Genomic DNA, 114,233 nt, shown 5'->3' with positions numbered 1-114,233 from the left:
GCAACGTGCTCGTCCCCGGCACCGCCGGCGTCCTCGCCTTCGCCTTCGCCGCCTTCACCGGCTTCGAGTCCACCGTGATCTACCGCCGCGAGGCCAAGGACCCCGACCGCACCGTCCCCCGCGCCACCTACCTCGCCGTCTGCTTCCTCGGCCTCTTCTACGCCTTCGTCGTCTGGACCGCGATCCAGGCCTTCGGCGACGCCAAGGTCGTCGAGGCCGCCGGCGACGACCCGGCCGGCCTGTTCTTCACCGCCATCACCCTCTACGTGGGCGCCTGGGCGGCCGACCTGATGCACGTCCTCATCGTCACCAGCGTCATCGCCTCCCTGCTCGCCTTCCACAACGCCATCAACCGCTACGGCCTCGCGCTCGCGGAGGAGGGCGTGCTGCCCCGCGCCTTCGGCAGGGTCCACCCCCGGCACGGCTCCCCGTACGTCGCGGGCCTCGCCCAGACCGGGCTCGGCGCGGCCGTGGTCCTCGCCTTCGCGCTGGCCGGCGCCGACCCGTACCAGCAGCTGCTGCTGTGGGTGAACACCCCCGGCATGATCGGCCTGCTCGCGCTCCAGCTGCTCGCCGCGCTCGCCGTGCCGTTCTTCTTCCGCCGGATCACCCACGAGGAAGGCGTGCTGCGCACCACGGTCGCGCCCGCCGTCGCGGTCGTGCTGCTCTCCGGGGCCATGGGGCTGGTGATCACCCACATGGACCTGTTCACCGCCGCGTCCCCGCTGGTCAACACCGTGCTCGTGGCCCTCGTCCCCGCCGTGTTCGTGCTCGGCCTGGGCCTCGCCCGGCGCCTGCGCCGCACCCGCCCCGAGGTGTACGCGCGCTTCGCCGCCGAGCCCGCCCCGCAGCAGCCGGAAACCGCAACCGAAGGAGAAGCGCCGTCGTGCCCGCACCCGACCTCGTCCTCGTCAACGCCCGCGTCCGCACCCCGGAACTGACCGGGCACACCGCCCTCGCCGTCCACGACGGACGGATCACCGCCCTCGGCGACGACACCGACGCCCGCGCCTGGGCAGGCCCCGGCACCGAGACCGTCGACCTGGGCGGCGCCACCCTCACCCCCGGCCTCACCGACGCGCACAGCCACCCCGTGTGGGGCCTGGAGATGTTCTCCGGCACCGACCTGTCCGCCGTCCGCGACCTCGACGGACTGCGGGCCGCGCTGGCCGGCGCCGAACGCCGTGCGGGCTGGGTCGTCGGCTACGCCCTCGACCACAACGTCTTCGGCGGCCGCCCCGTCCACCGCGCCCTGATCGAGGACGTCCTCGACGGCGTCCCCGCCTGCCTGCGGCTCTACGACGGCCACTCGATCCTCGCCACCGGGCCCGCCCTGGAGGCGGCCGGCATCGACGGACCGCGGAGCTTCGCCCAGCGCTCCGAGATCGTCTGCGACGCCGACGGCGTCCCGACCGGCCACCTGATCGAGCACGCCGCCATGGACCTGCTCACCGCCGTCGTGCCTGTTCCGCCGGCCGCCGAACGGCGCACCCGGCTGGTCGCGCTGCTCGCCGAGATGGCCGCCACGGGACTGGCCTCCGCGCACGTCATGGACCTGGGCGGGCACGACGTGCCCGGGCTGCTCGCCGCCGTCGAGGACGAGGGCCACCTGCCCGTACGGCTCCGGCTCGCGCCCTGGTGCATGCCCGGCGCCGACGAGACGGACCTCGACGAACTGATCGCGCTGCAGAACAGGTCCGGCCGGCTCTGGCGGGTGGCCGGGGTGAAGTTCTTCATGGACGGCACCGTCGAGGGCGGCACCGCCTGGCTGGAGCACGCCGACTGCCACGGCCAGGGCACCGACGCCTTCTGGCCCGACCCCGCCGCGTACTCCGCCGCCGTACGACGGCTGCACGCGGCCGGCGTCGGCACCGCCACGCACGCCATCGGCGACGCCGCCGTCCGGCACGTCCTCGACACCGTCGAGGCGCTCGGACCCGGCGGGCCCCGGCACCGCGTCGAGCACATCGAGACCGTCCCCGACGACCAGCTCGGCCGGTTCGCCGCGCTCGGCGTCGCCGCCTCGATGCAGCCCCCGCACACCGCGTACACCCGCGCCGACCGCGGGGACGAGTGGTCCCGGCGGCTCGGCGACGAGCGGGCCGGCCGGGCCTGGCGGCTGCGCGACCTGCGCGACGCGGGCGCGACGCTGGCCCTCGGCTCGGACTGGCCGATCGCCCACCACGACGCCCGTCAGGTCCTCGCCACGGCACGTCGGCCGTGCGGCGCGGCGTCCGCCCGCCCCGGCCTGACCGGCCTGGAGGCGCTGGAGGGCTGCACGACGCACGCCGCGTTCGCGGCGGGGGAGGAGGCCGTGGCGGGCAGGATCGCGCCCGGGTTCCGCGCCGATCTGACGGCCTTCGCCGTCGACCCGGTCGAGGCGCCCGCCGACGAGACCGCCGAGGCGCCGGTCCGGCTCACCGTGGCCGGCGGCCGCGTGACGCACCGGGGCTGAGCCCCCGCGGCGCCTGGGGGATCGCCGCGGCGCTATCTGCCAGAGCCGACGGTCTCCGGCTCGGCGTCGTCCGCCCGCACGCCCGGGCCCGTCTCCGCCTCCGCCGGCGGAGGCGGGCCGGAGCCCGGCACCGACAGCGGCTCCACCCGCGCGGGCAGCCGCTGCGGCAGCGCCCCGTACCAGAGGAACGAGACCGTGAAGCCGAAGCCCAGGCAGACCACGCCGCCGACCGCGTCCAGCCAGAAGTGGTTGGCGGTCGCCACGATGACCACGAGCGTCGCCGCCGGGTAGAGCAGCCCGAGGATCCGCGCCCACGGTGCGGAGGCCAGCAGCCAGATCATCAGCCCGCACCACAGCGACCAGCCGATGTGCATCGACGGCATCGCCGCGTACTGGTTCGACATGTGCTTGAGGTTGCCCGAGGCCATCGAGCCCCAGGTCTGGTGCACCAGCACGGTGTCGACGAAGTTCTGGCCGGTCATCAGCCGCGGGGGAGCGAGCGGGTACAGGTAGTAACCGACCAGCGCCACACCGGTGGTGGCGAACAGGACCGTGCGGGACGCCGCGTAACGGCCGGGCTGCCGACGGTAGAGCCAGACGAGCACGCCGATGGTGACGACGAAGTGCAGGGTGGCGTAGTAGTAGTTCATCGTCACGATGAGCCAGGTGACCGAGTTCGCGGCCTGGTTGACCGCTTCCTCGAAGGCGAGACCCAGCGACTCCTCCGTCCGCCAGATCCAGTCGGCGTTCTTCAGCGCCTGCGCCTTCTGCTCCGGAACGGCGTTGCGGATGAGCGAGTACGTCCAGTAACTGGCCAGGATCAGAAGGATCTCGAACCAGATCCGGGGCCGCCGCGGGGTGCGCAGCCAGGCCCGCACTCCGGCACCGGTCGGGAGGATGGGTGACGGGGGTGACAGGGGGGCCGACTCGCGGCCTGCCGTACGCTTCACGGTCGTTTCACCCATGGGAGGAGAGTCTGCCAGATTCACGCCCTACGACCGATCATCCCTCCGACGGGTGCCCGGCGCACGCGGTCCGCCCCGGAGTGGAGACGGAACCACGGTTCTATCAGGGGTTTCCCCGTTCCGGGGAGGGGGCGGAGGCAGTTGATCCACGAACCACGAGCTCGGGCATGAAGACGAACTCGCTGTGCGGGGCCGGAGTGCCGCCGACCTCCTCCAGGAGGGCCCGGACGGCGGCCTGGCCCATCGCCTGGACCGGCTGCCGGATGGTGGTCAGCGGCGGGTCCGTGAAGGCTATGAGCGGGGAGTCGTCGAAGCCGACGACCGAGACGTCCTTCGGCACCCGCAGACCCCGCTGGCGGGCCGCGCGGATCGCGCCGAGCGCCATCATGTCGCTGGCGCAGACGACGGCCGTGCAGCCCCGGTCGATCAGCGCGCTCGCCGCGGCCTGACCGCCCTCCAGGGTGTAGAGCGAGTGCTGGATCAGCTCCTCGGACTCCTCCGCGGCGAGCCCCAGCCGCTCCAGCATGCCGCGCTGGAAGCCCTCGATCTTGCGCAGCACGGGCACGAACCGCTTCGGCCCGACGGCGAGCCCGATCCGGGTGTGGCCGAGCGCGGCGAGATGCGTGACCGCCAGCTGCATCGCGGCCCGGTCGTCCGGCGAGACGAAGGGGGCCTGCACCTTGGGGGAGAAGCCGTTGATGAGCACGTACGGGACGCCCTTGCCGCGCAGCTGGTCGTAGCGCGAGGTGTCCGCGGTGGTGTCGGCGTGCAGTCCGGAGACGAAGATGATCCCGGAGACGCCCCGCTCCACCAGCATGTCGGTGAGCTCGTCCTCGGTGGACCCGCCGGGGGTCTGGGTGGCGAGGACGGGGGTGTAGCCCTGCCGGGTCAGGGCCTGCCCGATGACCTGCGCGAGCGCGGGGAAGATCGGGTTGTCCAGTTCGGGGGTTATCAGCCCGACGAGGCCCGCGCTGCGGCGGCGCAGCCGGACCGGCCGCTCGTAGCCGAGGACGTCGAGCGCGGCCAGCACGGATTCGCGGGTGGCCGCGGCCACACCGGGCTTGCCGTTGAGCACGCGGCTGACTGTGGCTTCACTGACCCCCGCCTGGGCTGCGATGTCGGCAAGCCGCGCGGTCATGGGATTGGACTGTACCGGTCGCACGTCAGATTGCCCACCACACGCAGGAATCGGCGGCAACCCGGACGAGCCGCGCGGAGGCCGGCGCACGGTCCGGCGCGTCCGTGGCGGAGGCCGGCGCCTGGCCCGGCGCGTCCGTGGCGGAGGCCCGCCGCGAGCCGCGGGCGTCCGCCGCGGGCACCGGGCCGCTGCTCAGCAGCACCCGCCGCCGCTGCGGCAGCGCCACCTCGGCCTCCCCGTCGCCCGCGTTCAGGACGACCACCACGTCGTCCCCGTCCCCGGCCGCCCGGCGGCGGAACGCCAGCACGCCCTCCGGCGCCGGCAGCCACTCCAGCTCCCCGCCGCCGGAGCCGGAACCGCCTGCCCCGCCCGCGCCGAGCGCCGGCAGCGCGCGGCGCAGCTCCAGGGCGCGGCGGTACAGCTCCAGCGTCGACGCCGGGTCGCCGCTCTGCGCCTCGACGCTCAGCTCCGCCCACCCGGCCGGCTGCGGCAGCCAGGCGCCGCCGGGCCCGAAGCCGTACGAGGGGCCCCCGCTCGTCCACGGCAGCGGCACCCGGCAGCCGTCGCGCAGCCCGTCCTGCCCGTCGCCGCGCCAGAACGCCGGGTCCTGGCGGACCTCGTCCGGCAGGTCGGCGACCTCCGGCAGGCCCAGCTCCTCGCCCTGGTACACGTACGCGGAGCCGGGCAGCGCCAGCATCAGCAGCGCCGCCGCCCGGGCCCGGGCCAGACCGCCGTACCGGGTGCGGTGGCGGACCACGTCGTGGTTGGAGAGCACCCAGGTCGTGGTCGCGCCGACCGCGCCGGTGGCCCGCAGCGAGTCGTCGATCACCCTGCGCAGCGCCGCCGCGTCCCAGGGGCAGTTCAGGAACTGGAAGTTGAACGCCTGGTGCAGCTCGTCGGGCCGTACGTACAGGGCGAGCCGCTCCGGCGTCGGCGCCCACGCCTCGGCGACCCCGATCCGGTCGGGCCCGTACGACTCCAGGAGCCGGCGCCAGCCGCGGTGGATCTCGTGGACGCCGTCCTGGTCGAAGAACGGCAGCCGCTGGGCGCCGATGAGGCGCGCCTGCCGGCCGTGCCCGATGTCGGGCAGGCCCTCGGCCTTGACCATGCCGTGGGCCACGTCGATGCGGAAGCCGTCCACCCCCAGATCCAGCCAGAAACGCAGCACCGCCTCGAAGTCGGCCCGGACCTCGGGGTGCTCCCAGTTCAGGTCCGGCTGCTCCGGCGCGAACAGGTGCAGGTACCAGGCCCCGTCGGCGACCCGGGTCCAGGCCGGGCCGCCGAAGACCGACTCCCAGTCGTTGGGCGGCTCGGCGCCGTCCGGGCCGCGGCCGGGCCGGAAGACGTAGCGGTCCCGCTCCGGGCCCGGTCCCCGCCGGGCCGCCTCGAACCAGGGGTGCCGCTCGGAGGTGTGGTTGGGCACGACGTCGACGATCACCCGCAGCCCCAGCTCGTGGGCGGCCCGGACCAGGTCGGCGGCGTCCTGGAGGTCGCCGAAGAGCGGGTCGACCGCGCGGTGGTCGGCCACGTCGTAGCCGCCGTCGGCCTGCGGGGAGGCGTAGAAGGGGGTGAGCCACACCGCGTCGACGCCGAGCCGGGCCAGGTGCGGCAGCCGCTCGCGGGCCCCGCGCAGATCGCCCACGCCGTCGCCGTCGCCGTCGGCGAAGGAGCGGACGTACACCTGGTAGATCACGGCGTCCCGCCACCACTGCGGGGGCGGGCCGGACGGCACGTCGCAAGGGCTTGCAAGCGGTGCCGGGGACGGGGAGGTGAGCTCCTGGGCCATGTGCGGTGTCCCTCTCGCGTGGTCGGATGACGAGCGCCATGACGTCCAACGAGGTCAGGGCGGTCGTGAAACGGTCCTGCAAGCTGTTGTGAAAAGCCTTTCAGAGCCCCCGAGGGGCCTGCAAGGGCGCATCGGCGCAGTCGGGGCAGGCTGTCAAGCGACCCGTCGGCAACTGTAAGGACACGCGGATGTAACGATCCGCCGCCCTTGCAGAAAGTTCTCGCAAGGTCTTTCGGCTCGTTTTCATCCCTGTTACGTTCCTGGCAACCCGGCGCGCCGCGAGGGAGCGGTCGCATGAGGCAGGTCTTGTCCCCTCTTCCCCCCGGGATCTGTTGAAGGAGTTCACATGCGGCGTGGCATAGCGGCCACCGCGCTGGTCGCGGCCCTCGGCCTGACCGTTGCGGCGTGCGGAAACGACGGCGGCCAGGACGGCGCCAAGAAGAGCTCGGGCGAGCTCTCCGGCACCGTCACCTTCTGGGACACCTCGAACGAGGCGGAGAAGGGCACGTACCAGGCACTGGCCGAGGGCTTCACCAAGCTCCACCCCAAGGTGAAGGTCAAGTACGTCAACGTGCCGTTCGGCGAGGCCAACGCCAAGTTCAAGAACGCCGCGGGCGGCAACTCCGGCGCCCCCGACGTGATGCGCACCGAGGTCGCCTGGGTCGCCGACTTCGCGAGCCTGGGCTACCTCGCCCCGCTCGACAAGACCCCGGCCATCGAGAACTCGAACGACTGGCTGCCGCAGGCCGCGGCCTCCACCAAGTTCGACGGCAAGACCTACGCGGTCCCGCAGGTCATCGACACCATGGCGCTCTTCTACAACAAGAAGATGCTCAAGGACGCCGGTGTCGCCGAGGCCCCGAAGAGCATCGAGGAGCTGAAGGCCGCCTCGGCGAAGATCAGCGCGAAGTTCCCGGGCAAGACCGGTCTGTACCTGCGCGGCGACGACCCGTACTGGTTCCTGTCCTTCCTGTACGGCGAGGGCGGCGACATGGTCGACGCCAAGAACAAGAAGGTCGTGATCAACGAGCCTTCCGGCGTCAAGGCGTACAAGACCATCAAGGACCTGGTCGACTCGAAGGCGGCGATCACCGACGCCTCCGACGGCTGGAACAACATGCAGAACGCGTTCAAGTCCGGCAAGGTCGCGATGATGCTGAACGGCCCGTGGGCCATCCAGGACTCCCGCGCCGGCTCCGAGTTCAAGGACCCGAAGAACCTCGGCATCGCCCCGGTCCCGGCCGGCAGCGTCAAGCAGGGCTCCCCGCAGGGCGGCTGGAACCTCTCCGTCTACGCCGGTTCCAAGAACCTGGACGCCTCCTACGAGTTCGCCAAGTACATGAGCTCGGCCAAGGTCCAGCAGGAGACCACCGAGAAGCTCAGCCTGCTGCCCACCCGCATCTCGGTCTACGCCCAGCCGACCGTGTCGGGCAACGAGATGGTCCAGTTCTTCAAGCCGGCCGTCGACAAGGCCGTCGAGCGCCCCTGGATCCCGCAGGGCAACTCGCTCTTCGAGCCGATCAAGCTGCAGATGGCGAACGTCCTGGGCGGCAAGACCACCCCGGAGAAGGCGGCCGCCGACACCGGTGAGGCCTACCGCAAGCTCCTCAAGGACTACAAGTAAAGAGTGAGAAGGGCTGACCGACCCATGGCTGTCGACACCAGCCAGTCGGCGGCGAAGGCCGCGGGCGCGCATCGCGCCCGCGGCCGCGGCCGCCGCACTGACAAGCACCCGGGCAGGCTGCGCCGTGCGCTGTCCACCCACTGGTACGCGTGGAGCATGATCGCCCCGGTGGTGGCCGTGATCGGCGTGATCATCGGCTATCCGCTGGTGCGCGGCGTCTACCTGTCGCTGACGAACGCCACCGAGGCGAACGTCGAGCGCACGATCGGCGTCAACCACATCCCGGCCACCTACGAGTTCGTCGGCCTCGACAACTACAAGGCCGTGCTCACCGACCAGGTCTTCTGGGACCGGCTCGGGTGGACGCTGGTGTGGACCGTGGTCTGCGTCGCCCTCTCCTTCGGCCTCGGACTCGTCCTGGCCAACATGCTCAACCGGAAGATCAAGGGCCGCGGCCTCTACCGCATGGCCCTGATCCTCCCCTGGGCCGTGCCCGCCTTCGTCTCCGTCTTCACCTGGCGGCTGCTCTTCAACGAGCGCAACGGCCTGTTCAACAAGCTCCTCGAGGGCGGCGGCATCGAGGCCATCGCCTGGCTGAACGACCCCACCTGGGCCAAGGTCTCCGTGATCGCGGTGAACGTCTGGCTCGGCGTGCCGTTCATGCTCGTCGCCGTCCTCGGCGGCCTGCAGTCCATCCCCGGCGAGCTGTACGAGGCCGCCGAGATGGACGGCGCGAGCGCCTGGCAGCGCTTCCGGCACATCACGATGCCCGGACTGCGCCCCGTCGCCTCCACGGTGATCCTGCTCAGCGCCATCTGGACCTTCAACATGTTCCCGGTGATCTTCCTGCTGACGCGGGGCGGACCGGGCGACTCCACCGAGATCCTGGTGACGTACGCGTACCGGCTCTCGTTCGTCAACAGCCCGCGCGACTTCGCGGCCTCCGCCGCCTGGGGCGTGGTGATCCTGCTGCTCCTGTCGCTGTTCGCGGTCGTCTACCGCCGCGCGCTCAAGAAGCAGGGAGACCAGTGGTGAGCAACGAGACCATGACCCCTCCGCGCAAGGTCCGGCCGCGCGGCGAGCGCTCGCCGCTGGCCTCCGTGGGCCTGCACCTGACCCTGCTGGTCGCCGCCGTCGTCGCGGTCTTCCCGCCGCTGTGGCTGGTGGTCACCTCCTTCAAGCCGAAGACGGACGCCTTCGACACCTCCCTGGTGAAGAACTTCACGCTCGGCAACTACACCCACGTCATCGGCGACACCCAGTTCCTCGCCTGGCTCGGCAACTCGCTGCTCGTCGTCGGACTGACCACCGTGATCGGCGTGTTCATCTCCGCCACCACCGGCTACGCGGTCAGCCGCTTCCGCTTCCCGGGCCTGCGCCCCCTGATGTGGATGCTGCTGATCACCCAGATGTTCCCCGTCGCGGTGCTCATCGTCCCGCTGTACAACCTGCTCGCGAGCCTCGGCCTGCTCAACCAGCCGGTCGGCCTGGTCGTCACCTACCTCACCGTCGCGGTGCCCTTCTGCGCCTGGATGATGAAGGGCTACTTCGACGGCATCCCGGCCGAGATCGACGAGGCCGGCCGGGTCGACGGGCTCAGCCCCTTCGGCACCTTCTGGCGGCTGATCATGCCCCTCGCCAAGCCGGGCCTCGCGGTCACCGCGTTCTACACGTTCATCACCGGCTGGGCCGAGGTCGCCTACGCCTCCGCGTTCATGACGGGCGAGGAGAACCTCACGCTCGCCGGCGGCCTGCAGACCTTCGTCAACCAGTACACCGCCGACTGGGGCTCGCTCACCGCCGCCGCCGTCCTGATCGCCGCCCCGGCCGCGGTCGTCTTCGGCCTCGTCCAGCGCCACCTGGTCTCCGGCCTCACCGCCGGCGCGACCAAGTCGTAGGCACCGGCGCCGCCCCCGTCCTCCTCCGTACGCATCCCGGTCCGCGCACGCCGGCCCGGCCCCTGACCCCGGGCCGGCGCAGCGCCACCCCTCACCACCCAGGGAAGACATGACCCAGCACCTCACCGCCCCCGCCGCCGCACCGACCACCGGCACGCACACGGGCTGGTGGAGAGACGCGGTGATCTACCAGGTCTATCCGCGCAGCTTCGCCGACGGGAACGGCGACGGGATGGGCGACCTGGAGGGCATCCGCAGCCGGCTGCCGTATCTCAGGGAGCTCGGTGTCGACGCCGTCTGGCTCAGCCCCTTCTACGCCTCCCCGCAGGCCGACGCCGGGTACGACGTCGCCGACTACCGTGCCATCGACCCGATGTTCGGCACGCTGCTCGACGCCGACGCGCTGATCCGCGAGGCGCACGAGCTGGGCCTGCGGATCATCGTCGACCTGGTGCCCAACCACTCGTCCGACCGGCACGAGTGGTTCCAGCGCGCCCTGCGCGAGGGCCCCGGCTCCCCGCTGCGCGAGCGCTACCACTTCCGGCCCGGCAAGGGCGAGAACGGCGAACTGCCGCCCAACGACTGGGAGTCCATCTTCGGCGGCCCGGCCTGGACCCGCGTCGAGGAGCCGGACGGCACCCCCGGCGAGTGGTACCTGCACCTGTTCGCCCCGGAGCAGCCGGACTTCAACTGGGAGCACCCCGCCGTCCGCGACGAGTTCCGCTCCATCCTGCGCTTCTGGCTCGACATGGGCGTCGACGGCTTCCGCGTCGACGTCGCCCACGGCCTGGTCAAGGCCGAGGGCCTGCCCGACATCGGCAGCCACGACCAGCTCAAGCTGCTCGGCAACGACGTGATGCCGTTCTTCGACCAGGACGGCGTGCACGAGATCTACCGCTCCTGGCGGCAGATCCTCGCCGAGTACGACGGCGACCGGATCCTCGTCGCCGAGGCGTGGACCCCGACCGTCGAGCGCACCGCCAACTACGTGCGCCCCGACGAGATGCACCAGGCGTTCAACTTCCAGTACCTGGGCACCCATTGGGACGCCGAGGAGCTGCGGACCGTCATCGACGCCTCGCTGGCCGCGATGCGGCCGGTCGGCGCGCCCACCACCTGGGTGCTGTCCAACCACGACGTCACCCGGCACGCCACCCGGTTCGCCAACCCGGCCGGGCTCGGCACCCAGCTGCGCACCGCCGGCGACCGCGCGCTCGGTCTGCGCCGGGCGCGGGCCGCGACGCTGCTGATGCTGGCGCTGCCCGGCTCCGCGTACGTGTACCAGGGCGAGGAGCTCGGCCTGCCGGACGTCACGGACCTGCCCGACGAGGTCCGCCAGGACCCGTCGTTCTTCCGGGCCACCGGCCAGGACGGCTTCCGCGACGGCTGCCGGGTGCCGATCCCGTGGACCGCCGAGGGCTCCTCGTACGGCTTCGGCGATGGCGGCTCCTGGCTGCCGCAGCCGGACACCTGGGGCGGCCTGAGCGTCGAGGCGCAGACCGGCGACCCCGGCTCCACGCTGGAGCTGTACCGCAGCGCGCTCGCCGTGCGGCGCGCGCAGCCCGGACTCGGTGCGGGCGACTCCGTCGAGTGGCTGGACGCCCCGGAGGGCGTGCTGGCCTTCCGCCGCGACGGTTTCGTCTGCACCGCCAACACCACCGGTCGGGCGATCACCGTCCCGCTGCCCGGCCGGTTCCTTCTCTCCAACGAGGAGATCCGGATCGTCGACGGCTCGGCGGAAGTGCCGGCCGACACCACCGTCTGGTGGGCGGTGTGACGATCCCCCTGCCGCGGGGCGCCGGAGGGGGCGCCCCGCGGCTCGCGGACCTCGCGGCACAGTCGGGCGTCAGCGAGGCCACGGTCAGCCGCGTCCTCAACGGCAAGGCGGGCGTCGCCGACGCGACCCGGCACAAGGTGCTGGCGGCGCTCGACGTGCTGGGCTACGAGCGTCCGGTACGGCTGCGCCGGCGCAGCGCCGGGCTGATCGGCCTGGTGGTCCCCGAGCTGACCAACCCGATCTTCCCGGCGTTCGCGCAGGTCGTGGAGCAGGTGCTCGCCGGGCACGGCTACACGCCGGTGCTGTGCACGCAGATGCCCGGCGGCGCGACGGAGGACGAGCTGGTCGAGCAGCTCGTGGAGCGCGGGGTGGCGGGCATCGTCTTCCTGTCCGGGCTGCACGCGGACGCCACCGCGGACCCGGCCCGGTACGCCGAACTGGCCGGCCGGGGCGTGCCGTTCGTCCTCATCAACGGCTTCAACGAGCGCATCGACGCCAACTTTGTCTCGCCGGACGACCGTTCGGCGGCCCGGATGGCCGTGCAGCACCTGGCGGACCTGGGCCACGAGCGGATCGGGCTGGCCATCGGGCCGACCCGGTACACGCCGTCGCGGCGCAAGGCGGAGGGCTTCACGGCCGCGCTGCACGCGCTGCTCGGCATGGAGCGGGAGGCGGCCGAGGCGTACGTCCGGCCCACGCTGTTCGGCGTGGAGGGCGGGCACGCCGCCGCCGATCTGCTGCTGGACCAGGGCTGCACGGGCATCGTCTGCGGTTCGGACCTGATGGCGCTGGGCGCGATCCGCGCGGTGCGGGCCCGCGGGCTCGACGTGCCGGGGGACGTGTCGGTGGTCGGCTTCGACGACTCGCCGCTGATCGCCTTCACCGACCCGCCGCTGACGACCGTGCGCCAGCCGGTGCAGGCGATGGCGACGGCGGCGGTGGGCACCCTGATCGAGGAGATCGAGGGCAACCCGGTGCAGCGCACCGAGTTCGTCTTCCAGCCGGAGCTGGTCGTGCGGGGCTCCACAGCCGGTGCGTGACTGCAGCAAGGGCCCGTCCTTTCGGACGGGCCCTTGCTGCAAGAAGTTACATCGAGGGGTCCAGAGGGTTGACCGCCCGTCACGGCCGTCCTACGGTCACGGCTGAAAACAGTTGCTGAGGCTTTCGGCAACTTCTTGCGACACCGATGTCGTCGGGAGGATCCCCATGGCCAGAAGGACCGTGGCCGCTGCACTCGCCCTCGTGGCGGGAGCCGCTGTGGCCGTCACGGCGCCCCCCACCCCCGCGCAGGCCAGCCCGCCCGGGGAGAAGGACGTCACCGCGGTGATGTTCGAGTGGAAGTTCGCCTCCGTGGCGAAGGCGTGCACCGAGCAGCTCGGCCCCGCGGGTTACGGATACGTCCAGGTCTCCCCGCCCCAGGAGCGCATCCAGGGCACCACCTGGTGGACCGCGTACCAGCCCGTCAGCTACAAGATCGCCGGCCCGCTGGGCGACCGGGCGGCGTTCAAGAGCATGATCGACACCTGTCACGCGGCCGGCGTGAAGGTCGTCGCCGACTCCGTCATCAACCACATGGCCAACGCCTCGGGCACGGGAACGGGCGGGACCTCGTTCTCCAAGTACGCCTACCCGGGCCTGTACTCCGGCGCCGACATGGACGACTGCCGCGCCACGATCGGCGGCTACACCAACCGCGCCGAGGTCCAGAACTGCGAACTGGTCGGCCTGCCGGACCTGGACACCGGCGAGGACTGGGTCCGCGGCCGGATCGCCGCCTACCTCAACGACCTGCTGTCGCTGGGCGTCGACGGCTTCCGCATCGACGCCGCCAAGCACATGCCGGCGGCCGACCTCGCGAACATCAAGTCCCGTCTGACGAATCCTTCCGTCTACTGGAAGCAGGAGGCGATACACGGCGCCGGCGAGGCGGTCTCCCCGAGCGAGTACCTCGGCAACGGCGACGTGCAGGAGTTCCGCTACGCGCGGGACCTCAAGCGGGTCTTCGAGTCCGAGAACCTCGCCTACCTGAAGAACTTCGGCGAGGCCTGGGGCTACATGGCCTCGGGCCAGTCCGGCGTCTTCGTCGACAACCACGACACCGAGCGGGTCGGCGACACCCTGAACTACAAGTCGGGCGCCAACTACACGCTCGCCTCGGTCTTCATGCTGGCCTGGCCCTACGGCGCGCCCGACGTCCACTCGGGCTACGAGTGGACCGACAAGGACGCCGGAGCACCCAACGGCGGCCAGGTGAACGCCTGTTACGCCGACGGCTGGAAGTGCCAGCACGCCTGGCGCGAGATCGCCTCCATGGTCGCCTTCCGCAACACGGCGCGCGGCCAAGGCGTGACGAACTGGTGGGACAACGGCAACGACGCCATCGCGTTCGGCCGGGGCGCGAAGGCGTACGTGGCGATCAACCACGAGCCCTCGTCGCTGACCCGCACCTTCCAGACCTCCCTGCCGGCCGGCACGTACTGCGACGTCCAGTCGAACCGCGCGGTCACGGTGAACGGCTCCGGCCAGTTCACGGCGACCCTGCCGGCCAACACGGCCGTGGCCCTGCACGTCAACGCCACCAGCTGCGGCGGCGGCACCACCCAGCCGCCCGCGAGCACCGGCGCGTCCTTCAACGTCACGGCCACGACGGTGACCGGCCAGAACATCTACGTCACCGGCAACCGCCCCGAACTCGGCTCCTGGGCGCCCGGTTCCGCCCTCAAGCTCGACCCGGCCGCCTACCCGGTCTGGAAGCTCGCCGTGAACCTGCCCGCCGGCACCGCCTTCGAGTACAAGTACCTCCGCAAGGACGCGGCCGGCAACGTGACCTGGGAGTCCGGCGCCAACCGCGCCGCGACCGTCCCCGCCTCGGGCCAGGTCGTCCTGAACGACACCTTCCGCACCTGACGCCACCCCCTGCCAGGGCCGCCCCCGCACGGGGGCGGCCCTGCGACCCGTACCCCCGTCCTCCTGCCAGGGAGCAGCCTCCGTGACACCCAAGAGAACGGCGGCGGCCGTCGCCGTCGCCCTGTGCGCGGCCCTCGTACCGGCCCTGCCCGTCGCCGCCGCGACGACGCCCCCGCCCCCGCCCTCCGACCGGGCGCTGGCCGCCGCGCCCGCGCGCCACGACCTCACCCGCGAGCAGTTCTACTTCGTGCTGCCCGACCGGTTCGCCGACGGGGACGCCTCCAACGACCGCGGCGGGCTCGGCGGCGACCGGCTCGCCCACGGCTACGACCCCACCGACAAGGGCTTCTACCAGGGCGGCGACCTCAAGGGCCTCACCGAGAAGCTGGACTACATCAAGGGCCTCGGCACCACCGCCATCTGGATGGCGCCGATCTTCAAGAACCGGCCCGTCCAGGGCACCGGCAAGGACGCCTCGGCGGGCTACCACGGCTACTGGATCACCGACTTCACCCAGGTCGACCCGCACTTCGGCACCAACGACGACCTGAAGAAGCTGATCGCCGCCGCCCACGCCAAGGGCATGAAGGTCTTCTTCGACGTCATCACCAACCACACCGCCGACACCGTCGACTACGCCGAGAAGAAGTACGGCTACCGCCCCAAGGGCGCCCACCCGTACCTCGACACCACCGGCCGGCCGTTCGACGACCGCCAGGGCATGAAGCGCGTCGACCGGGACTCGTTCCCGTACACGCCCACCACCACCGGCGGCAAGGTCCCCGCCTGGCTCAACGACCCGACGATGTACCACAACCGCGGCGACTCCACCTGGGCCGGCGAGTCCGCCGAGTACGGCGACTTCGTCGGGCTCGACGACCTGTGGACCGAGCGCCCCGAGGTCGTCGAGGGCATGAAGCGGATCTACCAGACCTGGGTCCGCGACTTCGACATCGACGGCTTCCGCATCGACACCGTCAAGCACGTCGACCTCGACTTCTGGACCCAGTGGGCCACCGCCCTCGACGCCTACGCCAAGAAGCAGGGCCGCGAGGACTTCTTCATGTTCGGCGAGGTGTACTCCGCCGACCCCGCCGTCACCGCCCCCTACGTGACCCGCGGCCGGCTCGACGCCACCCTCGACTTCCCCTTCCAGGACGCCGCCCGCGCCTTCGCCTCCCAGGGCGCCGGCGCCGACAAGCTCGCCAAGGTGTTCGCCGAGGACCACCGGTACACCACCGACAAGGCCAACGCCTACGAGCAGGTCACCTTCCTCGGCAACCACGACATGGGCCGCTTCGGCGCGTTCCTGAAGCAGGACAACCCCGGCGCCTCCGACGCCGAACTCCTCGACCGCGCCCGGCTCGCCAACGAGCTGATGTTCCTCTCCCGCGGCAACCCGGTCGTCTACTACGGCGACGAGCAGGGCTTCACCGGCCCCGGCGGCGACAAGGACGCCCGCCAGACGCTCTTCGCCTCGAAGACCGCCGACTACCTCGACGACGACCTCATCGGCACCGAGCGCACCCACGCCGCCGACTCCTACGACACCGCCCACCCGATCTACCGGTCGGTCGCCGCGCTGTCCCGTCTCACCAAGGCGCACCCCGCCCTGCGCGACGGCGTCCAGCAGCAGCGGTACGCCGAGGGCTCCGTGTACGCCTTCTCCCGCACGGACCTGAAGGCCCGCACCGAGTACGCCGTCGCCACCAACAGCGCGACCACGGCCAGGACCGTCACCTTCCCCGTCGACTCGGCCGGCTTCCAGTACCTGTACGGGAGCCGGGGCGCCGTCCGCGCCGAGGACGGCAAGGTCACCGTCACCGTCCCCGCCCTGTCCTCCGTCGTCCTCAAGGCCGACCGGCCGCTGCCGGCCCCGGCGACGGCGCCCTCGATCGAGCTGAGCGCCGGCCCCGGCGGAGTCGTCACCGCGGACGTCAGCGGCGGCGGCCTGAACCGGGTCGTGTTCGCCGCCCAGCAGGGCGACGCGCCCTGGCAGGTGCTCGGCAGCGCCGACCACGCGCCGTACAAGGTCACCCACCACATCACCGCCCCCGCCGGAACCCCCGTGCGGTACAAGGCCGTCGTCGTCGACTCCGCCGGCCGCACCGCGAGCGCCCGCGCCGCGACGACCGCCCCCGCGCTCCCGCCCGCCGAGAAGCCCGTGGCCGTGCAGCGGCCCTACGCCGTCGTCCACTACCAGCGGCCCGCCGGCGACTACGACGGCTGGAAGCTCAAGGCCGACGGCCACGAGGCGGCGTTCACCGGACGCGACGCGTACGGCGCGTTCGCCTGGGTGCCCGTCGCCGAGGGCGCGTCGAGCGTTGCGTACACCGTCGAGAAGGACGGCGCCGCCGACGGACCCCGGCGAAGCATCAGCCTCGGCCGCACCGGCCAGGTCTGGATCACGCAGGGCTCCGACGGCCAGGCCGACACCGCGCCCGACGGCGCCTACCCGCCGCAGGACAAGGGCAAGGCCGTCCTCCACTACCACCGCCCCGACGGCGACTACGACGGGTGGGGCCTGCACCTGTGGACCGGCGCGGCCCAGCCGACCGACTGGTCCAAGCCGCTCATGCCGGTCCGCACCGACGCCTACGGCGCGGTCTTCGAGGTCCCGCTCGCCGAGGGCGCGCGCTCGCTGTCGTACATCGTGCACAAGGGCGACCAGAAGGACCTGCCCACCGACCAGTCCCTCGACCTGGCCACCTACGGCAACGAGGTCTGGATGCTCGCCGGCAAGCCGGCCTACCTCCTCCCGCAGACCGGCGGCGCCCCCACCCTCGACCTCGGCAAGGCCGAGGCGCAGTGGATCGACCGGAACACCGTCGTGTGGAAGGTCAAGGCGACCGAGTCCACCAGCCAGCAGCTCGTGTACGCCGCCGACGGCGGCATCACCGTCACCGACGGCGCGCTCAGCGACGAGGGCCGCTGGCTCCGGCTGAACCCCGGCTCCCTCACCGACGCCCAGAAGGCGAGGTTCCCGCACCTCAAGGAGTACCCCGCCTTCACCGTCGACCCGCGCGACGCCGACCGGGTCCGCGCCTCCCTGCGCGGCCAGCTGATCGCCACCCAGCGCGCCGCCAACGGCGCCCTGCTCGCCGCGACCGGCGTGCAGACCGCCGGCGTCCTCGACGACCTGTACGCGGCGAAGGCCACGAAGGCCGCCCTCGGACCGGTCTTCCGCGCCGGCCGCCCGACCCTGTCCCTGTGGGCGCCGACCGCGCGGTCCGTGGCCCTGGAGCTCGACGGCCGCACCGTGCCCATGCGGCGCGACGAGGCGAGCGGCGTCTGGTCGGTGACCGGACCGGCGAGCTGGCGGGGCAAGCCGTACCGGTACGCCGTGAAGGTCTGGGCGCCCAGTGTGCAGAAGCTCGTCACCAACAAGGTCACCGACCCGTACTCCACGGCCCTGACCACCGACTCCGCCCGCAGCCTGGTCGTCGACCTCGCCGACCCGAAGCTGGCCCCGGCCGGCTGGCGGACGCTGCGCAAGCCGGCCGCCGTGCCGCTGCGCGACGCGCAGATCCAGGAACTGCACGTCCGCGACTTCTCGATCGCGGACCCGACCGCCCGCCCCGAACATCGCGGCACCTACCTGGCGTTCACCGACTCCGGCAGCAAGGGCTCGCGGCACCTGAAGGCCCTCGCCGCCTCCGGCACCTCCTACGTGCACCTGCTGCCCGCCTTCGACATCGGGACCATCCCCGAGAAGAAGTCCGAGCAGGCCACGCCCGCCTGTGACCTGACGGCGTACGCCCCCGACTCCGACGAGCAGCAGGCGTGCGTGGCCGCCGCCGCGGCCGAGGACGCGTACAACTGGGGCTACGACCCGCTGCACTACACCGTGCCGGAGGGCTCGTACGCCACCGACCCCGAGGGCACGAAGCGCACCGTCGAGTTCCGGAAGATGGTCCAGTCCCTCAACGGCAACGGCCTGCGCACCGTCATGGACGTGGTCTACAACCACACCGTCGCCGCCGGGCAGTCCGACAAGTCCGTGCTCGACAGGATCGTGCCCGGCTACTACCAGCGGCTCCAGGCCGACGGCTCCGTCGCCACCTCCACCTGCTGCGCCAACACCGCGCCCGAGAACGCCATGATGGGCAAGCTCGTCGTCGACTCCGTCGTCACCTGGGCGAAGCAGTACAAGGTCGACGGCTTCCGCTTCGACCTCATGGGCCACCACCCGAAGGAGAACATCCTCGCCGTCCGCAAGGCCCTCGACGCCCTGACCGTCGAGAAGGACGGCGTCGACGGCAAGGCGATCGTCCTGTACGGCGAGGGCTGGAACTTCGGCGAGATCGCCGACGACGCCCGCTTCGTCCAGGCCACGCAGAAGAACATGGCCGGGACCGGCGTCGCCACCTTCTCCGACCGGGCCCGCGACGCCGTGCGCGGCGGCGGCCCCTTCGACGAGGACCCGGGCGTCCAGGGCTTCGCCTCCGGCCTGTTCACCGACCCGAACACGTCCGAGGCCAACGGCACCCCCGAGCAGCAGAAGGCCCGTCTCCTGCACTACCAGGACCTGATCAAGGTCGGCCTGTCCGGCAACCTCGCCTCGTACACCTTCACCGACACCTCCGGGCGCACGGTCAAGGGCTCCGAGGTCGACTACAACGGCGCCCCGGCCGGCTACGCCGCCGCGCCCGGCGACGCCCTCGCGTACGCCGACGCGCACGACAACGAGACCCTGTACGACGCGCTCGCCTTCAAGCTCCCGGCCGGCACCTCACCGGCCGACCGGGCGCGGATGCAGGTCCTCGCCATGGCGACGGCGACCCTCTCGCAGGGCCCGGCGCTGTCCCAGGCGGGCTCGGACCTGCTGCGCTCCAAGTCCCTGGACCGCAACTCCTACGACAGCGGCGACTGGTTCAACGCGATCCACTGGGACTGCCGGGCCGGCAACGGCTTCGGCCGCGGACTGCCGCCGGCCGCCGACAACAAGGCCAAGTGGGGCTTCGGCAAGCCGCTGCTGGCGAACCCGAACCTGACGGTCGGCTGCGCCGAGATCGACGGCGCCTCCGCCGCCTACCGGGACCTGCAGAAGATCCGCAGCACCGAGCCGGTGTTCTCGCTGCCGACCGCCGAGAAGGTGCAGGACGCGCTGTCCTTCCCGCTCTCCGGCAAGGAGGAGACCCCCGGCGTGATCACCATGCGCCTGGGCGACCTGGTCGTGGTCCTCAACGCCACGCCCGACCGGCAGACCCAGCGCGTCGCGGCCCTGGCCGGCAAGGGCTACGCCCTGCACCCGGTGCAGGCGTCCGGCGCGGACGCGACGGTGAAGTCCGCCTCGTACGAGGCCGGTTCGGGCACCTTCACGGTCCCGGCCCGGACGGTCGCGGTCTTCACCGCCCGCTGACCCGTCCCGCACACCCCGAGGCCGGCCGGCTCCCCCCGGCCGGCCTTCGGCGTCCCCGGCGGCTCAGTGCGCGCGCTGCACGGGCACCCGCGGGGCGAGCGCCATCAGGCGGCCGACGAGGTCGCCGAACGGGCCGTCGGCGGGCTCGTCCGCGAGGATGCGGACCAGCGTCCCGGCCATCTCCTCGTCGTACGCGGCGCTGACCGCCGTCAGCGCGGCGAAGTCGTGCACCAGCTGCAGCTCCAGCTCGGCGCGCGGCACCCGCCGCCCGTCCAGCCACAGCAGCGCCGTGGACTCGGCGAGCGACACCCAGGAGCGGACCACCAACTCCATCCGCGCGGACGGCTTCCCGATCCCCAGATGGGCCAGGATCTGCTCGTACGCGGCCTGCCGCACCTCGTCGATCATCGCGTTCGTGGTGGAGGAGCCGACCGCCGGGCCGCCGCGCATCAGCGCCGCGAAACCCGGCCCGTGCTCGTCGACGAAGTCGAAGAAGCGGCCCATCACCCGCAGCAGCCGCGCCCCCAACGGGCCCTGCGGCGGCTCCAGGAAGCGGCCGGCCAGCTCGTCGGCGGCCCGCCGCAGGGCCGCCTCGTACAGGCTCTGCTTGCCGGGGAAGTAGTGGTAGACCAGCGGGCGCGAGATGCCCGCCGCGGCGGCGATCTCGTCGATGGAGACCTCGTCGGGGGAGCGGTGGCTGAACAGTTCCAGCGCCACCCCGATGAGTTGCTGTCTGCGCTCCTCGACGCCCATCCTGCGGCGCACCCCGGTCGTCATGCGAACAGCCTAACGGGCGTCCATTACGCTCCCCTCTCATGAGCGCTTCCGACCAGGACACCAGCGACCAGGACACCGGCGACCAGGTCGTCACCGAGCCCGAGGAGACCCCCGCCGAGGCCGTCGCCGACGACGAGGCCGCGGCCGGCGAGCCGCGGTCCGGGCTGACCCCCAAGCAGGCGCGGCGGCTGCGGGTCGCCGCCGCCTCGGTGCTGCTGGTGGCCATGGCCGTGGTCCTGGTGGTCCGGCTGGCCAGCCGGACGTCGGTGCTGGTCGTCGGCGTGTACGGACTGGCGATGATCCTGTGCGGCGTCGTCATCGAGCTCTCCCGCAACGGCCGTACCCGCCTGGGCACCTGGCTGCTGGCCGGCGGCCTGCTCGCCGCCCTGGCCGCCGACTGGCTGATCCTGCCCTGACGCCTACAGGTCGAGCACCAGCCGCTCGCCCGCGCAGCGCGAGACGCAGAGCAGCATCGAGTCGTCCCGCTCCGCGTCGGTGAGCAGCTCGTCCCGGTGCTCCACCTCGCCCGCCAGCACCCGCTGCCGGCAGGTGCCGCAGAAGCCCTGCTCGCAGGAGTACGGGAGGTCGGGGACCTCCGCGCGGACCGCGGCCAGCACCGACTGGTCCGCGGCCACCTTCACCGTCCGCCCGGAGGACCGCAGTTCGACCTCGAACGCGGTGCCGCCGGCCGCGGCCGCCGCAGAGAAGCGCTCCAGACGCGGCGTCCGTCCCTCGGGCAGCGCCGCGGCCACCGCGTCCATCAGCCCGTCGGGGCCGCAGCAGTACACCTCGGTCTCCGCCGGCAGCCCGCCGAGGAAGCCGAGGTCCGGCAGCCCGGACTCGTCCTCGGCGACGACCGTCGTCCTGCCGCCGTCCGCGCCCAGCCGCTCGGCCTCGTCCAGGTACGGCATCGTCGCCCGGCTGCGCCCGCAGTACAGCAGCCGCCAGTCGGCGCCCGCCGCCGCGGCGGCGCGGACCATCGGCAGCACCGGCGTGATGCCGATCCCGCCGGCCACGAACACGTACGACGGGGCCTCGACCAGCGGGAAGCGGTTGCGCGGCCCGCGGATCTCCAGCTCCACGCCCTCGTGGAGCCGCTCGTGCACCTCCGCCGAGCCGCCCCGGCCGCCCTGCTCCGCCCCGATGAGCCGGGTGGCGACGGTGTACGCGCCGGACTCGGCCGGGTCGCCGCACAGCGAGTACTGCCGGACCAGGCCGGACGGCAGCACGAGGTCGAGGTGCGCCCCCGGCTGCCAGGCGGGCAGCCCCGCGCCCTCCAGACGGAGCTGGACCACGCCCTCGGCGGGCTCGGTCCGCGCGGCGACGCGCACCCGGCGCGGGACGGTGGTGTTCCGGCCGCGGCCCGACACCGGCTCGTCGAGCGCGGGCATCGGCCACAGCGGGGACCGCTGGATGCGCCGGCGCGCGGCCTGCTTCGCGAGCAGCGCCGCCCCGGCGACCAGGACGACGGTACGCAGTCGGGGCATGGTCAGCGACCTCCGTTGGCGCCGGGGGACTGGGCGAGGTACGCGACCGCCTGCGCGGTGTCGCCCTCCTGCGAGGGGTGGTAGTCCCGGCTCAGATAACGCGGGATGGAGCGCAGCATGTCCGGGGTGGACGGCAGCACGCCCTCGCGGCCCTTGCGCACGAACTGGCCCACGGACGCCCTGCCGTCGACCAGCGTCGGGTCGTTCTCCATGAAGAACCGGGCCCCGCGCTGCCAGAAGAAGACCAGGGCGCCGAAGGCCAGCGCCCAGGTCCGCACCCGGCGCCGGTAGCCGCCGTCGAGGTGCATGAACAGCTCGAAGGCGACGGAGCGGTGCTCGACCTCCTCCGCGCCGTGCCAGCGCAGCAGGTCCAGCATGGCCGGGTCGCAGCCGCGCCGGTCCAGTTCGTCGGCGTTGAGCACCCAGTTGCCCAGGAACGCGGTGTAGTGCTCGATCGCGGCGATGATCGCCACCCGCTCCATCAGCCACCAGCGGCGCGGCCGGCCCGGCGGCAGGGTCCGGTCGCCGAGCAGCTTCTCGAAGAACCAGTCGACCTGCGCCGTGTAGGGCGTGGGGTCCAGGCCCAGTTCCTTCAGCCGCGGCAGCACGTCGTCGTGGGCCTGGGAGTGCACGGCCTCCTGGCCGATGAAGCCGATGACGTCCTCGCGCAGCCGGTCGTCGGTGATGTACGGCAGCACCTGCTTGTAGACGTGGATGAACCAGCGCTCGCCCGCGGGCAGGAGCAGGTGCAGCACGTTGATGGTGTGGGTGGTGAACGGGTCGCCGGGTACCCAGTGGAGCGGGGTCTCGCGCCAGTCGAAGGAGACCTTGCGGGCCTTGAGCTCGATGTGCTCCGACGCCACCGGTGCAGGCTGCGTATTAGACATGCTGTCAATGTACTGAGAAGTAAGGTCCGGTCAACAGGGGTGTGCACGGGGATTTCAGGAGGCGTGCGCACGGGGATTCCGCAGGGCGTGCGCACCGGGATTCCCGCAGGGCGTGCGTACCGGGGCGTCAGCGCAGCGACGCCACCCGCAGACCGTTCGCCAGCCGCCCGATGAGCTGCGGGCGCGCGCCCGGATCGGCCGGCACGGCCAGGAAGCGGCCGTCCCGCTCGGCGTCGGCGCCGCCGCCCCGCGCCGTCAGCGACACGAACTCCCGTGTGCCCGCGGCGAGCAGGTGCCACCGGCCGCCCCGCGCCTGCCACAGCACCCCCGCGAGCACCCGGGGCTCGCGCGCGCCGCAGGCCGGGGACACCTCCGACCGCGCCGCGACGGCACCGGTCCCCGCACCCGGGGGCTGGAACTGCGCAAGCACCCGCGCCCCCGTGCCCCGCCACGTCTCCGCCCGGGTGCACACCCAGGCCGCCCGCCCGCCCCCGGCCGGCAGCCGCTGCTCGGCGAACTGCCAGGAGTTCACGGTCCGCACGCCGTGCGAGCGCACCGCCGGCAGCAGACAGGCGGTCCGCGCCCACGCCTCGCGCGCCGCCCGCCCCGTCACGTCCCCCGGCGCGCCGGGCGCGCCCCAGGTCAGCCGGGCCGGGGCCAGTTCGCCCAGGTCCGCGTACAGCCGCTCGCCCCGCTCGTCGCGCAGCTGCAGCACCGGCCACGCCCGGCAGTCCTTCGCCCGCGCCGGGCTGAGCACCGGGGCCGTGACCCCGTACGCGTCCCGGGCCAGCGGCACGGCCGGCTTCGCCGGGCGCAGCAGGTCCCGCTGGGCGGCCGCCCGCACCCACGGGGCCGTCAGATAGCGGACGTCGGCGTACGTACGGGTGAGCACCAGGGCCGCCGAGCCGGCCGTGTCCGCGCCGTCCGTGCGCGCGAAGTCCAGTGCCGGGCCACGGGCGCCGTCGACCGGCTCCGCGTACCGCACCGCCCGCAGCCCGTCGTGGAACAGAACCACCCGCGAACCGTCCACCTCGCCCGCGAACAGCAGCTGAGGCGGCCCCATCGGCGGGCCCGGCGGCGTCCCCGGCGTCGCCGAGGCGTGCACCGTGCGGCCCGGGCGGGCCCACACCGCGAGCGCCCGGCGCAGCAGCGCGTCGTCCCCGGTCAGGCCGCCGCGCTGGGGCCAGACGGAGAAGTCGGTGCGGGCCGAGGTGCGCCAGACCGCCGGATCGATCCTGCGCAGCCGCGCCGGATCGAGCGCCGCCTCGGACGCCGGATTGCGCGCGTACGACGGGGCCGCCGCGCCGGCCGGCCCCCAGCCGTCGCCCGGCAGCCCCAGCAGCGCGCCGCAGACCAGGGCCGCGGCGGCCGCGGCCAGCGCGGCCCGGGCGTGCTGCCGCCGCCGCATCAGGTCCGTCGGCCGGGCCTGCAGCGAGCACGGGTCGAACTCCGGCGACTCCAGGAGCGCGTGCATGCCCTCCACCGCGTCCGCCTCGCCCAGCGCCGCCTGCGGGTCCGCCACCCCGGCCGCCGCCAGCACCCGCCGCGCCTCGGCGTCGCCCTGCCGCTCCAGGCCGCGCAGCACGAACGCCGCCCGGCCCGCCGCGGTGAGCTCCGACAGCCGCTGGTCCAGGGCCAGTTCGTCGGCGCCCCCGGCCCGCGGGAAGACCCGCAGCCCCCAGACGCGCGGCAGCAGCGCGGGCATCCGGGGGCGGTGCCGCAGCGCGCGCCGCAGCACCTCGCCGCGCGCGTACGCGTATCCGGGGTCCACCGCGTCCTCCGCCCGCCGCGGCTCCGGCACGGCCGACCCGGAGGTCCGCCGGCGCGGCAGCGCGCGCTGCACCAGACCGTGCGCGGCCAGCACCCTCCGGTTGCGCCCGAGGGCGGCCGGCAGCACGAGATAGGCGATGCGCACCAGCCGCGGATAGTGCTCGACGAGGGCGGCCTCCGCCTGCTCGACGTCAAGGGGGCCGTGCGCCGCGGTGCCGCCGGGGGACGAGGTTTCGGCTTCCTGGGTGCTCACGTTCAGCAGAACGAGCGATAGATCCGATGGTCACCCCGCGACGCGGGGCGTACGCGTCAGGACGACAGGTGCGCGCGGATACGTTCCGTCTCCTCCTCGGAGATCCCGAGACCCTCCCGGACGTACTTCTCCATCGAGCCGTGCCGGACCGCCACCTCGTCGTAGGCCGCCGCCAGGTACTCCGGCGCCACCCCGATGATCGCCAGCGCCAGCTCCGGGTCGCCGCCCTGCGCCGTGAACCCCTCCACCAACGGGGCGAACGCCTCCCGGACCGCCGGGTTCACCGAGAGGAACTCCGCCCGCACCGTCTCCTCGTCCGCGCCGAGCAGCGACAGCAGGACCGTCGCGGCCCAGCCGGTGCGGTCCTTGCCCGCCGTGCAGTGGAACAGCAGCGGCGTCGCCGCCGGGTCCGTCAGCTCCGTCAGGAACGCGCGGTACGAGGCCCGCGCCGAGTCCGACGCCACGAACGCCCGGTACGTCTTCTCGAACGCCCGCCGCACCCGGCCCCCGCCGAGATGCTGCTCCGCCAGCGCCGGGTCGGCGAGCAGCTGCTTCAGCCGGGCCGCCGGCGGCAGCCCGCTGACCGCCAGGTAGTCCGCGAGGACGTCGGCGACCACCACGCGGCTGTCCGGCAGGGGGTGGTCCGGCCGGTCCGCCCGCTCCCGCGCGGTGCGGAGGTCCACCACCGTACGGATGCCCAGCGCGGTCACCACCCCGTCCGCCGGGTCCAGCCGGTCCAGCTGCCCGGACCGGAACACCCGCCCCGGCCGGACCGTGCGGCCGCCGGAGAGCGGCAGCGTCCCCAGATCGCGGAGATTGGTCACCGAGGTGGCGGGGATGGCGGGCATCGGCGTCTCTTCTCGTACGTAACGTCCTTTTACGTACGAAACCGTAATCGATCGGGTCGTACCAGTCCTGGCGTTCGGCCTCCGAACGCCTCCTCGACCCGGCACGATGACCCCATGCAGACGCAGCGAACCGCGGTGACGGCGGCCCTCCTGGCCGTGATGCTGATGGGGTGCGGGACCGGGGAGCCGGAGGCGCCCGAGGAGGCGAGCGGCACCCTGGAGCAGCTCGCCGAGCGGGCCCGGTGCGCGGCGCCGGACGTCCGCGCCGGCACGGCCGAGCTCCGCCAGGCGTCCTGCCGCACACAGGACGGGAGTTACGTGCTGCTGACCTTCGCCACCGACCGGGGCCAGCGCGAATGGATCAACCAGGCCAAGGACTACGGCGGCGCGTACCTCGTCGGCCGGCGCTGGGTGGTCGCCGGCGACGAGCGCACCGTGACAGCCGTACGCGGCCGGCTCGGCGGGACGGTCGAGACCGCCGCACCGCACCGGCCGCAGGAGTCCCACGGCTCGCATCACTGAACCGGGGCTACGTACAACGACGGCCCTGGTTGAGGCAGTCGACCATGCGCCGCATCAGCCGCTCGTCGAAGACGTTGATGAAGTCGCCGTGGTCGGTGACCGGCTTGTGCAGCTGCTCGGGGAACGAGTCCACCGCGAAGCCGGGCCCCGGAGGCACGTCGTACACGATCCGCTGCACCAGCTGCGGGATGGCCCGGAAGCCGTTCTGGCAGCGCCCGCTCCCGTCGGCGAAGGCCACATGGGTGCGGTGGTTCGCGCTGTCGGTGTTCTCGCCGTCCCAGCAGCTCTGGAACGTGAACGTCCGGACGACCTTGCTGCCCTCGGGGCAGATCGGGTACTTGTCCTTCAGCTGCCGGTCCTCGAACCCGGTGCACGACCAGGACGCGTTGGCGTTGCCGTTGCCGTTGGTGAACGCCTTGGCGTCCCCGGTGATGATGCGCAGGAACCGCGGCATCGCCGTCACCTTCGACACGGGGCTGCCCGCGAACGTCAGGGTGACCTCGGACGGCGTCTGGATCTTGCCGACGTTCTGGTCGTTCCCGCCGCCGTCCGCCTGCGCGTCCGCCTCGTTCTGGCCGTTCTGCAGCCGCAGCACCGGCCAGTAGTACGTGGAGCGGTCGCCCTGGTTGCGGCAGGTGGTCGCGCCGTCGGCCAGGTCCTCGTCGCTCGCGAAGGCGTCGTTGGCCTGGTTGCCGACGTAGTCGTGCATGTGGTGCGCGCCGTTGCGCACGCCCGGCGCGACGATCACGTTGTCCGGGTTGAACTTGCCGTTCTCGTTGCGCCCGCAGTCCGTGGTGAACGAGCCGCGGGAGGCGCCGCTGCGCAGCCGGGGCCGGTCCACGTTCGGCCGGACGGTGGTGATGTCGACGAAGTCGGAGGCCTCGGGCCCGTTCCCCGCCTGGCCCGCGCCCTGTCCCTGTCCCTCGCCGTCGTCGCCCCCGCCGTCGCCGTCCTCGTTCCCGTTGCCGTCCCCGTTTCCGTCGCCGCCCTGATCGCCGCCGCCCTGGTCGTCGTCGGCCTGCAGCGTGCACGGGGCCAGCCGCTCCAGCCCCCGCGGCGCCTCGGCCTCCCGGTCGATCAGCGCCACGATCCGCTGCAGGATCACCAGCCGCTCGTTCTCCAGCGGCTGCAGGATCTGCTGCTCCGCGAACTCCGGGTCCTCGGCGATCCGCTCCCGGTTCTCCGCGAACCGCTGGTACGCGACGGTGATCTGGCCGTCCAGCGTGGCGAGCTCGCGGTCGACCGCGTCCCGCACCCCCTCGGGCACCTCGGTCAGCTCGTTGCCCACGTCCGGGCAGTCGATGGTGGACATTTCGGGCGCGGACGAGGACGGCTTGCTGTTCCAGCCCTGTCCGGCCGACGCGTAGGCGTTGAGGGCCACCAGGCCGCCACCGCCCAGAACCAGTGCGGCCGATGCGGCGATCGCCCGGCGCGCGAGTGTCGAACGTTTTCGAGTCCTTCCCATGGGCCTCCATACGGACGGGACGCCGGTGGCGTTCAACGCCCCGCGGGATTCGAGTGACGCGGCCGCGGCCCGCGGGCGGTCTCCCGCGCCCGGCGGCGGGGTGACACGATAGGGGCCGACATGACGCATTCCCGCTCCCCGATACGCGCCCTGCGCGCCGCGCTCTTCGCGGCCGTCTGCGTGTCCTTGGCGGCCGTGGGGCATGCGTCCATGTCCGCGCACGAGATACCGGTGCGCTCCCTGGTCCTCGCCCTCGCGGTGACCGGCCTGCTCGCCTGGGCCGGCTGCGGCCGACGGCGCGGGACGCTCGCCGTCGGGGCCGGGCTCCTGGCCGTGCAGACGGCGCTGCACCTGATCTTCTCGGCCGGCGAAGGACACGCGGCGGCCGGCGTCGCCCACGCGGGCCACACGGGCCACGCGGCCGCGGGCGCGGACCTGAGCGCCGCCGCCGGCCACGGACTGCTCGGCATGACCTCCGCGCACCTGCTCGCCGCCCTGATCTGCGGCCTCTGGCTGGCCCGCGGCGAGGCCGCGCTGTTCTCGCTCGCCCGCACCGCCGGCGCGGCGGCCTTCGCGCCGCTGCGCCTCCTGCTCGCCGTCGTCCGGCTGCGGGTGCCCGAGCCGCTGCGGCCCGTGCGCCCGCGCCCGTACGCCCGCGGCGCGCGCGGCGTCGTCCTCGCCCACGCCCTGTCCCGGCGCGGTCCGCCCCGGCTGTCCGCAGCCCGCGCCACGGCCCTCGGAGCACACGTCTGACCCGGGGGCCGCTTCCCCCTGTCGACCTCCACTCCTGAGGACAGCCATGACCCTTGACGGTTCCGTGCGCCCGGAAACGGCCGCCGATCCGACCCCCGCCGGCCCGGACGACACCCCGGACGCGCCCGCCGGCAGAACCACCTGGAGCGCGCTGCGCCCCCTCGTCCTGCGGCTGCACTTCTACGCGGGGTTGCTCGTCGCCCCGCTGCTCCTGATCGCCGCGACCAGCGGCCTGCTCTACGCCCTCTCCTTCCCGGCGGAGAAGTTCGTCTACGCGCACGAGCTGACCGTCCCCGTCGGCGAGCGCACTGTCCCGCTGTCGCGGCAGGTCCACGCGGCGAAGAAGGTCAACCCCGGCGGCACGGTCACCGCCGTCTGGCCGTCCGCCGAGCCCGGCGCGACCACCCGCGTCCTGATGGACGGACCCGGCCTGGCGGAGGGCACGTCCCTCGCCGTGTTCGTCGACCCGTACACCGGGGAGGTCCGCGGACAGCTGCCCAGCTACGGCAGCTCGGGCGCGCTCCCGCTGCGCACCTGGCTCGACGGGCTCCACCGTGATCTGCACCTCGGCGAACCCGGCCGCGCCTACAGCGAACTGGCCGCCAGCTGGCTGTGGGTCGTGGCGCTGGGCGGGCTCGCCCTGTGGCTCGGCCGCCGCCGCAGGACGAAGCGCGAGCTGTTCCTGCCGGAGCGCGGCCCGAAGTCCCGCCGCCGCACCCTGTCCTGGCACGGCGCGGTCGGCCTGTGGGCCGTCACCGGTCTCGTCCTGCTCTCCGCCACCGGCCTGACCTGGTCCCGCTGGGCCGGCGAGAACATCGACGCCGTCCGCTCCCAGCTCGGCGGCGCCACCCCGGCCGTCTCCGCGGTCATCGGCCCGGACACCACCGGCCACGAGAGCCACGAGGGCCACGCCGGGCACGGCGGCGGCGCGCCCGCGCGGCCCGCGACCGCCCCCGACGTCGGCATCGACAAGGTGCTGGCCGCCGCCCGCGAGGCCGGCGTCGACGGGAAGCTGTCGGTGACCCTGCCCGCCGAGGGCAAGGGCTACGTGGTCAAGGAGACCGACACCCAGTTCCCCGTGCACCTCGACTCGGTGGCGGTGGACCCGGCCGACGGCACCGTCGTGGACGAGCTGCGCTTCGCCGACTACCCGCTGCTCGCCAAGCTGACCCGGTTCGGCATCGACGCCCACACCGGTGTCTTCCTGGGCCTGGCCAACCAGCTGGCCCTCGCCGCCCTCGCGTTCGCCCTGATCCTGTTGATCGTCTGGGGCTACCGCATGTGGTGGCTGCGCCGGCCCGGCCGTCCCGTCGCGCGCGGCGCGTGGCGGAAGGTTCCGCCGACGATGCTGCTGCCGCTGCTCGCCGGGACGGCTTTGGTGGGCTGGTTCGTGCCGATGCTGGGCATCAGCCTGCTGGTGTTCCTGGTGCTCGACGGCCTGCTCGGCCTGGTGGCACGGGCGCGGTCCCGTCAAGGCGCGTAGGCACCCGTCACGGCACGTACTTGTAGCCGACCCGCCGCACGGTCTGGATCGTGCGGCGGCGGTCGCCCAGCTTGCGGCGCAGCCGGGCCACGTGGACGTCCACGGTCCGGCCGTCGCCGACATGGCCGTACCCCCAGACCGTGGTGACCAGGTGGTCGCGGGTGTGCACCCGGTGCGGATGGGCGACGAGATGGGCGAGCAGCTCGAACTCCAGGTACGTCAGCTCCAGTTGCCGCCCGTCGACGCGGGCGGTCCGCTCGACGGCGTCGACGGTCACCGGACCCTGCTCCGCCGCGGGCGGGGCCGGCGGCTGCTGTCCCTCGGCGGGGACGAGGACGAGGTAGCCGACCATCGGCGGCCGGCCCGGGAGCGTGGGCAGGGCGTGCGGCGGGGCGGGCAGCAGCGTCGCGCCGGGCGGCAGGTACTCGGCGACGTCCGCGAGGCCGGCGACCTCGTCGGGGGAGACGGCACGGAGACGGGGACGGACGGGGGAGGGCAGGGGGGCAGCCTGGGTGTGGGCCATGGAAGCTCAGCCTCTTTCGCGCGAGTCGCGGACGGACGGTGGTGCGTCGTACGTCATGCGCGTCGGCCGAAGGCCGTGGGACCGGACATGGATCCGGCCGGGCTTTAGAGGGCCGACGCGTTCCTCACGCGCCGACAGCACCGGTCGAAGTCGTGGTGCTGCCGGGAAGGCCAGAACGGCTCGAGGTCGAAGCGCCTCGTCGCGGTGTCGTTCTGGATGCGGGCCATATCCCTATTAAACCAGCAGGGAAACGCCGCGCGCAGCCCCCGTACCCGCCCGGCTTCTCCGACGGGCCGTCAACCCGTCAGCCGCTTGCGCCAGTCGAGCCCCGTCACCTGGATCGACGACTCGGGCGAACCGTCCCATTCCACCGCCAGACCCTGCCCCCGCAGCGCCTCCGTCACCTCCCGGCCCACCGCCGCCGCCGACTCCGCCGAGCCGTCGAAACCGCCGTACAGCAAGTACAGCGGGCCGCCGTTCGCCGCGCCCTCGGTGCACTGGGAGTGGAAGTACACGAACCCCCGGGCGTCCTCGTCGCCCTCGCCGCCTATCTCCGCCGTGCCGCAGGTCCGGCAGCAGGTGAAGTTCTCCCGGGCGGTGATCCCCGCGCCCTCCAGCGCCGCGAACGCCGCCGTGATCCGCTCCGGATCGGTCACACCCTCCCAGCCCGCCGACTCCTGGACCCGCTCCAGCCACAGCCGGTCCACCAGCGCCGCCGCCTGCGCCCGGCTCACCGGCCGGACGTCCCCGTCGACCAGGTAGTCCTCCGCCGCCTCGGCCAGCTGCTCCCGGTCGGCGTACCCGCAGCGCAGCAGCTCCCGCACCCGCTCCTCCAGCACGCCCCGCACCTCGGCGGGAAGCTCCGGCACCGGCTCCGGCAGCGGCAGCCCGGCCGGCTTCCAGCCGAGCCCGCGGTCCCAGGCGACCTCCCGGCGCGCCCAGCGGACCATCACCGCGGCCACCTTGCCGGCGTCGCCGCCCTCCGTCACGTAGTGCCGCTCCGGGACGCCCGCCCGGTGCTCCAGCTGGTAGCCGCCGCCGTCCTCGTGCCACACCTGGATGAACTCGTCCGGTATGTCGGGGATCCGCTGGACGACGAGGAACCGGTCCCCGTCCGCGCCGATGCGCAGCACCAGATCGCGCAGCGCGTCCTCCGACACGCGCACGTGCTTCTGCCAGTTCTCGGTCCTGACCGTGATGTCGAGCATGCCCTCACTGTGACAGAGGCCACCGACAACGCCATCGCCCCCTGCCGTTCCCGGCAGGGGGCGATGGCGTGCTTCGCGTGCGGATCAGACCTGACCGGCCTTCTCCAGGGCCTCGCAGCAGGTGTCCACCAGCAGGCGGGTCACCGTGTACGGGTCCACGTTCGCGTTCGGGCGGCGGTCCTCGATGTAGCCCTTGCGGTCCTGCTCGACCTGCCACGGGATGCGGACCGAGGCGCCGCGGTCCGAGACGCCGTAGGAGTACTTGTCCCACGGGGCGGTCTCGTGCAGACCGGTCAGGCGGTCGTCGATGCCGGCGCCGTAGTTCTTGACGTGGTCGAGCGGCTTCGAGCCCTCGCCCAGCGCCTCGCAGGCGGTGATGATCGCGTCGTAGCCCTCGCGCATCGCCTTGGTGGAGAAGTTGGTGTGCGCGCCCGCACCGTTCCAGTCGCCCTTGACCGGCTTCGGGTCGAGGGTCGCGGACACCTTGAAGTCCTCGGCGGTGCGGTACAGCAGCCAGCGGGCCACCCACAGCTGGTCGGCGACCTCAAGCGGCGCCAGCGGGCCGACCTGGAACTCCCACTGACCCGGCATGACCTCGGCGTTGATGCCGGAGATGCCCAGACCCGCCTTCAGGCAGTTCTCCAGGTGCGCCTCGACGATGTCACGGCCGAAGATCTCGTCCGCGCCGACACCGCAGTAGTAGCCGCCCTGCGGGGCCGGGAAGCCGCCGACCGGGAAGCCGAGCGGGCGCTCGCCGTCGAAGAAGGTGTACTCCTGCTCGATGCCGAAGATCGGCTCCTGCGCGGCGTACTTCTCGTAGGTCTCCACGAGCGCGGCGCGGGTGTTGGAGGAGTGCGGGGTCATGTCCGTGTTCAGGACCTCGCACAGCACCAGGATGTCGTCGCCGCCGCGGATCGGGTCCGGACAGACGAAGACCGGCTTGAGGACGCGGTCCGAGGCGTGACCTTCGGCCTGGTTCGTGCTGGATCCGTCGAAGCCCCAGATGGGCAGCTCGTCCAGGGTCGCGCCGCCGCTCGTCAGTATCTTCGTCTTGGAACGGAGCTTCGCGGTCGGCTCGGTGCCGTCGATCCAGATGTACTCAGCCTTGAAGGTCACGGGGCCTCATCCTTTGGCGGGTGCTGCGGGTCTGCTGCGGCTCGCGACGCTGCGAGACCTGCGGGGGTATGCGCGCAGCTTCCCAACCGGGGATTTCCCGTCGGTTGCCCGTTTGTGAACCCCGTGTTACTCAGCCTTCCCCGGACGCCCGCACCCGCCGTGCGACCTCGTGCGCGTTCAGCAGCGACCCGAACCCGGCGCGCCGGATCCGCGCGACCAGCTCCTGGTACGAGGTCCCGAGGGCCTCCGCGGTCCGGCCGAGATGCCAGTCGCAGTCCGCGAGGCGCTGCAGCAGGTACCCGCGCCGGATCTGGTTCTCGGACAGCCGGAAGGTCTTCAGATACGCCGCGCGCCCCTTGTGGTCGGTGATCAGCTCGCCGATGTGCTGCTCCACCCCGCCCCGCCGGAACGGCGGCACGAAACGGAGCAGCTCGAAGCCGTCCATCCGGTACACCCGCTCGAAGCGGTACGAGGTCTCCAGGAGGTCCCGTGCCATGATCCCGTCGTGCGCGCCGGCCCAGGCGCGCTCCTGGGCGACCGCCGCCGCCCGCAGATCCGCCAGGCTGCGCACGCCCCCGGCCGCGTCCCGGATCCGGGCCGTGAACCCGGGCACGGGCGCGCCGTAGTACGCGTACTGGTGGACCAGCTCCCCGTACAGGTCCTCGACCAGCGTCGGGTGCAGCAGGCGGTAGTCGTCGGGGTGCGGGACGACGAAGGCGGCGGCCAGCGCGTCCGCGACGTACAGCATCAGACCGCACTGCCCCGGATGGATCTCGAACACCCGCAGCGCCTCGCCGAGCCCCGGCACCGACCAGCCCGCGTACGCCGCCTCCGCGCGCGGCGACAGACCCTCGCGCACCGCCTGCCGGGACCACTCGTCCCACACCACGGACGGGCCGCCGAAGTGCAGCGCCAGATAGCCCTCCAGGGCCAGGTGCAGCGGCAGGAACCGCAGCCGCGACTCGGGCCGCCCGGTGGACTTCCCGCGCTTCCGCTTCGCCAGCCGGTGGTGGACGCCGCGGACCAGCGGCACCGCCTCGGGCTCGCCGCCGCCGAGGCGGGAGCCGTACGCCGCCGCCTCGCGCGCCGCGTCCCCGCCCTCCCCGGACCAGTCCGCGACGAGGCCGTGCGGGATGTACGCGGTGTACGCCGTGCCGTCGCCGACGTCCACGACGTGCCCGTGGCCCGCGTACACCTCGCGGTGCAGCCGCAGCCCGGGCACCGGTTCGGCGCGCACCAGCGGGACCAGCCGGACCCCGCCCCACACCTGCGCGGGGCGCGTCCGAAGACCGGTGAGGTCGATCCCGGTCATGCGCCGGCCTCCTTCAGGAACAGCTCCACCCGGCGGTCCAGGTGCGCCCGCAGCTCCGCCAGACCGGTCCGGCCCTCCGCGAACTGCGCGATCTCCACCAGCGCCGGCAGGTCCTCCGCGTCCCGCACCCCGGCGGTCGGCACGCTCGGCGCCAGCCGGCGCACGTCGAAGCCGCCCGCGTCGTATACGGGGTTGAGGTGCACCGCCGCGGTACGGCGCTCCGGGTCGAGCCGGCTGCGCCAGACCCGCAGCACCTCGCCCGCGAGCCCCGGCGGGGCGTTGTCCCAGCCGTCCGAGACGATCACCAGCCGGTCCGGGGCCGGACCGGGGGCCTGCAGCGCGTCGAGGACGCGCAGGCCCAGCGGGGTCGGCCCGTGCGGGCGGACCAGCAGCGGATCCGTCGCGCCGGAGGTCCAGTGCGCGGAGTACGAGGCCGCCAGCGCCTCCAGGAGGAAGTGCGCGCCGAGCGCCACCGCCAGCGGGCGGCGCCGCTTCACACCGGAACCGGACGACGAGTAGCTGTCGTCGAGGACCGCGGCGACCCGGCCCCAGGTGCCCGCCTGCGGCCCCGCCGCCCGGCGCGCGGCGGCCCGCAGCGCCCCGGTCAGCTCCGCGCGCCGGGCCGCGCGCTGCTCGAAGGGCAGCGCGAGCACGTACAGGGCGAGTCGGGTCAGCGGCATCGTGGACAGGTCGGCCGCCACGCCGCCGCGCTGGGTGCGCAGCCGCTCCAGGCGGGTCATCCGGGGCGCGATGCGCTCCAGGAACACCGCGCGCGGGACGCCGTGCCGGGCGGCGAAGCCCTCCGCGACGGTGAACGGCAGCTCGTACACCGCCCGCTGGTCGTGGTGGGCGCGGCGGTACGCGTCGAGCAGGGCGTGGTCGTAGCGGGCGCGGCGGCGCGGCGCGAACAGGAAGTCGCCGGTCTCGGCGTCGGGCGTGCGCAGGTGCAGGTGGCGCACGGCGGTCTTCAGTCCCGTGCGGTACTTCACCGCGTCCAGGCCGAGGTCGGGGCGGGCGGCCAGCCAGTCGCGCATGATCGCCCGGGTGCGGCGGTTGTTGACCTTCGCGGCGCGCAGCGCGCCGAACAGCCGGTACACCCGCTGGGGCGGCAGCAGCGCGAGCCGGGCCGCGATCAGCCGGCCCTCGCCCTCGGCGGCCTCGTGCGGGGTGCGCAGCAGGTGCTCGGCGATCAGGGCCGCGTTGTGGTCGTTGATGTCGAGGGCGAGGCAGGCCGCGTACAGGGGGCGGTAGTTGACCCGTACGTACTCGTGCAGGAAGGCCAGGGACAGGCGCTGCTCGGCGGCGGACGCGCGGAACTCGCGCTGCCCGGTGGCGGTGACGGCCGCGTTGACGAAGAGCAGCACGTCCTCGGCGGCGACGAGGTCGCTGTACGTCTCCGACATGGCTCCCCCCGGAGTCGGACGTGTGGGAGCCGGCCGGGGAATGGGGGCACGAACAGCGAAAACGTTGCTTCAAAGGCAGGTCCCGGAAGTCGCACCGGAGTCCCGCGACCGGCGGGGAAAACCTAACACCGGGGGAGGGGAGGGTCGTACGGGATTTCGGCGGGCCGCTCCGCCGGGGCTCCGGGGACGGTGCCGTGCGCGCCGCGGCACCGTCGGGGAAGGGCTGTGTGCGGGGGGAGGGGCGGGCGGGGTCAGCCCACGCGCTCGATGCGGGCCTTGCGGATCAGGAACTTGCCGGGCTCGCGGACCTGCTCGAAGGCCGCGTCGTTGAGCAGCACGCAGCTTCCGGAGACGGAGGTGACCTCGACGGTGGTGGACTTGGCGTTGTCGAGGTTGGTGACCTTCAGCCGGGTGCCGAGCGGGAACTGGTTGCTGGACGCGGCCGGGGCGCCGCCCTCGCCGGAGAGCGTGACGGTGGACCCGGGGCAGACGACGTCCCCGCCGGCGGCGGGCGGCCGGCCCTCTGCGGGCGGCTGTGCGGCGGGCGGTTCGGCGGCCGGCGGCGGGGCCTCGGCCGGGGGCCGTGCGGCGGGCGGCCGGGCGGCGGCCGGAGGCTGCTGGGCGCCCGCGCCCGCGCCCGCGCCCGAGTCCGCGTCGCAGCCGGACGCCGCCTGTTTGCGCCGGATCTCCGCGATCACCGCCTCCCGGTTGGCGATCCGGGCCTGGGACAGGGCGTCGGGGTTCGCCCGCTGGTCGGCGATGAACTTCTCGTTGTTGGCCAGGGCCCCGGCCAGGCCGTCACAGGCGGCGGACGCCTGGCTCGTCCCGGTCATCACCACCGCCGTCCCGCCGACCAGCGCGACCGCACCGGCCAGCAGCGCGACCTTCTTCCTCCGGCTGAGCGTCCTCTTGCGTGACACGTCGGGCTCCTCTCGGTTCCGTGTGCCGTTGAGTACGAGGTGCGCGCCGGTTCTGCTCAACTCCCCCCGGAGTCACTTCCGTTCACCGGGGCGCCCTCGCCCGTCATGAGCTCCCGCACGCCGTGCAGGAAGCGGTCGACGGCGGCCCGTTCGGCCGGGGCGAAGCCGCGCAGCAACTCCTCGGTGCCGTGCACGAGCGGCCCGAAGTACGCCCAGCCGAGCTCCTTCGCGCGCCCGGTCACGCGCAGCAGGACACGCCGGCGGTCGCGCGGATCGCGCTCCCGGGTGAGGTGCCCGAGCCGTTCGAGCCGGTCGAGCACCGAGGTCGTCCCGGCCGAGTTGAGGCCCAGCTCGGCGCCGAGCCGGCCCGGCGTCGCGTCCTCGCCCGCGCGCTCGGCGTCGAGCAGACAGATCAGGGCGCGCACATCGGTGGGGTGCAGCCCGTGCTCGCCCGCGAACGCCGCCTGCCGCAGCCCGAACTCGACGGTGACGGCCCGCAGCAGATGGAAGGTCTCCCGCTCGGGGCTCGGACTCTGCGGTCTGTCGGACACGGGCACGGCCCTCCGGCTAATCTCTCGCCCAGCGAGAAGAACGCCCGGCGAGACGACTGACATGGACGAGGAGCATCATGCCCGAGGCGAGCGCCCACCAGAGCCCCTGTCCCACCGCCTTCTCCGCCGCCTACGACGCGGTCCTCGCCCGGTGGCCCGAGGACACCGCTCCCACGGACGTGGTCACCCCCTTCGGCACCACCCACGTCCACGTCCACGGCCCCGCCGGCGCCCCGCCCGTCGTGCTGCTGCCCGGCGGCGGCGCCACCGCCACCGGCTGGTACGAGGTGGCCGCCGCCCTGGGCCGGACGCACCGCGTCCACGCCCCCGACCTGATCGGCGAGCCGGGCCGGAGCGTGCCCGGTGGCCGGCCGCTGCGCACCGCCGAGGACCTGAGCGCCTGGCTGGACGCCCTGTACGAGGGCCTCGGGCTCACCTCCGCCGCCCTGTGCGGGCACTCGTACGGCGGCTGGATCGCCCTGCGGCACGCGCTCCGGTCACCGGACCGCGTCGACCGCCTCGTGCTCCTCGACCCGACGAACGCCTTCGCCGGCTACCGCCCCGGCTATCTGCTGCGGGCGCTGCCGATGCTGCTGCGTCCCACGCCGTCCCGCACCGCGGCCTTCCTCGACCGCGAGGCCCGCGGGGCGCTCGACCCCGCGTGGCGCGAACTGGCCGCCCGCGCCGCCGAGTTCCCGTCCGTGCGCCCCGTCACCGGCCCCCGTCCGCGCCCCGCGGAACTGCGCCGCCTGGCCCCGCCGACGCTGCTCCTGCTCGCCGAGCACAGCGGGGCCCACGACATCCGCGCCGTCGCCGCCCGGGCGCGGGCGACCGTGCCCCGCCTGGAGACGGCCACGATCGCCGGCGCGACGCACCACACCCTCCCCCTGGGCCTGCCGGACCGGACCCTGGACGGCATCACGCGCTTCCTGTCCCGAACCGGCTAACGCCCCAGCGCGTCCCGCACGGCCTCCTCGGAACGCCCCACCACGGCCGTGCCGTCGTCCGCCGTGATGATCGGCCGCTGGATCAGCTTCGGGTGCGCCGACAGCGCCGCGATCCAACGGTCGCGGTTGTCCGCGTCCTTGGGCCAGTCCTTCAGCCCGAGCTCCTTGGCCACGGCCTCCTGGGTGCGGGTGATGTCCCAGGGCTCCAGCTTCAGCCGGTCGAGCACACCGCGGATCTCGTCCTCGGTGGGCACGTCCTCCAAGTAGCGGCGCACGGTGTACTCGGCGCCCTCCGCGTCCAGCAGACCGATCGCGCTGCGGCACTTCGAACAGGCCGGATTGATCCAGATCTCCATGCCCGCAACGGTACTCCTCCGAAGCCCTCAAAGCCCGTCTGGCCAGGGGCGATTGTCAGTGGGCGGCACTAAAATGGAGACATCAGCGAGGGTCCCGGGGAGGGCCCCCGCCCACCTGCGCCAGGAGGTCGCCGCATGGCTGTCGCCACCGTCACGACGCTGCCCCTCGAACCCTGGAAGCCCCTCAAGAAGAAGCCGCTCCCGGCGGGTCTGCCCCGCGAGTGGTACATCACCCACAACCGCCGCCTGAAGGCCATGCGCCTCGCGATCGCCCTGATGGACTCGGGCGTCTACGGGCCCTCGCAGGCCGACGACGCGACGATACACAGCGCCGCCGAGCGCCTCGGCCTGCACGCCCCGTCGCACATCACCTGCCGCATGGTCCGCACCCTGCTGCGCCGCTGACCGGCGCGCGGCACGGCGCTCTCCGTACCGGGCCGGTCCCGGTACGGAGAGCGCCGCCTTTCACCAGGCCACCGGCAGCCTCTCCGGCAGCCGCTTCATGAAGTTGGTGCGCCACACCAGCTGTTCGACCGGTACCGCGAGCCGCAGCCCCGGCAGCCGTCCCAGCAGCGTCTCCAGGGCCAGCTCGGCATGCCGCTTGCCCAGCGCCGTCGCCGGGCAGTAGTGCCCGCCCGCGCCGAAGGACAGATGGTCGGAGGCGTTCTCACGGTCCGGCCGGAAGACCAGCGGATCGGGGAAGTGCGCGGGGTCGTGGTTCGCCGCCTCGACCAGGACGAGCACGAGCTCCCCGGCGCGCACGTCGACGTCACCGAGCCGCACGTCCTCCAGGGCGAGCCGCGGCAGCCCGTCGCCGATCGACAGGTTGATCCGCAGCAGCTCGTCCATCGCGCCCGCGACACCGCCCCCGCCGCCGGCCGTCAGCGCCTCCCGCACGTCCGCCCGGGTCAGCACGGACACCAGGGCCATCGTCAGGAAGCCCGCGGTGGAGATCACCCCGGCCCCGAACAGCGTCACACCGACCGTCGCCAGCATCTCGTCGGTCAGATGCGCGTACTCGGGGTCCTCGCGCAGCGCCGCGAGTTCCGCCATCAGCCCGCCGGTCGCCGGATCGTCCAGCCGCTCGGTCATGTACGCGATGTCCCGGTCCCAGTTGAGCCCGGCCGCCTCGATCTCACGGGGCGCGTTCATGAAGGCCACGTCCAGGCTGCGCATCAGCCGCGGACCGTCCTCCTCGGGAATGCCCAGCATGCGGCAGTGGAGCCCCGCCGAGAACGGGTCGGCGAAGTCCCCGCGCAGCTCCCCTGGCGCCCCCTCGGCGAGCAGCGCGTCCACCAGCTCACCGGCCCGGCCCCGCAGCCATTCCTCCAGGCCGGGGGCCTTCGGGTTGATGGCCTTCATCACGGCCCGGCGCAGGCCGGCGCCGGTGATGTTGCCCATGTTGTTCACGACGTGCGGCGGAATCGTCAGCGCGTACTGCCGCGGCGCCCCCGGCGCCGAAGTGTCCTTCAGGCTGAACCGCGGGTCCTCCAGCACCTGCCGGCACAGGGCGTACGAGGACACCAGCCAGGCCTCCGCCCCGGCGATCGTCCGCACCTTCCGTACGGGCTCGGCGCGCAGCGCCTCGACCTCGGCGGGCAGCCGGGTCCCGTCCCAGTCGAAGGGAAAGGCGGGCAGGGTCTCGACGGCGATGCTCACAGCGCGGCTCCTTCGGCGATCTCGACGGGTGTGAGGATGCCGTGCCCCTGGTTGCGCGAGGCACGCAGCCCGGGGCCCCTGCCGTACAGCAACTCGGCGAGCGGCAGGGCCTGGTGGTAGCAGTTGAGCGAGGAGGGCACCCCGAGGATCGCGGGCGTGTCCAGGAAGAGCGGCACCTCGGCGCATATGTAGGCCCGGCACACTTCCCGCTGTCGCACGCTGATCTCCTGCCCCCGCATCAGCTTGCCGGCCAGGAAGATCCCGGCCAGCGCGTCACAGGTCTCCCGCACCACCGGGTCCGTCCGGACCGCGTCCAGCACCTGCCCGTGCAGCTCCCGGTACGCCGGGATGTCGCCGAACTCGGACATCCCCCGGGCCCTCACCCGTACCCCCGTCGGATCGGCCTCTTGCACCGCCGCCCGGACCTTGGCCCGCACCCCCCGCAGATTCTTCACGGCCTTGCGCCGCGCCTCGTCGGCCCCGTACCCCAACGCCTCGTACATGTCGGCGACATGCAGATCGGTGTAGACGAGATCGACCTGGTCGAAGTGATCCAATCCCCAGTGCGTCAGCTCGTGCAGCCGCTGGGACGTGAAATAGCTGTTCCCCGGTGAGACGCCGATGACCACGTGAGCGCCCTCGTCGAAGATGACGCGGCAGTGGTCGGTGTACGGCTGGAGTGTGAGCGTCTCGGCAGGGGCGTAGGCCGCCTGAGTCACGTTCGAATCGTCCTCATCGCGCCGCAAGTCCCAGCGGAGCCCTGTGCTCCGGGTGTGGCGGCAACGACGACGACACGCTATCGACCGGTTGCGGAGCGTGAACCAGCTACTCGTAGGTACGTCCGAACGGTGATCATCTGTTCACCTGCCGTTAGCCCTGTCCGCGCCGGGACGCACCGCAAAAGGCCCCGCCGCCCTCCGGAGGGAGAGCGGCGGGGTCTTCGTCACGGGGCCGCGGCCTAGAGGTCGAAGTAGAGCTCGAACTCGTGCGGGTGCGGGCGCAGCTGGATCGGGGCGATCTCGTTGGTGCGCTTGTAGTCGATCCAGGTCTCGATCAGGTCGGAGGTGAAGACGCCGCCGGCCTGCAGGTACTCGTTGTCCTCCTCCAGGGCGCGGAGGACGGCCTCGAGGTTGGTCGGCACCTGGGCGACGCCCGCGTGCTCCTCGGGGGCCAGCTCGTACAGGTCCTTGTCGATCGGCTCGGCCGGCTCGATCTTGTTCTTGACGCCGTCGAGGCCCGCGAGCAGCAGCGCCGAGAAGGCGAGGTACGGGTTCGAGGACGGGTCCGGCGCGCGGAACTCGACGCGCTTGGCCTTGGCGTTCGAGCCGGTGATCGGGATGCGCATGGCCGCGGAGCGGTTGCGCTGCGAGTACACCAGGTTCACCGGGGCCTCGAAGCCGGGCACCAGGCGGTGGTACGAGTTCACCGTCGGGTTGGTGAAGGCCAGCAGCGACGGGGCGTGCTTGAGGATGCCGCCGATGTAGTAGCGGGCGGTGTCCGAGAGGCCCGCGTAGCCGGTCTCGTCGTAGAAGAGCGGCTCGCCGCCCTGCCACAGTGACTGGTGGACGTGCATGCCCGAGCCGTTGTCGCCGAAGATCGGCTTCGGCATGAAGGTCGCGGTCTTGCCGTTGCGCCAGGCGACGTTCTTCACGATGTACTTGAAGAGCATCAGGTCGTCGGCCGCGGCGAGCAGCGTGTTGAACTTGTAGTTGATCTCGGCCTGGCCGGCGGTGCCGACCTCGTGGTGCTGGCGCTCGACCTGGAGGCCGACGTTCTCCAGCTCCAGGGAGATCTCCGCGCGCAGGTCGGCGAAGTGGTCGACCGGCGGGGCCGGGAAGTAGCCGCCCTTGTAGCGGACCTTGTAACCGCGGTTGTCCTCGACCTTGCCGGTGTTCCAGGCGCCGGCCTCGGAGTCGATGTGGTAGAAGCCCTGGTTCGCCGAGGTCTCGAAGCGGACCGAGTCGAAGACGTAGAACTCCGCCTCCGGGCCGAAGTACGCGGTGTCCGCGATGCCGGTGGACGCGAGGTAGGCCTCGGCCTTCTTGGCGATGTTGCGCGGGTCGCGGCTGTACTGCTCGCCCGTGATCGGGTCGTGGATGAAGAAGTTGATGTTCAGCGTCTTGTCCCGGCGGAACGGGTCCAGACGGGCCGTCGACAGGTCGGCGCGCAGGGCCATGTCCGACTCGTGGATCGCCTGGAAGCCGCGGATCGACGAACCGTCGAAGGCCAGCTCCTCGGCCGGGTCGAACGCCGTCGCCGGGATCGTGAAGTGCTGCATCACGCCCGGAAGGTCACAGAAGCGGACGTCGACCATCTTGACGTCGTTGTCCTGGATGAACTTCTGGACCTCGTCGGCGTTCTGGAACCCGTGCTTCTGGGACATCCCACTCCTCCTACTCCCGGCCCGGGGAGGGGCGGGGTTGCAGCTCGGTCATGCGGCCAGTGCGGTGGCGCACACGCTGGACCCGACCATAGGCAGGCGGCATTTCTCAAGCATGACCCATTTGTTTCGCCCAAGTTAACCGGACCGGGTCCGAACGGTCCTTGCCTCCCGCCGAGCGGACCCGGGCCGAAGTGATCGAAAACGGGCGCAGTACCGTGGTCGGGTGGACAACAGGCAAGCACTCGGATCATGGCTCTCCGGCCCGCGCGCGGCGGCCGAGGAAGCAGGCGTGGACTTCGGCTACCGGGGCGAGCAGCTCGGCCTGCCCGAGGAGGGACCGGGCTCCATCGCCCGCCCGGGCCGGCGCCTCGGCGCCCTCGCCGTCGACTGGGGCCTGTGCCTCCTGATCGCATACGGCCTCCTCGCGGACAGTTACCACGAGGCGGCCCAGGTCTGGGCCCCGATCGTCCTGTTCGCGCTGACCGTCCTCACGGTCGGCGTGGTGGGCTTCACCCCCGGCAAGCGGCTCTTCGGCCTGCGGGTGATCGCCCTCGACACCGGCCGCGCGAACCCGCTGAAGGCCCTGCTGCGCACGGTCCTGCTGTTCCTCGCCGTCCCGGCCCTGATCTGGGACCGCGACGGCCGGGGCCTGCACGACCGGCTGGCCCGCACGGTCGAGGTCCGCATCTGACGCTCGTACGACGAAGGGGCGCCCCGGACCGATCCGTCCGGGGCGCCCCTTCTCGTCGTGCGGTGCGCGTCAGCGCATCTTGCCGCCGCGCGGCATCTTCATGCCCTTGGGCATCGGGCCCTTGGGCAGCGGCATGTTGCTCATGAGGTCGCCCATGGCGCGCAGCCGGTCGCTGGCCGCGGTCACCTGGGGGCCGCTGAGCACCCGGGGGTACTTGAGCATGGTGGTGCGGAGCTTGCTCAGCGGCACCTGGCCCTCGTCGTTGCCCACGATGATGTCGCGGACCGGGACGTCCACGAGGACCCGGGCCATCTTCTTCTTCTCGGCCGCGAGCAGCGGCTTCAGCCGGTTCGGGTTGCCCTCCGCCACCAGCACGATGCCCGCACGGCCGATGGCGCGGTGCACCACGTCCTGGTTGCGGTTCATCGCGACCGCCGGGGTCGTGCTCCACTGCCGGCCGATGTTCTGCAGCACCGCGGCCGCCGCGCCGGGCTGGCCCTCCATCTGCCCGAAGGCGGCCTTCTCGGCGCGCCGGCCGAAGACGATCGCCATCGCCAGGAGCGCCAGGATGAAGCCCAGGATGCCCAGGTAGACCGGATGCCCGATCGCGAAGCCGATCCCGAGGAGGACACCGAGAACGACGATGCCCACACCCGCGACGACGAGACCGACCTTGGGGTCGGCCTTCTTGGTCATCTTGTACGTCAGAACGATCTGCTTGAGTCGCCCGGGGTTCTCAGCGGCACCAGCGGTGTTCGTGTTTGCCTTCCTCGCCATGTCCTGAAGTTTACGTGGCGCTGGAGGCGCGGCCCGCCACCGCCTCCAGGACGTGCTGGGCCTCCACCCGGTCCTTGGCCCGGCGGCGGTCCTCCAGGACGGAGGTCCAGGCGTTGCGGCGGGCGGTGCGCTGCCCGCTCCGGAGCAGTACGGCCTCCACGGCCCGCAGGGCGTCGGTCAGGGACGGGAGCGCGGTGGCACGGACGTGCGTCGCGGCCTGCATGTCGGGGTCCTTCCCTCAAGGGCGGCTGAGGTGGGGGGCGGTGGCGGCGGTGAGTGATGCCAGGCTCACAGACTGGTGTTACCAGCGTGTGAGCCGGCGGTCAAACACTGATGAAGGGTTGATGCGGCCGTCCGTACCAGTCCGTGGAACGGCGACGCGGCCCGTACCCCGCTCCGACCTGCGGAGGGCGTACGGGCCGCGTCGCCCGAGCCGTTACCCGTCAGTAACGGCTTGTGAGTCGATTCACACGACCTAAGGGGGCGTCGTCGCCCCGCGTCGCGCGCATTTCTGGTCGCGCTCCGCCTCGCCACCGCTTCGGCCGGGTGCCCGCCCTCGTGCCTCGGACGGACCCCCGACCTACGCTCCGGCTCGGCTGCGCCGCGCGCATTTCTGGTCTCGCTCCGCCTCGCCACCGCTTCGGCCGGGTGCCCGCCCTCGTGCCTCGGACGGACCCCCGACCTACGCTCCGGCTCGGCTGCGCCGCGCGCATTTCTGGTCTCGCTCCGCCTCGCCACCGCTTCGGCCGGGTGCCCGCCCTCGTGCCTCGGACGGACCCCCGACCTACGCTCCGGCTCGGCTGCGCCGCTCCATCGCCTGCTGGTACAGCCGGCCCGCGCGGTACGAGGAACGGACCAGCGGGCCCGACATGACGCCGGAGAAGCCGATCTCGTCGGCCTCCTCCTTCAGCTCCACGAACTCCTGCGGCTTCACCCAGCGCTCCACGGGGTGGTGCCGCACGGACGGGCGCAGGTACTGCGTGATGGTGATCAGCTCGCAGCCGGCCTCGTGCAGCTGGCGCAGCGCCTCGCTGATCTCCTCGCGGGTCTCGCCCATGCCGAGGATGAGGTTCGACTTCGTGACCAGACCGTAGTCACGGGCCTTGGTGATGACCTCCAGCGACCGCTCGTACCGGAAGCCGGGGCGGATCCGCTTGAAGATGCGGGGCACGGTCTCGACGTTGTGCGCGAAGACCTCGGGACGGGAGGCGAAGACCTCCTCCAGGAGCTCCGGCACCGCGTTGAAGTCGGGGGCGAGCAGCTCGACCTTGGTCCGGCCGGCCGCGCGCTCGGCGGTCTGCTGGTGGATCTGGCGGACGGTCTCCGCGTACAGCCACGCGCCGCCGTCCTCCAGGTCGTCGCGGGCGACGCCGGTGATCGTGGCGTAGTTCAGGTCCATCGTGACGACGGACTCGCCGACGCGGCGGGGCTCGTCGCGGTCCAGCGCCTCGGGCTTGCCGGTGTCGATCTGGCAGAAGTCGCAGCGCCGGGTGCACTGGTCGCCGCCGATGAGGAAGGTCGCCTCGCGGTCCTCCCAGCATTCGAAGATGTTCGGACAGCCGGCTTCCTGGCAGACCGTGTGCAGGCCCTCGCTCTTCACGAGGTTCTGCATCTTGGTGTACTCGGGGCCCATTTTCGCCCGGGTCTTGATCCACTCGGGCTTGCGCTCGATGGGGGTCTGGCTGTTGCGGACCTCCAGGCGCAGCATCTTGCGTCCGTCGGGTGCGACTGCGGACACATCGGCTCCCTGTAGCTTCGATTCTTCGGCGCACTCCAGAGTACGCCCGTTATTTCGTATGCCGTGCTTCGCGGGCCTACGTGTGGCCAACCTGTGGCCAAGACCGGTTCATTCCCTGCGCCGCGCCCCTAGGCGGACGCGGCCTCGCGCTCGATCTCGCGCGGCTTGAGGTCGGCGTTCTCCAGGACCTCCCGCAGGTGCCTCTCCAGCACCGGCAGCACGTCCTCGATGGTGATGTCGCGGCCGAGCTCGGAGGCCAGCGAGGCCACGCCGGCGTCCCGGATGCCGCAGGGGATGATCTTGTCGAACCAGGTGTTGTCCGGGTTCACGTTGAGGGCGAAGCCGTGCATGGTGACGCCCTTGGCGACCCGGATGCCGATGGCCGCCAGCTTGCGGTCCTCGCGGCGCTGGCCCGCGTTGGACGGGGCGTACTCGGGGCCGTTCAGCCGCGGGTCGAACTCCTCGTCCGTCAGCCGCGGGTCGAAGTCCAGGTTCAGCCCGCCGAGCGCGGGCCGCTGCTCGACCGGGTCACCGAGCACCCACACGCCGCTGCGGCCCTCGATCCGGGTGGTCTCCAGGCCGAACTCGGCGGCGGTGCGGATCAGTGCCTCCTCCAGCCGGCGCACATGGGCCACCACGTCGACCGGCCGCGGCAGCTTCAGGATCGGGTAGCCGACGAGCTGGCCCGGGCCGTGCCAGGTGATCTTGCCGCCGCGGTCCACGTCCACCACGGGCGTGCCGTCGAGCGGGCGCTCGCTCTCCGCGGTGCGCCGGCCGGCGGTGTAGACGGGCGGGTGCTCCAGGAGCAGACAGGTGTCCGGGATCTCGTCGGCGAACCGGGCGGCGTGCACCCTGCGCTGCTCGTCCCAGGCCGTCCGGTACTCCACAGCGTCCTCGCCGAAGCCCATCCGGACGAATCGCAGCTCACTCACGGCCAAGCCTCCTCATCGGTGCCGGGTCCCGGGGATCGGCCCGGGGCCGGCGCGGCACCACATGTCATACGCGCCCATGCCACTGTACGGCGGCGCCGGCGCGGCCCGACCGGCAGGTGCGAGGGCCCCTCCGGCGGCCGGCCCGGACCCCGCGTAAAGGCGGGTCGTAAATGCCTCCCGCGAATCCTCACACGATCGGATGAATGTGGGGCGAAGGTGGCGGTCGGGGCGGTACGGGCCGCTACATTCACGCCGTTCCATGAGGGCTGCCACCCGAGCCCGGAAGGCAGGAGACCGCACAGCTGATGACGGAACGACCCCCGCAGCGCATCCCGAACCGCCAGCTCGCCGCGCTCATCGCCGAGGCGGGCTTCTCCAACGCGGGGCTGGCCAGAAGGGTCGACCAGCTCGGCCTGGAACACGGCCTCGACCTGCGGTACGACAAGACCTCGGTGACCCGCTGGCTCCGCGGCCAGCAGCCGCGCGGCACCACGCCCGCGCTGATCGCCGAGGTCTTCACCCGGCGGCTGGGCCGCCGGCTCTCCGCCCAGGACCTTGGCCTCGACGCCTGCGCGCCGGTGTACGCCGGACTGGAGTTCGCCGCCACCCCCGAGGAGGCCGTCGACATCGTCAGCGGCCTGTGGCGCAAGGACTCCGGCAGCCACGCCGAACTGCGCAAGATCGCCTTCACGCCCGCCGGCCTCGTCGTGCCCAGCCGCGACTGGCTCATCGGCCGCGCCGACGAGCGGGTCGGCCGCGGCGAGCCCGTCCCCGCCCCGCCGCCCGGCGCCCCCGGCGTCCGGGTGCCGCCGCAGGGCCGGCTCCAGGTGCCCCGCCAGCGCGGCACCGACCGCGGCCCCGGCCAGCGCGTCTCCGCCGGCGACATCGCCGCCCTGCGCTCCGTCGGCGAGCTGTTCCGCACCCTGGACCATGCCTACGGCGGCGGCCACGCCCGCCAGGCCCTGGTCCGCTACCTGGAGCACGAGGCCGAGCCGATGCTGCGCGGCACGTACGGCGAGAACGTCGGCCGCCGGCTGTTCGCGGCCGCCGCCGACCTGACCCGGCTGGCCGGCTGGACCTCGTTCGACATCGCCGCGCACGGCCTCGCCCAGCGTTACTTCGTGCAGGCGCTGCGGCTCTCCCAGGCGGCCGGCGACCGCGCGTACGGCTCGTACGTGCTGATCACCATGAGCCGGCAGGCGGTCTACCTCGGCCACGGCCGCGAGGCCGTGCAGCTCGCCCGGGTCGCCCAGCAGGGCGTCGGCAGCTCCGCGCCGCCCGTGGTGCAGGCCATGCTGCACGCCGTCGAGGCCCGCGGGCACGGCGTCCTCGGCGAGGTGCGCGCCTGCAGCGCGGCCCTCGCCCGCGCCGAACGGGCCCTGGAGACCGCCCGGCCCGGCGACGAGGTGCCGTACTGGGCGCGCACCTTCGACGAGGGGCAGCTCGCCGACGAGTTCGGCCACTGCCACCGCGACCTCCAGCAGTACCGGGCCGCCGCCCAGCACGCCGAGCGCTCCCTCCAGCTGCGCGCCCCCGGCTACGCCCGCAGCCGGCTGTTCTGCCGGATCGTGCTGGCCTCGGCCCGGCTCGGCCTCGGCGAACTCGACCAGGCGTGCGCGCTCGGCGCGGAGGCGGCCCAGCATGCCTCGGAGATGCGCTCGGCGCGCGCCCTGGAGTACGTACGCGACTTCGAGCGCCGCCTCGAGCCGTACCGCGACGCCGCCGCCGTCCGCACCTACCGCGACCGCGTGGCGGCGCTGGGCTAGCCGGCCCGCGTGGCGGCGCTGGGCCGGTCGGGCCTAGGCCGCCAGCGGGGCCGGCTGGGGGGTCGGTTCGGAGTCGGGGACGCCGAAGTCGGTGAGCAGGGCGCGGGCCGCGCGGCGGGCGGAGGCCAGGGTGGCCTGCGGGGTGCCGGTGGTGCGGTGGTCGCCGCAGACGTACAGGCCGGCCAGGATCCGTACGGTGCGCTGCGGGTCGTGCGGCGGCGGCATCGCCGGGACGGCCTCCGGGTCGTGGTGCAGGCCCAGCAGCTCCCAGTCGTCCGTCGAGCAGGCGTACAGCGTCGCCAGGTGCTTGCGGACCCGGCGCTCCACGTCGTCCGGCGGCGGGCCGAGGATCGTCGAGCCGACCAGGACCCGGCCGGCCGGGGCGCGCGAAGGGTCCACCGCGCTCATCACGGCGGTGTGCGAGACCGGGCCCTCCGGGTCGGACTCCAGGAGCAGCGCCGGCTCCGCGAACGGCGGCGGCACGGGCGCGGTGTGGTGCAGCACCGTGAGGGCGCGGAAGTCCGGCACGCGCAGCCCCGGCAGCAGCTCCGCCGCGGCCCGCCCGCCGGTCGCGAGGACCACCGCGCGGCAGCGGAAGACCCCGTGCTCCGCCGTGGTGACCCGGCTGATCGACACACCGGTGACGCGTACGCCGGTGCGCACCGTCCCCGGCGGGAGGTCCGCCTCCAGCAGCCGCGGCACCGCCGCCGCGCCGCCCTCCGGCACGCACAGCCCGCCCCGGGCGAAGGCCCGCAGCGCGAGGTCGGCGCAGCGGCTGGAGGTGCTGAGGTCGGGGTCGCCGAGCAGCGCGGCGAGCAGCGGCCGCAGGAAGCCCTGCACGGTCCGGGCCGGCAGCCGGGCGCTCAGCGACTCCAGCGCCGTCCGCTCCGGGCGGGCGAGCAGCCGGGGGACCGGCGTGGCCGCGAGCCGGGCGAGGGCCGCGCCGAGCCGGGCCTGGTCCAGCGATCGGGGGGCGCTCGCGAGGGCGCGCGCCACGGTGAGCGCGCCCCCTACGCCCCAGCGGCCGTGCGCGGGCCCCCTTCCCCTGCCCATGAGGCGCTGGTGCGTCCCCACGTGCGGTGGCTCCACGGTCCTGACGAGCCGTCCGTCGTGGTGCACCAGCACCCCCGACGAGAACGGACGCAGCGTCAGACCGGCCAGGCCCGGCGTGCCGAGCAGCTCGGGCGCGGAGGCCCCGAGCAACTGCCCCACGCGGTCGAGCCGGAAGCCGTCCACGACTTCGGTGTCCATCCGCCCGCCCGTGCGGGGCGAGGCCTCCAGAACGGTGACGTGCAGTCCCGCGGCGGTCAGCCGCTGGGCCACGGACAGCCCCGCTGTCCCGGCTCCCACGACGACGACGTCCGTGTGGCGTGCGCTACTGAGCACGTGCCCCTCCCCAGGTCGGCGCGACTGGTGGGAGGCTCATGCCCCCAACCGTCCGACGGAATGCCCGAGTTCGGATCGATCCCGGGGATCGAGACTAGGAGCGGGGGCACGGCCCGGACCACCGGGCGTCCGCAGAACCCGGAGCACGGGGGTCGCACGGAGCGCCCCCTACGCGGCGCGGACCGCCTCGTCGATCGTCGGGAAGGCGAAGGCGAAGCCGGAGTCGAGAAGTCGGGCGGGCAGCACGCGCTGGCTGCCCAGGACGTCGGCGGCGAAGTCGCCGAGGGCCACCCGGAGCGCGGCCGCGGGCACCGGGAAGGGCGTGGGCCGGCGCAGCACGCGGCCCATCGCCGCGGTCACCTCGCGGTTGGTGACCGGCTCCGGGGCGGTCAGGTTGTACGGGCCGGACAGGCCCTCGGTGTCGAGGAGATGGCGCAGCGCGGCGACCTCGTCGTGCAGCGAGATGAAGCTCCAGTACTGCCGGCCGTCGCCGATCCGGCCCCCGAGCCCGGCCCGGAACACCGGGAACAGCCGTCCCCAGGCCCCGCCGCCGCGCGCCACCACCAGGCCGGTACGGGCGTAGGCGACGCGGATCCCGGCCGCCTCCGCCGGGGCCGCCGCGGCCTCCCACTCCACGCACACCGACGGCAGGAACCCCTCGCCCGCCGGGGCGCTCTCGTCCACCGCGCGGGCCCCGGTGTCGCCGTAGTAGCCGAGCGCCGTGCCGCACACCAGGACCCGCGGCGGCTCGGCCAGGGACGCCAGGGCCTGCGCGACGGCCCGCGTCCCCAGCACCCGGCTGTCCCGGATCTCCTTCTTGTACGCCTCGGTCCAGCGCCGTTCGCCGACGCCCGCCCCCGCCAGGTGCACCACCGCCTCGCAGCCGACGAGGCCGGAGGTGTCCACGTACAGCCGCTTCGGGTCCCACTCCACCTCGTCCGCGGTCCGTGCGGGGCGGCGCACCAGGCGCACCACCTCGTGACCGTCGGCGCGCAGGGAGCGCACGAGGGCCGTGCCGATGAGTCCGGACGCGCCGGTGACCGCGATACGGGAACGCTGCATGGGCCCATCCTGCCTCGCCCGCCCCACATGGCACAGTGACGGGCATGGACACGCCGCACATACGGACCGCCCGCCTCGCCGACGGGGACGCCCTCGGGGCGCTCGACCGCGCCGTCTGGTCGCCGCTGCACGCCGTGACGCCGGCGCCGCAGCCCCCGTACGACCCGTTCTTCGACTCCACGCACCGCCCCGAGGACTTCCTCGTCGCCGAGGGGGAGCAGGGGGTGATCGACGGCTATCTGCGGCTGGTCCCGCCGACGCCGCTCGCCTGCAACGCGCACGTCCGGCAGATCCAGGGCCTCGCCGTGGCCCACCACGCCCGGGGCCGCGGGGTCGGCCGGGCGCTGCTGCGGGCCGCGTTCGACGAGGCCCGCCGGCAGGGCGCGAACCGCATCACCCTCCGGGTCCTCGGCCACAACGCCCCGGCCCGCGCCCTGTACGAGGCGGAGGGCTTCGCCGTGGAGGGCGTGCTGCGGGACGAGTTCTACCTGGACGGGGGGTACGTGGACGACGTGCTGATGGGGCGGGCGCTCTAGCCTGCCGCGCCGGCGGGGCGCGTACGCCGCCGTACGCGCCTCGCGTCATGCCACGCGCGGATCCCGCCCTCCTCCGCGCCTCACGTCAACGGCCGCAGTCCGCCCATCAGTTCGCGCAGGCAGCGGACCGCCAGTTCGGCCGGGGCTCCCTTGCCGCGCACCGGCGCGTCCGACTCGGCCCACGCCTCCAGGGCCACCCGGATCGCGTCCGTGGCCGCCGCCGCGGCGAGCCGTACCTCCAGCGGGTCCGCCTCCGGCCCCGCCAGCTCCGCCACCACGGCGAGCAGTTTCTCCTCCGACTCCTGGTTGACCCGGTACCAGACCGCCCGCAGCGCCGGGTCCGCCGCGGCGGCCCGCAGCAGCCCGCGGGTCCGGCGCAGGCCCTCCGCCGCCTCTTCGTCCGCCCCGGCGAGCGCCTCGGCGATCGAGCGCTCCAGGGCCTCCGGCAGCGCCGCGCCGGGCGCGGTCGCGGCGAGCGACTCCCGCCAGCGGTCCGCGCCCACCGCGAGCAGCGGCGCGACGGCGTCCTGCTTCGAGCGGAAGTACCGGTAGAAGGTGCGCAGCGCGACGCCCGCCCGCTGGGCGATGTCCTCGGCCGTCGTGCCGTCCGGCCCGCGCTCGGTGAAGAGCTCGGCCGCCGCGCGGGCGATGTCGAGCTGGGTCGCGGCCTTGCGCCGCTCGGTGAGGGACAGGGAGGGGGGCTTGGTGCTCACCGGACGAAGCCTACGCCCGCCCGCCGTCGTCATGCCGGAGCTGCACGTTGTGCAGTGGTGGCAAAACGTGCCGTCAAGGCGTACGGTGGCATGCGTACCGGGACACCACGACAGCGAGAGGTCGGGACAGGGACATGAACCGCTACGAAGGCCGCCGCGCACTGATCACCGGCGGCGGTTCCGGCATCGGCCAGGCCACCGTGCTGCGTCTGCTGGCGGAGGGCGGCACCGTCGTCGCCGCCGACGTCAGCGAGGCCGGGCTGAAGGACACCGTCGCCAAGGCCGGCGAGGCCGCCGGCCGCCTCACCACGCTCGTCGTCGACATCGCCGACGAGAACTCCGTCCGCGCCGGCGTCGCCGCCGCCGTCGAGGCCCTCGGCGGCCTGGACGTGCTGGTCAACGCAGCCGGCATCCTGCGCTCCTCGCACACCCACGAGACGAGCCTCGACGCCTTCGAGCGGGTCGTCCGGGTCAACCTGACCGGCACCTTCCTCGTCATCCGCGAGGCGATCCCGGCGCTGCTGCGGGGCCACGACGCCGCCGTGGTCAACTTCTCCTCGACCTCGGCGATGTTCGCCCACCCGTACATGGCCGCCTACGCGGCCAGCAAGGGCGGCGTCCAGTCCATGACCCACGCGCTGGCCGCCGAGTACGCCAAGCAGGGGATCCGCTTCACCGCCGTGCAGCCCGGCTCGATCTCCTCCGGCATGACCGACGGCAGCGGCGCGAGCGGGCAGTCCGCCGGGCCGGGCCTGCCCGAGGACGCCGACATGAGCCTGTTCATGAAGCTGGCGCCCGCCCTCGGCCAGGGCTTCGCCGGGCCGGAGACCGTCGCGGGCGTCGTCGCCATGCTGGCGAGCGAGGACGGGAAGTTCGTCACCGGCACCGAGGTCCGCATCGATGGCGGCACCCACTACTGACGGGCCCGCCACTCCACGAACCGGGACCGCCTCGGGGGACCCGCCCCCTCCTCATCCCCCGAAGCGGTCCCACAGCCGTGGATACCGGGCGGCCAGCTCCGCGTCGTCCGTCACGTCGAACGCCACGCCCTCCGGCTCGGCCGGCTGCGGCGGGATGCCGAGCTCGGGGGCCTCCGCGCCGGTCAGCCGCTCGTACGCCTCGTCCGCCGCGTACCCCAGCTCCTCGCCGTCCCCGTCCAGCTCCTCGTCGAAGTCGTCCAGCAGCTCCGCGAGGGCGTCCGGCTCGTGCACCGCGCCCTCGAACACCTCCCGGCCCTGGCCGATCAGCCAGCAGCGGAAGTAGTCGAAGCCGTCGTCGCTCGCGCCGCCCAGCAGCACGGACGCGGCGCCCCACAGGTCCCAGCGGTACGCGCGGTTGTACCGGGCCTCGAAGTGACGGGCGAAGTCCAGGACGGCGTCCGGATCGAGCTGCAGCAGCCGGTCGACGAGCAGGTCGGCGTGCTCCTCCGGATCGCCCTCCGCGGCCGCGCGGGTGGAGTCGATGATCTCCCAGAACTCCGTCTCGTCCATCACGGGAACAAGCATCGGGCCTCGCCCGGGGCGACGCACCCGGAGCGGCCGAAATGAAACCGGACAGCAGATGTCGCCATTCGCTGTCACCGTCGAGGCATGACGACAGCAACGCAGCCGCTCAGCGGCAGGATCGCACTGGTCGCCGGCGCCACGCGGGGCGCGGGACGCGCCATCGCCGTGGAGCTCGGGGCCGCCGGCGCCACCGTGTACGTCACCGGCCGCACCACCCGTGAGAAGGTCAGCGAGGTCGGGCGGAGCACCGAGACCATCGAGGAGACGGCCGAACTGGTCACGGCCGCGGGCGGCGAGGGCGTCGCCGTGCCCACGGACCACCTGGAGCCGGACCAGGTCGCCGCGCTGATCGAGCGGATCGACCGGGAGCGGGGCCGGCTCGACGTGCTCGTCAACGACATCTGGGGCGGGGAGCACCTGGTCGTCGCCGGGTTCGGCAAGAAGATCCACGAGATGCCGCTCGCGGACGGGCTGCGGATGCTGGAGCTCGGTGTGAAGAGCCACCTCATCACCAGCGCGGCCGCCGTGCCGCTGCTGATCCGGAACCCGGGCGGGCTGCTGGTGGAGGTCACCGACGGCACGGCGGAGTACAACGGCACGCACTACCGGGAGAACATCTACTACGACCTCGCGAAGACCGCCCCGACCCGGATGGCCTTCGCCCTCTCCCACGACCTGGAGCCCTCCGGCTGCACGGCCGTGGCGGTCACGCCCGGGTGGCTGCGGTCCGAGCAGATGCTCGACCACTTCGGGGTGACCGAGGAGAACTGGCGGGACGCCACCGAGAAGCTGCCCGACTTCGCCGTCGCGGAGTCCCCGGTGTACGTCGGCCGGGGCATCGCCGCGCTCGCGGCGGACCCGGAGCGGGCCCGCTGGAACGGGCGGTCCCTGTCCAGCGGACAGCTGGCGAAGGAGTACGGCTTCACGGACGCGGACGGGTCGCGGCCGGACGGGTGGGGCTTCATCGTCGCGAAGGAGACGGATCCGGGGGTGTCGGTGGACGACTACCGGTGACGGTGGCCGGGTGCGGGTGGGTGGGGCCGGGCGCGCAGTTCCCCGCGCCCCTGTGGGGGCGCGTCTACGCGTCGTACAGGTTGCTCAAGGCCCTCGCCGCCTCCGAGAAGCGGGATCGGAGGGATTGGGGGGTCAGGATTTCCGCTTCCGGGCCGAGGGTGAGGAGCTGGCCGTAGGCGACGTCCTCGTTCTCGACGCGCAGCGTGGCCGTCAGGCGGCCGTCGGCGTTCCGTTCGGCCGTCGCCAGGGCCTCCTCCGCCGCCGCGCGGTCCGTCACGTACGGGAGTCGGCGGGCGCCCTGCTCGGTGAGCCGCAGGACGACCTCCGTGCGCAGCAGGGAGCGGGCGAACTCCTCCGCGCGCTCGGCCCAGAACGCCGGCAGGTCGAAGTCCGGGTCCCGCGCGAAGCGCCCCGCGCCCAGCTCCACGTGCGTGAAGCGGTCCACGCGGTACGTGCGCCAGGACGCGCCCGCGCGGGCGCAGACGTACCAGACGCCGGCCTTCAGGACGAGGCCGTACGGCTCCAGGTCCCGGGTCACCTCGTTGTCCGGGCGGCGGTAGCGGGCCGTGACGGGGCGGTCGTCCCAGACCGCCTCGGCGATCGGCGCGAGCAGCTCCGGTGTCCGGGGCTCCTGGTACCAGCCGGGGGCGTCCAGGTGGAAGCGCTGGGCGGCCGAGGAGGGCGCGTCCTTCAGCGCGGGGGACAGCGCCGCGGCGAGCTTCAGGCGGGCCGTGGACGCCGCGTCCTCCAGGCCCATGTCGCGCAGCGCCCCCGGCAGTCCGGAGAGGAACAGCGCCTCGGCCTCGTCGCGGGCCAGGCCGGTGAGACGGGTGCGGTACCCGCCGACCAGCCGGTACCCGCCGGCCCGGCCCCGGTCCGCATACACCGGAACCCCCGCCTCCGAGAGGGCGAGGGCATCACGGGTGACGGTCCGCTCCGAGACCTCCAGCTCCGCGGCCAGCTCGGCGGCCGTCATGGAGGGCTTCGACTGGAGCAGCAGGACCATCTTGATCAGGCGGGCGGCACGCATCCCCCCATGATGCGTGCCGCCACCGACACGGCCTACAGGCCGTAGCGGTCGCGCGCCTCCTTCACGGCCGAGGCCGGGACCTCGCCGCGCCGGGCCAGCTGGGCCAGCGCCGCGACGACGATGGACTCGGCGTCCACGCCGAAGTGGCGGCGGGCCGCCTCGCGGGTGTCCGACAGACCGAAGCCGTCGGCGCCCAGCGAGGACCAGTCCTGCTCGACCCACTGCGCGATCTGGTCCGGGACCTGGCGCATGTAGTCCGAGACGGCCAGGACGGGCGAGTCCACGCCCTCCAGGGCCCGGCGTACGTACGGCACGCGCTCCTCGCCGCGCAGCAGCGCCGCGTCGGCCTCCAGCGCGTCGCGCCGCAGCTCGGTCCAGGAGGTGGCCGACCAGACGTCCGCGCCCACGCCCCACTCCTCGGCGAGCAGCCGCTGCGCCTTCAGGGCCCAGTGGATCGCCGTGCCGGAGCCGAGCAGCTGGATCCGCGGGGCGTTGGCGGTGAGCGTCAGACCCGCCGACTCCGCCGTGTTGAAGCGGTACAGGCCCTTGAGGATGCCCTCGTCCACGCCCGCCGGCTTGGCCGGCTGCGGCAGCGGCTCGTTGTAGACCGTCAGGTAGTAGAAGACGTCCTGGTCCTCGCCCTCGGCGGCCTCGCCGTACATCTTGCGCAGACCGTCCTTGACGATCGCCGCGATCTCGTAGGCGAACGCCGGGTCGTACGACAGGGCCGCCGGGTTGGTCGCCGCGATCATCGGGGAGTGGCCGTCGGCGTGCTGCAGGCCCTCACCGGTGAGCGTGGTGCGGCCGGCGGTCGCGCCGACGAGGAAGCCGCGGCCGAGCTGGTCGCCGAGCTGCCACATCTGGTCGGCGGTCCGCTGCCAGCCGAACATCGAGTAGAAGATGTAGAACGGGATCATCGTCTCGCCGTGCGTCGCGTACGACGTGGAGGCGGCGATGAAGTCGGCCATCGAGCCGGCCTCGGTGATGCCCTCGTTCAGGATCTGGCCGTTGACGGCCTCCTTGTAGTACATCAGCTGGTCGCGGTCGACCGGCTCGTACGTCTGGCCCTTCGGCGAGTAGATGCCGAGCGAGGGGAACAGCGACTCCATGCCGAAGGTGCGGGCCTCGTCGGGGACGATCGGCACCCAGCGCTTGCCGGTCTCCTTGTCGCGGACCAGGTCCTTGACCAGGCGGACGAAGGCCATGGTCGTCGCCACGTTCTGCGAGCCGGAGCCCTTGTCGAAGGAGGCGAAGACCTTGTCGGCCGGGGCCGGCAGCGGGGCGACCGGGTGCACGCGGCGGGCCGGGGCCGGGCCGCCGAGCGCCGCGCGGCGCTCCTGCAGGTAGCGGACCTCGGGGGAGTCGGCCCCGGGGTGGCCGTAGGGCACCACGCCGTCGACGAACTGCGCGTCCGAGATCGGGAGCTCCAGGAGGTCCCGCATGTTCTTGAACTCGTCCGTGGACAGCTTCTTCATCTGGTGGTTCGCGTTCTTCGACGCGAAGCCCTCGCCCAGGGTGAAGCCCTTCACGGTCTGCGCCAGGATCACCGTCGGCGCGCCCTTGAACTCCAGGGCGGCCTTGTACGCGGCGTACACCTTGCGCGGCTCGTGACCGCCGCGGGACAGGTGGAAGCACTCGAGGATCTTGTCGTCGGAGAGCAGCTTCGCCATCTCGACGAGCGCCGGGTCCTTGCCGAAGAAGTCCTGGCGGATGTAGGCGGCGTCGCGGGTCTGGTACGTCTGGACCTGCGCGTCCGGCACCTCGCGGAGGCGGCGGACCAGGGCGCCGGTGGTGTCGAGCGCGAACAGCTCGTCCCAGGCGTTGCCCCAGAGGGTCTTGACGACGTTCCAGCCGGCGCCGCGGAACTGGGCCTCCAGCTCCTGCACGATCTTGAAGTTGGCGCGGACCGGGCCGTCGAGGCGCTGCAGGTTGCAGTTGATGACGAAGGTCAGGTTGTCCAGACCCTCGCGGGCCGCGAGGGCGAGGGCCGCGGTCGACTCCGGCTCGTCCATCTCGCCGTCGCCGAGGAAGGCCCACACGTGGGACGCGGAGACGTCCTTGATGCCGCGGTTGGTCAGGTAGCGGTTGAAGCGCGCCTGGTAGATCGCGGAGAGCGGGCCGAGGCCCATGGAGACGGTGGGGAACTCCCACAGCCAGGGCAGGCGCCGCGGGTGCGGGTAGGAGGGCAGGCCGTTGCCGCCGGACTCCTGCCGGAAGTTGTCGAGGTGGGTCTCGTTCAGGCGGCCGTCGAGGAAGGCGCGGGCGTAGATGCCGGGGGAGGCGTGGCCCTGGATGTAGAGCTGGTCGCCGGAGCCGTCCTGCTCCTTGCCGCGGAAGAAGTGGTTGAAGCCGGTCTCGTAGAGCCAGGCCGCGGAGGCGAAGGTGGCGATGTGGCCGCCGACGCCGTGCTTCGCGCCGCGGGTGACCATCGCGGCCGCGTTCCAGCGGTTCCAGGCGGTGATCCGCCGCTCCATCTCCTCGTCGCCGCCGGTCTCGGCGATCGACGGCTCGGCGGAGGTGGGGATGGTGTTGACGTAGTCGGTCTCCAGCAGCTTGGGCAGCGCGAGACCGGCGCCCTCGGCGTGCTGGAGGGTACGGCGCATCAGGTAGGCGGCCCGGTGGGGGCCGGCGGCCTTGGTGACGGCGTCGAGGGAGGCCGCCCACTCGGCGGTCTCCTCGGTGTCACGGTCCGGGAGCTGGTCGAGCTCGCTCGGAATCTTGCCTACGGGATCGGTCATGATCGCCGCCTTCCGGACAGGGATTGGGGGTGGAGATGGGTGCCTTGTCTGGCAGGACAGGGCGACGGGCCGGGTGAGGCCCGCCGAAGACTGTAAGCCGTCGATCGATGATCGATCAAAGGGTTGAAGGGGAAAACCTCTCCAGATCGAGAAAGTCGGCACAGGGTGCCGCGAAAACGGGCACCGGGTGCCTTGTTTTCGCAGGTGGGGGTCCGGATGTGAGGGGCCGCGCACGCATGAGCGGGCCCTTCCGAGGCGGCGGAACCGTTCGGTACGGCCGCTCCCGGTTACGCGCGGGGCGCGCAGCCCAGGACGTGGGCCTTCACCAGGGCGCCGATCTCCGGGTCGCGGCGGCGGAACGCCTCCACGAGGTCCTGGTGCTCCTCCGCATACGACTTCTGCACCGTGCCCAGCCAGCGGATCGACAGCGCCGTGAACACCTCGATGCCCAGGCCCTCCCAGGTGTGCAGCAGCACCGCGTTCCCGGCCGCCTTCACCAGCTCCCGGTGGAACGCCACGGTGTGCCGCACCTGCGCCGTCCCGTCCGCCGTCGCGTCCGCCTGGTACAGCGCCGCCACGTGCGGCTCCAGGGCCGAGCAGTCGGCCGCCAGCCGCTCCGCCGCCAGCTCGGCGGCGATCTGCTCCAGGCCCGCCCGGACCGGGTAGCTCTCCTCCAGGTCGGCCGCGGTCAGGTTCCTGACCCGAACGCCCTTGTTGGGGGCCGACTCGATCAGCCGGAGCGACTCCAGCTCCCGCAGCGCCTCGCGGACCGGGGTCTGGGAGACCTCCAGCTCCGTCGCGATCCGCCGCTCCACGATCCGCTCGCCCGGCTTCCAGCGTCCGCTGACGATCCCCTCCACGATGTGCTCGCGGATCTGCTCGCGCAGCGAGTGGACGACGGGCATGGTCATGGGGCCGCTCCTTGGGAGTCTTGGACTCTTAGACAATACGGCGGTGTCCCCGCCCGGAAACACATCCGGACGGGGACACCGCAGGTGAGGCTTGTTACAGCTCAGTAGCTTGCGCTCACAGGCCGAGCTCGACCTCGAACTCGCCGGCCTCCAGGATCGCCTTGACGGCCGTCAGGTAGCGGGCGGCGTCCGCGCCGTCCACCAGACGGTGGTCGTAGGAGAGCGTCAGGTAGGTCATGTCGCGCACGCCGATGACGGTGCCCTCGGCGGTCTCGATCACGGCCGGACGCTTCACCGTGGCGCCGATGCCCAGGATGGCGACCTGGTTCGGCGGGACGATGATCGTGTCGAAGAGCGCACCGCGCGAGCCGGTGTTGCTGATCGTGAAGGTCGCACCGGACAGCTCGTCCGGCGTGATCTTGCTGGCGCGGACCTTGCCGGCCAGCTCGGCGGTGGCCTTGGCGATGCCGGCGATGTTCAGGTCGCCCGCGCCCTTGATGACCGGCGTCATCAGACCCTTCTCGGAGTCCACGGCGATGCCGATGTTCTCCGAGTCGAAGTACGTGATGGTGCCCTCGTCCTCGTTGATCCGGGCGTTGATGACCGGGTGGGCCTTCAGCGCCTGGGCGGCCGCCTTCACGAAGAACGGCATCGGGGAGAGCTTGACGCCCTCGCGGGCGGCGAAGGACGCCTTCGCCTGCTCGCGCAGCTTCATCAGCTTGGTGATGTCGACCTCGACGACCGAGGACAGCTGGGCCTGGCCGTGCAGCGCCCTCATCATGTTGTCGCCGATGACCTTGCGCATGCGGGTCATCTTGACCGTCTGACCACGCAGCGGGGAGACCTCCAGGGCGGGGGTCTTCGGCGCGGCGGCGGCCGGAGCGGCGGCGGGGGCCGGGGCGGCCTTCTTGGCCTCGGCGGCCGCGAGGACGTCCTGCTTGCGGATGCGGCCGCCGACGCCGGAGCCCTTGACGCTCGCCAGGTCGACGCCGTTCTCCGTGGCCAGCTTGCGGACCAGCGGGGTGACGTACGCGCCGTCCTCCGCCGGCTGTGCGGCGGCGGGGGCCGGCGTGACCGGGGCCGGGGCGGCGACCGGAGCGGCGGGCGCGGCCGGGGCCGGAGCGGCGACCGGGGCGGCCGGAGCAGCCGGGGCAGGCGCCGGAGCCGGAGCCGCGGGGGCGGCCGGGGCCGGAGCCGGGGCGGCCGGAGCCGGAGCGGCGGCCGGGGCAGCGCCCGCGGCGCCGATGACGGCCAGCTTCGCGCCGACCTCGGCGGTCTCGTCCTCGGCGACGGTGATCTCCAGGAGGACGCCGGAGACCGGCGCCGGGATCTCGGTGTCGACCTTGTCCGTGGAGACCTCGAGCAGCGGCTCGTCGGCCTCGACGGTCTCGCCGACCGACTTCAGCCAGCGGGTGACGGTGCCCTCGGTCACCGACTCGCCCAGGGCGGGCAGGGTGACCTCGGTGCCGGACGTGCCACCGGCGGGCGCGGCGGCGGGAGCCTCGGCGGCGGGGGCCGGGGCCGGAGCGGCCGGGGCCTCGGCGGCCGGGGCCTCCGCGGCGGGTGCCGGAGCCGGGGCGGCCTCGGCGGCCGGGGCGGGGGCGGCAGCGGGAGCGCCCGTGCCGTCGTCGATGACGGCCAGCTCGGCGCCGACCTCGACGGTCTCGTCCTCGGCGACCTTGATGGAGGCCAGCACGCCCGACGCGGGGGCGGGGATCTCGGTGTCGACCTTGTCCGTCGAGACCTCGAGCAGCGGCTCGTCGGCCTCGACACGCTCGCCCTCGGCCTTGAGCCAGCGGGTGACGGTGCCCTCGGTGACGCTCTCGCCGAGCGCCGGCAGGGTTACGGAAACCGGCATGGTTTCGGTTGCTCCTAACGAATTGCGGTAAGTGGTCGTCGCGCCCGTGTGATGACGTGAGCGTCAGTCGTGGGAGTGGAGAGGCTTGCCGGCCAGCGCCAGGTGCGCCTCGCCGAGCGCTTCGTTCTGCGTCGGGTGGGCGTGGATGAGCTGCGCGACCTCCGCCGGCAGCGCCTCCCAGTTGTAGATCAGCTGCGCCTCGCCGACCTGCTCGCCCATGCGGTCACCGACCATGTGGACGCCGACCACGGCACCGTCCTTGACCTGGACGAGCTTGATCTCGCCCGCGGTCTTCAGGATCTTGCTCTTGCCGTTGCCCGCGAGGTTGTACTTCAGGGCGACGACCTTGTCCGCGCCGTAGATCTCCTTGGCCTTGGCCTCGGTGATGCCGACGGACGCGACCTCGGGGTGGCAGTACGTCACCCGCGGCACACCGTCGTAGTCGATCGGAACCGGCTTCAGACCGGCCAGCCGCTCCGCCACGAGGATGCCCTCGGCGAAGCCGACGTGGGCCAGCTGGAGGGTGGGGACGAGGTCGCCCACGGCCGAGATCGTCGGCACGTTGGTGCGCATGTACTCGTCGACCAGGACGTGGCCGCGGTCCATGGCGACGCCCTGCTCCTCGTAGCCGAGACCGGCGGAGACCGGGCCGCGGCCGATGGCGACCAGGAGCACCTCGGCCTCGAAGGTCTTGCCGTCGGCGAGGGTGACGCGCACCCCGTTCTCGGTGTACTCGGCCTTCTCGAAGAAGGTGCCGAGGTTGAACTTGATGCCCCGCTTGCGGAAGGCCCGCTCGAGCAGCTTGGAGCTGTTCTCGTCCTCGACCGGGACGAGGTGCTTCAGGCCCTCGATCACCGTCACGTCGGTGCCGAAGGACTTCCACGCGGAGGCGAACTCGACGCCGATGACGCCGCCGCCCAGGATGATCGCGGACTCCGGCACGCGGTCCAGGGTCAGCGCGTGGTCCGAGGACAGGATGCGGTTGCCGTCGATCTCCAGACCGGGCAGCGACTTCGGCACGGAACCGGTGGCGAGCAGGATGTGACGACCCTCGACCCGGCGGCCGTCCACGTCCACCGAGGTCGGGGAGGAGAGCCGGCCGTGACCCTCGATGTACGTCACCTTGCGGGAGGCGACCAGACCCTGCAGACCCTTGTAGAGGCCCGAGATCACGTCGTCCTTGTACTTGTGCACACCCTTGATGTCGATGCCCTCGAAGGAGGTCTTGACACCGAACTGCTCCGCCTCGCGCGCCTGGTCGGCGATCTCGCCGGCGTGCAGCAGGGCCTTCGTCGGGATGCAGCCGTTGTGCAGGCAGGTGCCGCCGAGCTTGTTCTTCTCGATCAGTGCGACGTCCAGGCCCAGCTGCGCTCCGCGCAGCGCCGCGGCGTAACCGCCGCTACCGCCGCCGAGGATCACTAGGTCGAAAACGGTGCTGGCGTCGTTCGCCACGTCACGTCCTCCATGCATGTGCGCCGTTCGCCGGTCGTCGACGACCGGGCGGCGGCTGGTGTCCGGCCGCTTTATCTCGGCCCTGTGGTGGGGGCCCTGTCCTGCCGAGAACCCATCTTCGCACTTGTTGCACGAACGCGGGACGCGGGGCCGCGCTCTGAGACCGGTGTGGGCGAAAACACCCCGCCCCCGGCCGTACGGCCGGGGGCGGAGTCTGTCAGATGGCGCCTCAGCCGAGGTCGCCGCCGGCGGTGCGCTCCGCCAGCTTCACCAGGGTGCGCACCGAGGAGCCGGTGCCGCCCTTCGGGGTGTAGCCGTACGGCGCGCCCTCGTGGAAGGCCGGGCCGGCGATGTCCAGGTGCGCCCAGGCGATGCCCTCGCCGACGAACTCCTTCAGGAACAGGCCGGCCACCAGGCCGCCGCCCATCCGCTCGCCCATGTTGGCGATGTCCGCGGTCGACGAGTCCATGCCCTTGCGCAGGTCCGCCGGGAGCGGCATCGGCCAGGACTGCTCGCCGACCTCCTCGGCGATCTCGTGGATCTCCGTGCGGAAGGCGTCGTCGTTGGACATGATCCCGAAGGTGCGGTTGCCGAGCGCGAGGACCATCGCGCCGGTCAGGGTCGCCACGTCGACGATCGCGTCCGGGCTCTCCTCGGAGGCCCGGGTCAGGGCGTCGGCCAGGACCAGCCGGCCCTCGGCGTCGGTGTTGAGGACCTCGACGGTCTTGCCGCTGTACATGCGCAGCACGTCGCCCGGGCGGGTCGCCGAGCCGGACGGCATGTTCTCGGCGAGCGCCAGCCAGCCGGTGACGTTCACGGCGAGGCCGAGGCGGGCGGCCGCGACGACGGCGGCGAACACGGCGGCGGCGCCGCTCATGTCGCACTTCATCGTCTCGTTGTGGCCAGCCGGCTTCAGCGAGATGCCGCCCGAGTCGTAGGTGATGCCCTTGCCGACCAGGGCGAGGGTCTTCTCCGCGTCCGGGTGCGTGTACGCGATCTTCACCAGGCGCGGCGGGTTCGACGAGCCGGCGCCGACGCCGAGGATGCCGCCGTAGCCGCCCTTGGTCAGGGCCTTCTCGTCGAGCACCTGCACCTTCAGGCCGTGCTCCTTCGCGGCCGCCTGGGCGGTCTGCGCGAAGGTGGCCGGGTACAGGTCGTTCGGCGGCATGTTGATCAGGTCGCGGGCGCGGTTGATCTCCTCCGCGACGATCTGCGCGCGCTCGGCCGCGGCCTTGAACGCCTTGTCGCGGGGCTTCGCGCCGAGCAGCGCCACCTCGGCGAGCGGCTTCTTGCCGTTCTTGCCGTTGCCCTGGTCCTGGTACGCGGTGTACGCGTACGCGCCGAGCAGCGCGCCCTCCGCGACCGCCTCGGCGTCCTCGACGGAACCGGCCGGCAGCGCGAAGCCGGCCTTCTTCGCGCCGTGCAGGGTGCGGGCGGCGACGCCGGCGGCGCGGCGCAGGGCCTCGCCGGAGAAGTCCGCGCCGTCCTCGGGGGCGGAGCCCAGGCCGACGGCGAGCACGACGGGCGACTTCACACCGGCCGGGGCGGGCAGCTTGGTCGCCTCACCCTCGGCGCCGGTGGCGCCCAGCGTCTCCAGAACGGCGGCGAGCTTTCCGTCGAACGCCGCGTCCACGGCCTCGGCTCCCGGCGCGAGGACGAGACCCTTACCGGACTTGGCGACGCCTACCACGAGGGCGTCGGCGCGCAGCGTCGCCGCGCCGGCAGTGCTGAGAGTGAGAGCAGTCACGGTGGTGAATTCTCGCTTCCATTGAGTTCTGTGGCGGTCGAGGGATGGGCCGACCGTGCCCGCCGCATGGTATTTCGGCCTGCGTTCCGCCGCGAACGAGCCTACGCTCGCTCGCCCGGTTCGCTCACGGGGGCTGCGGTTCACTCATCCGTGGTGTCTGTTCCATGTTTACCCCGCGGGCCTTCCGGGCTCGGCCACACTCGCCTCGTCCACGCACCTGTCCGAGGGGGGAACCAGCCGATGGACCCGTCCCGCCTGTCCGCAGCGGCGTCCCGCACGCCCGGAACCGCCTCCCGCCGTTCCGGCGGAGCCCGGTCCGGCGCCCGGTCCGGCGGCGCCCGCCGCGCCGCCCTCGCCGCCGCGGCGCTGCTCGCCACCGTCGTCCCCACCGCCGGACCGGCCGCCGCCGCGCCCGTCCCGCGCGTCGACCTCACCGTCCTCGTCGTGGACGACGGCAGCGGCACCGTCGGCGCGATCGCCGCCGAACTCCGCGACGCCGGGGTGCCGCACCGCACGCTGGACCTGAACGACCCGGCCCGCCCGGTCGTCGACGCGGGGTTCCTGAGCGACACGGTCGACGGCCGGCCCCGCGCGAAGTACCAGGGCGTGGTGCTGCCGCACGAGGCGCCGTTCGGCCCCGACTCGCCGGAGCAGGCCGCGCTCGCCGCGTACCAGCGGACCTACGGGATCCCGCAGGTCGACGCGTACACCTGGGCCCACCCCGGCGTCGGCCTCGACCACACCAGCGACGGCGGCTGGTCCGGCGTCCTCGACGGCGTCACCGCCGGCGTCACCCCCGCCGGGAAGGCCGGGCCCTTCCGGCACCTCGACGGACCGGTCACCTTCGAGGACGGCGACCCGGCCGTCGCCGAGAGCTACGGCTACGCCGGCCGCCCCCGCGACGGCTACACCAGCTACCTCGACCTGCCCGTGCCCGGAGGCGGCCGGGCCAGCCTGATCGGCGAGTACGCCCGCGACGGCCGCCGCGAACTCGTCGTCACCTTCGCCTACCACCGGCACCAGCGGCAGTTCCGGGCGCTCGCCCGGGGCATCGTCGAATGGCTCACGCAGGGCGTCCACCTCGGCCGCAGCCGCCACTACTTCTCCGTCCACGTGGACGACGTGTTCGCGCCCGACGCCCGCTGGAACACCGAACGCAACTGCACCCCCGGCGACTTCGACTGCGCCGGCGGCGACGGGCAGGCCGCGGACGCGATCCGGATGACCGCCGACGACGCCGCGTACGCCGCCGCCTGGCAGAAGTCCGCCGGCTTCACCCTCGACCTGGTCTACAACGGCGGCCAGGGCGAACGGTGGAAGGCCGCGCACGGCGGCCGGGACGACCTGGCCGCCCGGCTGCTCGCCGACCGCGCCCAGTACCGCTGGATCAACCACACCTACACCCACCCGTTCCTCGGCTGCGTGCAGGACACCTCCACCGTCCCCTGGCGGTGCACGAAGGACGCGGCCGGGAACACGCTCTGGACCAGCCGGTCGGCGATCTCCGCGGAGATCCGCAACAATCACAACTGGGCCGTCGGCAAGGGCCTGTCCGTCGACCGCGCCGAACTCGTCACCGGCGAGCACTCCGGCCTGAAGACCCTCCCGCAGCAGCCCGTCGACAACCCGAACCTCGCCGGCGCCCTCGCCGACAACGGGGTGAAGTGGCTCGCCTCCGACAACTCCCGCGAGCCCGCCCAGCGCACCGTCGGCGCCGCGCGGACCGTGCCCCGGCACCCGATGAACGTGTACTACAACGTCGGCACCGCCGCCGAGATGACCGACGAGTACAACTGGATCTACAGCTCCCGCGCCGACGGCGGCAGCGGCGTCTGCGAGACCGACCCGGCCTCCAGCTGCCTGCCCGACCCGCTCGACCCGGCCACCGGCTACGCCTCCCACATCGTCCCGCAGGAGGCGCGCACCGCGCTCTCCCACATCGTGGCCGGCGACCCCCGCCCGCACTACGTCCACCAGTCCAACCTCGCCGAGGAACGGCTGCTCTACCCCGTCCTCGACCGGGTGCTCGCCGACTACCGCGCCCTGTTCGCCGACAACACCCCGCTCGTCGTCCCCCGCCACCGCGAGGTCGGCGCCGAGCTGGAGCGCCGCGCCGCCTGGGCCCGCGCGCTCGCCGACGGCAGGGTCACCGCCTACCGGATCGGCACCACCGTCACCGTCCGCACGCCCGCCGGCGTCCTCGCCCCGGTCACCGCGCCCGAGGGCACCCGCAGACAACTCCTGCTCGGCAGCACGGCGTTCGGCACGCCCTACGCCGGGGCGCGCTCGGACTGGACCGGTCCCGAGCCGCTGCAGGGCGCGCTCACGCTCACGCTGCCGACCCCGTAACCCACCCCGCTCATCAGCACGTACGTCCTGGGGGGACACGCACATGCCGAGCAGTGGCCGTCACGTCACCATGCTCACCGAAGGCACCTATCCGCATGTCCACGGGGGAGTCAGCACCTGGTGCGACCAGCTCGTCCGCGGCATGCCCGAGGTCGACTTCTCCGTGCTCTCGCTCACCGGCAGCGGCCGCGAGCCCGTCACCTGGGAGCTGCCGCCCAACGTCCGCCGCCACACCGTCCTCCCGCTCTGGGGGCCGGCGCCGCCCCGCCGGCCCCTCGTCGGGCGGGAGCGGCGCCGCTTCGTCGACGTCTGCGAACGCTTCCTGCTCGCCCTGCTCGACCCGTCCGCCGGCTGCGACTTCGGCGAGGCCCTGGACGCGCTCGCCGCGCTCGCCCGGCGCGGCCGGCTCACCTCCGCGCTCCGCGGCGAGACCGTACTGCGCTCCCTGATGTGGATCTGGTCCATGCCGCACCTGCCGACGGCCGCGGCCCGGCCCACCGTCCACGACGCCCTCACCGCCACCGACCTGCTGGAGCACGCGCTGCGGCCGCTCGCCGCCCGGATATCCCCCGACGGCGTCGCGCACGCGGTCTCCAGCGGCCTCGCCACCCTCCCGGCGCTCGCCGCCCAGCACTTCGAGGGCGTGCCGTTCCTGCTCACCGAACACGGCATCTACCTGCGCGAGCGCTACCTCGGTTACCGCACCGAGGCCCAGCGCTGGCCGGTCAAGGCCCTGCTGCTCGCCTTCTACCGGGAGCTCAACACGCTCGGGTACCGCAGGGCCGACCTGATCACCCCCTGCAACCAGTACAACCGGCGTTGGGAGGAGCGCGGCGGCGCGCCCGCCGAGCGCATCCGGACCGTCTACAACGGCGTCGACCCGTGGGCCTTCCCGTACGCCGGGCCCGAGCCGGAGACGCCGACCCTGGCCTGGGCCGGCCGGATCGACCCCATCAAGGACCTGGAGACGCTGATCCGCGCCTACGCCATCGCCCGCGCCGAACTCCCGGAACTGCGGCTGCGGTTGTTCGGCCCGGTGCCGGCCGGCGGCGAGGACTACCGGACCCGCCTGGAGAAGCTCGCGGCCGAACTGGGCGTGGCGGACGGGATCACGTACGAGGGCCGGGTGACGGACGTGGCCCGCGCCTACGCGGCGGGCAACGTCGTGATGCTCTCCTCGATCAGCGAGGGCTTTCCCTTCTCGCTGATCGAGGCCATGTCCTGCGGCCGGGCCACGGTCTCGACGGACGTGGGAGGGGTGCGGGAGGCGGTCGGCGACACCGGACTCGTCGTCCCGCCGCGGGAACCGGCCGTGATGGCCGCGGCGGCCGTCGCGCTGCTGCGCGACGACGCCCGGCGCGCGGAGCTGGGCCGGCGGGCCCGGCAGCGGGTGGTGGACCGTTTCACCCTGCACCGCTCGGTCGACGGCTTCCGCGCCATCTACCGCGAACTGCGTGGCGAACCCCCGGCCCCCGAACCGTCCCCGGCCGACTGGACCGTCCGCCTCACCGACCCCTGGCGCGCGGACCTCGTCGGCGAGGGGAGCCCGGCATGAGCGGCTCCCTGTGGCTCAGGCCCGGCGTCCGGCGCGATTCGCTCCCCGCGATCCCCCGGCCGAGGGGCGGCTCGCCGGGGCCGGGGGACGCGGTGCCGGGGGACGCGGGGCGGGCGGAAGCGGAGCCGGCGGACGCGGGGCGGGCCGACGCGGCGCCGGGGGGCGCAGCGCCGGCCGGCGAGGGGGCTCCTCCGGCCGCGACCCCGCTGCCGCCCGCCGCCGGATCTCCGCCGCCGGCGACCCCGCTGCCGCCCGCCGCCGGGTCCCCGCCGCCAGCCGGCGGCCCCCTCGTCCTCGCCGACGACCCCCTCGACGAACTCGCCGACCGCATCGGCCCGTTGGCCGCGGCGGCCGTGCACCCCGACGAGATCGCGGCCATCCTCGAGTCCGACGGGATGACGGACGAGCACATCCGGCTCACCTACGGGCGGGAGGACTCGTTCGCCCTGGGCGAGGAGCTGTACGCCCGGGTCGAGCGGCGGCATCCGGAGCCCGCGCCGGAGGCCGCGCCGCCCTGGTACGAGGGGCTCGGCGGCTGCCTGCTGCGCGGGCTCGTGTTCGCGCTGCCGGGCCTGGCGTACGTGCTCGGCGGGCCGCTGCCGGCCGGTCCGCCCGGCCGGTTCGACCTGCCCGCCGGGACGGTGCCGCTGCTCGCCGGGGCCGTCGCCGGCTGGGTGTGGAACCAGGCGCTGGCCCACCGCGCGTACACCTGGCTCGGCCTCGGCGACCGGGCGGCCGCCGCGCGGACGCTGCTCACCGGGGCGCCCGCCGGGGCGCTGGCCGGCACGGTCGTCGCGGTGGCGTGGACCGGGCCGGGGGAGTGGCCGGCCACCGCGTTCGCCGCCGGGCAGGCGCTGTACCTGGCCGGGGCGACCGTCCTGCTGGTCCTGGGCCGCGAACGCGCCCTGCTGTGCGCGCTGTCGCCGCTCGCCGGGGCCCTGTTCGCCTTCTCCCACGACCTGCCGGACGCGCTGCGCGTCGGACTGCTGCTCGCCTCGCTGACGGCGACCCTCGGGTGCGCGGCGGCGGTGCTGCTGCCGGCCGCCACGCCGCCCGACCCGTCCGGCGGCGCGCACCGGCGGGCCGGCCCGCCGCTCGTCGCCTCCCTGCCGTACGGCCTGTTCGGCCTCGGCACCGGCCTGCTCGTGCTGTACGCGGCCGTCGGCGACGTCCTCGCCTCCGACGGTCCGGCCGATGTCGTCGCCGCCCCGTCGGCGGTCGCGCTCACGCTGTCGATGGGCCCGGCGGAGTGGCTGCTGCATCGTTTCCGCGGGGAGAGCCGCGCCGGGCTCAGACTCACCACGACCACCCGGGCCTTCGGCCGGGCCGCCGCGGCCGCCCTGGTGCTCTGCCTCGTCGGCTACCTCGCCGCCCTGCTGGCGCTCGCCCTCGCCGGGACGCTCGCCTGGCCCGGCGCGGGCCCGCCCGAGGCGGGGCGGCTGCTCGGCCTGCTCCTGATCGGCGTCGTGCTGTGGCTGGGGCTGCTGCTCCAGGCGTACGGCGCGGTGCTCGGCGCCGGGCTCGTCTGCCTGCTCGCCGCCGCCGCGCAGATGGCGGCGCCCGCGGCGGCCGGCCCGGCGGCCGTCGCGGCCGCGGCCGTCGTGCTCGCCGCCTGGAGCTGTGCTCTGCTGGTACGGCCGACCGCCCACCGAGCGTAGGGGGAGCCGCCGTGATCCCGTCCCTCCTCGTCCCCTACTACGAGCATCCCGCCGAACGCCCCGAGGCGTGGGCCGCGCTGGTGGCCGCCGCGCCCCGGCTGTACGGGGTGGTGCTCAACCCGGACAGCGGCCCCGGCCGCGCCGCCGACCCCGCGTTCGCCGAGGTCGCCGGCCGGCTGCGGGCGGCCGGCGTCCGGGTCCTCGGCTACGCCGACGCCGACTACGGCCGCCGCCCGCACGCCGAGGTCGTCGCCGACCTGCTGCGGCACCGCGACTGGTACGGCGCCGACGGGGCCTTCCTCGACCAGGTGCCGACCGGTCCCGAGGCCGTGGGCCACTTCCGCCGGATCGGGATCTCCGCGCGCGCCGCGGGGGCCCGGACCCTGGTGTTCAACCACGGGACGCAGCCCCACCCGTCGTACGCCCCGCTGGCCGATCTGCTGGTCACCTTCGAGGGCCCCTGGGACAGTTACCGGGAGCTGGACCTGCCGCCCGGCGACCGGTACTGCCACCTCGTGTACGCGGCCCCGGCGGACGCGCGGCTCACCTCGCCCGTGCAGTGCGCGGTGCCGGGCGCCGGGGCGCATCCCTGGGGCACCCTGCCGCACGCCCTGAAGGGCGCCGGGTGAGACGCCTCCTCGCCGTGCTCGGCGTCCTGCTGCTCGCGCTGACCGCCTGCACCTCCGCGCCGGACCGGCCCGACGCGCGGGACGGGCTGCCCGGGGAGCACTGGCGGCCCGCCCCCGGCCTCGCCTGGCAGTGGCAGCTCAGCGGACGGCTCGACCCGACCGTGGACGTGCCCGTGTACGACATCGACGGCTTCGACCAGCCGGCGTCCGCCGTCGCCGACCTGCACCGCCGGGGCCGCAAGGTGATCTGCTACCTGTCCACCGGCGCCTGGGAGGAGTTCCGCCCGGACGCCTCGAAGTTCCCGGCGGCCGTGCTCGGCAGGAGCAACGGCTGGCCGGGCGAGCGCTGGCTCGACATCCGCCGCACCGACGTCCTCGAACCCCTGATGGCCGCCCGGATCGACATGTGCCGGGACAAGGGCTTCGACGCCGTCGAGCCGGACAACATGGACGGCTACGCCAACCGCACCGGCTTCCCGCTGACCGCCGCCGACCAGCTGCGCTACAACCGGCTGATCGCCCGGCTGGCCCACGAGCGGGGCCTCGCCGTCGGGTTGAAGAACGACCTCGACCAGATCCCGGACCTGCTCGCGGACTTCGACTTCGCGGTCGATGAGCAGTGCGCCGAGTACGAGGAGTGCGAACTCCTCGTCCCCTTCGTCCGGGCCGGCAAGGCGGTCTTCCACGTCGAGTACGAGCTGCCGACCAGCGCGTTCTGCCCGCGGTCGCGCGAACTGGGGCTCAGTTCGATGCTGAAGCGGTACGACCTGGGCGTCTGGCGCCGGCCCTGCTGACCGTCACGGGCGGGTCCGGCCTGCGCGCGGCCGGGCTCGTCCTCACGGTCTGGCGAGCGTCAGCGCGACCAGCGCCGCCGTCGCCGCCGTCTCCTCCACCGCGCCGAACACGTCCCCCGTCACCCCGCCGAACCGTGCCACGCAGCGCCGCAGCAGCAGCGCCGCCGCCACCAGGGCCGCGGCCGCTGCCAGGACATGGCGCAGCGCGTCGTACGGGGACAGCTGCGCGCCCGCGGCCGCGCAGCCGGCCAGGACCGCGCCGGTGACCGCGGCGGCCGGCCCGGCCGGCACCGTCCCGGCGACCATCGCGCCCAGGCCCTCGGGCCGGGCGGCCGGCACACCGGTGCGCGAGGCGTGGGTGAGCGCGAGCCGGGCCACGACCGCGGCCAGTACGGCGGCGAGCGCCCCGCGCGCCCAGCCGTCGGCGTACAGCGCGGCGAGGGCCGCCACCTGGGCGAACAGGACGAACAGGAGGGTGATCACGCCGAACGGCCCGATGTCCGACTGCTTCATGATGCGCAGCGCGTCCTCGGCGGGCTTGCCGCTGCCCAGACCGTCCGCGGTGTCCGCGAGCCCGTCGAGGTGCAGTCCGCGGGTGAGCAGCGCGGGCACGGCGGCCGAGACCACGGCGGCGAGCAGGGGGCCCGCGCCGACCAGCAGGAACGCCCCGCCGAGCGCGCCCGCGAGCAGCCCGACGACCAGTCCGGGCAGCGGCGCCCAGAGCATGCCGGACCGCGCCGCGTCCCGGTCCCAGCGGGTGACGCGGGCGGGAAGCACGGTGAGCGTGCCGAAGGCGAACCGTATGCCGTCCATGCGCGGCACAGTAGCCGCCGCCCCCGACCGGTAAGTTACGCAGAGGGCGGCAAAGGGGGCATACGCGACGGAAGGGCTGGGCGTGGCATGGGTCACTGGTTCGAACGCAACATCGTCGAGCCCGGAAAGCTCCCGCTGCTGCTCGCCCTCGCCTCCTTCGTCCTCACCTTCCTGATCACCCGGACGATCACCCGGCTGATCCGCGCCGGGAAGGGCCCGTTCCGCAACGTCTCCTCCGGCGGGCTGCACATCCACCACGTCGTCCCGGGCGTCGTCCTCACCCTCGTCGGCGGCTTCGGCGCGATCGCCTCGGGCCGGGACAGCGTCGCCGCGATGGTGTTCGCCGTGCTCTTCGGCACCGGGGCGGGGCTGGTGCTCGACGAGTTCGCGCTGATCCTGCACCTGGACGACGTGTACTGGACCGACGAGGGCCGCAAGAGCGTCGAGGTCGTGGTGCTCACCTTCGCCCTCGTGCTGCTGACCCTGGCCGGGTTCTCGCCGCTGGGCGTCGACGAGGTCGACGCCGACGAGCGGCAGGACCGGGCGGTGTTCGTGCTCTCCCTCGCGGTGAACTTCCTGTTCGTGCTGATCGCCCTGCTGAAGGGCAAGTTCCGCACGGCCGTCATCGGCACGCTGGTGCCGTTCGTGGCGGTCGTGGGGGCGCTGCGGCTGGCCCGGCCGGGCTCGCTGTGGGCCCGCAAGGCGTACCGCCGGCGGCCGAGGGCGCGGGCCCGGGCGGGACTGCGCGCCTACCACCACGACCGGCACTGGGACCGGGCGATGCGGCGCTTCCAGGACGTGGTCGGCGGCTTCCAGGAGCGGGTCCCGCTGCACCCCGGGCACGGCCCGGACGGCGACGGACCCGAGGACGGCGGGCCGCCGGACCGCCGCTGACCCGGGGCCCGCGCCGCGCGGCCGCGTCCCTCAGCGGCGGCCCTCCAGGTGCCGGCGGTGCAGCCACTTCGGCAGCCCCGGGGCCTCCAGGAAGCCTTCGGCGCGGGCCGCGGCGAGACCGATGCGCGGCAGGTCGGCGCTCTTCTCGAACAGCAGGAAGCGGGGCTCCCAGATCGGCCGGTACTTGGCGTTGGCGCGGTACAGCGACTCGATCTGCCACCAGCGGGAGAAGAAGCTCAGCAGCGAACGCCACAGGCGCAGCACCGGACCCGCGCCCAGCCGCGCACCGCGCTCGAAGACGGAGCGGAACATCGCGAAGTTCAGCGAGACCTGAGCGATCCCCAGCTCCTGGGCACGCTGGAGCAGTTCGATGACCATGAACTCCATCAGGCCGTTGTCGGAGTCCCGGTCCCGCCGCATCAGGTCCAGCGACAGGCCCTTGGGGCCCCACGGCACGAACGACAGCACGGCCCGCAGCTCGCCCTGCTCGTCCGTGCATTCGAGCATCACGCAGCGCCCGTCGGCCGGGTCGCCGAGCCGTCCGAGCGCCATGGAGAAACCGCGCTCGGTCGCCCCGTCGCGCCAGTCGTCCGCCCTGGCCAGCAGGACGGCCATCTCGTCCTCGGGGATCTCCTCGTGGCGGCGGACGCGGACCCGGTACCCGGCCCGCTTCACCCGGTTGTACGCCTGCCGGACCGTGCGCATCGCGCGGCCCTCCAGGGTGAATTCTGCCGTGTCCACGATCGCCTCGTCGCCCAGTTCCAGGGCGTCCAGTCCGTGCCGGGCGTAGATCGTGCCGGCCTCCTCGCTCGCGCCCATCACGGCCGGGATCCAGCCGTGCTCCCGGGCCTCCGCCAGCCACGGCTCGATCGCGCCGGGCCAGGCCTCCGGGTCGCCGATCGGGTCGCCCGAGGCGAGGGAGACCCCGCCGACCACGCGGTAGGCCACGGCGGCCTTCTCGCTCGGCGACCACACCACGCTCTTCTCGCGGCGCAGCGCGAAGTAGCCCAGCGAGTCCCGGTCGCCGTGCCGGTCGAGCAGCGCCCGCAGCCGGCGCTCGTCGTCCTCGGTGAGCGGGTCGACGGCCCGGCGGGAGCGGAACGCCGCGTACAGCACGGCGCACAGCAGCAGCGTGGACAGCACGTTGACGGTGACGTCCACCCAGCCCGGGGTGGAGATCGCGGGGAACCGGGAGTCGTCGGCGGCCAGGGTGATCAGGCGCATCACGCCGTACCGCCAGCGCTCCAGGAAGGTGGACGGGCCGGCGGCGGTGTTGGTGACGGTGACCAGGAAGGCGGCGAACAGGGAGGTCACCAGCAGGCCGACGACGGCGACCACGGTCGCGGCCACCGGATTGGAGCGGTCGCCCTTCGCGTAGAACTCCTTGCGGCCCAGGAGCAGGGCGGTGACGAAACCCGCGGTCAGGGCCAGCGAGATCCAGTTCTGGGCGTGCTGCCGGATCTCCGGCAGGAACATCGCCAGCGCGAACAGCGCCAGGAACAGGCCGCTCAGCACCATGTTGAGGATCCAGGCGGCGCGCTTGCGGCGGCGCATGGTGATGGCGAGGAACAGCGTGAACACCCCGGAGGCGAAGCCGGCGGTGAGCAGGTACGGGGTGAAGTAGTCGTCCGTGTTGTGCCGGCGGAGGTCCTGGCCGAGCGAGACCCAGACCGCGCTGAGGAAGTTCACGAACGTGACCGCGCGGAGGTACCAGACGGCGAAGGCGGCGGCGCGGCGCGAGCGCGGGGTGCCGCGGGCGGCGGAATCAGTGGACAAACGGACTTCTCCCATGAAAAGCGAGCATATGGGCATCGCCGGTCATGGCAGGGCGCCGCCGCGTTCCGTCGGGTCGATCGTGCGACGGGCCGCGGCGGCGCCCTGAGCAGGTCTTTCGGTCAGACCTCCACGCCCTGCGCGCCCTCCGTGCCACCGGCGCCCTCCGCGCCCGCCCCGTCCTCGGCGTCCGCGGCCTCCTTCGCCTCCGGCTCGGGGGCCGGACGCTCCGGCAGCTCGGCGGCGAGCGCCGCGGCGGACTGGACGAGGGGCAGGGCCAGCAGCGCCCCGGTTCCCTCACCCACTCGGACGCCGTGGTCGAGCAGCGGGTTGACCGCCATCCGGTCCAGGGCCTTGGCCTGCGCCGGTTCGCCGGTCAGCTGGCCGGCCAGCCACCAGTCCGGCGAGCGGAACGCCGCGCGCTGCGCGACGAGCCCGCAGGCCGCGCCCACCACGCCGTCCAGGATCACCGGCATCCGGCGCACCGCGCTCTGCAGCAGGAAGCCGGTCGTCGCGGCCAGGTCCGGGCCGCCGACGGCGGCGAGCAGCGCGAGCTGGTCGCCGAGCACGGGACGGGCGCGGCGCAGCGCGTCGCGGATCGCCGCGCACTTGCGCATCCACGCCAGGTCGTCGATGCCCGCGCCGCCCCGGCCGGTGACCACGGAGGCGTCCGTCCCGCACAGCGCGGCGATCAGCGTGGAGGCGGGCGTGGTGCCGCCGACGCTGAGATCGCCGAGGACGACCAGATCGGTCCCCGAGTCGGCCTCCTCGTCGGCGATCGCCATGCCCAGCTCGACGGCCGCGTTCGCCTCGTCGAGGGTCATCGCGTCCTCGACGTCGATCCGGCCGGTGCCGTTGCGGACGCGGCGGCGCACGACCTCGGCGGGCAGCAGCGCGGGATCGCAGTCCAGTCCCGCGTCGACGACGCGGACCGGGACGTTCATGCGCCGCGCGAGCACCGCGACCGGGCTCGCCCCGTCGAGCACCGCGCGCACCAGCTCGTGCGTCGTCCCCGCCCGGCGCCCGGACACGCCCAGAGCGGCCACCCCGTGGTCGCCGGCGAAGAGCACGACGCGCGGCCGCTCGACCGGCCGGACCGGTACGGCCGCCTGCGCGGCGGACAGCCACTCGCCCAGCTCGTCCAGCCGCCCGAGCGCCCCGACCGGAACGCTCAGCCGCTCCCGACGGGCCTCGGCGTCGTACCGTATCCCGCCGTCGGGTCGCTCGATCAGATCGGAGAAGTCGTCCAGGTTCAAGGGTCCGCCTTGTGCCGTGTTCGTGGTCCAGGGTCCGTAGCCTGAACGGTACCGGGACCGCCCCTCGTTCCCGGTCCTCCGGGGCCTTCCCCGGGCCGCGCGGGGCGGCGCTACCCCCGCAGGACCAGCGGCTGTCCCGCCGTCACCAGGACGACCTGCTCGCACTCGTCGGCGAACGCCGCGTTCAGCCGGCCCAGTTCGTCGCGGAAGCGGCGGCCCGACGCGGTGGCGGGGACCACGCCCGCGCCGACCTCGTTGGTGACCGCCACGACCGTACGGCCCGTCTCCCGCACCGCCGCGACCAGTTCATCGACCCGCCCGCGCAGCGCCTCGCGGCCGCCGGAGGCCCAGCGCTCGTCGTCCCAGGCGCCGACCCGGTCCATCACGTCCGTCAGCCACAGCGCCAGGCAGTCGATCAGCAGCGCCGGGCCCTCGGACGCGAGCAGCGGCACCAGGTCCGTGGTCTCCACCGTCCGCCAGGAGCCCGGCCGGCGCTCCCGGTGCAGCCCGATCCGCTCCTTCCACTCCGGGTCGCCCTCCCGCGTCCCGCTGGTCGCCACGTACACGACCTCCGGGAACGACTCCAGGCGCCGCTCCGCCTCCAGCGACTTCCCCGAGCGCGCCCCGCCGGTCACCAGCGTGCGCCGCGGGATCTCCGGCACCGCCGGGTACGCGCCCACGGTGAGCGTCGTCCCGTCCGGCACCGCCCGGGCGCCCGCCGCCGCCAGCCGCCGGTCCAGCTCCGCGCCCGGGGGCACGTCGTGGTCCAGGTGCACCGCGACCACGTCCGTCGCCGGGCCCACCGAGCCGGACGCCCGCAGCCGGGCCAGCGCGTCGGGCCGTCCGGTCACGTCCGCGCAGACCGTGTCGTACGCCGGGCCGCCCCGCTCCGGCTGCCCCGCCGGCGCGCCGCCCGGCGGCAGGTACAGCAGCCGGTCGCCGTCCGGCGAGATCACCTCGTACCCGGTGCCGGGCGAGTCCATCGGCACCGCCCGCACCCGGTGCCCGCTGATCAGCGTCAGCTCCCGGCCGTCCGGCACCCGCCCGGCCGTCGGCAGCCCCGGCGGCAGCTCCACCGCCGGACCGTCGTGCGGATGCGTCAGGAGCACCTGCCGCACCCCGCCCAGCGAATGCCCCGCCCGGGCAGCTGCCAGCGCGGCGCCCGGGGTCAGGTCGAGCAGCAGCGCCCCGTCGACGAGCAGCGCGGTCGCGGCCCGCGCGGACGGGCCCCGGGAGAGGGCGCAGCGGGCGCAGGGGCAGGAGGGGCGGGGGAGGCCCTCGGGGGCTCCGGTGCCGAGGAGAGTCAGTTCCACGATCACGATCCTCCCGCGTCCCCTCCGCGGGTGCGCGCCCGGCTACGCTGCGGGCAGGAAACCGATCATCCGGTGAGCTCCGGGAGGCGCGCATGGCATGGACGTGGCGGTTCGAGAAGGCCGACGGCACCGAGGTCGAGCCCTCGGTCGTACCGGAGGAGTTCACGACCCAGGGCGACGCCGAGTCCTGGATCGGCGAGTACTGGCGTGACCTCCTCGCGGGCGGCGCGGAGCAGGTCGTGCTGTTCGAGGACACGACCAAGATCTACGGCCCGATGTCCCTGGACGCGGAGGCGTAACGACGGGTCCGGGCCGGGTCCGGGGCAGCGGCCCCGCACCCGGCCCGGCTGCCGGGCCGCGCCGTCCCGGCCGGCCTCGGCCCGACCCGCCGCCCCGCCCCGGCTCAGCCCGGACCCCCGCCTCGCCTCAGCCGGGACCCGCCGCCTCGCCCCGGCTCAGCCGGGACCCGCCGCCCCGGCCCGCCCCCTCAGCCCGGGCCCGCCGGCCCGCCCCTTCAGCCCGCGTCCGCCGGCCCGCCCCCTCAGCCCGCGTCCGCCGGCCCGCCCCCTCAGCCCGCGTCCGCCGCCAGGAACTGGGTCGCCGCGAGTTCCGCGTACAGGGTGTCTTCCGCGACCAGTTCGGCGTGGGTGCCGACCGCGCGGACCCGGCCCGCGTCCATGACCACGATCCGGTCCGCCAGGGTCACCGTCGACAGGCGGTGGGCCACCACGAGGACCGTGGTCTCCCGGGCCGCCTCGGCCACCGCGTCGCGCAGGGCCAGTTCGTTGACCGCGTCCAGCTGCGAGGTCGCCTCGTCCAGGAGCAGCAGCCGCGGCCTGCGCAGCAGCGCCCGGGCGATGGCCACGCGCTGCCGCTCGCCGCCGGAGAGCTTCGAGCCCCGGTGCCCGACGACCGTGTCCAGGCCCTGCGGCAGCCGCGCCACCAGCCCGTCGAGCCTGGCCCGCTCCAGCACCCCGGTCAGCTCCTCCTCCGTGGCGTCCGGCGCGGCGAACAGCAGGTTCTCCCGCAGCGTGCCCGACAGCACCGGCGCGTCCTGCTCCACGTACCCGATGGCCGCCCGCAGCTCCGCCAGCGGCCAGTCCCGTACGTCCTTGCCGTCGATCAGGACCCGCCCGCCGGTCGCCTCGTAGAACCGCTCGATCAGCCCGAACACGGTCGTCTTGCCCGCCCCCGACGGCCCCACGAACGCGGTCATCCCCGCGCCCGGCACCGTGAACGACACGCCCGAATGGACCGGCGGCAGGTCGTCGCGGTACCGGAACGTCACGTCCTCGAACACCACGGAGGCCGACGGCCCGTCCGCCACGGCCACCGGCGCCGGAGCGGGCCCCGCCGCCTCCGTCTCCAGCCGCTCCGCCTCCAGGATCCGCGCGATCGCCGCCGAGCCGACCTGGTACTGCGTCGCCGCCTCGACCAGCTTCGACACCGGCTCGATCAGGTAGAAGAGGAACAGCAGGAAGGCGATCAGCGTCGACACCGAGATCGCCCCGGACGCGACCCGGGCCCCGCCGATCCCCAGTACCGCCAGGAACGACACCTGCACCGCGAGCCCGATCGACGACCCCGCCATGGACTGCCACTTCGCGGACTTCACGCCGTGCCGCCAGGCCCGTTCCGCCGCCGCCTCGACGACCGCGGTCTCCCGGTCCTCCGCCCCCGACGCCTTGATGGTCCGGAACGCGCCGAAGGCCCGCTCCAGGACCGTCGAGATCTCCCCGACCGCCTCCTGCGAGCGCCGCGTCGCCGCGGCGATCCTCGGCATCAGCAGCGCCACCGCGCCGCCGATCAGCACGATCACCCCGAGCGTGACGCCCAGCAGCACCGGGTCCATCAGCGCCATGAGCACGAGCGTCGCGAGGAACGCCAGGCCCCCGGTCGCCGCCGACACCACCGACTGCGTGGTCACCGCCCGCAGCAGCGTCGTGTCCGAGGTGACCCGCGACATCAGGTCGCCGGGCTGGGTCCGCTCCACCTCCGGCAGCCGCAGCCGCAGCAACCGCCCGATCAGGCTGCGGCGGGCGGCCAGCACGACCGACTCGGCGGTGCGTTCCAGGACGTACGAGCCGAGCGCCTCGACGGCCGTGCCGAACACCACCAGGGCGGTGAGCACGACGAGGACCGAGGCGATCGACCGGCCCTCCCCGAGGCGGTCCACCAGTTCCTTCGCGGCCAGCGGCTGCGCGAGCCCGCTCGCCGCGCCGACCAGCGCCAGTGCCGCGCCGAGGGCGACGGCCGCGCGGTGCGGCCGGAAATGCCCGTACAGCGCGCGCCACACCTCGCGGGCGGGCACGTCGGGCGGGGAGGCGGGTTCGTCCGGGGTGCTGCCGGGAACCCCGGCGTACTCGATGCTCACACGTCCCAGGACGCAGAACCGCCCCGCGCGCCTGACTCCAGGCGTCGCGAGGCGGTCGGTGGTTCGTCGCGTCCGCTGTCCGCTGCGTTGTCCGCCGCGTTGTCCGCCGCGTCCGCTAGCCGCGCACCCCGCACAGGTGCAGCAGCGCCGCGACCCTGCGGTACGGGTCCGTGCGGCCCGCGCGCTCCTCCGCGGCCAGCAGCCGCTCCAGCTCGTCCGCGGCCGGCAGTCCCGCGTCGTGCGGCACGCCGTCCGTGAAGACCCGCACCCCGTACCAGGCGTGCAGCGGCGCGGCGATCCCGGCGAGGGTCGCCGTCAGCGCGTCGAGCCGGTCCGCGCGCACCGGAGCGCCGTACCGGTCCGTGTACGCGTCCGACTCGAAGGCCGCCAGCGCGCCCGGCCAGTCCCCGGCCAGGCCCGGCCGCATCGCCAGGGCGTCCGCGTTGCGCACCACCAGGGACAGCAGGCCGCCGGGGGCCAGCATCCGGGCCAGGCCCGCGAGCAGCCCGTCCGGCTCGGGGACGTACATGAGGACGCCGTGGCAGAGCACCACGTCGAAGCTGCCCGGCAGGAAGTGCACGCCCGTGTCCCGGCCGTCGCCCTCGATCAGCCGGACCCGCTCCCGGATCCCGGCCGGTTCCCCGGCCAGCGCCTCACGCGCCGTCTTCAGCAGCCGCGGGTCGGACTCCAGGCCGGTCACCGTGTGACCGGCCCGGGCGAGCCGCAGCAGCTGGGCGCCCTGGCCCATGCCGACGTCGAGGATCCGCAGCCGCTGCCCCACCGGGTAGCGGGCGGCGATCTGCTCGTCGAGCTGGCGGGCGATCAGTTCGTGCCGGACGGCGTCGCGCAGCCCGGCACGGCCGACGGGGGCGGTGTCGGCCGTGGGCGCGTTCTCGTCCGGCGGGAAAGTCTCCGCGCTCAGGGCCGCTCTCCGCGCTTGACCTGCGGCTTCGGCAGCCGAAGCCGGCGCATCTGGAGCGTGCGCATCAGGCCGTAGGCGACCGCGCCGCGCTTCGGCTCGTTCGGGAAGCGCTCGTTCAGCTGCTTGCGCAGCCGGAACGACAGGAAGACCGAGTCGATCACGATCATCACGATGACGCCGAGCCACAGCACCAGCGAGATCTGCTGCAGATTGCCCGCGCGGATCATCGAGAGCACGAGGATGATCACGGCCATCGGGAGGAAGAACTCCGCGACCGCGAAGCGCGAGTCGACGTAGTCGCGCACGAAGCGGCGGACCGGGCCCTTGTCACGGACCGGGAGGTACCGCTCGTCACCGCTGGCCAGGGCCTCGCGCTGCTTCGCCAGCTCCTGGCGGCGCACCTCGCGCTGGCGCTTCATGGCCTCCTTGCGGTCCAGCGGCGCGGTCTGCGCGCGGCGGCGCTGCGTCTGGGCCTCACTCCGCTTCGGGGTCGGGCGGCCCTTCGGGGCCTGGGGGTCGCGGGGCTGCTTGGAGAGGTCCGCCGTCACCTGCTCGGTGGGGGCCTTCTCATCCTTCGAACGGCTACGGAACACAAGGCCAAGGGTACGTGCTGGGAGGAGTGACCAGCAGTGCGGGCGGGAACGATCCGCTAACGGCCTGCGTCGTGAGGGGTGACAGGTCCGGACGACGCGTGCGGTGCCCCGGGGTTCCTCTACTCCCTGGGCCGGAGAAGAGCCGCGCACAGTCGTTCTTGGGGAGGAGCGCATCCGCTCCCGAACAGTGCGGTAATGGAAGCAGGAACCGTACTGTGGGTTCTGTTGGAGTGCTGGAGCCGAGTCCGTCAGAAGGGGGCGCGCGAAGCCCATGAGCGGTGTGATGAAGCGTATGGGGATGATCTTCCGCGCGAAGGCAAACAAGGCCCTTGACCGGGCCGAGGATCCGCGCGAGACCCTCGATTACTCCTACCAGAAGCAGCTGGAGCTGCTGCAGAAGGTGCGCAGGGGCGTCGCCGACGTCGCCACCTCGCGCAAGCGCCTGGAGCTGCAGCTCAACCAGCTCCAGAGCCAGTCCGCCAAGCTGGAGGACCAGGGCCGCAAGGCGCTGGCGCTCGGCCGTGAGGACCTCGCCCGCGAGGCGCTGTCCCGCCGGGCCGCGCTGCAGCAGCAGGTCTCCGACCTGGAGGTGCAGCACCAGACGCTGCAGGGCGAGGAGGAGAAGCTGACGCTGGCCTCCCAGCGGCTGCAGGCCAAGGTCGACGCCTTCCGTACGAAGAAGGAGACCATCAAGGCCACCTACACCGCCGCCCAGGCCCAGACCCGCATCGCGGAGTCCTTCTCGGGCATCTCCGAGGAGATGAGCGACGTCGGCGTGGCGATCCAGCGCGCCGAGGACAAGACCGCCCAGCTGCAGGCCCGGGCCGGCGCGATCGACGAGCTGCTCGCCTCCGGCGCCCTGGACGACCACTCCGGGCTCGCCAAGGACGACATCCAGGCCGAGCTGGACCGCCTCTCCGGCGGGACGGACGTCGAGCTGGAGCTGCAGCGGATGAAGGCGGAGCTGGCCGGGGGCCCGTCCGCCGGGAAGCAGGCCATCGAGGGCGGCGCGCAGGACCAGGCGCAGTCCTCGGAGCAGCCCTCCCACCCGAGGTTCGACAAGCAGTAGCCGTTCGACAAGCAGGAGCCGTTCGACAAGCAGGAGCCCGACAGGCGTCGGTCCCGACACGAGCGTAAGGACGCGTCATGATCGTGAGGATCATGGGGGAGGGCCAGTGGGAGGTGGCGGACAGCCACTTCCCGGAACTGAACAAGCTCGACGACGAACTGCTCGCCGAGATGGAGAGCGGCGACGGGGCGGGCTTCCGCAGCACGCTCGGCGCGCTGCTCGACGCGATCCGACGGCTGGGGGAGCCCCTGCCGGACGACGCGCTCGAACCCTCCGAACTGATCCTTCCGTCCCCGGACGCCACGCTCGACGAGGTCCGCGAGCTGCTCTCCGACGACGGGCTGATCCCCGGCTGAGCCCGGGAGCCCGCACCGGCCACCGCCGGCCGCACTCCAGCACGGCGCCCCGCCGCCCCACCCGGGCGACGGGGCGCCCTCGCGTTCCGGGGGGGGCGGGCCTGGCGTCCCGGGGCGGGGCCCCAGGGGGTGCCCGGACCCCGTACCGTTGCCCGACGTGACGTCCATCGGAAGCGGGCTCTCCCGGAGTCGGGAGTGGCTCCGCGCCCACCCCACCGCCTTCGACGCGGGGCTCGCCCTCGGCGTGCTGGCCTGCATGATCACCGGCTCCTTCGCCGACCCGCACGGCAGCCCCAACGGCCCCACCTTCGGCACCCGCAGCCCCTCCGCGATCAGCGTGGCGTTCATGGTGCTCGGTGCCGCCGCGCTGGTGCTGCGCCGGAGCCGGCCGCAGGCCGTGCTCGCCGCGACCGGCGCCGTCACGCTGGCCGAACTGCTCCTGGAGGACCCCCGCGCGCCCGTCGCGATGAGCGCGGTGATCGCGCTGTACACCGTCGCCTCGCGCACCGACCGGCCCACCACCTGGCGGCTCGGCCTGGCCACCATGACCGTGCTGACCGGCACGGCGATGTTCTTCGGCTCCTCGCCCTGGTACTCGCAGGAGAACATCGGCCTGTTCGCCTGGACCGGCATGGCGGCCGCCGCCGGCGACGCCGTGCGCAGCCGGCGGGCGTTCGTCGCCGCCATCGAGGAGCGGGCCGAGCGCGCCGAGCGCACCCGCGAGGAGGAGGCCCGGCGCCGGGTCGCCGAGGAACGGCTGCGCATCGCCCGCGATCTGCACGACGTCGTCGCCCACCACATCGCCCTGGTCAACGTCCAGGCCGGAGTCGCCGCGCACGTCATGGACAAGCGGCCCGACCAGGCCAAGGAGGCCCTCGCGCACGTACGGGAGGCCAGCCGGTCCGCGCTCAACGAGCTGCGCGCCACCGTCGGGCTGCTGCGTCAGTCCGGCGACCCGGAGGCGCCCACCGAGCCGGCCCCCGGCCTCGGCGTCCTCGACGAGCTGCTCGACAGCTTCCGCAAGGCCGGACTGCCGGTCGAACTGGCCCGCGCCGACGACGACGGCGCCCTGCCGGCGGCCGTCGACCTCGCCGCGTACCGGATCATCCAGGAGGCGCTGACCAACGTGCGCAAGCACGCGGGGACGGACGCCCGCGCCGAGGTCAGCGTCGTCCGCGTCGGCCGGACCGTGGAGATCACCGTCCTCGACGACGGCGCCACGAAGACCGCCGGGGCACCGGGCGAGCCGGGCGGTCCGGGCGAGCCGGCCTCGGGTCCCGGCGAGCCCGGCGGCGGCCACGGCCTCGTCGGCATGCGCGAACGCGTCTCCGCCCTCGGCGGCACCCTCACCGCCGCCCCCCGGTACGGCGGCGGCTTCCGCGTGCAGGCGATACTGCCCGTGACCGCCCGCACCGGGGCGGACGGGGAGGACGCATGACGATCCGGGTACTGCTCGCCGACGACCAGGCCCTGCTGCGCAGCGCCTTCCGGGTGCTGGTCGACTCGGAACCCGACATGGAGGTCGTCGGGGAGGCGGCCGACGGCGCCCAGGCCGTCGAACTGGCCCGCGCCGAGCGGCCCGACGTCGTCCTGATGGACATCCGCATGCCCGGCACCGACGGACTCGCCGCCACCCGGCTGATCACCGCCGACCCGGAGCTGTCCCCCGTCCGGATCGTCATGCTCACCACCTTCGAGGTGGACGAGTACGTGGTCCAGTCGCTGCGCGCCGGCGCCTCCGGCTTCCTCGGCAAGGGCGCCGAACCGGACGAGCTGCTCAACGCGATCCGGATCGCCGCGGCCGGCGAGGCCCTGCTCTCCCCGGCCGCCACCAAGGGCCTGATCGCCACCTTCCTCGCGCAGGGCGGCGGGGTGGACGGCGCCGAGGGCGCCCGCGCCCACTCGGAGCGGCTGACCGCGCTGACCGGCCGCGAGACGGAGGTGCTGGTCCTCGTGGCCGGCGGACTGTCCAACGACGAGATCGCCGACCGGCTGGAGGTCAGTCCGCTGACCGTCAAGACGCACGTCAACCGGGCCATGGCCAAACTGGGGGCGCGCGACCGGGCGCAATTGGTGGTCATCGCGTACGAATCGGGCCTGGTACGCCCGAGGGTGGAGTGACCCGGACGCCGCGTGTACTCCGAACGGAGTAGGCGCGGGATAAGGATCTGGACCTGGGGCCGACGGAACCGGCCCCGTGCGTGGCCGAGGGTAGGAGGCGGGCACCTGACTGAACTCCTCGGGCGGGGCCCGCTTCCTGCGTACCCACGCCACAGAAGAGAGACCCCATGTCCTGGCTGTCCAGATTCAGCCTCGCGCAACGGGCCCTGATAGGGCTGATGTCGATCGTGGCGATCGTCTTCGGGGCGATCGCCATCCCGCAGCTCAAGCAGCAGCTGCTGCCCTCCATCGAACTGCCGATGGTGTCGGTGCTCGCCCCGTACCAGGGCGCCTCCCCCGACGTGGTCGAGAAGCAGGTCGTCGAACCGCTCGAGAACACCCTGAAGGCCGTCGACGGCATCAAGGGCATCACCTCCACCGCCTCCGAGGGCAACGCCGTCATCATGGCCACCTTCGACTACGGCGACGAGGGCACCAAGCAGCTCGTCGCCGACGTCCAGCAGGCCGTCAACCGGGCCCGGATCGCGCTGCCCGACTCCGTCGACCCGCAGGTCGTGGCCGGTTCCACGGACGACATCCCGACCGTCGTCCTCGCCGTCACCTCCGACAAGGACCAGCAGGCGCTGGCCGACCAGCTGCAGCGCACGGTCGTCCCGGCCCTGGAGGACGTCGACGGCGTCGGCCAGGTCACCGTCGACGGCGTCCAGAAGCTCCAGGTCTCCGTCACCCCCGACGACGCGAAGCTCGCCGCCGCCGGGTTCAACGCCCTGACCCTCGCCGAGGCCCTCAAGGCCGGCGGCGCCACCATCCCCGCCGGCTCCTTCGCCGAGGCCGGCAAGAGCCGCACGGTGCAGGTCGGCGGCGGCTTCACCTCGCTGGCGCAGATCCAGGACCTGCGGCTGACCCCGCCGGCCGGCGGACCCGGTGCGTCCGGTCCCCGCGCCTCCGGCAAGCCGGCGAAGCCCGTCCGGCTCGGCGACGTGGCCACCGTGAAGCAGGAGGAGTCCACCCGGGTCTCCCTCACCCGCACCAACGGCAGGCCCAGCCTCGCCGTCGTGGTCACCATGGACCAGGACGGCAGCGCCGTCGCCATCTCCGAGGCCGTCCAGGACAAGCTGCCCGAGCTGCGCGAGGACCTCGGCGCGGGCGCCGAGCTCACCGTCGTCTCCGACCAGGGCCCGGCGGTCTCCAAGTCCATCTCCGGCCTCACCACCGAGGGCGCGCTCGGCCTGCTCTTCGCGGTAATCGTGATCCTGGTGTTCCTCGCCTCGATCCGCTCCACGCTGGTCACGGCGGTCTCCATCCCGCTGTCCGTGGTGCTCGCGCTGATCGTCCTGTGGACCAGGGACCTCTCCCTGAACATGCTGACGCTGGGCGCGCTCACCATCGCCATCGGCCGCGTCGTCGACGACTCGATCGTGGTCCTGGAGAACATCAAGCGGCACCTCGGCTACGGCGAGGAGCGCCGGGCCGCGATCCTCACCGCGGTCCGCGAGGTGGCCGGCGCGGTCACCTCGTCCACCCTCACCACCGTCGCCGTGTTCCTGCCGATCGGCCTGGTCGGCGGCATGGTCGGCGAGCTGTTCGGCTCGTTCAGCCTGACCGTCACGGCGGCGCTGCTGGCGTCCCTGCTCGTGTCGCTCACCGTCGTCCCGGTCCTGTCGTACTGGTTCCTGCGCGCCCCCAAGGGCACCTCCGCGGACCCGGACGAGGCGCGCCGGGCGGCGGAGGAGAAGGAGGCCCGCAGCCGCCTCCAGCGCATGTACGTCCCCGTCCTCCGCTTCGCCACCCGCCGCCGCCTCACCAGCGTGGCCATCGCCGTCGTCGTCCTCATCGGCACCTTCGCCATGGCGCCGCTGATGAAGACGAACTTCTTCGACCAGGGCGAGCAGAAGATCCTGTCCGTCAAGCAGAAGCTGGCCCCGGGCACGAGCCTGGCCGCCTCCGACGAGGCCGCGAAGAAGGTCGAGAAGGTCCTCGGCTCGGTGGACGGCGTCGAGGACTACCAGGTCACGGTCGGCTCGTCCGGCTTCATGGCCGCCTTCGGCGGCGGCACGGGCTCCAACCAGGCCTCGTACCAGGTCAAGCTGGCGGAGTCCGCCTCGTACGAGAAGGTCCGCGCGGCGATCGACGCGGAGCTGGCGAAGCTCGACGGCATCGGCGACACGACGATCGCGGCGGGCGACGGCTTCGCGAGCCAGGACCTCAGCGTCGTCGTGAAGGCCTCGGACCGCGAGGTCCTGAAGCAGGCGTCGGAGGCGGTACGGGCCGAGGTCGCGAAGCTCGACGACGTCACGGACGTCCAGAGCGACCTGGCCCAGTCGGTCCCGCGGATCTCCGTGAAGGCGACCCCGAAGGCGGCCGAGGCCGGCTTCGACGACACCACCCTCGGTCTGGCCGTGGCCCAGGCGGTCCGCGGCACCCCGGCCGGCACGGCGACCCTCGACGACACCGAGCGGGACGTCGTCGTCACCTCGGCCCGGCCCGCGAAGACCATGGCGGAGCTGAAGGCCCTGCCGCTCGGCCCGGTGAAGCTCGGCGACGTCGCCGAGGTGAAGCTCGTCCCGGGCCCGGTCTCCATGACCCGGATCGACGGCGCCCGCGCCGCGACCGTCACGGCCAAGCCGACCGGCGACAACACCGGCGCGGTCAGCGCCGAGCTCCAGTCGAAGCTGAACGCCCTGGACCTGCCGAAGGGCGCGACCGCGTCCATCGGCGGCGTCTCCGAGGACCAGTCGGAAGCCTTCCTCCAGCTCGGCCTGGCGATGCTCGCGGCCATCGCGATCGTCTTCATGCTCCTGGTCGCGACGTTCAAGTCGCTGGTCCAGCCGCTGATCCTGCTGGTCTCCATCCCGTTCGCGGCGACCGGCGCGCTCGGCCTGCTGATCGCCACGGACACGGCGATGGGCGTCCCGGCGATGATCGGCATGCTGATGCTCATCGGCATCGTGGTCACCAACGCGATCGTGCTGATCGACCTGATCAACCAGTACCGCGCCCAGGGCCTCGGCGTCGTCGAGGCGGTCGTGGAAGGCGGCCGCCACCGCCTCCGCCCCATCCTCATGACCGCCCTGGCCACGATCTTCGCCCTGCTCCCGATGGCCCTCGGCATCACCGGCGAGGGCGGCTTCATCGCCCAGCCGCTGGCCGTGGTCGTGATCGGCGGCCTGGTCACCTCGACCCTGCTGACCCTCCTCCTCGTCCCGACCCTCTACGCGATGGTCGAACTCCGCAAGGAACGCCGAGCCAAGAAGAAGGCGGCGAAGCGCGCCAAGAAGAACGGCGACGGCGTGGACAGCAACCCGGACCAGCCGGAAACCACCCCCATCGAGGGCTCGATCCTCGACGCCCTCGACGCCTGACACGTCCCGGGGAACAACTGGTGCCCCGCGGCCGACCGCCGCGGGGCACCTGCCTGTAATCTCCTTCGCCGTGACCAGTCCCCTCCACGCCGATGCGCTTCCCGCGCACGACGTCGGCGACGCCGTGGCCTCCGCGGGCCGCAAGCGCCGGAAGATACGTTTCTCCCGCCGCTGGATCCTGCCTGCGCTCATAGCCGTGGCGTATGTCGTGCTCCAGTTCGTCGGCAAGCCCGCGCTACCGCCGTCCAACGACGGCTTCCTCTATGCCCGGGCCACCCTGGAGGTGCTCGGGGACACAAGAGCGGAGGCCGAGGCCAAGGCCAAGGCCGTGTTCTGCGCGACGAAGGCGGACCACGACCTGCGCCGCACCGGCCTCAACCCGATCGCGCTGCGGAACGACCGCGGCTTCGACCGCGAGGCGCGACTGGCCGCCTGCTCGGCCACCCCGCCCAACGGGTTCAACCCGGCCAGCCCGCGTTATCAGAAGATCTTCGAGACCCGCCCCGGGTTCCCGGTGCTCGCCGCCCCGCTGGTCGCCCTGTTCGGTGTGAACGCGGGCCTCATCGCCACTTCCGTGCTGTTCACCGCGCTCGGCGGGCTCCTCGTCCACCTGCTGCTCCGCGCGGTCGGGGCCTCGCCGCGATTCGCCGCGCTCGGTCAAGCGCTGTTCTACTTCACCCCGATCGGCTGGTGGGGCGGCTATCCCGTCACCGAAGGGCCCGTGCTCGCGGCGACCGTCGGTGTGCTCCTCGGTGCCTGGTGGTTGTGGGAGCGGCGCATGACGGCAGGTGCCGCGATGCTCGCGGGCTCACTGGTCCTGGGCACGGCGGTGAAGTACTCGACCTTCCTCGTGATCGCCGCAGCCCTGGTCGCCGTCGTCGCGCTGGTCTGCCTGCTGCGGCTCCCCGGGGTCCGTCACCTCGGCACGGCGGTGCTGGCCGGGATCTCGCTGGCCTGCCTCGCCGGGATCGCGGCGCTCAGCGTCCGCTACGACCTTCCCGGCAGCACCGAGACGCTCCAGGACACCTTCACCGGTCATTTCGCGCAGTCCGACGTCGCCGATCCGTGGCCGCTGCTGGGCGAGCTGAACGCGAATTTCTGGACCGTCTGGATCCAGGAGCAGGCCCGCAGCCCCTGGCTCCTGCTCGCCGTCGGCCTCGGCGCCGTGGCCGTGTTCCGGCACCGCCGCGCCCTCGGCTGGCTCACCCTCGCCGTCGCGTCGACCGGGGTGGCGGCTGCCGTCGCGCATCCGGTTGCCAGCGAGGTCGAGCGGCTGATGCTCAGCGTCTGGCTGCTCGCGGTCGTGGGACTTCCGCTGCTGCTCCAGCGGCTGATGAAGCACTCCGCCGTCGCCTGAGGCACACCTGGACCGGACGGCGTACGGCGCGGCCGGTCCCCCGTCGAGGGGCGGCCGCGTACGCATCCGTCCGACCTCGGGGCGGTCAGCCGCGCCGGCCCGTCAGCCGGCTCAGGCGACTGGACAGGCCCCAGGCGGTGACGCGCCAGAGGGCCTCCACGACGATGGCGCGGCTCATCTTGCTGTTGCCGCGTTCGCGTTCGACGAAGGTGATCGGGACCTCGACGACCTCGAAGCCCGCCTTCACCGTGCGCCAGGCCAGGTCGACCTGGAAGCAGTAGCCCTGGGACGCGACCTGGTCCATGCCCAGGCCCTCCAGGGTTTCGCGGCGGAAGGCGCGGTAGCCGCCGGTGATGTCGCGGATGGGCAGGCCGAGCATCAGGCGGGAGTACAGGCTGCCGCCGCGGGAGATGAACTCGCGGGTCTTCGGCCAGTTCACGACGCTGCCGCCGGGCACCCAGCGCGAGCCGAGGACCAGGTCCGCGCCCGGCAGGGCGTCCAGCAGCCGGGGCAGCTCCTCGGGGCGGTGCGAGCCGTCGGCGTCCATCTCCACCAGGACCCCGTAGCCGCGTTCCAGACCCCAGCGGAACCCGGCGAGGTAAGCCGCTCCGAGTCCCTCCTTGCCCTTGCGGTGGAGCACGTGGACGCGGGGATCGGCGTCGGCGAGCTCGTCGGCGATCTTGCCCGTGCCGTCGGGGCTGTTGTCGTCGGCCACGAGGATGTGGGCCTCGGGGACGGAGGCCCGCACGCGGGCCGTGATGGCCTCGATGTTCTCGGCCTCGTTGTACGTCGGGACGATCACCAGCACGTCGCCGAGGGGACCCTCGCTCCGCTGTCTCGTGGTCCCCTGCCCGCCGTTTGCCACTACTGCACCGCCTGTCCTTCTCCTGTTTCCCGGCGAGCATACGGGCATACGAAAGGGCCCCTCGTCCCGGAGGGGCCCTCGGGCGGCACGCCGGTCGGCAGGGGTGCCTACGGCAGCGCCAGCATGCGTTCCAGGGCGAGCTTGGCGAAGCTCTCGGTCTCCTTGTCGACCTCGATGCGGTTGACCAGGTTGCCCTCGGCCAGGGACTCCAGGGCCCAGACCAGGTGGGGGAGGTCGATGCGGTTCATCGTGGAGCAGAAGCAGACCGTCTTGTCGAGGAAGACGATCTCCTTGCCCTCGGGGGCGAATCGGTTCGCCAGGCGGCGGACCAGGTTCAGCTCCGTGCCGATGGCCCACTTCGAGCCGGCCGGGGCCGCCTCCAGGGTCTTGATGATGTACTCCGTCGAGCCGACGTAGTCCGCGGCGGCGACGACCTCGTGCTTGCACTCCGGGTGGACGAGCACGTTCACGCCCGGGACGCGCTCGCGCACGTCGTTGACCGAGTCCAGGCTGAACCGGCCGTGCACCGAGCAGTGACCGCGCCACAGGATCATCTTGGCGGCGCGCAGCTCCTCGGCGGTCAGCCCGCCGTTGGGCTTGTGCGGGTTGTAGACCACGCAGTCGTCCAGGGACATGCCCATGTCGCGGACGGCGGTGTTGCGGCCCAGGTGCTGGTCCGGCAGGAACAGGACCTTCTCGCCCTGCTCGAAGGCCCAGTCCAGCGCGCGCTTGGCGTTGGAGGACGTACAGATGGTGCCGCCGTGCTTGCCGGTGAAGGCCTTGATGTCGGCGGAGGAGTTCATGTACGAGACGGGCACGGTGACGTCGGCGATCCCGGCCTCGGTCAGCACGTCCCAGCACTCGGCGACCTGCTCGGCGGTGGCCATGTCGGCCATGGAGCAGCCGGCCGCCAGGTCCGGCAGCACGACCTTCTGGTCGTCGCCGGTGAGGATGTCGGCCGACTCGGCCATGAAGTGCACACCGCAGAAGACGATGTACTCGGCCTCCGGACGGGCAGCCGCGTCGCGGGCCAGCTTGAAGGAGTCGCCGGTGACGTCGGCGAACTGGATGACCTCGTCGCGCTGGTAGTGGTGGCCGAGGACGAAGACCTTGTCGCCGAGCTTCTCCTTGGCCGCGCGGGCGCGCGCCACCAGGTCCGGGTCGGACGGCGAGGGCAGGTCACCCGGGCACTCCACACCGCGCTCGCTCTTCGGGTCGGCCTCGCGGCCGAGCAGCAGCAGAGCGAGCGGCGTCGGCTGGACGTCCAGGGGCTGGGCGGTGGTCACGTCACGCACCCTTTCTTTTCTGCGGAGATCGTTTCTGCGGAGACGGAGTTCGTCGGCGCGGGTATCGCTTATCGTCGAAATGACGCTATCTATCATAACCGCTTCACGTCACTTTGACGATGTCCATAGTGTCGGTGTGACGAATTCCCCGTCGCCGCCGCGGTGCCTGGACTTCGAGCGGTGTGCGAGCATGAAGGAGAAAGACTAGGGCTCCACCCGGAATGAATCCGGGGCCCCGCCGGTTGCAAACGTCGGCAAGCAGTCTCCGTACAAACCGGGAGAGAAGCAGATGTCCGTATCGGACGAGAAGACCACTGTCAGCGACGGCATCCTCCTGTCCGACGCCGCCGCGGCCAAGGTCAAGGCCCTGCTCGAGCAGGAAGGCCGCGACGACCTCGCGCTGCGCGTCGCCGTACAGCCCGGTGGCTGCTCCGGCCTCCGTTACCAGCTCTTCTTCGACGAGCGCTCGCTCGACGGCGACGTCGTCAAGGACTTCGACGGTGTCAAGGTCGTCACCGACCGCATGAGCGCCCCGTACCTCGGCGGTGCCTCGATCGACTTCGTCGACACCATCGAGAAGCAGGGCTTCACGATCGACAACCCGAACGCCACGGGCTCCTGCGCCTGCGGCGACTCGTTCAGCTAGTCGTCGACACGCCGGAGGCGGCGGCCCCCCTCGGGGGACCGCCGCCTCCGGCGTGTCCGCGGCTACTTCGGCGCCTGCTTCGGCACCACCGCTCCGCTCGCCGCGTCCACGACCTGCCGCTCGCCCAGCGGCGCCTTCAGCGTGACCGCCTTCTTGACCTCCACGGCGATCGCGATGCAGGCCCGGTCCGGCTGCCGCGGGGTCTCCGTGATCGTCACGGTCACCCGGCCGGCGCTCTCCGCCGCCGTCAGCCCATAGTCGCTGCACACCCCGCCCCAGAACGTCGCCGTGAGCGTCCGCCCGGAGGCGTCCACCGTGTACGACTGCAGCTGGCGCGGCGGCGCGGCGTCGTCGGACGGGATCGGCACCGGCTTCGTCGGCGCGGGCTTCGGCTTCGCCAGGAACTCCGGCGCCACCGCCGTCTGCACCACCGTGTGCGCCGGCCCCGAGCCCTGCGGCGCGACCTCGAACAGCCAGGACGGCACCAGCGCCTCGCGGCCGTCGGCGAACTGCGCGGCGAGCCCGAGGACCGCCTTCTTCACGGTCAGCTCCCGCGGCGCGGGGTCCTCGGCCGTCTTGCCGCACGGCGGGGCCTGCGGCTTCGTCTGCCGCCCCTGCTCCGCGGCCGGCGGGTCCGTGGCGCAGCCGCCGATGTCGCCGGGGTCCGTGCCCCGGGCGGCCTCGTTCAGCCGGGCCAGCGCCTTCTCCGCGCCGATCACCGGGTACGTCGCCGACTTCACCGGCTCCTTCAGGCGCCCGCTGCCGCCGACCAGCTCGCCGTCCGCGCCGACCCGCAGCCCGGTCGCCCAGCCGTACGTGGGCAGCCCGTCGAACACCGGGTCCGCGTTGACCACCCGCTCGGTGCCCATCACCTGCGTGGCGTCCAGCTTCGCGTCGTCCTGGCCGAGCGCCTTCAGGACCGGGGCCGCGGCCGCCTTCGCCCGCTCCTCGCTCACCGGCGTGCCGCCGGGCATCCGCTTCGCCCCGGGCGGCGGGCAGTCCGGGCCCCGCAGGCAGGCGTCGCCCCGCTCCAGGCCGTGCGTCCGGGTGAACGTCCACGAGCCCGGCGCGTCGACGGCGACCTCGAGGCGCGGGCCGGCGCTGTCCCTCTCCGGCGTGATCCGCCACTGCGCGCCCTCCAGCGCGGGCGTGCCGGAGACGCCCAGTGCCTTGGCGAGCGCGCTCACCTCGGCCGCGGTCACCTTGCCCTGCGGGCGCAGGACGGCGGCCGTGCCGGGGCCCTTCGGCAGGGCGCCGGAGGCCTTGTAGACCGCGCCGCCCGGGTCGGGCTCGCCCGGGGCGATCCCCGGGCCCTGTCCGTCGCCGTGGCCGTCGAGGACCAGGGGCGGGGGAGTGCCGGCCGCGTCGCCGACCGCCGCCCTGTCGTCCGTACCGCCGCCCGCCGCGGTGCTCGCCCAGTACGCGCCGCCGCCGCCGATCAGCAGGGCGGCCGTCGCGACCGAGGCCACGACCAGCCGGGACCGGCGCCGGGGCGCGTCGGCCGGGTCGGCGGGTGCGGGCGTGCCTGGCGTGTCCGGTGTGGGGTCCGTACCGCTCACCGCATCGCTCCTTACGTCCGTGCGTCTCCTCCGTCAGGAGACACCGGTGGGACGGAACGGGCGGGCGAGCGGTTCCCTTACGGCGGAATCCTCTCTTCCGGCGCTCGGCCGGTCCCGGTCAGTTCCCGATCACGGCGTCGGCCAGCCGCGCCGACGCGGGCGGGACGACGATCCGGTGGATCGAGGCGGGGGAGACCGGAGCGGGGGCGGCCTTCGAGGGGGTGACCCAGTGCGGGGCCATCCGGGCGCAGTCGCCGCGGAGCTCGGCCAGAGTGATCTCGGACTCGTCGCGCTCGCGCGGAGCGGTGTGGTTCGCCATAGGCGCACCGTATGCACGCCCGGCCCGCCGAAAAAAGACCTACTCTGGGGTAGTTTCCACTGTTCGGCGCGGACCCTGCCACCGGATAGCGTGGACCGTCAACGCCTTTTCGTATCCGTCAGGAGCGCCAGCCGTGCGTATCGCAGTCACCGGCTCCATCGCCACCGACCACCTCATGACCTTCCCCGGCAGGTTCGCCGACCAGCTCGTCGCGGACCAGCTGCACACGGTCTCCCTGTCGTTCCTCGTCGACAACCTCGACGTGCGCCGGGGAGGGGTGGGCCCGAACATCTGCTTCGGCATGGGCCAGCTCGGTGGCAACCCGATCCTCGTCGGCGCGGCCGGGTACGACTTCGACGAGTACCGGGCGTGGCTCGACCGGCACGGCGTGGACACCGGCTCCGTCCGGATCTCCGAGGTGCTGCACACCGCGCGGTTCGTCTGCACCACGGACAAGGACCACAACCAGATCGGCTCCTTCTACACCGGCGCGATGAGCGAGGCGCGGCTGATCGAGCTGAAGGCCGTCGCCGACCGTGTCGGCGGTCTGGACCTGGTGCTGATCGGGGCGGACGACCCGGAGGCGATGCTCCGGCACACCGAGGAGTGCCGGACCCGCGGGATCCCGTTCGCCGCGGACTTCTCGCAGCAGATCGCGCGCATGGACGGCGAGGAGATCCGGACGCTGCTCGACGGGGCGACGTACCTCTTCTCCAACGAGTACGAGAAGGGCCTCATCGAGTCGAAGACCGGCTGGACCGAGGAGGAGATCCTCGGGCGGGTCGGCCACCGGGTCACCACGCTCGGCTCGCGCGGCGTGCGCATCGAGCGGGTCGGCGAGCCGGCGATCGAGGTCGGCTGCCCGGAGGAGGAGGCCAAGGTCGACCCGACGGGCGTCGGCGACGCGTTCCGCGCGGGGTTCCTCACGGGGCTGCAGTGGGGTGTGAGCCTGGAGCGCGCGGCGCAGGTCGGGTGCATGCTGGCGACGCTGGTGATCGAGACGCTGGGTACGCAGGAGTACACGCTGCGGCGGGCGAACTTCATGGACCGCTTCACGAAGGCGTACGGGCATGAGGCGGCGGCGGAGGTGCGGGCCCACCTGGCCTGACGCCCCGCCCCGCCGCCGGCGCGGGGGCCACGCCCCTGCGCCCCCTGGCGGGGTTCCCCTGCGTTGCCGGCTGCGGCGTCGTCGTCGCTGGTCGCGCAGTTCCCCGCTCCCCTACCGGGACCTCCCGACGTTGTCGGCTGCGGGCCGGTTGTGGCTGTTCGCGCAGTTCCCCGCGCCCCTTGTGCCGCTTCCCGCCGTTTCCGCCCGCGGGGCCTTGGCCTACGACACGCGGCGGACCACGTAGGCCGTGCCGCCCTTCGGGGAGGGGGATTCGCCTACGTATTGCTGGCCTCGCATTTCGCACCAGGCCGGGATGTCGAGGCGGGCCGCCTCGTCGTCGGCGAGGACGGTGACCGTGGCGCCGACCGGGACGTCGCCGATGACCTTGGCCAGTTCGATCACGGGGATCGGGCAGCGGCGGCCCAGCGCGTCCACCACCAGGGAGTCCGCCGCCGGGCGGACCTCCGCCGACGGGACGCCCAGGTGCTCGCGCACCGCGGCCACCACCCCGGGCAGCACCTCCAGGAACCGGTCCACGTCCTGCTCCGACGTGCCCGCCGGCAGCGACACCCGGACGTTCCCCTCGCTCAGCACCCCCATCGCCCGCAGCACATGGCTGGGCGTCAGCGTCGAACTCGTGCACGACGAGCCCGACGAAACGGAGAAACCGGACCGGTCCAGTTCGGCCAGGACCGTTTCTCCGTCGACATAAAGACAGGAGAAGGTGACCAGGTGCGGCAGCCGTCGCAGCGGGTCGCCGACCACCTCCACGTCCGGCACCAGCTCCGGCACCCGCGTCCGGATCCGGTCCACCAGGGCCCGCAGCCGTACCGCCTCCGCCGCCGCCTCGTCCCGTACCGCCCGCAGCGAGGCCGCCGCCGCCACGATCGCCGGGATGTTCTCGAAGCCGGGCGCCCGCCCCGACTCCCGTTCGTCCGCCGGGCCTTGGGCCGCGAACCGCACCCCCTTGCGCACCGCGAGCAGCCCCACCCCGGCCGGCCCGCCCCACTTGTGCGCGCTGCCCGTGAGCAGCGACCAGCCCTCCGGAACCCGGCCCCAGCCCAGCGACTGCGCCGCGTCCACCAGCAGCGGCACGCCCGCCTCCCGGCAGGCCCCGGCCACCTCGGCCACCGGCTGTTCGGTGCCCACCTCGTGGTTGGCGGACTGGAGGCAGGCCAGAGCCGTGTCCGGGGTCAGCGCCCCCGCGAACACCTCCGGGTCCACCGCCCCGTACCGGTCCACCGGCACCTGGGCCATCGACCCGCCGGCCGCCTCGTGCGCCTCGCCGGCGTGCAGGACGGAGGAGTGCTCCACCGCCGAGACCACCAGCCGGGAGCCGATGCGCCGACGGCCCGCGAGCGCCCCCGCGATCCCGGAGTGCACCGCGCGCGTCCCCGAAGGAGTGAACACCAGCTCGTCCGGGCGACAGCCCACCGCCTCCGCCGCGGTCTCCCGCGCCGCGTCCAGCAGCAGCCGGGCTCGCCGCCCCTCGCGGTACAGCCGGGCCGGGTCGGCCCAGCCCTCGTCGAGGGCGGCCTGCAGCGCCTGACGGGCGACGGGGTGCAGCGGAGCGGCGGAAGCGGCGTCGAAGTACGGCATCCGGCCACGCTAACCGGGCCCGGGCGAGGGTGCGTCAGTTGCCCCCGGCGCACCGCCGGTCGGTCCCCCGGAAGCCGCCGCGCCGGCGTCCCCGGAACGGCGGAGTCCACCCCTTCGGGGACTCGGACGGCGCGTTGGGCACCCTCCCCGCGCGACCCCAAATAGCGTCCAGTAGGGTTTGGTCCGCATAAACATCCAAACCCCTGCCCGCGGCCGGGGCGGCGACCGACCAGCGAGACGGACGGCCGTGGACCGACCAACGCGGGCCGAGACTCTCGGGAAGGCGCTACGTGAGTCCCAACGGCTCCGACCTCCCCCGCTGCCAGAAAGGCGCGGGCGGTACCCCCACGTCGCGGCGCCCGATGCGGCGGAAGCTGCCGCAGGTGCTGACTGCGGGCCTGGTCCTCGCAACCGCCACCGGTTGCACATACAAGGACTTCCCCCGCCTTGGTATGCCCACCCCGGTAACGGAGGAGGCTCCGCGGATCCTCTCCCTCTGGCAGGGCTCGTGGGCGGCAGCGATCGCCACGGGTGTGCTGGTCTGGGGCCTGATCCTGTGGTCGGTCTTCTTCCACCGGCGCAGCCGCACCAAGGTCGAGGTTCCTCCGCAGACCCGGTACAACATGCCGATCGAGGCCCTGTACACGGTCACCCCGCTCATCATCGTTTCGGTGCTCTTCTACTTCACCGCGCGCGACGAGTCGAAGCTCCTCGAGCTCTCCCCGAAGCCGACCCACACCATCAACGTGGTCGGCTACCAGTGGAGCTGGGGCTTCAACTACGTCGAGAACGTGCCCGGTGTCACCGGTGACGCCAAGAAGGACAAGAACCTGGCGGCCATCCCGGACAAGTTCATCAAGGACTTCCCGGAGAACGCCGGCGGCGTCTACGACTTCGGCATCCCGGGCACCCGGAACCCGCAGAACGGCAACCCGGGCCCGACGCTGTGGCTGCCGAAGGGGGAGAAGGTCCGGTTCGTCCTGACCTCCCGCGACGTCATCCACTCCTTCTGGGTGGTCCCCTTCCTCATGAAGCAGGACGTCATCCCCGGTCACACCAACTCCTTCGAGGTGACCCCGACGCAGGAGGGCACCTTCATGGGCAAGTGTGCCGAGCTGTGCGGTGTCGACCACTCCCGGATGCTCCTCAACGTCAAGGTGGTCTCTCCGGAGCGCTACCAGCAGCACCTGAAGGAGCTGGCGGAGAAGGGGCAGACCGGCTACATCCCGTCGGGCATTGAGCAGACGGACCCGGCCAGGAATGCGGAGACGAACAAACTGTGAGCATCCTCAACGAACCCCAGGGTGCCGCCGCAGCGACCGACTCGTACGAGAACGAGCTGCCGGTACGGCGTAAGCAGCCCGGCAATGTCGTGGTGAAGTGGCTCACCACCACCGATCACAAGACGATCGGCACGCTCTACCTCGTCACGTCGTTCGTCTTCTTCTGCATCGGCGGTCTGCTGGCGCTCTTCATGCGCGCCGAGCTGGCCCGTCCGGGCACGCAGATCATGTCGAACGAGCAGTTCAACCAGGCGTTCACGATGCACGGCACGATCATGCTGCTGATGTTCGCGACGCCGCTGTTCGCCGGTTTCGCGAACTGGATCATGCCGCTGCAGATCGGCGCGCCCGACGTGGCGTTCCCGCGGCTGAACATGTTCGCCTACTGGCTGTACCTCTTCGGCTCGATCATCGCCGTGGCCGGCTTCCTCACCCCGCAGGGCGCCGCGGACTTCGGCTGGTTCGCCTACACCCCGCTGTCGGACGCGGTCCGCTCGCCGGGCGTCGGCGCCGACATGTGGATCATGGGTCTGGCCTTCTCCGGCTTCGGCACGATCCTCGGCTCGGTCAACTTCATCACCACGATCATCTGCATGCGCGCTCCGGGCATGACGATGTTCCGCATGCCGATCTTCACCTGGAACGTGCTGCTGACCGGTGTGCTGGTCCTGCTCGCCTTCCCGGTCCTCGCCGCCGCGCTCTTCGCGCTGGAGGCCGACCGCAAGTTCGGCGCCCACATCTTCGATCCGGCCAACGGCGGACCGCTGCTGTGGCAGCACCTCTTCTGGTTCTTCGGCCACCCCGAGGTGTACATCATCGCGCTGCCGTTCTTCGGCATCGTCTCGGAGATCATCCCGGTCTTCAGCCGCAAGCCGATGTTCGGTTACATCGGTCTGGTGGCCGCGACCATCGCGATCGCCGGTCTGTCCGTGACCGTGTGGGCCCACCACATGTACGTCACCGGCGGCGTGCTGCTTCCGTTCTTCTCGTTCATGACGTTCCTCATCGCCGTACCGACCGGTGTGAAGTTCTTCAACTGGATCGGAACGATGTGGAAGGGCTCGTTGTCCTTCGAGACGCCGATGCTCTGGACGATCGGCTTCCTGGTCACCTTCACCTTCGGTGGTCTGACCGGCGTCATCCTGGCCTCGCCGCCGATGGACTTCCACGTCTCGGACTCGTACTTCGTCGTCGCCCACTTCCACTACGTGGTCTTCGGCACCGTCGTCTTCGCGATGTTCGCCGGCTTCCACTTCTGGTGGCCGAAGTTCACCGGAAAGATGCTGGACGAGCGCCTCGGCAAGGTCACCTTCTGGACGCTGTTCATCGGCTTCCACGGCACGTTCCTGGTCCAGCACTGGCTGGGCGCCGAGGGCATGCCGCGCCGTTACGCGGACTACCTGGACGCCGACGGCTTCACCGCGCTGAACACGGTCTCCACGATCGCCTCGTTCCTGCTCGGTCTGTCGATTCTGCCGTTCCTGTACAACGTCTGGAAGACCGCCAAGTACGGCAAGAAGATCGAGGTCGACGACCCGTGGGGCTTCGGCCGTTCGCTCGAGTGGGCGACCTCCTGCCCGCCGCCGCGGCACAACTTCCTCACCCTGCCGCGGATCCGGTCCGAATCCCCGGCGTTCGATCTGCACCACCCCGAGATCGCGGCTCTCGACCAGCTCGAGAACCACGGCAGCGAGAAGGTCCTCGCGGGTGAGAAGGAGACCGGCAAGTGAAGATCCAGGGCAAGATGTTCATCTGGCTGAGCGTCTTCATCCTCGCCATGGCTGTGCTCTATGGCGTGTGGTCGAAGGAGCCGGCCGGTACCACGGCGCTGTTCCTGGCGTTCGGTCTGTGCGTGATGGTCGGCTACTACCTGGCCTTCACGGCCAAGCGGGTCGACGCCATGGCGCAGGACAACAAGGAGGCCGACGTCGCGGACGAGGCCGGTGAGGTGGGCTTCTTCGCCCCGCACAGCTGGCAGCCGCTGTCGCTGGCCGTCGGTGGCGCGCTCGCCTTCCTGTCCGTCGCGATCGGGTGGTGGCTGATGTACTTCTCCGCCCCGATCATCCTGGTCGGCATCTTCGGCTGGGTGTTCGAGTTCTACCGCGGCGAGAACCAGAACCAGTAGCACCGCCCACCGCGGCACCGCGGGACCCCGAGGGGCCCGGACGTTTCGTCACGAAGCGTCCGGGCCCCTCGTTTGCATCACTGGGCGCGCTGGCGCGAGGGAATGTTCTTACGGTGATGCCATGAACGACACGCCGCGCATTCGGACTGTTTTGAGCTGCACCCTGCTCGCCGCCGCGGTGACCGCCGTGGCGAGCGGCTGCGGCGGTGCGGACGACCATCCGCTGTCGGCGAAGCCCTACGACGCCACCCGCCAGATCTCGTTCAACACCCCCAAGGGGTCCGCCCGGGTGAACCCGGACAAGCCCCTGGAGGTGACCGCCAGGAGCGGCGGCGGCCGGATCAGCGACGTCACCGCGGTCGACGAGGCCGGCCGGCACCTGGCGGGCGAGCTCTCCGCGGACGGGGCGCGCTGGCGCTCCACGGCCCCTCTGACGGCCGGAACGCGCTACACGGTCCGGGTGGCCACCGAGGACGACGACGGCGCCCCTGGCGTCCGTACGCTGACGTTCGAGACCTCCCCGACCAAGGGGGCCCTCACGGTCAAATTCGGCCCGGAGCCGGGCAAGTACGGCGTCGGACAGCCGATCACCGCCGAGCTGAACCGCCCGGTGAAGGAGAAGGCCGCCCGCGCGGTCGTCGAGCGGGCCCTGAAGGTCCGCTCCACCCCCTCGGTCGAGGGCGGCTGGTACTGGGTCGACGACCGGAAGCTGCACTACCGGCCCCGGGTGTACTGGCCCACCGGCGCGACCGTCGAGGTCTCCGGCAACCTGGCCGGCCTCAAGGTGGCGAACGGGCTCTACGGAGCCCCGGTCCGGCCGCTGAAGCTCACCATCGGCGACCGCATCGAGGCGGTGGCCGACGCCGGCTCGCACCACATGACCGTCCGCAAGAACGGAAAAGTGATCAAAACCATTCCGGTGACCACCGGCAAACCGGGCTTCTCCACCCGTAACGGCATCAAGGTGGTGCTCGGCAAGGAGTACTTCGTCCGGATGCGCAGCACCACCGTCGGCATCGCGGACGGCAGCTCCGAGTCGTACGACCTGCCCGTCTACTACGCGACGCGGGTCACCTGGAGCGGCGAGTACGTGCACGCCGCGCCCTGGTCCGTCGGCTCCCAGGGGTACGCCAACGTGAGCCACGGCTGTGTCGGCATGTCGACCGGCAACGCCGCCTGGTTCTTCGAGACCGTGCGCCCCGGCGACATCGTCCGGACGGTCAACAGTGCCGGGGCGACCATGGACACCTTCGGCAACGGCTTCGGCGACTGGAACCTGCCCTGGGACAAGTGGGTCAAGGGCAGCGCCCTGACCGGGAACGCCGGGATCCAGGTGACCCCGGCCTCCACCGCCCGGCTGCGGCCCGCCGTCTAGGCGCGGTCAGCGCTACGCGTCCACCGAGAGCCGGGCCCGCAGCAGCCCCGCCAGGGCGTCGGCGAACTCCACCGGCTCCACCGGCAGGGTCACCGCCGCGTCCGCCCGGCTCCAGGTCGCCAGCCAGGCGTCCTGCGGGCGCCCGATCAGCAGCAGCACCGGCGGGCAGCGGAAGACCTCGTCCTTGATCTGCCGGCAGACGCCCATGCCGCCCGCCGGCACGGCCTCGCCGTCCAGGACGCACACGTCCACGCCGCCCTGCTCCAGGCGCTTCAGCACCGCGGGCAGCGTGGCGCACTCCACGAACTCGACCGGGGGAACGTCGGAGGCGGGCCTGCGCCCCGCCGCGAGCCGCACCTGTGCGCGGGTGTTCGCGTCGTCGCTGTAGACCAGGACCGTGGCGCTCGACTGCATCGTTCCTCCGTGAGGTCATCAACCGATGCGCCGGATGCTACTCCGGTCCACACCGCGTCAACAGCCGTTCAACACCTGTTCGAAGGGTGCTTCGATGGGCCGTTCGGGCTGGACACAGGGGCCTGACACTCCGAACGGCACCCCCCGGAGTGAGGGCGGGATAAGCGACCGACATAATGTCGGTCGTGGCGACAGCAACGACAGTAGAAACCGGGCACGCGCACCCGTCGGTCAATCGACCGAACCTCACCAGCGTCGGAACCATCATCTGGCTGAGTTCCGAGCTGATGTTCTTCGCGGCCCTCTTCGCGATGTACTTCACCCTGCGATCGGTGACGGGTGCCGAGTTCTGGTCAGAAAAGGCCTCGGCGCTGAACTTCCCGTTCTCGGCGACCAACACCACGATCCTGGTGCTCTCCTCGCTCACCTGCCAGCTCGGCGTCTTCGCCGCCGAGCGGGGCGACGTGAAGAAGCTCCGGACGTGGTTCATCATCACGTTCGTGATGGGTGCGATCTTCATCGGCGGCCAGGTCTTCGAGTACACCGAGCTGGTCAAGCACGAGGGGCTCTCGCTCTCGTCGGACCCGTACGGCTCGGTGTTCTACATGACCACCGGCTTCCACGGCCTGCACGTGACGGGCGGTCTCATCGCCTTCCTGCTGGTCCTGGGCCGGACGTACGCCGCCAAGAGGTTCACTCACGAGCAGGCAACCGCCGCCATCGTCGTGTCCTACTACTGGCACTTCGTCGATGTCGTCTGGATCGGCCTCTTCGCCACGATCTACATGATCAAGTAGTCGGGTCCCGGACCCGACATCCAGCAAGCATCGACGCAGAAGATCCTGACACCGGGGTAATCCGTGAAAAAGCTCTCCGCACGACGACGCCATCCGCTGGCGGCGCTCGTCGTCCTTCTCCTCGCGCTGGCGGCCACTGGGGGGCTGTACGCCGCGTTCGCGCCCGCGGACAAGGCGCAGGCCGAAGAGACCTCCCAGTCCCTCGCCATCGAGGAGGGCAAGAAGCTCTACGCCGTAGGCTGCGCCAGCTGCCACGGAACCGGCGGTCAGGGCACCTCTGACGGCCCGTCCCTGGTAGGCGTCGGCTCCGCGGCCGTGGACTTCCAGGTCAGCACCGGCCGTATGCCGGCCCAGCAGCCGGGCGCCCAGGTGCCCAAGAAGCCCAACATCTACTCGAACGCGCAGATCGACCAGCTCTCGGCGTACATCGCCTCGCTCGGCGCCGGTCCGATCACGCCGACCGAGAAGCAGTACAGCCCCGAGGGCGCCGACATCGCCAAGGGCGGCGAGCTGTTCCGCTCCAACTGCGCCCAGTGCCACAACTTCACCGGTGAGGGCGGCGCGCTGACGCACGGCAAGTACGCCCCGAGCCTTGAGGGCGTGAGCCCGAAGCACCTCTACGAGGCCATGCAGACCGGCCCGCAGAACATGCCCTCCTTCCCCGACACGACGATGCCGGAGAAGGAGAAGAAGGACATCATCGCGTACGTCCAGGCCGTCAACAGCGACAAGACCGACAACCCGGGCGGTCTCAAGCTCGGTGGCCTCGGCCCGGTCTCGGAGGGTCTGTTCGCGTGGATCTTCGGGCTGGGTGCGCTGATCGCCGTTGCCGTCTGGGTCGCGGCCCACACCGCTAAGGCCAAGAAGTCATGAGTAGCCAAGAGATTCCAGAAGAGAACCTGCCCGTAGCGCAGGACACCGCGCACGGCGCGGTGAAGGTCGCCGACGACCCGTTCGCCGACCCGGGCCTCCCGCCCCACAAGCCGCGCATCCAGGACATCGACGAGCGGGCCGCCAGGCGGTCCGAGCGTACGGTCGCCGGGATGTTCGTGCTGTCGATGCTCTCCACCATCGGCTTCATCGCCTCGTACGTGATCTTCCCGGTCGACCAGATCGTCTACATCTGGCCGTTCGGGCGGGTGAGCGCGCTCAACTTCGCGCTCGGCTGGACCCTCGGTCTCGCCCTCTTCTTCATCGGCGCGGGCGCGGTCCACTGGGCCCGCACCCTGATGTCGGACGTCGAGGTCGCGGACGAGCGTCACCCGATCGAGGCCTCTCCGGAGGTCAAGGCCCAGGTCATGGCGGACTTCGCGGCCGGCGCCGACGAGTCCGGCTTCGGCCGTCGCAAGCTGATCCGCAACACCATGTTCGGCGCGCTCTCGCTGGTGCCGCTCTCCGGCATCGTGCTGCTGCGTGACATGGGCCCGCTGCCCGAGAAGAAGCTCCGCACCACCATGTGGGCCAAGGGCAAGCAGCTCATCAACATGAACACGCACGAGCCGCTGCGTCCCGAGGACGTCGCGGTCGGTTCGCTGACCTTCGCGATGCCCGAGGGCCTCTCGGAGCACGACCACAACTTCCAGACCGAGATCGCCAAGGCCGCCCTGATGATCGTCCGGATCCAGCCGGAGGACATCAAGGACAAGCGCGAGCTGGAGTGGTCGCACGAGGGCATCGTGGCCTTCTCGAAGATCTGCACCCACGTGGGCTGCCCGATCTCGCTGTACGAGCAGCAGACCCACCACGTGCTCTGCCCGTGCCACCAGTCCACCTTCGACCTGGCCGACGGCGCCCGCGTCATCTTCGGCCCGGCCGGTCACGCCCTCCCGCAGCTGCGGATCGGCGTGAACGAGAAGGGCAACCTCGAGGCGCTCGGCGACTTCGACGAGCCCGTCGGTCCTGCCTTCTGGGAGCGCGGATGAGCACTGTGACGGATACGAAGACGACGGCCTCCCGCGGCGAGCGGGTGGCCGACTGGGCCGACGGCCGGCTGGGGATCTACACGCTGGCCAAGGCCAACATGCGGAAGATCTTCCCGGACCACTGGTCCTTCATGCTGGGCGAGATCTGCCTCTACAGCTTCATCATCATCATCCTGACGGGCGTCTACCTGACGATGTTCTTCCACCCGTCGATGAACGAGGTGGAGTACCACGGCAGCTACGTCCCGCTGCAGGGACAGCTGATGTCCGAGGCGTTCAACTCGACCATGCACATCTCCTTCGATGTGCGCGGTGGTCTGCTCATCCGGCAGATCCACCACTGGGCGGCGCTGATCTTCCTCGCCGGCATGTTCGTGCACATGATGCGCGTGTTCTTCACCGGCGCGTTCCGCAAGCCGCGTGAGATCAACTGGCTGTTCGGCTTCCTGCTGTTCTTCCTGGGCATGTTCACCGGCTTCACCGGTTACTCGCTCCCGGACGACCTGCTCTCCGGCACCGGTGTCCGCTTCATGCAGGGCGCGATCCTGTCGGTGCCGATCGTCGGCACCTACCTGTCGATGTTCCTGTTCGGCGGCGAATTCCCCGGCGGCGACTTCGTGGCCCGGTTCTACTCGGCCCACGTCCTGCTGCTGCCCGGCATCATGCTCGGCCTGGTGGTCGCGCACCTGATCCTCGTGGTCGTGCACAAGCACACCCACTACGCGGGTCCGGGCCGCACCAACAAGAACGTCGTCGGCATGCCGCTGCTGCCGGTGTACATGGCCAAGGCCGGAGGCTTCTTCTTCCTGGTCTTCGGTGTCATCGCGGTCATCGCGGCGATCGCCTCGATCAACCCGATCTGGGCGCTCGGCCCGTACCGTCCGGACCAGGTGTCCACCGGCGCCCAGCCCGACTGGTACATGGGCTTCGCCGAGGGTCTGATCCGTGTCATGCCGGGCTGGGAGATCGACTTCGCGGGCCACACGCTGGTCCTGGGCGTGTTCATCCCGCTGGTGATCTTCCCGCTGGTCCTCGCGGCCATCGCGGTGTACCCGTTCATCGAGTCCTGGATCACCGGCGACAAGCGCGAGCACCACATCGCGCAGCGTCCGCGCAACGCGCCGACCCGCACCGCCTTCGGCGTCGCGTGGATCACCGCGTACATGATCATGCTCGTGGGTGGCGGCAACGACCTCTGGGCGACGCACTTCCACCTGTCGATCAACTCGATCACCTGGTTCGTCCGGATCGCGTTCTTCGTCGGCCCGGTCATCGCCTTCATCGTGACCAAGCGGATCTGCCTGGGTCTCCAGCGCCGCGACCACGACAAGGTGCTCCACGGCCGCGAGTCGGGCATCATCAAGCGCCTGCCGCACGGTGAGTTCGTCGAGGTCCACACCCCGCTCAGCCAGGGCGAGCTGCACACGCTCACCGCGCACGAGCAGTACGCGCCGGCCGAGCTGCCGCCCGCCGTCGACGAGAACGGCGTCGAGCGGAAGATCGGCCGCATGGAGAAGCTCCGGGTCAGGCTGAACCGGAGTTACTACGGCGAGGGCAACCAGATCGCGAAGCCCACCGTCGAGGAGTACAAGGAGATCCAGAGCGGCCACGGCCACCACTGATCACCTGACCTGCTGACCTGAGGTCGCCACGGCGAGAGCCCCGTCCATTCGCTGGACGGGGCTCTTTGCCGTCCCGTGAGATCGATAGGGTGGGTCCGTACCTTCCGACGATGAGGAGCGACCATGAGCGCTGTGACCCCCGCTGGAGGCACCACCACGGCGGGCCGCTCCTGGCCCGTCGTCCTGGACGGTCTGCTGAGCGGCCGCGACCAGAGCGCGGAGGACACCGCCTGGGCGATGGACCGCATCCTGCGCGGCGAGGCCACCGACGCGCAGATCGCCGGCTTCGCGGTCGCGCTGCGCGCCAAGGGCGAGACGGTCGACGAGATCACCGGACTCGTGCGCACCATGTACGCGCACGCCAACCTGATCGACGTGCCGGGCCCCTCGGTGGACATCGTCGGCACCGGCGGCGACGGCGCCAAGACGGTCAACATCTCCACCATGTCCGCGATCGTGGTGGCCGGCACCGGTGCCAAGGTCGTCAAGCACGGCAACCGGGCGGCTTCCTCCGCCTCCGGCGCCTCCGACGTCCTGGAGAAGCTCGGCGTCAACCTGGAGCTGACCCCGCAGCGGGTCGCCGAGGTCGCCGAGGAGGCCGGGATCACCTTCTGCTTCGCGGTGAAGTTCCACCCGGCGCTGCGGCACGTCGCCGCGGCCCGCAAGGAGCTCGGCATCCGGACCACCTTCAACTTCCTCGGCCCGCTCACCAACCCGGCCCGGGTGAAGGCCCAGGCCACCGGTGTGGCCGACGCCCGGATGGCCCCGATCATGGCCGGCGTGCTGGCCGAGCGCGGCTCGTCCGCGCTGGTCTTCCGCGGCGACGACGGCCTGGACGAGCTGACCACCACCGCCACCTCCAAGGTGTGGGTGGTGCGCGACGGAGCCGTGCGCGAGGAGTCCTTCGACCCGCGGGACGTCGGCATCGAGCTCGTCCCCGTCGAGGCGCTGCGCGGCGCGGACGCCTCGTACAACGCCGACGTGGCCCGCCGGCTGCTCGCGGGGGAGACCGGCCCGGTCCGGGACGCCGTCCTGCTCAACTCGGCCGCCGCGCTCACCGCCCTGCACCCGGGCGGCGGCAGCCTCGCGGAGCAGCTGCGCGCGGGCATCGAGCAGGCCGCCGAGTCCATCGACTCCGGGGCCGCCCGCCGGGCCCTGGACCGCTGGATCGCCGCCAGCAACGCCTGAACCCGCCGCGCCCGCGCAACCCCGTCCGGCATCCGGACGGGGTTGCGCGGAACGCGAGCGGTGGCATACGTTCAGCGACAGGTCATGAGTGACAGCCTCGAAGCCCCGGCTGGCTGTCCGGCAACCCTCCGTCCGTGGCGGGGTGCCCCGGGTGAAGACCGGGCCGTGGACAGCAAGGTTCACGGCAAGCGCGGACCCCTGCGCCAACCCTGGGGTCCTGGTCCTCGAGGGAGCGTCTCGTGAGCAAGCGAATGCGATAGGGCCTTCCGGCCCCTCTTCCGCACCCCCCCTTTTTCCTTTCCTCGCACGCCTCCGCGGGGACGCGGCATCCGCGTCCGCCCGCGTCGAGGCGTCGCATTCGCCTGCCTCGTACGGGAGTTCGCCATGTCCGTTTCCACCGTCGCCGCCCCCGCCGTCTGTGAGCCGCTGCCCGTCCTCGGCCGTGACGTCACCGTCCCGCTCGTCACCGGCGGAGAGGTCGCGTACGCCGCGCTCGACTACGCCGCCAGCGCCCCGGCCCTGCAGCGCGTCTGGGACGACGTCGCCGCCTACGCCCCGTACTACGGCAGCGTGCACCGCGGCGCCGGGTACCTCTCGCAGCTGTCCACCGACCTGTTCGAGAACAGCCGGGCCACCGTCGCGGAGTTCCTCGACTGCCGCGACGGCGACCAGGTGGTCTTCACCCGCTCCACCACCGACTCGCTCAACCTGCTCGCCGCCGTCCTGCCCGCCGACTGCCAGGTGTTCGTCTTCGAGACCGAGCACCACGCCTCGCTGCTTCCCTGGAAGGACGCCCAGGTCACGTACCTGAACGCGCCGCGCACCCCGCGGCAGGCGGTCGACACCCTGGAGCGCGCCCTCGCCGAGCGCGACCCCCACGGCCCCGCCCTGGTCTGCGTGACCGGCGCGTCCAACGTGACCGGCGAGCTGTGGCCGGTGCGCGAACTCGCCGCCGCGGCCCACGCGCACGGCGCCCGCATCGTGCTCGACGCCGCCCAACTCGCCCCGCACCACCCGGTCTCGGTGCGCGAACTGGACGTGGACTGGGTCGCGTTCTCCGGGCACAAGCTGTACGCGCCCTTCGGCTCCGGCGTCCTCGCCGGCCGCGCCGACTGGCTCCAGGCGGCCGAGCCGTACCTCGCCGGAGGCGGCGCCTCCCGTAAGGTCGCCCGCCGCGCCGACGGCGGGGTGCACGTCGAGTGGCACACCACCGCCGCCCGCCACGAGGCCGGTTCGCCGAACGTCATCGGCGTCTACGCCATCGCCGCCGCCTGCAAGGCGCTCACCGAGGCCGGCTTCGACACGCTGGTCGCCCGCGAGCAGCACCTCATCGACACCGTCCGCGCCGGACTGGCCGAGGTGCCCGAGGTGAGGGTGCTCTCCCTGTTCGGCGACGAGGCGCCGCGGGTCGGGGTGATCTCGTTCGTGGTGGAGGGCTGGAACAGCTCGCACTTCGCGGCCGCGCTCTCCGCCGAGTACGGCATCGGCGTCCGCGACGGCCTGTTCTGCGCCCACCCGCTGGTGCGCACGCTGCTGGGCAGCGACCCGCAGGACGTCGGCGAGTGCGGCGCGCCGGAGGCGGAGCCGGGTGAGAGGTCGCTCAACGCGATCCGGGTGAGCTTCGGGGCCGGCACCCCGGACGAGCACGTGGAGCGCTTCGTGGCGGCCGTGAAGGAGCTGGTCCGGGACGGGGCGCAGTGGAAGTACCGCACCGAGGACGGCCGCTGTGTCCCGGACCGCGGCTGACCGCGGCTGACCGCGGTCTACCGGCGGGCTGACCGGCCACTCGTACGGGTGAAGGGGCCTCCGCGGCGGGGCCCCTTCCTCGTGCGACCGGTTATGGCCGGTTACGACTCCAGGCCGATGGCGAAGGCCGCCTCCAGGTCGTGCTGGGAGTACGTGCGGAACGCGACGTGCGTGTCCGTGGCCTCGACGCCGGGGATCTTGCTGATGCGGCCGGGGATCACGTCGGCCAGGTCGTCGTGCCGGGCGACCCGGACCATGGCGATCAGGTCGTAGGTGCCGGTCACCGAGAAGACCTCGCTGACGCTGTCCAGCGCGGCGATCGACTCCGCGATCTCGGGAATGCGGTCCACGCTGGTCTTGATGAGCACGATCGCGGTGATCATGGCTGGCGTTCTCCCTCGGTCGCCGCGGCTGGGACCCTCACCTTATCCGCAGAGCCGTAGCGGCCCCAGGCGTAGAGGAAGCCGAGCGCGAAGCCCACCACGTGGGCCAGGTACGCCACCCCCGGCCCCGGCCCGGCGGAGCGGGCCGCGAGCCACTGCAGCACGAACCAGAAGACCAGCACGATCCAGGCGGGGAAGCGCAGCGGCAGGAACAGCAGGAAGGGGAACAGGCTGGTCACCCGGGCCCGGGGGAAGAGGAAGAGGAACGCCCCGAGCACCGCCGAGATCGCCCCCGACGCCCCCACCAGGGTCTGCTCGCTGGTCGCGTGCGCGGCCGCGTACGCCAGCAGGGCGAGATAGCCGCAGCCGAGGCAGAAGAGCAGGAACTCCAGCCGGCCCATCCGCTCCTCCGCCATCGCGCCGAAGACGGACAGGAAGAGCATGTTGCCCAGCAGGTGCAGCCAGTTGCCGTGCACGAACAGCGCGGTGACGGGCGAGAGCAGGGTGTGCGGCTCGCTGCTCATCAGCTCCGCGGGGATCACGCCCCAGCGGCGGAACCAGTCGCTCTGCGCGGCCAGGAGCCGGTCGCCCGTGCCGTACGACGGATTGAACCCGGAGACCGGCCCGAGCAGGAACACCAGACAGCAGACCGCGATCAGGCCGTACGTCATCGTCGGTCCGCGCACCGCGCCGCGCGCCGCCGCCCGCCAGTCGATCATGCACAGATCATGGCGTAACCGGACCGACGGGGACAGAGCGCCTCGCCGGGGCGCCCGGGAACCGGTGCGCGGGAGCGGCTCGGGGTGCGCGGGGGAGACTAGGGTGACGGGCAGTACCTCCGCAGTTCGACGGCGCACCGCGGGACCCCTCGAAGGAACAGGAAGAAGGACGGCACCATGACGACGGTTCCCCAGCCGACCGCCGAGACCCGCTGGCGCTGCACGCTCTGCGGCAACCTGACCCGCTTCGACGTGACCCGGTCCTCGAAGGTCGTCGAGTACGTCCATCTGGACCTGGCCGGCGAGCCCACCGTGGAGGAGCGCGAGGTGCTCAGTGAGACCATCGAGTCGGTCCGCTGCCGCTGGTGCAACGCGGTGGACCAGATCGAACTGGTGGACAGGCCGGGTACGGCTTCCTGAGGCACGGCGCGGACGACGATGAGGTGACGGAACGTGGAGCAGCCCGCACGGGACGGTGAGCCGGGCGGTGCGGCCGGCGACGCCGCCGAGGCGCTCGACCGACCGCTGCCCGAGGGCGTGCGGCGGCGCGTCGTCGCGCTGGTCGCCGACGCCTTCGGCGGGCTCACGGTCGGCGAGCTCCCGTCCGCGCTGCGGCAGTACGCCCGTTTCACCCCGAGCCGCCGCGCCAAGTTCGCCGGTACGGCGATGGCCGCCGCCCTGGAGACCGACGCGGTGTTCCGGCAGCGGATCGGCGAGCGGTTCAAGGAGGCGGAGCCGGAGCTGGCCTCGGCCGTCGAGTCCGGCAGTCCGCCGGCCGCCGCCGACCCGGTGGACGTGGCCGCCGCCGCGTACGTGCTGCGGCCGGCCGGCTGGGTCAAGCTGGTCGCCGCCGCAGGCGAGGAGGTCCAGCGGGCGGACGCCGAGCGGGCCGAGGAGGCCGGCCGGCGCGAACTGGAGCGGCTGCGCGAGGAGGTGGCCGCCGCCAAGGAGCGCGGCCGCGTCGAGACCGAGCAGCTGCGCCACGACCTGGAGGCCGCCCGCAAGGAAGCGGAATCGCTTCACCGCAAGCTGCGCAGCGCCCAGAGCGACGTGAAGCGCGGCGAGGCGGCGCTGCGCCGCACCCAGGGCGAGATCGACGCGATCCGGGCGGAGGCCGCCGCGCAGGTGTCGGCCGCCGAGAGCGAGACCCGCCGGCTCAAGTCCCGGCTCTCCGAGGTGGAGGCGGCCCTGGAGGCCAGCCGGCGCGCCGCCCGCGAGGGCCGCTCGGTGGAGGACATGCGGCTGCGGCTGCTCCTGGACACGGTGCTGGACGCGGCCCAGGGCCTGCGCCGCGAACTGGCCCTGCCGCCGGTGTCGGTGCATCCGGCGGACCTGGTGGACGCGGTGGAGCCGGGGCGGATGTCGCCGAAGGACATCGCGGCCCGGGCGCTGTCCGAGACCGATCCGGCGCTGCTCGACCAACTGCTCGCGCTGCCCCAGGCGCATCTGGTGGTGGACGGCTACAACGTGACCAAGACCGGCTATCCGACGATGCCGCTGGAGAAGCAGCGGCTGCGGCTGCTCGGCGGACTGTCCGCGCTCGCGGCCCGTTCCGGCGCGGAGATCACCTGTGTCTTCGACGGGGCCGAACTGGCCGCCCCGGTGCTGCTCGCGCCGCCGCGCGGGGTCCGGGTGCTGTTCTCGAAGCCGGGCGTGACGGCCGACGAGCTGATCCGTCAGCTGGTCCGGGCCGAGCCGCCGGGCCGGCCGGTCGTGGTGGTCTCCACCGACCGCGAGGTCGCCGACGGCGTCGCCAAGTCGGGGGCGCGGCCGGTCGCGTCCGCCTTGTTGCTGAAGCGCCTTTCGCGCCTCTCGTGACGGCTCGGCAAGTCCTGGGCGCAATGCCCGGATTCTGATCCGCGCAGGGTCAAGTGCCCGCTACTGCCCGTGTGCTGTATGTAAATAATGTGCCGCCTGCGCGAGATTTTTCGGATGAGGATTTGAACTGATCACAACTCGGTCACTAGGGTCGGGGCTCGAACCTTCACGCGGTTGATCATCCATCCGGGATGGCAGTGAGGGTCCCGCCGGCCCGTGCGGCCAGGCGGCCTGAGGCATAAGGAGCTCGCCCCCGTGGCGTCCCACCGTCGTCCCAAGCAGCCGAGCCGCACCCGTGTGACCGTCCTTACGGCCACGGCCGCCGCGGCCGTCGCCCTCTCCGCCCAGACGGCGCAGGCCGCGCCCAAGCCGAAGATCGACGAGGTCAAGTCCAAGGTCGACAAGCTGCACCACGAGGCCGAGGAGGCCACGGAGCAGTACAACCTCGCCGAGGAGCGCCGCGGCAAGCTGCAGAAGGAGATCAGCGCCCTCCAGGACAAGGTGGCCCGCGGCCAGGCCGAGCTCAACACCCTGCGGGACAGCATCGGTTCGGTCGCCAGCGCGCAGTACCGCTCCGGCGGCATCGACCCCTCGCTGCAGCTCTTCCTCTCCTCCGACCCGGACACCTACCTCGACAAGGCGTCCGCCGTCGACCAGTTGAGCGCCAAGCAGGCCGACGTGCTCCAGTCGATCCAGGAGAAGCAGCGCACCCTCGCCCAGCAGCGCGCCGAGGCCACCACGAAGCTGGCCGACCTGGAGAGCGTCCGCAAGACGCTCGGCGAGAAGAAGAAGTCCTTCCAGGGCAAGCTCGCCGAGGCCCAGAAGCTGCTCAACACCCTGACCGCCGCCGAGCGCGCCAAGATCCAGGCCGACGAGCAGCGCGCCAGCCGCGCCGCCGGCGAGCGCGTCGACCTCGGCAATGAGGTCCCGGCCTCCCAGCGCGGCGCCGCCGCCCTGAACGCCGCCGCCACCCAGATCGGCAAGCCGTACGTCTCCGGCGCCGAGGGCCCCAACTCGTACGACTGCTCCGGTCTGACGCAGTGGGCCTACCGCCAGGCCGGCGTGGGCATCAGCCGCACCACCTACACCCAGCAGAACGACGGCGTGAAGATCGGCCGCAGCCAGCTCAAGCCGGGCGACCTGGTCTTCTTCAACAGCCTGTCGCACGTGGGCCTGTACGCGGGCAACAACACGATCCTGCACGCCCCCAAGCCGGGCGCGGTCGTCCGCTACGAGTCCATGGACTACATGGGCACCTTCCAGTTCGGCGTCCGCATCTGACGCCTCGCCGGACTCCGTTCGGGCGAAATCGCTCCGCCCCGCACTGACTCCACGCCCCGCCGGTGACCTGTGAACTCCGGCGGGGCGTCACTGTGCGTACGCGGCGCCTTCGTTGGTACCGGGTGACGGACGGGTTACTGTCTGCCGTCGCGACAGCTACCCGGAAGGAGCGCGGTACGTGGCGTCCCATCGCCGGCCCTCGAAGGCCACCGTTCTGTCCGCCGCGGCGGCCACCGCCGCGGCCGCCCTCGGCGGCGCCGCGCCCGCGCTCGCCGACCCGCACGGCGGCGCCCCCGCGACCCGGGCCACGGTCGACCGGCTCTTCGAGGAGGCCGAACGCGCCACCGAGGGCTACAACAAGGCGGACGAACGCGCCGACCGGCTGCGCGCCGAGGTCTCCCGCGCCCGTGACAGCGTCGCCCGCGGCCAGGAGCGGATCAACCGCATGCGCGGCGCCCTCGGCACGCTCGCCGGGGCCCAGTACCGCTCCGGCGGCCTCGACCCCGTGCTCGACCTGCTGCTCTCCTCCCGCCCGGACACCTACCTCGACCGGGCCGCCGCGCTGGACCGGATGACCGCCCGCCAGGGCGACTCCCTCA

General features: G+C 72.8%; 98 protein-coding genes and 1 riboswitch (2 of these 99 running past the window's edge). Of the genes, 49 read left to right on the top strand and 49 right to left on the bottom strand.

Annotated elements, in window-relative coordinates:
- Positions 1-941, top strand: the 3' portion of a protein-coding gene (locus ACNJ93_RS08325; protein ID WP_418956710.1) for an APC family permease. It extends 586 nt beyond the left edge of the window; only the last 941 of its 1,527 coding nucleotides appear in the window; its start codon lies beyond the left edge, outside the window; its stop codon occupies positions 939-941.
- Positions 887-2,455 carry an amidohydrolase gene (locus tag ACNJ93_RS08320; protein WP_418956709.1) on the top strand — a complete coding sequence of 523 codons (1,569 nt, stop codon included), beginning with the start codon at positions 887-889 and terminating at the stop codon, positions 2,453-2,455. The genes ACNJ93_RS08325 and ACNJ93_RS08320 overlap by 55 nt, the downstream gene beginning before the upstream one ends.
- A gap of 32 nt (positions 2,456-2,487) precedes the next feature.
- Here the strand turns inward: ACNJ93_RS08320 and ACNJ93_RS08315 are convergent, their stop codons facing one another.
- The 3 genes from ACNJ93_RS08315 to ACNJ93_RS08305 all read right to left on the bottom strand — a co-directional run bounded on the left by ACNJ93_RS08315 (position 2,488) and on the right by ACNJ93_RS08305 (position 6,344).
- Positions 2,488-3,420 (bottom strand): phosphatase PAP2 family protein, encoded by a 933-nt coding sequence (locus tag ACNJ93_RS08315; protein ID WP_418956708.1) that lies wholly within the window; start codon positions 3,418-3,420, stop codon positions 2,488-2,490.
- A gap of 103 nt (positions 3,421-3,523) precedes the next feature.
- The gene (locus ACNJ93_RS08310) at positions 3,524-4,558 is read right to left on the bottom strand and encodes a LacI family DNA-binding transcriptional regulator (protein WP_418956707.1); all 1,035 of its coding nucleotides are present in this window, start codon (positions 4,556-4,558) and stop codon (positions 3,524-3,526) included.
- 25 nt (positions 4,559-4,583) lie between these two features.
- Positions 4,584-6,344 (bottom strand): glycoside hydrolase family 13 protein, encoded by a 1,761-nt coding sequence (locus ACNJ93_RS08305; RefSeq protein ID WP_418956706.1) that lies wholly within the window; start codon positions 6,342-6,344, stop codon positions 4,584-4,586.
- 346 nt (positions 6,345-6,690) lie between these two features.
- On the opposite strand from ACNJ93_RS08305, the gene ACNJ93_RS08300 reads away from it, so the two are divergent.
- The 7 genes from ACNJ93_RS08300 to pulA all read left to right on the top strand — a co-directional run bounded on the left by ACNJ93_RS08300 (position 6,691) and on the right by pulA (position 19,912).
- Complete coding sequence (locus ACNJ93_RS08300) at positions 6,691-7,968, top strand: extracellular solute-binding protein (RefSeq protein ID WP_418956705.1); 1,278 nt, start codon at positions 6,691-6,693, stop codon at positions 7,966-7,968.
- A 24-nt stretch (positions 7,969-7,992) separates the two neighbouring features.
- Entirely contained in the window at positions 7,993-9,003 is a 1,011-nt protein-coding gene (locus tag ACNJ93_RS08295; protein WP_418956704.1) for a carbohydrate ABC transporter permease, read from the top strand.
- Positions 9,004-9,014: 11 nt separating this feature from the next.
- Positions 9,015-9,866: a sugar ABC transporter permease gene (locus tag ACNJ93_RS08290; protein ID WP_418961346.1), complete on the top strand. Its 852-nt coding sequence runs from the start codon at positions 9,015-9,017 to the stop codon at positions 9,864-9,866.
- A gap of 109 nt (positions 9,867-9,975) precedes the next feature.
- A complete protein-coding gene (locus ACNJ93_RS08285) occupies positions 9,976-11,643 on the top strand; it encodes an alpha-amylase family glycosyl hydrolase (protein WP_418956703.1) in 1,668 nt (555 codons plus the stop codon).
- Positions 11,631-12,683 (top strand): LacI family DNA-binding transcriptional regulator, encoded by a 1,053-nt coding sequence (locus ACNJ93_RS08280; RefSeq protein WP_418956702.1) that lies wholly within the window; start codon positions 11,631-11,633, stop codon positions 12,681-12,683. The genes ACNJ93_RS08285 and ACNJ93_RS08280 overlap by 13 nt, the downstream gene beginning before the upstream one ends.
- Positions 12,684-12,849: 166 nt before the next feature.
- The gene (locus tag ACNJ93_RS08275) at positions 12,850-14,550 is read left to right on the top strand and encodes a carbohydrate-binding module family 20 domain-containing protein (RefSeq protein ID WP_418956701.1); all 1,701 of its coding nucleotides are present in this window, start codon (positions 12,850-12,852) and stop codon (positions 14,548-14,550) included.
- An 82-nt stretch (positions 14,551-14,632) separates the two neighbouring features.
- A complete protein-coding gene (pulA, locus tag ACNJ93_RS08270) occupies positions 14,633-19,912 on the top strand; it encodes a pullulanase-type alpha-1,6-glucosidase (protein WP_418956700.1) in 5,280 nt (1,759 codons plus the stop codon).
- Positions 19,913-19,975: 63 nt separating this feature from the next.
- On the opposite strand, the gene ACNJ93_RS08265 is transcribed toward pulA, so the two are convergent.
- Positions 19,976-20,689: a TetR/AcrR family transcriptional regulator gene (locus ACNJ93_RS08265; RefSeq protein ID WP_418956699.1), complete on the bottom strand. Its 714-nt coding sequence runs from the start codon at positions 20,687-20,689 to the stop codon at positions 19,976-19,978.
- A 38-nt stretch (positions 20,690-20,727) separates the two neighbouring features.
- On the opposite strand from ACNJ93_RS08265, the gene ACNJ93_RS08260 reads away from it, so the two are divergent.
- Complete coding sequence (locus ACNJ93_RS08260; protein ID WP_418956698.1) at positions 20,728-21,105, top strand: hypothetical protein; 378 nt, start codon at positions 20,728-20,730, stop codon at positions 21,103-21,105.
- Between the two features lie 3 nt (positions 21,106-21,108).
- Here the strand turns inward: ACNJ93_RS08260 and ACNJ93_RS08255 are convergent, their stop codons facing one another.
- The 4 genes from ACNJ93_RS08255 to ACNJ93_RS08240 form a co-directional block, all read right to left on the bottom strand.
- A complete protein-coding gene (locus ACNJ93_RS08255; protein WP_418961345.1) occupies positions 21,109-22,182 on the bottom strand; it encodes a PDR/VanB family oxidoreductase in 1,074 nt (357 codons plus the stop codon).
- On the bottom strand, positions 22,179-23,063 hold the full coding sequence (locus tag ACNJ93_RS08250) for a metal-dependent hydrolase (protein ID WP_418956697.1): 885 nt from the start codon (positions 23,061-23,063) through the stop codon (positions 22,179-22,181). Before ACNJ93_RS08250 ends, ACNJ93_RS08255 begins: the two co-directional genes overlap by 4 nt.
- Before the next feature lie 127 nt (positions 23,064-23,190).
- Positions 23,191-25,086 (bottom strand): hypothetical protein, encoded by a 1,896-nt coding sequence (locus ACNJ93_RS08245; protein WP_418956696.1) that lies wholly within the window; start codon positions 25,084-25,086, stop codon positions 23,191-23,193.
- 56 nt (positions 25,087-25,142) lie between these two features.
- Positions 25,143-25,934 (bottom strand): tyrosine-protein phosphatase, encoded by a 792-nt coding sequence (locus ACNJ93_RS08240; protein ID WP_418956695.1) that lies wholly within the window; start codon positions 25,932-25,934, stop codon positions 25,143-25,145.
- Positions 25,935-26,048: 114 nt separating this feature from the next.
- Between ACNJ93_RS08240 and ACNJ93_RS08235 the strand changes: the two genes are divergently transcribed.
- Complete coding sequence (locus ACNJ93_RS08235; RefSeq protein WP_418956694.1) at positions 26,049-26,456, top strand: hypothetical protein; 408 nt, start codon at positions 26,049-26,051, stop codon at positions 26,454-26,456.
- Positions 26,457-26,463: 7 nt separating this feature from the next.
- On the opposite strand, the gene ACNJ93_RS08230 is transcribed toward ACNJ93_RS08235, so the two are convergent.
- Entirely contained in the window at positions 26,464-27,921 is a 1,458-nt protein-coding gene (locus tag ACNJ93_RS08230) for a DUF1996 domain-containing protein (protein WP_418956693.1), read from the bottom strand.
- Between the two features lie 120 nt (positions 27,922-28,041).
- On the opposite strand from ACNJ93_RS08230, the gene ACNJ93_RS08225 reads away from it, so the two are divergent.
- Together ACNJ93_RS08225 and ACNJ93_RS08220 are read left to right on the top strand one after the other, a co-directional pair.
- Complete coding sequence (locus tag ACNJ93_RS08225; RefSeq protein ID WP_418956692.1) at positions 28,042-28,674, top strand: hypothetical protein; 633 nt, start codon at positions 28,042-28,044, stop codon at positions 28,672-28,674.
- 46 nt (positions 28,675-28,720) lie between these two features.
- Positions 28,721-30,157, top strand: coding sequence for a PepSY-associated TM helix domain-containing protein (locus tag ACNJ93_RS08220; protein WP_418956691.1), 1,437 nt, complete (start codon positions 28,721-28,723; stop codon positions 30,155-30,157).
- Positions 30,158-30,164: 7 nt separating this feature from the next.
- Here the strand turns inward: ACNJ93_RS08220 and ACNJ93_RS08215 are convergent, their stop codons facing one another.
- The 7 genes from ACNJ93_RS08215 to ACNJ93_RS08185 all read right to left on the bottom strand — a co-directional run bounded on the left by ACNJ93_RS08215 (position 30,165) and on the right by ACNJ93_RS08185 (position 37,190).
- Positions 30,165-30,680, bottom strand: a complete 516-nt coding sequence (locus tag ACNJ93_RS08215; RefSeq protein ID WP_418956690.1) for a winged helix-turn-helix domain-containing protein — start codon at positions 30,678-30,680, stop codon at positions 30,165-30,167.
- Between the two features lie 296 nt (positions 30,681-30,976).
- Entirely contained in the window at positions 30,977-31,888 is a 912-nt protein-coding gene (locus ACNJ93_RS08210) for a DUF6891 domain-containing protein (protein WP_418956689.1), read from the bottom strand.
- Between the two features lie 84 nt (positions 31,889-31,972).
- Positions 31,973-33,004: a glutamine synthetase gene (glnII, locus tag ACNJ93_RS08205; protein WP_418956688.1), complete on the bottom strand. Its 1,032-nt coding sequence runs from the start codon at positions 33,002-33,004 to the stop codon at positions 31,973-31,975.
- A gap of 130 nt (positions 33,005-33,134) precedes the next feature.
- The gene (locus tag ACNJ93_RS08200; protein WP_418956687.1) at positions 33,135-34,316 is read right to left on the bottom strand and encodes an ARPP-2 domain-containing protein; all 1,182 of its coding nucleotides are present in this window, start codon (positions 34,314-34,316) and stop codon (positions 33,135-33,137) included.
- Complete coding sequence (locus tag ACNJ93_RS08195) at positions 34,313-35,719, bottom strand: hypothetical protein (protein WP_418956686.1); 1,407 nt, start codon at positions 35,717-35,719, stop codon at positions 34,313-34,315. The genes ACNJ93_RS08200 and ACNJ93_RS08195 overlap by 4 nt, the downstream gene beginning before the upstream one ends.
- Positions 35,720-35,970: 251 nt before the next feature.
- Complete coding sequence (locus ACNJ93_RS08190; protein ID WP_418956685.1) at positions 35,971-36,639, bottom strand: hypothetical protein; 669 nt, start codon at positions 36,637-36,639, stop codon at positions 35,971-35,973.
- A gap of 56 nt (positions 36,640-36,695) precedes the next feature.
- A complete protein-coding gene (locus ACNJ93_RS08185; RefSeq protein ID WP_418956684.1) occupies positions 36,696-37,190 on the bottom strand; it encodes a MarR family winged helix-turn-helix transcriptional regulator in 495 nt (164 codons plus the stop codon).
- Positions 37,191-37,267: 77 nt separating this feature from the next.
- Between ACNJ93_RS08185 and ACNJ93_RS08180 the strand changes: the two genes are divergently transcribed.
- Complete coding sequence (locus ACNJ93_RS08180; protein WP_418956683.1) at positions 37,268-38,137, top strand: alpha/beta fold hydrolase; 870 nt, start codon at positions 37,268-37,270, stop codon at positions 38,135-38,137.
- Here the strand turns inward: ACNJ93_RS08180 and ACNJ93_RS08175 are convergent.
- On the bottom strand, positions 38,134-38,493 hold the full coding sequence (locus tag ACNJ93_RS08175; RefSeq protein WP_418956682.1) for an arsenate reductase family protein: 360 nt from the start codon (positions 38,491-38,493) through the stop codon (positions 38,134-38,136). The two genes, ACNJ93_RS08180 and ACNJ93_RS08175, sit on opposite strands and share 4 nt — an antisense overlap.
- A gap of 135 nt (positions 38,494-38,628) precedes the next feature.
- Here ACNJ93_RS08175 and ACNJ93_RS08170 point away from each other — a divergent pair, with 135 nt between their 5' ends.
- On the top strand, positions 38,629-38,898 hold the full coding sequence (locus ACNJ93_RS08170; RefSeq protein ID WP_418956681.1) for a hypothetical protein: 270 nt from the start codon (positions 38,629-38,631) through the stop codon (positions 38,896-38,898).
- A 60-nt stretch (positions 38,899-38,958) separates the two neighbouring features.
- On the opposite strand, the gene ACNJ93_RS08165 is transcribed toward ACNJ93_RS08170, so the two are convergent.
- The 3 genes from ACNJ93_RS08165 to glnA form a co-directional block, all read right to left on the bottom strand.
- A complete protein-coding gene (locus ACNJ93_RS08165) occupies positions 38,959-40,152 on the bottom strand; it encodes a cytochrome P450 (protein WP_418956680.1) in 1,194 nt (397 codons plus the stop codon).
- Complete coding sequence (locus ACNJ93_RS08160; protein ID WP_418956679.1) at positions 40,149-40,871, bottom strand: tRNA-dependent cyclodipeptide synthase; 723 nt, start codon at positions 40,869-40,871, stop codon at positions 40,149-40,151. Before ACNJ93_RS08160 ends, ACNJ93_RS08165 begins: the two co-directional genes overlap by 4 nt.
- 239 nt (positions 40,872-41,110) lie before the next feature.
- Positions 41,111-42,535: a type I glutamate--ammonia ligase gene (glnA, locus tag ACNJ93_RS08155; RefSeq protein WP_418956678.1), complete on the bottom strand. Its 1,425-nt coding sequence runs from the start codon at positions 42,533-42,535 to the stop codon at positions 41,111-41,113.
- Positions 42,536-42,758: 223 nt separating this feature from the next.
- Here glnA and ACNJ93_RS08150 point away from each other — a divergent pair, with 223 nt between their 5' ends.
- Entirely contained in the window at positions 42,759-43,226 is a 468-nt protein-coding gene (locus ACNJ93_RS08150) for an RDD family protein (RefSeq protein WP_418956677.1), read from the top strand.
- 69 nt (positions 43,227-43,295) lie between these two features.
- Here the strand turns inward: ACNJ93_RS08150 and ACNJ93_RS08145 are convergent, their stop codons facing one another.
- The 4 genes from ACNJ93_RS08145 to lipB form a co-directional block, all read right to left on the bottom strand.
- Positions 43,296-44,003, bottom strand: a complete 708-nt coding sequence (locus ACNJ93_RS08145; RefSeq protein WP_418956676.1) for a DUF4191 domain-containing protein — start codon at positions 44,001-44,003, stop codon at positions 43,296-43,298.
- 10 nt (positions 44,004-44,013) lie between these two features.
- On the bottom strand, positions 44,014-44,226 hold the full coding sequence (locus ACNJ93_RS08140) for a hypothetical protein (protein ID WP_418956675.1): 213 nt from the start codon (positions 44,224-44,226) through the stop codon (positions 44,014-44,016).
- A 561-nt stretch (positions 44,227-44,787) separates the two neighbouring features.
- On the bottom strand, positions 44,788-45,741 hold the full coding sequence (lipA, locus tag ACNJ93_RS08135) for a lipoyl synthase (protein WP_418956674.1): 954 nt from the start codon (positions 45,739-45,741) through the stop codon (positions 44,788-44,790).
- 128 nt (positions 45,742-45,869) lie between these two features.
- Positions 45,870-46,673: a lipoyl(octanoyl) transferase LipB gene (lipB, locus tag ACNJ93_RS08130; RefSeq protein ID WP_418956673.1), complete on the bottom strand. Its 804-nt coding sequence runs from the start codon at positions 46,671-46,673 to the stop codon at positions 45,870-45,872.
- A gap of 305 nt (positions 46,674-46,978) precedes the next feature.
- Here lipB and ACNJ93_RS08125 point away from each other — a divergent pair, with 305 nt between their 5' ends.
- Positions 46,979-48,439 (top strand): regulator, encoded by a 1,461-nt coding sequence (locus ACNJ93_RS08125; RefSeq protein ID WP_418956672.1) that lies wholly within the window; start codon positions 46,979-46,981, stop codon positions 48,437-48,439.
- A gap of 33 nt (positions 48,440-48,472) precedes the next feature.
- Here ACNJ93_RS08125 and ACNJ93_RS08120 read toward each other — a convergent pair whose 3' ends face one another.
- Both ACNJ93_RS08120 and ACNJ93_RS08115 read right to left on the bottom strand, forming a co-directional pair.
- Positions 48,473-49,825 (bottom strand): NAD(P)/FAD-dependent oxidoreductase, encoded by a 1,353-nt coding sequence (locus tag ACNJ93_RS08120; RefSeq protein WP_418956671.1) that lies wholly within the window; start codon positions 49,823-49,825, stop codon positions 48,473-48,475.
- A 168-nt stretch (positions 49,826-49,993) separates the two neighbouring features.
- Positions 49,994-50,887 (bottom strand): TIGR01777 family oxidoreductase, encoded by an 894-nt coding sequence (locus ACNJ93_RS08115; RefSeq protein ID WP_418956670.1) that lies wholly within the window; start codon positions 50,885-50,887, stop codon positions 49,994-49,996.
- A gap of 44 nt (positions 50,888-50,931) precedes the next feature.
- Here ACNJ93_RS08115 and ACNJ93_RS08110 point away from each other — a divergent pair, with 44 nt between their 5' ends.
- Complete coding sequence (locus ACNJ93_RS08110; RefSeq protein WP_418956669.1) at positions 50,932-51,423, top strand: N-acetyltransferase family protein; 492 nt, start codon at positions 50,932-50,934, stop codon at positions 51,421-51,423.
- 80 nt (positions 51,424-51,503) lie between these two features.
- On the opposite strand, the gene ACNJ93_RS08105 is transcribed toward ACNJ93_RS08110, so the two are convergent.
- On the bottom strand, positions 51,504-52,169 hold the full coding sequence (locus ACNJ93_RS08105) for a TetR family transcriptional regulator (RefSeq protein WP_418956668.1): 666 nt from the start codon (positions 52,167-52,169) through the stop codon (positions 51,504-51,506).
- A gap of 101 nt (positions 52,170-52,270) precedes the next feature.
- Between ACNJ93_RS08105 and ACNJ93_RS08100 the strand changes: the two genes are divergently transcribed.
- Positions 52,271-53,056, top strand: coding sequence for an SDR family NAD(P)-dependent oxidoreductase (locus ACNJ93_RS08100; RefSeq protein WP_418956667.1), 786 nt, complete (start codon positions 52,271-52,273; stop codon positions 53,054-53,056).
- 51 nt (positions 53,057-53,107) lie between these two features.
- Here the strand turns inward: ACNJ93_RS08100 and ACNJ93_RS08095 are convergent, their stop codons facing one another.
- Positions 53,108-53,626, bottom strand: a complete 519-nt coding sequence (locus ACNJ93_RS08095) for a DUF4240 domain-containing protein (protein WP_418961344.1) — start codon at positions 53,624-53,626, stop codon at positions 53,108-53,110.
- A gap of 99 nt (positions 53,627-53,725) precedes the next feature.
- On the opposite strand from ACNJ93_RS08095, the gene ACNJ93_RS08090 reads away from it, so the two are divergent.
- Complete coding sequence (locus ACNJ93_RS08090; protein ID WP_418956666.1) at positions 53,726-54,655, top strand: SDR family oxidoreductase; 930 nt, start codon at positions 53,726-53,728, stop codon at positions 54,653-54,655.
- Positions 54,656-54,719: 64 nt separating this feature from the next.
- On the opposite strand, the gene ACNJ93_RS08085 is transcribed toward ACNJ93_RS08090, so the two are convergent.
- The 6 genes from ACNJ93_RS08085 to ACNJ93_RS08060 form a co-directional block, all read right to left on the bottom strand.
- Positions 54,720-55,685 (bottom strand): helix-turn-helix transcriptional regulator, encoded by a 966-nt coding sequence (locus ACNJ93_RS08085; RefSeq protein WP_418956665.1) that lies wholly within the window; start codon positions 55,683-55,685, stop codon positions 54,720-54,722.
- Between the two features lie 32 nt (positions 55,686-55,717).
- On the bottom strand, positions 55,718-58,423 hold the full coding sequence (gene aceE / locus ACNJ93_RS08080; RefSeq protein WP_418956664.1) for a pyruvate dehydrogenase (acetyl-transferring), homodimeric type: 2,706 nt from the start codon (positions 58,421-58,423) through the stop codon (positions 55,718-55,720).
- A gap of 287 nt (positions 58,424-58,710) precedes the next feature.
- Entirely contained in the window at positions 58,711-59,334 is a 624-nt protein-coding gene (locus tag ACNJ93_RS08075; RefSeq protein WP_418956663.1) for a GntR family transcriptional regulator, read from the bottom strand.
- 115 nt (positions 59,335-59,449) lie between these two features.
- The gene (sucB, locus tag ACNJ93_RS08070; protein ID WP_418956662.1) at positions 59,450-61,192 is read right to left on the bottom strand and encodes a 2-oxoglutarate dehydrogenase, E2 component, dihydrolipoamide succinyltransferase; all 1,743 of its coding nucleotides are present in this window, start codon (positions 61,190-61,192) and stop codon (positions 59,450-59,452) included.
- A gap of 63 nt (positions 61,193-61,255) precedes the next feature.
- Positions 61,256-62,644, bottom strand: a complete 1,389-nt coding sequence (lpdA, locus tag ACNJ93_RS08065; RefSeq protein WP_418956661.1) for a dihydrolipoyl dehydrogenase — start codon at positions 62,642-62,644, stop codon at positions 61,256-61,258.
- A 229-nt stretch (positions 62,645-62,873) separates the two neighbouring features.
- Positions 62,874-64,391: a leucyl aminopeptidase gene (locus tag ACNJ93_RS08060; RefSeq protein WP_418956660.1), complete on the bottom strand. Its 1,518-nt coding sequence runs from the start codon at positions 64,389-64,391 to the stop codon at positions 62,874-62,876.
- Between the two features lie 240 nt (positions 64,392-64,631).
- On the opposite strand from ACNJ93_RS08060, the gene ACNJ93_RS08055 reads away from it, so the two are divergent.
- From ACNJ93_RS08055 to ACNJ93_RS08035, 5 genes are read left to right on the top strand one after another with little or no spacing between them, the layout of a single operon-like run.
- Positions 64,632-66,740 carry a hypothetical protein gene (locus ACNJ93_RS08055; RefSeq protein ID WP_418956659.1) on the top strand — a complete coding sequence of 703 codons (2,109 nt, stop codon included), beginning with the start codon at positions 64,632-64,634 and terminating at the stop codon, positions 66,738-66,740.
- Positions 66,741-66,783: 43 nt separating this feature from the next.
- A complete protein-coding gene (gene pelF / locus ACNJ93_RS08050; RefSeq protein WP_418956658.1) occupies positions 66,784-68,295 on the top strand; it encodes a GT4 family glycosyltransferase PelF in 1,512 nt (503 codons plus the stop codon).
- Complete coding sequence (locus ACNJ93_RS08045) at positions 68,292-69,953, top strand: hypothetical protein (RefSeq protein ID WP_418956657.1); 1,662 nt, start codon at positions 68,292-68,294, stop codon at positions 69,951-69,953. Before pelF ends, ACNJ93_RS08045 begins: the two co-directional genes overlap by 4 nt.
- Before the next feature lie 11 nt (positions 69,954-69,964).
- On the top strand, positions 69,965-70,582 hold the full coding sequence (locus tag ACNJ93_RS08040) for a spherulation-specific family 4 protein (protein WP_418956656.1): 618 nt from the start codon (positions 69,965-69,967) through the stop codon (positions 70,580-70,582).
- On the top strand, positions 70,579-71,376 hold the full coding sequence (locus tag ACNJ93_RS08035) for an endo alpha-1,4 polygalactosaminidase (protein ID WP_418956655.1): 798 nt from the start codon (positions 70,579-70,581) through the stop codon (positions 71,374-71,376). The genes ACNJ93_RS08040 and ACNJ93_RS08035 overlap by 4 nt, the downstream gene beginning before the upstream one ends.
- Positions 71,377-71,418: 42 nt before the next feature.
- Here ACNJ93_RS08035 and ACNJ93_RS08030 read toward each other — a convergent pair whose 3' ends face one another.
- The gene (locus ACNJ93_RS08030) at positions 71,419-72,189 is read right to left on the bottom strand and encodes an adenosylcobinamide-GDP ribazoletransferase (RefSeq protein ID WP_418956654.1); all 771 of its coding nucleotides are present in this window, start codon (positions 72,187-72,189) and stop codon (positions 71,419-71,421) included.
- 87 nt (positions 72,190-72,276) lie between these two features.
- Between ACNJ93_RS08030 and ACNJ93_RS08025 the strand changes: the two genes are divergently transcribed.
- Positions 72,277-73,083 carry a hypothetical protein gene (locus ACNJ93_RS08025; protein ID WP_418956653.1) on the top strand — a complete coding sequence of 269 codons (807 nt, stop codon included), beginning with the start codon at positions 72,277-72,279 and terminating at the stop codon, positions 73,081-73,083.
- Between the two features lie 30 nt (positions 73,084-73,113).
- On the opposite strand, the gene ACNJ93_RS08020 is transcribed toward ACNJ93_RS08025, so the two are convergent.
- From ACNJ93_RS08020 to ACNJ93_RS08010, 3 genes are all read right to left on the bottom strand, one after another.
- A complete protein-coding gene (locus ACNJ93_RS08020; RefSeq protein WP_418956652.1) occupies positions 73,114-74,874 on the bottom strand; it encodes a phosphatidylglycerol lysyltransferase domain-containing protein in 1,761 nt (586 codons plus the stop codon).
- Positions 74,875-74,978: 104 nt separating this feature from the next.
- A complete protein-coding gene (cobT, locus tag ACNJ93_RS08015; RefSeq protein ID WP_418956651.1) occupies positions 74,979-76,112 on the bottom strand; it encodes a nicotinate-nucleotide--dimethylbenzimidazole phosphoribosyltransferase in 1,134 nt (377 codons plus the stop codon).
- Positions 76,113-76,222: 110 nt separating this feature from the next.
- Positions 76,223-77,425, bottom strand: coding sequence for a bifunctional adenosylcobinamide kinase/adenosylcobinamide-phosphate guanylyltransferase (locus ACNJ93_RS08010; RefSeq protein ID WP_418956650.1), 1,203 nt, complete (start codon positions 77,423-77,425; stop codon positions 76,223-76,225).
- Positions 77,426-77,517: 92 nt separating this feature from the next.
- On the opposite strand from ACNJ93_RS08010, the gene ACNJ93_RS08005 reads away from it, so the two are divergent.
- The gene (locus ACNJ93_RS08005; protein ID WP_418956649.1) at positions 77,518-77,724 is read left to right on the top strand and encodes a hypothetical protein; all 207 of its coding nucleotides are present in this window, start codon (positions 77,518-77,520) and stop codon (positions 77,722-77,724) included.
- A gap of 269 nt (positions 77,725-77,993) precedes the next feature.
- On the opposite strand, the gene ACNJ93_RS08000 is transcribed toward ACNJ93_RS08005, so the two are convergent.
- The 3 genes from ACNJ93_RS08000 to ACNJ93_RS07990 all read right to left on the bottom strand — a co-directional run bounded on the left by ACNJ93_RS08000 (position 77,994) and on the right by ACNJ93_RS07990 (position 81,314).
- Positions 77,994-79,736, bottom strand: a complete 1,743-nt coding sequence (locus tag ACNJ93_RS08000) for an ABC transporter ATP-binding protein (RefSeq protein ID WP_418961343.1) — start codon at positions 79,734-79,736, stop codon at positions 77,994-77,996.
- 178 nt (positions 79,737-79,914) lie between these two features.
- The gene (locus ACNJ93_RS07995; protein ID WP_418961342.1) at positions 79,915-80,622 is read right to left on the bottom strand and encodes a class I SAM-dependent methyltransferase; all 708 of its coding nucleotides are present in this window, start codon (positions 80,620-80,622) and stop codon (positions 79,915-79,917) included.
- Positions 80,623-80,717: 95 nt separating this feature from the next.
- Positions 80,718-81,314 (bottom strand): DUF3043 domain-containing protein, encoded by a 597-nt coding sequence (locus ACNJ93_RS07990; protein WP_418956648.1) that lies wholly within the window; start codon positions 81,312-81,314, stop codon positions 80,718-80,720.
- Between the two features lie 271 nt (positions 81,315-81,585).
- On the opposite strand from ACNJ93_RS07990, the gene ACNJ93_RS07985 reads away from it, so the two are divergent.
- From ACNJ93_RS07985 to ACNJ93_RS07960, 6 genes are all read left to right on the top strand, one after another.
- Positions 81,586-82,383, top strand: a complete 798-nt coding sequence (locus tag ACNJ93_RS07985) for a PspA/IM30 family protein (protein WP_418956647.1) — start codon at positions 81,586-81,588, stop codon at positions 82,381-82,383.
- Positions 82,384-82,460: 77 nt separating this feature from the next.
- Positions 82,461-82,739, top strand: a complete 279-nt coding sequence (gene pspAA / locus ACNJ93_RS07980; protein WP_418956646.1) for a PspA-associated protein PspAA — start codon at positions 82,461-82,463, stop codon at positions 82,737-82,739.
- A 148-nt stretch (positions 82,740-82,887) separates the two neighbouring features.
- The gene (locus tag ACNJ93_RS07975; protein ID WP_418956645.1) at positions 82,888-84,177 is read left to right on the top strand and encodes a sensor histidine kinase; all 1,290 of its coding nucleotides are present in this window, start codon (positions 82,888-82,890) and stop codon (positions 84,175-84,177) included.
- Positions 84,174-84,860, top strand: coding sequence for a response regulator (locus ACNJ93_RS07970; protein WP_418956644.1), 687 nt, complete (start codon positions 84,174-84,176; stop codon positions 84,858-84,860). Before ACNJ93_RS07975 ends, ACNJ93_RS07970 begins: the two co-directional genes overlap by 4 nt.
- 167 nt (positions 84,861-85,027) lie before the next feature.
- Positions 85,028-88,222 carry an efflux RND transporter permease subunit gene (locus ACNJ93_RS07965; RefSeq protein ID WP_418956643.1) on the top strand — a complete coding sequence of 1,065 codons (3,195 nt, stop codon included), beginning with the start codon at positions 85,028-85,030 and terminating at the stop codon, positions 88,220-88,222.
- A 70-nt stretch (positions 88,223-88,292) separates the two neighbouring features.
- Positions 88,293-89,579, top strand: a complete 1,287-nt coding sequence (locus tag ACNJ93_RS07960; RefSeq protein ID WP_418956642.1) for a hypothetical protein — start codon at positions 88,293-88,295, stop codon at positions 89,577-89,579.
- A gap of 85 nt (positions 89,580-89,664) precedes the next feature.
- On the opposite strand, the gene ACNJ93_RS07955 is transcribed toward ACNJ93_RS07960, so the two are convergent.
- A complete protein-coding gene (locus ACNJ93_RS07955) occupies positions 89,665-90,492 on the bottom strand; it encodes a polyprenol monophosphomannose synthase (protein WP_418956641.1) in 828 nt (275 codons plus the stop codon).
- A gap of 59 nt (positions 90,493-90,551) precedes the next feature.
- A complete protein-coding gene (gene nadA / locus ACNJ93_RS07950) occupies positions 90,552-91,730 on the bottom strand; it encodes a quinolinate synthase NadA (RefSeq protein ID WP_418956640.1) in 1,179 nt (392 codons plus the stop codon).
- Positions 91,731-92,019: 289 nt separating this feature from the next.
- Between nadA and ACNJ93_RS07945 the strand changes: the two genes are divergently transcribed.
- On the top strand, positions 92,020-92,376 hold the full coding sequence (locus ACNJ93_RS07945; protein WP_318107256.1) for a HesB/IscA family protein: 357 nt from the start codon (positions 92,020-92,022) through the stop codon (positions 92,374-92,376).
- Between the two features lie 62 nt (positions 92,377-92,438).
- Here the strand turns inward: ACNJ93_RS07945 and ACNJ93_RS07940 are convergent, their stop codons facing one another.
- Positions 92,439-93,935, bottom strand: a complete 1,497-nt coding sequence (locus ACNJ93_RS07940) for a hypothetical protein (RefSeq protein WP_418956639.1) — start codon at positions 93,933-93,935, stop codon at positions 92,439-92,441.
- Positions 93,936-94,053: 118 nt separating this feature from the next.
- A complete protein-coding gene (locus tag ACNJ93_RS07935) occupies positions 94,054-94,254 on the bottom strand; it encodes a hypothetical protein (RefSeq protein WP_418956638.1) in 201 nt (66 codons plus the stop codon).
- Positions 94,255-94,387: 133 nt separating this feature from the next.
- Here ACNJ93_RS07935 and ACNJ93_RS07930 point away from each other — a divergent pair, with 133 nt between their 5' ends.
- Positions 94,388-95,362 (top strand): carbohydrate kinase family protein, encoded by a 975-nt coding sequence (locus ACNJ93_RS07930; RefSeq protein ID WP_418956637.1) that lies wholly within the window; start codon positions 94,388-94,390, stop codon positions 95,360-95,362.
- 219 nt (positions 95,363-95,581) lie between these two features.
- Here the strand turns inward: ACNJ93_RS07930 and ACNJ93_RS07925 are convergent, their stop codons facing one another.
- Complete coding sequence (locus ACNJ93_RS07925) at positions 95,582-96,961, bottom strand: cysteine desulfurase/sulfurtransferase TusA family protein (protein WP_418956636.1); 1,380 nt, start codon at positions 96,959-96,961, stop codon at positions 95,582-95,584.
- Between the two features lie 290 nt (positions 96,962-97,251).
- Between ACNJ93_RS07925 and coxB the strand changes: the two genes are divergently transcribed.
- The 4 genes from coxB to ACNJ93_RS07905 all read left to right on the top strand — a co-directional run bounded on the left by coxB (position 97,252) and on the right by ACNJ93_RS07905 (position 101,744).
- Positions 97,252-98,244 carry a cytochrome c oxidase subunit II gene (gene coxB / locus ACNJ93_RS07920; RefSeq protein ID WP_418956635.1) on the top strand — a complete coding sequence of 331 codons (993 nt, stop codon included), beginning with the start codon at positions 97,252-97,254 and terminating at the stop codon, positions 98,242-98,244.
- Positions 98,241-99,974 (top strand): cytochrome c oxidase subunit I, encoded by a 1,734-nt coding sequence (gene ctaD / locus ACNJ93_RS07915; RefSeq protein WP_418956634.1) that lies wholly within the window; start codon positions 98,241-98,243, stop codon positions 99,972-99,974. Before coxB ends, ctaD begins: the two co-directional genes overlap by 4 nt.
- Positions 99,971-100,369, top strand: a complete 399-nt coding sequence (locus ACNJ93_RS07910; protein WP_418956633.1) for a cytochrome c oxidase subunit 4 — start codon at positions 99,971-99,973, stop codon at positions 100,367-100,369. The genes ctaD and ACNJ93_RS07910 overlap by 4 nt, the downstream gene beginning before the upstream one ends.
- Positions 100,370-100,490: 121 nt before the next feature.
- Positions 100,491-101,744 carry an Ig-like domain-containing protein gene (locus ACNJ93_RS07905; RefSeq protein ID WP_418956632.1) on the top strand — a complete coding sequence of 418 codons (1,254 nt, stop codon included), beginning with the start codon at positions 100,491-100,493 and terminating at the stop codon, positions 101,742-101,744.
- Between the two features lie 12 nt (positions 101,745-101,756).
- On the opposite strand, the gene ACNJ93_RS07900 is transcribed toward ACNJ93_RS07905, so the two are convergent.
- Positions 101,757-102,158, bottom strand: a complete 402-nt coding sequence (locus ACNJ93_RS07900) for a hypothetical protein (RefSeq protein WP_418956631.1) — start codon at positions 102,156-102,158, stop codon at positions 101,757-101,759.
- Between the two features lie 176 nt (positions 102,159-102,334).
- On the opposite strand from ACNJ93_RS07900, the gene ACNJ93_RS07895 reads away from it, so the two are divergent.
- The 6 genes from ACNJ93_RS07895 (at position 102,335) to ACNJ93_RS07870 (ending at position 109,433) form a co-directional block, all read left to right on the top strand.
- Positions 102,335-102,955 carry a cytochrome c oxidase subunit 3 gene (locus tag ACNJ93_RS07895; protein ID WP_418956630.1) on the top strand — a complete coding sequence of 207 codons (621 nt, stop codon included), beginning with the start codon at positions 102,335-102,337 and terminating at the stop codon, positions 102,953-102,955.
- Positions 102,956-103,018: 63 nt separating this feature from the next.
- The gene (locus ACNJ93_RS07890; RefSeq protein ID WP_418956629.1) at positions 103,019-103,828 is read left to right on the top strand and encodes a c-type cytochrome; all 810 of its coding nucleotides are present in this window, start codon (positions 103,019-103,021) and stop codon (positions 103,826-103,828) included.
- The gene (locus ACNJ93_RS07885; protein WP_418956628.1) at positions 103,825-104,877 is read left to right on the top strand and encodes a Rieske 2Fe-2S domain-containing protein; all 1,053 of its coding nucleotides are present in this window, start codon (positions 103,825-103,827) and stop codon (positions 104,875-104,877) included. Before ACNJ93_RS07890 ends, ACNJ93_RS07885 begins: the two co-directional genes overlap by 4 nt.
- Positions 104,874-106,499 carry a cytochrome b gene (locus ACNJ93_RS07880; RefSeq protein ID WP_418956627.1) on the top strand — a complete coding sequence of 542 codons (1,626 nt, stop codon included), beginning with the start codon at positions 104,874-104,876 and terminating at the stop codon, positions 106,497-106,499. The genes ACNJ93_RS07885 and ACNJ93_RS07880 overlap by 4 nt, the downstream gene beginning before the upstream one ends.
- A gap of 123 nt (positions 106,500-106,622) precedes the next feature.
- Positions 106,623-107,687 carry an anthranilate phosphoribosyltransferase gene (trpD, locus tag ACNJ93_RS07875; protein WP_418956626.1) on the top strand — a complete coding sequence of 355 codons (1,065 nt, stop codon included), beginning with the start codon at positions 106,623-106,625 and terminating at the stop codon, positions 107,685-107,687.
- An 80-nt stretch (positions 107,688-107,767) separates the two neighbouring features.
- A riboswitch (SAM riboswitch) is annotated at positions 107,768-107,884 on the top strand.
- Between the two features lie 187 nt (positions 107,885-108,071).
- A complete protein-coding gene (locus ACNJ93_RS07870; RefSeq protein WP_418956625.1) occupies positions 108,072-109,433 on the top strand; it encodes an aminotransferase class V-fold PLP-dependent enzyme in 1,362 nt (453 codons plus the stop codon).
- Positions 109,434-109,534: 101 nt separating this feature from the next.
- Here ACNJ93_RS07870 and ACNJ93_RS07865 read toward each other — a convergent pair whose 3' ends face one another.
- Positions 109,535-109,816 (bottom strand): Lrp/AsnC family transcriptional regulator, encoded by a 282-nt coding sequence (locus ACNJ93_RS07865; RefSeq protein ID WP_418956624.1) that lies wholly within the window; start codon positions 109,814-109,816, stop codon positions 109,535-109,537.
- Positions 109,813-110,535, bottom strand: a complete 723-nt coding sequence (locus ACNJ93_RS07860) for a rhomboid family intramembrane serine protease (RefSeq protein WP_418956623.1) — start codon at positions 110,533-110,535, stop codon at positions 109,813-109,815. Before ACNJ93_RS07860 ends, ACNJ93_RS07865 begins: the two co-directional genes overlap by 4 nt.
- Before the next feature lie 177 nt (positions 110,536-110,712).
- Here ACNJ93_RS07860 and ACNJ93_RS07855 point away from each other — a divergent pair, with 177 nt between their 5' ends.
- The 4 genes from ACNJ93_RS07855 to ACNJ93_RS07840 form a co-directional block, all read left to right on the top strand.
- Positions 110,713-110,955 (top strand): hypothetical protein, encoded by a 243-nt coding sequence (locus ACNJ93_RS07855; RefSeq protein ID WP_393649549.1) that lies wholly within the window; start codon positions 110,713-110,715, stop codon positions 110,953-110,955.
- 33 nt (positions 110,956-110,988) lie between these two features.
- A complete protein-coding gene (locus ACNJ93_RS07850) occupies positions 110,989-112,353 on the top strand; it encodes an NYN domain-containing protein (RefSeq protein WP_418956622.1) in 1,365 nt (454 codons plus the stop codon).
- 255 nt (positions 112,354-112,608) lie between these two features.
- Positions 112,609-113,634, top strand: coding sequence for an NlpC/P60 family protein (locus ACNJ93_RS07845; protein ID WP_418956621.1), 1,026 nt, complete (start codon positions 112,609-112,611; stop codon positions 113,632-113,634).
- Between the two features lie 178 nt (positions 113,635-113,812).
- Positions 113,813-114,233 carry the start of an NlpC/P60 family protein gene (locus tag ACNJ93_RS07840; protein ID WP_418956620.1) on the top strand. The gene runs 590 nt beyond the window's last position, so the window shows 421 of its 1,011 coding nt (coding positions 1-421); it begins with the start codon at positions 113,813-113,815; its stop codon lies beyond the right edge, outside the window.

This window comes from Streptomyces tritici (assembly GCF_048500665.1).
In the GTDB taxonomy this organism is placed as follows: Bacteria; Actinomycetota; Actinomycetes; order Streptomycetales; family Streptomycetaceae; genus Streptomyces; species Streptomyces tritici.
The sequence above is the reverse complement of the archived record's forward strand: the minus strand, read 5'-3'. Positions and strand labels throughout refer to the sequence as shown.

Coding starts and splice junctions, on each gene's coding strand:
- ACNJ93_RS08310 (WP_418956707.1), bottom strand. CDS start 4,558: ATGACCGCGCGGCTTGCCGACATCGCAGCCCAGGCGGGGGTCAGTGAA.
- ACNJ93_RS07905 (WP_418956632.1), top strand. CDS start 100,491: ATGAACGACACGCCGCGCATTCGGACTGTTTTGAGCTGCACCCTGCTC.
- ACNJ93_RS07885 (WP_418956628.1), top strand. CDS start 103,825: ATGAGTAGCCAAGAGATTCCAGAAGAGAACCTGCCCGTAGCGCAGGAC.
- ACNJ93_RS08170 (WP_418956681.1), top strand. CDS start 38,629: ATGGCTGTCGCCACCGTCACGACGCTGCCCCTCGAACCCTGGAAGCCC.
- ACNJ93_RS07945 (WP_318107256.1), top strand. CDS start 92,020: ATGTCCGTATCGGACGAGAAGACCACTGTCAGCGACGGCATCCTCCTG.
- ACNJ93_RS08290 (WP_418961346.1), top strand. CDS start 9,015: ATGACCCCTCCGCGCAAGGTCCGGCCGCGCGGCGAGCGCTCGCCGCTG.
- ACNJ93_RS08200 (WP_418956687.1), bottom strand. CDS start 34,316: ATGACCGGGATCGACCTCACCGGTCTTCGGACGCGCCCCGCGCAGGTG.
- ACNJ93_RS07985 (WP_418956647.1), top strand. CDS start 81,586: ATGAGCGGTGTGATGAAGCGTATGGGGATGATCTTCCGCGCGAAGGCA.
- ACNJ93_RS08175 (WP_418956682.1), bottom strand. CDS start 38,493: ATGGAGATCTGGATCAATCCGGCCTGTTCGAAGTGCCGCAGCGCGATC.
- trpD (WP_418956626.1), top strand. CDS start 106,623: ATGAGCGCTGTGACCCCCGCTGGAGGCACCACCACGGCGGGCCGCTCC.
- ACNJ93_RS08210 (WP_418956689.1), bottom strand. CDS start 31,888: ATGCTCGACATCACGGTCAGGACCGAGAACTGGCAGAAGCACGTGCGC.
- ACNJ93_RS07865 (WP_418956624.1), bottom strand. CDS start 109,816: ATGATCACCGCGATCGTGCTCATCAAGACCAGCGTGGACCGCATTCCC.
- ACNJ93_RS08265 (WP_418956699.1), bottom strand. CDS start 20,689: ATGACGACCGGGGTGCGCCGCAGGATGGGCGTCGAGGAGCGCAGACAG.
- ACNJ93_RS08030 (WP_418956654.1), bottom strand. CDS start 72,189: ATGGACGGCATACGGTTCGCCTTCGGCACGCTCACCGTGCTTCCCGCC.
- ACNJ93_RS08300 (WP_418956705.1), top strand. CDS start 6,691: ATGCGGCGTGGCATAGCGGCCACCGCGCTGGTCGCGGCCCTCGGCCTG.
- ACNJ93_RS08090 (WP_418956666.1), top strand. CDS start 53,726: ATGACGACAGCAACGCAGCCGCTCAGCGGCAGGATCGCACTGGTCGCC.
- ACNJ93_RS08315 (WP_418956708.1), bottom strand. CDS start 3,420: ATGGGTGAAACGACCGTGAAGCGTACGGCAGGCCGCGAGTCGGCCCCC.
- ACNJ93_RS08075 (WP_418956663.1), bottom strand. CDS start 59,334: ATGACCATGCCCGTCGTCCACTCGCTGCGCGAGCAGATCCGCGAGCAC.
- ACNJ93_RS08085 (WP_418956665.1), bottom strand. CDS start 55,685: ATGCGTGCCGCCCGCCTGATCAAGATGGTCCTGCTGCTCCAGTCGAAG.
- ACNJ93_RS08225 (WP_418956692.1), top strand. CDS start 28,042: ATGACGCATTCCCGCTCCCCGATACGCGCCCTGCGCGCCGCGCTCTTC.
- ACNJ93_RS07900 (WP_418956631.1), bottom strand. CDS start 102,158: ATGCAGTCGAGCGCCACGGTCCTGGTCTACAGCGACGACGCGAACACC.
- ACNJ93_RS08045 (WP_418956657.1), top strand. CDS start 68,292: ATGAGCGGCTCCCTGTGGCTCAGGCCCGGCGTCCGGCGCGATTCGCTC.
- ACNJ93_RS07970 (WP_418956644.1), top strand. CDS start 84,174: ATGACGATCCGGGTACTGCTCGCCGACGACCAGGCCCTGCTGCGCAGC.
- ACNJ93_RS08250 (WP_418956697.1), bottom strand. CDS start 23,063: ATGTCTAATACGCAGCCTGCACCGGTGGCGTCGGAGCACATCGAGCTC.
- ACNJ93_RS07935 (WP_418956638.1), bottom strand. CDS start 94,254: ATGGCGAACCACACCGCTCCGCGCGAGCGCGACGAGTCCGAGATCACT.
- ACNJ93_RS08240 (WP_418956695.1), bottom strand. CDS start 25,934: ATGCCCGCCATCCCCGCCACCTCGGTGACCAATCTCCGCGATCTGGGG.
- ACNJ93_RS08005 (WP_418956649.1), top strand. CDS start 77,518: ATGGCATGGACGTGGCGGTTCGAGAAGGCCGACGGCACCGAGGTCGAG.
- ACNJ93_RS07965 (WP_418956643.1), top strand. CDS start 85,028: ATGTCCTGGCTGTCCAGATTCAGCCTCGCGCAACGGGCCCTGATAGGG.
- ACNJ93_RS08055 (WP_418956659.1), top strand. CDS start 64,632: ATGGACCCGTCCCGCCTGTCCGCAGCGGCGTCCCGCACGCCCGGAACC.
- ACNJ93_RS08220 (WP_418956691.1), top strand. CDS start 28,721: ATGACCCTTGACGGTTCCGTGCGCCCGGAAACGGCCGCCGATCCGACC.
- pelF (WP_418956658.1), top strand. CDS start 66,784: ATGCCGAGCAGTGGCCGTCACGTCACCATGCTCACCGAAGGCACCTAT.
- ACNJ93_RS07860 (WP_418956623.1), bottom strand. CDS start 110,535: ATGATCGACTGGCGGGCGGCGGCGCGCGGCGCGGTGCGCGGACCGACG.
- sucB (WP_418956662.1), bottom strand. CDS start 61,192: ATGCCGGTTTCCGTAACCCTGCCGGCGCTCGGCGAGAGCGTCACCGAG.
- ACNJ93_RS08095 (WP_418961344.1), bottom strand. CDS start 53,626: ATGGACGAGACGGAGTTCTGGGAGATCATCGACTCCACCCGCGCGGCC.
- ACNJ93_RS08025 (WP_418956653.1), top strand. CDS start 72,277: ATGGGTCACTGGTTCGAACGCAACATCGTCGAGCCCGGAAAGCTCCCG.
- ACNJ93_RS08195 (WP_418956686.1), bottom strand. CDS start 35,719: ATGTCGGAGACGTACAGCGACCTCGTCGCCGCCGAGGACGTGCTGCTC.
- ACNJ93_RS08145 (WP_418956676.1), bottom strand. CDS start 44,003: ATGGCGAGGAAGGCAAACACGAACACCGCTGGTGCCGCTGAGAACCCC.
- ACNJ93_RS08215 (WP_418956690.1), bottom strand. CDS start 30,680: ATGGCCCACACCCAGGCTGCCCCCCTGCCCTCCCCCGTCCGTCCCCGT.
- ACNJ93_RS08110 (WP_418956669.1), top strand. CDS start 50,932: ATGGACACGCCGCACATACGGACCGCCCGCCTCGCCGACGGGGACGCC.
- ACNJ93_RS08295 (WP_418956704.1), top strand. CDS start 7,993: ATGGCTGTCGACACCAGCCAGTCGGCGGCGAAGGCCGCGGGCGCGCAT.
- ACNJ93_RS07880 (WP_418956627.1), top strand. CDS start 104,874: ATGAGCACTGTGACGGATACGAAGACGACGGCCTCCCGCGGCGAGCGG.
- aceE (WP_418956664.1), bottom strand. CDS start 58,423: ATGACCGATCCCGTAGGCAAGATTCCGAGCGAGCTCGACCAGCTCCCG.
- ACNJ93_RS08115 (WP_418956670.1), bottom strand. CDS start 50,887: ATGCAGCGTTCCCGTATCGCGGTCACCGGCGCGTCCGGACTCATCGGC.
- ACNJ93_RS07895 (WP_418956630.1), top strand. CDS start 102,335: ATGTCGGTCGTGGCGACAGCAACGACAGTAGAAACCGGGCACGCGCAC.
- ACNJ93_RS08180 (WP_418956683.1), top strand. CDS start 37,268: ATGCCCGAGGCGAGCGCCCACCAGAGCCCCTGTCCCACCGCCTTCTCC.
- ACNJ93_RS08305 (WP_418956706.1), bottom strand. CDS start 6,344: ATGGCCCAGGAGCTCACCTCCCCGTCCCCGGCACCGCTTGCAAGCCCT.
- ACNJ93_RS07870 (WP_418956625.1), top strand. CDS start 108,072: ATGTCCGTTTCCACCGTCGCCGCCCCCGCCGTCTGTGAGCCGCTGCCC.
- pspAA (WP_418956646.1), top strand. CDS start 82,461: ATGATCGTGAGGATCATGGGGGAGGGCCAGTGGGAGGTGGCGGACAGC.
- ACNJ93_RS08260 (WP_418956698.1), top strand. CDS start 20,728: ATGAGCGCTTCCGACCAGGACACCAGCGACCAGGACACCGGCGACCAG.
- ACNJ93_RS07955 (WP_418956641.1), bottom strand. CDS start 90,492: ATGCCCGTATGCTCGCCGGGAAACAGGAGAAGGACAGGCGGTGCAGTA.
- ACNJ93_RS08275 (WP_418956701.1), top strand. CDS start 12,850: ATGGCCAGAAGGACCGTGGCCGCTGCACTCGCCCTCGTGGCGGGAGCC.
- ACNJ93_RS08285 (WP_418956703.1), top strand. CDS start 9,976: ATGACCCAGCACCTCACCGCCCCCGCCGCCGCACCGACCACCGGCACG.
- ACNJ93_RS08020 (WP_418956652.1), bottom strand. CDS start 74,874: ATGGGAGAAGTCCGTTTGTCCACTGATTCCGCCGCCCGCGGCACCCCG.
- ACNJ93_RS08125 (WP_418956672.1), top strand. CDS start 46,979: ATGACGGAACGACCCCCGCAGCGCATCCCGAACCGCCAGCTCGCCGCG.
- glnA (WP_418956678.1), bottom strand. CDS start 42,535: ATGTCCCAGAAGCACGGGTTCCAGAACGCCGACGAGGTCCAGAAGTTC.
- ACNJ93_RS08105 (WP_418956668.1), bottom strand. CDS start 52,169: ATGACGACGGCGGGCGGGCGTAGGCTTCGTCCGGTGAGCACCAAGCCC.
- ACNJ93_RS08230 (WP_418956693.1), bottom strand. CDS start 27,921: ATGGGAAGGACTCGAAAACGTTCGACACTCGCGCGCCGGGCGATCGCC.
- ACNJ93_RS07855 (WP_393649549.1), top strand. CDS start 110,713: ATGACGACGGTTCCCCAGCCGACCGCCGAGACCCGCTGGCGCTGCACG.
- ACNJ93_RS07925 (WP_418956636.1), bottom strand. CDS start 96,961: ATGCCGTACTTCGACGCCGCTTCCGCCGCTCCGCTGCACCCCGTCGCC.
- ACNJ93_RS08100 (WP_418956667.1), top strand. CDS start 52,271: ATGAACCGCTACGAAGGCCGCCGCGCACTGATCACCGGCGGCGGTTCC.
- ACNJ93_RS08235 (WP_418956694.1), top strand. CDS start 26,049: ATGCAGACGCAGCGAACCGCGGTGACGGCGGCCCTCCTGGCCGTGATG.
- ACNJ93_RS08140 (WP_418956675.1), bottom strand. CDS start 44,226: ATGCAGGCCGCGACGCACGTCCGTGCCACCGCGCTCCCGTCCCTGACC.